We start from the raw sequence: 102,276 nt of genomic DNA on the forward strand, positions 1-102,276 counted from the left end.
TTTCAGCTCCGTTTTACAAAAATTGCCGAAATAACCAGATCAACAAATGCGTTTGGTGCCCATGGGCAGGATCGAACTGCCGACCTCTCCCTTACCAAGGGAGTGCTCTACCACTGAGCCACATGGGCATTGACAGGAATACCTGCCAACACAAATCACTGCCACACCCAACGAGCAAAGTGATATGGAGCGGGAGACGGGAATCGAACCCGCGTCATCAGCTTGGAAGGCTGGGGTTCTACCATTGAACTACTCCCGCCCGAATCGGGCCGCGCCGCCTGGCAGCGAGCACGAACCGCACAAGGCGAGCAGCGCTCGCACATCACTTTGATCGCTGGTGGAGGGGGCTGGATTCGAACCAGCGTACGCGTAAGCGGGCAGATTTACAGTCTGCTGCCTTTAACCACTCGGCCACCCCTCCGTAGCGAAGCCTTGAATTATGCCATGAAAATTCTGGAATAGTGAAGCCCCGGGTGATTTATCGCGTCATGTCACCATTTAACGGCCGGTCGGCCCTGCTCTTTCAGCCAGGCATTGGCTGCGGAAAAGTGGCCGCAGCCTAGAAATGGCGCGGGCCCGCGCGTCGCCGACAGGGGGGAAGGGTGGTTGCTTTGCAGCACAAGGTGCCGCCCCCGATCGACCAGAGCTTGCTTTTTCTGGGCGTGCGCACCCCACAGCATGAACACGGTGGGTGATGCGTCCGGCCCACCGCAATGACCTACCAATGTATCGGTCAGTGTCTCCCAGCCTCTCCCGGAGTGGCTGGCGGCCTGGCCATCTTCCACAGTCAGGCATGTGTTGAGCAGCAACACACCTTGTTCGGCCCAGCGCACCAGGGACCCACTGGCGGGGACAGGCATTCCCAGGTCGTGCCCCAGTTCTTTGAATATGTTGCGCAGGCTTGGCGGAATGCGGACACCATCGGGGACGGAGAAGGCCAGGCCCTCCGCCTGACCTGGACCATGGTACGGATCTTGGCCGAGGATGACGACGCGAACGTCCTTTGGCGCCACGGCAGAGAGCGCTCGCAAGGGCTCAGGCGGGTAGATGTGCGCCCCCGTCGTCATGCGTTGCTCCAGAAAAGAAAGCAACCCACGTCCGTCCTCGGACTGAAAGTAATTCCTCACATACGGAAGCCACCCGGCATGAACCTTCCACATGCCGGGATCCACAGTGGTCAGCCGTGGAGCACCGCCACCGGCCACCGTCACCTCGTCCGTCAACGGAAGGCCGAGCTGCGCTGACTCCATCATCTGGCGCCTGACCTTGGGCATCAGGCAAACAATTTGGCCAGCGCCAGACCTGGCTCGGGCGACCGCATGAATGCCTCGCCCACGAGAAAGGCGTTCACCCCGGCCTTGCGCATGCTCTGCACATCGGACGGCGCCAGGATGCCGGACTCGGTGATCAGCAGGCGGTCAGCTGGCACATCGGCCAGCATGCCCAGGGTCGTCTGCAGAGTGACTTCGAAGGTGCGCAAGTTGCGATTGTTGATTCCGACCAGTGGCGTCTTGAGCTTGAGCGCTCGCTGCAGCTCTTCAGCATCGTGCACCTCGACCAGAACCGCCATGTTCAGGCCATGTGCCACAGCCTCGAGCTCTGCCATTTGTGCATCTGACAGACATGAGGCAATGAGCAGAATGCAGTCTGCCCCCATGACTCGCGCTTCGTAGACCTGGTACGGGTCCACCATGAAGTCCTTGCGAAGCACAGGCAGCGCACAGCTGGCACGCGCCTGCTTGAGGTAGTCAGGGCAGCCCTGGAAAAACTGACGGTCCGTCAGCACCGACAGGCAGGCTGCACTGACTTTCCCGTCGCCTTCTGCATAGCTCTGCGCAATGTCAGCGGGAATGAAGTCTTCCCGAAGAACGCCTTTGCTGGGACTGGCCTTCTTCACCTCGGCAATCACGGCGGCCTGCCCTGCGGCGATCTTGGCCCGCAGCGCGCCTTCGAAGTCACGCGTGAGCAAACGGGTTTCGGCGTCTTCACGCATCGCTTCGAGCGATACGCTGCGCTTGGCCTGTGCGATTTCCTCGTGTTTGACGCCGACAATTTTCTGAAGAATGTCAGGGTTGTTGGTGCTCATGTTTCGATTGTTCGGATAAATGGGCTTCGGAGGATGCACCGGTTGGATCGCTTGGTGGCGTCTTGAGTACCTTCATCACCACCCGGTGCATGACAAAGCCGGCCAAAACGAACAGCACGGACACGCCAATGGCGATCCAGGCGCCTTCGTTTTGCAGCCAGACGGGCATACGGGCTACCGGCAGGTCAGGCCGCAGCCGCCTGCGAAAAGCTGCGCAGCGATTCCAGCTTGGCCAAGGCCTGACCGGATGCCAGCCCCTCTTTGGCTTTTTCGATGCCGGCTTCGATGCTGTCGCACACATTGGCGGCATAGAGGCTGGCCCCCGCATTGAGCGTCACGATGTCTCGGGCGGCGCGCAGATTCTCATCGTCGCGGTTTTCCAGCACGCCCATGAGCATGTCACGGGACTGTTCCGGCGTTTCCACCTTGAGCGCCCGGCCACCCGCCATGGCCATGCCGAAGTCTTCCGGATGGATCTCGTATTCGGTGATCACACCATCACGCAGTTCGCCCACCATGGTGGCCGCACCCAGGGAAATTTCGTCCATGCCATCGAGGCCGTGCACCACCACGGCGTGTTCGGCGCCCAGACGCTGCAGGGCTCGCACCTGGATGCCCACCAAGTCAGCGTGGAAGACGCCCATCAGGATGTTGGGGGCAGAGGCTGGGTTGGTGAGAGGCCCCAGGATATTGAAGATGGTCTTGATGCCCAGTTCGCGGCGCACCGGCGCCACGTTCTTCATGGCGGGGTGGTGGTTGGGTGCGAACATGAAGCCCACGCCCACATCGGCAATGCTTTTCGCAATGGCGTCTGGCGGCAGGTTGATATTGATGCCCAGGCTCTCCAGCACGTCGGCACTGCCGCTCTTGCTGGACACACTGCGACCACCGTGTTTGCTCACCCTTGCGCCCGCAGCGGCGGCAACAAACATGGAGCAGGTGGAAATGTTGAAGGTGTGGGAGCCGTCACCGCCCGTGCCCACGATGTCCACCAGGTGGGTGCGGTCGGCCACTTCCACCTTGGTGGAAAACTCGCGCATCACCTGCGCTGCAGCCGTGATTTCGCCGATGGTTTCCTTCTTGACGCGAAGACCCGTGATCAGCGCTGCTGTCAAGGTCGGGGAGACTTCGCCACTCATGATCAAACGCATCAGGTGCAGCATCTCGTCGTGAAAGATCTCGCGGTGCTCGATCACACGCTGGAGCGCTTGCTGAGGGGTGATGGCAGGTGTCTTTTGTGTCATGGCGATATCAGAAAGTCAAATGTGGAATCGGCCTGCGAAGCGATTCGTGTCAAGGATCAGGTGGAACTGGGATTGTCGGTCAGCGCCAGGCGGATGCCAAACCCGATGAACAGGCACCCGGCCACGCGGTCGAGCCAGCGCATTCCGCGCTGCACGAGGTTCGAGCGGCGCGTGGCCCAGTCGGCCAGCCAGGCGTAGCCAAAGTTGATGGGCAACGAATTCACATTGAAGATCACCCCCAGCGCCAGGAACACCCAGGCTTTGTGCGCAGTGTCGTGTGCGATGAACTGCGGCACGAACGCCAGGAAGAACAGGGCCACCTTGGGGTTGAGCACATTCGTCAGAAAGCCCCGTCGGTAGACGGACCAGAGATCCACAGACTCCGGGGTTGCTTGCTGGGTGCCAGCGCCAGCCAGCGGCACCGATGCCCCCGAGGACAACAAGGCCCGCACACCGATATACAGCAGGTAAGCCGCACCACACCACTTGAGCAGGTTGAACGCCAACGTTGAGGTCGACATGAGCGCACTCAGGCCAACGGCGGCGGCCACCACATGCACCATGCAGCCGCTCACGATACCCAGCGCCGCCACCATCCCGGCGCGAACGCCCTGCTTCAGGGATGACGTGATGATGTACAGCACGTCTGGCCCGGGCGTGAGGTTGAGCAGCCAGCCAGCGACGATGAACACGAGGAGTTGAGGCAAGTCAGGCATGTTCGTCTCAAGGCTTCGTTCGGGGCTGCGGGGCCCGCTCAGTAAGGCCCGCTTTTTGCTGCTGCCGATCCACCGGCAGGCAACTCGGAAAAGAACCGCCGGACGGTGGCGACTGCGTGCTCAATGCCTTGCCTGTCCACACCCAGGTGTGTGACGAAGCGCAAGCCGATCAGACCCGTGGCCAATACCTTGTTGGCGGCCAGGAATTCGAGCAAGGCCGGACCGCGCCCGTCGGCCACGTCCACAAACACGATGTTGGTGGCAGCGGAGCGAACACTGAGGCCTTCAATGCCCCGAAGGCCTTCAGCGAGCAGTGCCGCGTGGGCATGGTCGTCGGCCAGACGTTCCACATGGTGTTCGATGGCATGCAGTGCGCAGGCCGCCAACAAGCCAGCCTGACGCAAGCCGCCGCCCGCCATTTTGCGAACACGGCGGGCACGTTCGATGAGCTCTTTCGAGCCACACAGAGCAGAGCCGACCGGCGCACCCAGGCCTTTGCTGAAGCAAACCGACAGACTATCAAAATGATCGGCAATCTCGCGCAGGCGTTCGTAGGGCGTCTGCCCCTGGGCGGCTGAGGCCACGGCGGCGTTGAACACACGTGCTCCGTCCAGATGGGTGTTGAGACCCTTGTCGCGCGCCAGCGCTGTGGCGCTGCGCAGATATTCGTCGGGCATCACATTGCCGTTCCATGTGTTCTCCAGGCACAGCAGGCGGGTGCGCGCGAAGTGCGGATCGTCGGGCTTGATGGCCCCGGCGATGTCGGCCAGCGCCATGCGTCCCTGAGCGTCCTGCAGCAGGGGCTGCGGCTGCACGCTGCCGAACACCGCCGCGCCACCGCCTTCGTACCGATAAGTGTGCGCCAGCTGGCCGACGATGTATTCGTCGCCCCGACCGCAATGGGCCAGAATGCCGCAGAGGTTGCTCTGTGTGCCCGAGGGCATGAACAGCGCGGCTTCCTTGCCAGTGAGGGAGGCGATGCGCTCCTGCAGCGCATTGACCGTGGGGTCGTCGCCAAACACGTCGTCGCCCAGGGGTGCCGCCATCATGGCGGCACGCATCTCGGGCGTTGGCTGGGTGACGGTGTCACTGCGCAGGTCGACCACCGTTCGGGCTGCTTCAGCGACGTCGCTCATCGTGCCATCTCCAAAAAGTTTCGAAGCTGCGCATGACCGTGCTCCGTGAGGATGCTCTCCGGGTGGTATTGCACACCCTCAATGGGCAAGGTGGTGTGCTTGACGCCCATGATTTCACCGTCATCGGTCCAGGCCGTGACTTTCAGGCACTCGGGCAACGAATCGCGCTCGATGGAGAGCGAGTGGTAGCGGTTGACCGTGAAGCGCTGGGGCAGGCCTGCGAACACACCTTCTTGCGTGGTGGTGATGTCGCTGGTCTTGCCGTGCATGAGTTCCTGGGCCCGGATGATCTTGCCGCCGAAGGCCGCGCCGATGCTCTGGTGCCCCAGGCACACGCCGAGGATGGGGAGCTTGCCAGCAAAGTGCTGGATGCAGGGCACCGAAATGCCTGCTTCCATCGGCGAACACGGCCCGGGTGAAATCACGAGCAGTTCAAACTCGCCATTGGCGAAACGCTGATCGAGTTCGGCAACGGTGACTTCGTCATTGCGGACGACGGTGACGTCAGCGCCCAACTCTCCGAGGTATTGAACAATGTTGTAGGTGAACGAGTCGTAGTTGTCCACCATAAGCAGTTTGACCGGGGCTTTCATTCCATGCCCTCCTCGACCAGCTCGGAGGCGCGCAGCAAAGCGCGAGCCTTGTGCTCGGTTTCTCTCCATTCCATCTCGGGAATGGAGTCGGCCACGACACCGGCAGCCGCCTGCACATAGAGGGTTTCATCCTTGATGATGCCGGTGCGGATGGCGATGGCAATGTCCATGTCGCCGGCGAAGCTGAGGTAGCCACAAGCGCCGCCGTAGATGCCACGCTTGACGGGTTCGAGCTGATCGATCAGCTCCATGGCGTGCACTTTGGGAGCGCCGGTGAGTGTGCCGGCCGGGAAGGTGGCTTTGAGCACGTCCATATTGGTCATGCCGTCGTTGAGGATGCCCTCGACGTTGCTGACGATGTGCATGACGTGGCTGTAGCGCTCTACCGCAAAGGCTTCGGTGACTTTGACCGTGCCGATCTTGGCGATGCGGCCGATGTCGTTGCGGGCCAGGTCGATCAGCATGACGTGCTCGGCGCGCTCTTTCGGGTCGCCCACCAGCTCGATCTCGGTGGCCTTGTCCTTCTCAGGCGTGGCCCCGCGGGGGCGCGTACCGGCCAGCGGTCGGATGGTGACCTTGCGGCCTTCTTCGGTGTGCTCCTCGCGCACCAGGATTTCGGGCGATGCCCCCACCACGTGGAAATCACCGAAGTGGTAGTAATACATGTAGGGGCTGGGGTTCAGGGACCGCAGGGCGCGATACAGCGAGAGCGGGGGCTGGGTGAATCGCTTGTGGATGCGCTGGCCCACCTGGACCTGCATGAAGTCCCCGGCAGCGATCAGCTCTTTGGCGCGGTCGACCGACTGGAGGTAATCGGCCTTGTCAAAACTGCGCTCGGCCGGGAAGCTCTCGCCTTTGGCCATGGGCGGCACCGTCACCGGTTGACGCAAGGCCAGCTTGAGGGCCTGGAGTCTGGCCTGTGCCTGCTCGTAGGCGCCATCGACGCCCGGGTCGGCAAAGACAATCATGTGCAACTTGCCCGAAAGATTGTCGATGACGGCAACCTCCTCACACTGCAGCAGCAGAATGTCGGGGCAACCCAGGTCATCTGGCGGGCAGGTGGTCTCGAGCTTCTTCTCGATGTAGCGAACGGCGTCGTATCCGAAGTAGCCGGCCAGGCCACCGCAAAAGCGGGGAAGCCCCTCAGTCAGAGCCACCTTGAAGCGGGCCTGGTACTCGGCAATGAAGTCCAGCGGGTTGCCAGCGGCTGTCTCGACCACTTCGCCATCCGTGACGACTTCGGTGCGGGCCTGGTCGCCAAAGCCACTGGACCGCAAAACGGTACGGGCGGGCAGGCCGATGAAACTGTAGCGGCCAAAACGCTCGCCCCCCACCACGGATTCGAGAAGAAAGCTGTGGCGCCCGTCACCTTCGGCGTGGGCCAGTTTGAGGTAAAGGGAAAGCGGCGTTTCGAGGTCTGCAAAGGCCTCGGCCATGAGAGGAATGCGGTTGTAGCCTTCGGCGGCCAATCGCGAAAAATCAGAAGCGCTTGTCACTGCGGAATCTCCACTTGCCCGCACATGGCCTGCTGTCAGGTCATCTCGGGCATGTCAAATCGGGGGCGAGTCATGGTCCGAGCTGGCGCATGACCTGGGGCACATCAGGAGTCGTTCGACCACCGGCGCCCCGCGGGGGGATGGGCACGGATGTCAGACTGGCTTACGCCAGGGCCAGGCTCCCCCGCCGCAATGGCGTGGCAGCGAGCCTGCATGGGTCGTCGTGCTGGAGATCGTCATGATGGCCGCAGTTTAGCAAAATCATGTGGCACCCTCGCCAAGCTCGGGTTGTCAGCACGACACAATCGCTCGTGCGCTATATCACGCAGGGGGTGACTGTTGCATTTTCAGCAGTCAGAATGCGCTGAAGCGCACTCGATGAAACAGTGTTTCTGTTCCATCATGAAGCACTCAATGAAGCAACACTGAGATTTTCCACAGGTTAAGCCCTATGACCAAGTTAAGTTTTCGTGAATTGTTCGGGCCACTGGGCGCTGTACTGGTGCTTATGCTCAGTCTCGCCGGATCGGCCAGCGCATCGGAGATAGAGCTCTCCGGCATCAAGGTACCTGCCACCGTCAATGTCGCCGGCAGTCAACTGGTCCGCAACGGGGCGGGGATTCGATACAAGGCCATTTTCAAGGTGTATGTCGCCAGCCTTTACCTCACGACCGACAAGGCGAACACACCGGCCAAAGTGGTTGCGGCCCCGGGCCCGAAGAGGCTGGTGCTGACCTTGCTGCGGACCGTCAAGTCAGACGAGCTGGGCAAGCTCTTCGCTCACGGTATCGAAGACAACATGGACTACAGCAAGTTCTCCAAGCTGGTCCCCGGCGTCATGCGAATGAGCGGTATATTCTCGAAGTACAAGTCCTTGGGCGAAGGCGAGACCATCACGGTGGACTGGATTCCGGGCAAAGGCATGCTGGTACTGGTCAATGGCGTCCAGGAAGGCGAGCCTTTCAAGGAGCCCGAGTTCTTCGAAGCCATGATGGGCATCTGGCTGGGCAAATCGCCAGCTGACTGGCGGCTCAAGGATGCGCTGCTGGGCAAACCTGTCGAATGACAGGACTTTCAAAGCACTGACTACGCCGCAAACAAAAGGGTTTGCCCCGATAGAGCCACAGGCTTACTTTGACTCAAATAGTCATCTTTCGCCTGACAACGTCTAGTGGAGTTCGAATGGAATTGCGTCGACGTGACATCTTGATGAGCATGGCTGCTGGCAGCCTGTCCCTGAATGCGTTTCCAGCGCTGGCTGCTGGAAACGAGATCGTGCTGGCTCAGATTGGCCCTTTCACGGTGTTGCCTGCACCCGACGCCAAGCTGCTCAATGAAGGCTTCCAGGCCTGCGTGGCGGACATCAACAGCAAGGGCGGCATTCAGGGCCGCAAACTCAAGCTGCTGACACTCGACGATGCCTACTCGTATGAAGGGTTCATGAAGCAGCTTCCGGTGGCCAGGGAAGCCGGTGCCGTCGCCCTGCTCAACCCGATCGGCTCGGCAACCCTCAAACGGGTACTGGACGAAGGCACCCTCGACCAGCAGGACATGCTGGTACTCAATGCCATTCCAGGGGCTTCTGTGCTGCGGGACCCAGGACACCCTCTTTTGCTGCATGTCCGTGCCGGCGACGAAGAGCAGATCGAAAAGATCGTCGCCCACGCCCAGATTCTCACCATCCAGTCGCTGGGTGTGCTTTACCAGAACATCCCGATGGGCAGTTCAGGGTTCGCCTCGGCACAACGGGCGGCCAAGGCGCTGGGCAGCATGCGCGTAGAGGGTTCGGAATCGGCCCCGGATGCCGCATCGCTCAAGGCCGCTGCCGAGAAACTTGCCGCCTCCAACGTTCAGTCGGCTCTGGTCGTTGGTGCTCCCAAGTTCATGGGAGAAGGCATCGGCGCCTTGCGCAATGCGGGCATGTCACAGCAACTGTTCACACTGTCCTACCTGCCCGTTCCGGCCTTGCAGAAGTTTGCCGGAGAGAAGGGCGCGCGAGGCGTCGGCATTGCACAGACCTTCCCCAACCCTTCGGGCATCAAACTGCCCGTCCAGCGCGAGCTGGCCCGCATCATGCAAACCCACATGCCAGAGGTGAAAAATCTCTCCGGGTTCCACATGGAGGCCATGATCGTGATGCGTACATTCGAGGCTGCCGCCAAGCGTGCCAGCAGCATCTCCGGCGCCGCCATTGCGCAGGCTGCCCATCGCATGGGTGAGATCGATCTGGGCGGATTCAGGATCGACTTCTCCGACAGCAATGTCGGCAGTCACTGGGTGGACATTGCTGTGGCAGCGCAGAACGGCCGCCTGATGTACTGACCGGGGTGCCGGGCGCTCAGAAGGCGCCCGGTCACAACATGGCTTTCAGTTTTCGGGCGCCGTCTTCCAGGTCGCTCAGGTAATCGTCAGCTGCCACATCGGAGATGGGCTCGCCATGGTTGTACCCGTATGGGACCAGCCACACAGAGCAACCGGCTCCACGCGCGGCCAATGCGTCGTTTCGCGAATCGCCGATCATGACGGTGCGCACGGGCTCGCATTGCATCGCTTCGCATGTGCGAATCAGCGGGAGCGGATCGGGTTTCTTCCGTTCAAACGAGTCTCCGCCGAACACCCAGCCGAAGTGCTCAAGCAGGCCCTTCTTTTGCAACAGCTCGACTGCGAAAGCCCGCGGCTTGTTGGTCAGGCACGCCAGCGGAAGCTCGAGAGCCGTCATGGCCGCCAGGCCGGCGCTCACTCCCGGATACACCGCACTGTGATCACCGTTGATCGCCAGGTACGCCTGCTGGTAGATGTCCCAGGCCTTGGGCAGCAGGCGCCGGGCATCCTCTTCAGAAAGGCCTCCCGCCGCCAGGGCTGAAACAATCAGGTGCTCGGAGCCCTTGCCGACCATTCGTTCGATCTGCTCGCGTGAGACTGCCGGGCGACCCAGCTCCGACAGAGTCTGATTGAGCGCAGCATCAAAATCCCCCAGCGTGTCCACCATGGTACCGTCGAGATCGAGAATGATGGCCCCCACACTGGTCATGTGACCCCCACGCTCCGCCGCTTCGCGGGTCGCTGCCCCCCGAGGGGGCTGACTCGCCTTGGGGCGGCCCGGCGGCGAGTCGTCTCTGCTCTTCTCGTTGTTCATGTGGCCCCCACGCTCCGCCGCTTCGCGGGTCGCTGCCCCCCGAGGGGGCTGACTCGCCTTGGGGCGGCCCGGCGGCGAGTCGTCTCTGCTCTTCTCGTTGTTCATGTGGCCCCCACGGCGAGAGTTGAGCTCATCCGGCGAGGGCTCCGCGCATCTGGTCGATGACCGACTTGTAGTCCGGTTTGCCAAAGATGGCGCTTCCGGCCACAAAGGTGTCGGCGCCCGCATCGGCGACACGCCGGATGTTGTCCGCCTTGATGCCGCCATCCACCTCCAGGCGAATGTCTTTGCCGCAAGCTTCGATGCGCTTGCGGGCGGCTTCAATTTTGCGCAGCGCAGAATCGATGAAGCTCTGGCCACCAAAGCCGGGGTTGACGCTCATGATCAGAATCAGATCAATGTCATCGATCACCCAGTCCAGCACGTCCAGTGGTTCTGCCGGGTTGAAAGTGAGGCCGGCCTTGCAGCCTTTGGCCTTGATGGCCTGCACACTGCGATGGACGTGCGCCGAAGCGTCCGGGTGGAAGCTCACCAGGTCAGCCCCGGCGTCGATGAACGCGCCAGCCAGCGCATCGACAGGCTGGATCATGAGGTGCACGTCGATGGGCACGGCTGTGCCGTCTGGCTTTTTCGCGTGTGGTTTCAGCGCCTGGCACACCATCGGACCGAACGTCAGGTTGGGCACGTAGTGGTTGTCCATCACGTCGAAATGGATCCAGTCCGCACCGGCTTCGATAACCTGGCTGACTTCCTCGCCCAGACGGGCGAAATCGGCGGACAAAATGGAGGGAGCGATGCGGTATTGAGGCTTGGACATTCTTGAACCTGGCGCCAGTGTCTGGCTGTGTCATTGTGGGGCTGATTTCCCTATTTTCGCAGGATGAGAAGGTCTTCGCGGGCATGCAACGGATATCCCGCCTGAAACGGGTAACATCGGCGCCATGCCGAAGTACCAATTCACCTGCGACGTCGAACCGCAATACCTGGCGGAGCAATCGGCCCCGGACGAGGACTTGTACGCCTTTTCCTACACCATCACGATCACCAACACGGGCGATGTCGCCTCCCAGCTGATTTCGCGGCACTGGATCATTGAAGACGCCAATGGCCAGACAGAAGAAGTCAAGGGACTTGGCGTCGTCGGCAACCAGCCATTGCTGCGCCCGGGTGAGTCTTTTCAGTACACCAGTGGCACCCGCTTGCAAACCCCCAGCGGCAGCATGAGGGGAAGCTATTTTTGCGTCGCTGAGGATGGAGAGCGCTTCGAATGCGCCATCGCGCCATTTGTCCTCAGCAGCGATGACGCGCAACCGGCCCGCACCTTGCACTGAGCTGGCGCTGTCAGCTCAGCGGCTCGTCCACTCTGAAGGGTTCTCTGCATGGAATTCATGCCCCAATGGCCAATTGAGCTGAACACTCTGTTCTTCTTTGGCTTCCTGTTGTTCTGCGGCGCTCTCGGAGGGTTTCTCGCCCACCGGATGAGCTGGCTGCCCAGTATCACCGGCTTCATGCTGGTGGGCCTGATTGCCGGCCCCAATGTGCTCGGCATCTTTGACTACGAGTCTCTGGCTGAGGCGCGTATCGTGGTGGACATTGCGCTGGCACTGATTCTCTACCGACTCGGTCTGTCGCTGGATTTCAAGGAGCTCATTCGTGACCGGCCGCTGCTGCTCGTCTCGCTGGTGGAAAGTGCGCTGACCTTTGCGGCTGTCTACTACGCACTGATGTGGCTGGGCGTGGACCAGCTGGCCTCAGCCGTGATCAGCGCCATTGCCATTTCATCATCGCCTGCCGTGCTGATGCACGTCAGTCACGAACTGGGCGCCCACGGTCGCACCACAGACCGCTCCGAGGCCCTGGTGGCGATGAACAACGTCATCGCATTCCTGGTGTTCGCTGCCATGATGCCTCTGGTCTACCGCCAAAGCGAGGCGCCGCTGGCCACCATCATTGGTGCGCCGCTGTACCAGTTGATCGGATCGGGTGTCCTCGGCGTCGTGCTCGGCTGGATTCTTCACCTGGTGGCCCGCTGGACGCGTCACGCCCCGCAGTACAGCCTGGCGCTGGTGGTCGGCGCGGTGGCGATGACACTGGGCCTGGCCCTCTCGTTTGGCCTGTCAGCCCTGTTCGCACCTTTGGTCCTGGGGGTCGTGGTGCGCAGTGCAGAGAAGACCAATCTGATCGCCAAAATGGAGTTTGGCCCGGCGTTCGAGCTCTTTTTCGTTGCACTCTTTGTTTATGCAGGGGCCAACCTGCACCTCAAGGAGATGGCTCAGTTCGCCCCGGCCGCTGCGGTTTTCGTTGTGGCCCGGTCACTGGCCAAATGGGTTGGCGTTGCGGGTACCGGCTTTCTCATGAAGTGGCGACGCAAGGTCAGCCTCAACGCAGGTCTTGTGCTTCTGCCCATGGCCGGTATGGCGATCGGCCTGGCCCAGACAACCAGCGAGCAGTTCCCGCTGATTGGCGCACAAGTGGCTTCGATCGTGCTGGCGGCCGTGGCGGTCTTTGAGACCATTGGTCCTCCCATCGTGGCGCGTGCTCTGGCCTGGGCAGGGGAAGTCCACGGTAACGACGACGACAGGGGCATGACGGTCGCAGATGCCATCAAGGAGCCCGAGCCGGATCACATGGTCAGCCTTGACAGCAAGAGTGATCAGGACGGCGACGGCGACCAAGATACAAGCCAGGATGAAAGCGCCGAGCAGGAAAACGCACCTGACGATGCGTCTGCACTGAAGGAGCACTCAGCATCGCCCGCCGGCCAAGAGAACGGTGGGGAGGATGAGCGCAAGGCCTGAAAGGCAGCAGCGTGAGCACCGGCGAATTTGATCTGATCGCCCGGCATTTCACCGGGCGTGCCGCCAGACAGGCGAATACCTGGGTCAGGATGGGCATCGGAGATGATGCAGCTGTCCTGGCACCTGAGCCTGGCCATCAGATGGTCATCTCTACCGACATGCTCGTCGAAGGGCGGCATTTTTTCGCCGACGTCTCCCCTGAAGCTCTGGGCCACAAGGCCCTGGCTGTCAATCTCAGCGATCTCGCGGCCATGGGTGCGCGCCCACTGGGGTTCACGCTTGCGTTGGCGCTTCCGGCAGCCGATGACGCATGGCTGGAGAAATTTGCAGAGGGAATGTTTGCCCTTGCAGAAGCCCACAACTGCCCGCTGCTCGGAGGTGATACCACCAAAGGGCCACTCAACATCTGCATCACCATCTTCGGTGATGTGCCCGATGGCGCTGCACTGCTTCGCGGTGGCGCCCAGGTGGGTGACCTGATCTACGTCTCGGGGACCATCGGCGACGCACACCTGGCGCTGGCCAACCGGCTGCAAGGCTCGGACGCCACTGCAACCTTCCTACCGGAGGACCTTCGGACGCTTCTACAGGCGCGGCTTGATCGCCCAACGCCCCGCAACCAGCTGGGCATGCTGCTGCGTGGGATAGCCAGTTCGGCCATTGATCTGAGCGACGGACTCAGGGGCGACCTGCTTCATCTGGTGCGTGCCAGTCATGCAGGCGCAGATATCCAAGCCAACGCGCTGCCCGCGAGCGCAGCCTTGACACAACTGCCACCCACTCGCCGGCTGGCGTGTCAGGTCAATGGTGGTGACGACTACGAGCTCCTCTTCACTGCACCGAAAAGGCATGCACAGGCGATTGAGCGGCTGGCCATCGAGTGCAAGCTGCCACTCACACCTGTCGGCCAGATCACGGCCGACCACGATTCCGTGCGGTTTCTGGACGATGAAGGCAGTCTGATCGACCCACCCGGCACCAGCTTTGACCATTTCGCTCAAACCTGAGCGCCTGGCGAACAATGGTCCGGGACTCGAACAACAGGATAATGCCCGCATGGTCACCTCTATCACCGAACCCAGCGAGCCGCTGCCCAAGCGACGGCCGACAGCGGCTTTTCTGATGGCGCATCCAGCCCATTTCATCGCGCTGGGCGCCGGATCGGGACTCTCACCCAAGGCGCCGGGAACGGTCGGCACACTGTGGGCGTGGCTGGTCTTTGCCGTCATGGCACCCTGGCTGAGCGACTCTGCGTGGGCGGTAACCATTGCCATCAGCACACTTGCAGGCTGGTGGGCATGCACCGTCACTGCCAAACACATGGGTGTCCCGGATTCGGGGCACATCGTCTGGGATGAGGTGGTCGCTTTCTGGCTGGTGCTGTGGCTGGTCACGCCAGCGAGCTGGGTGGGGCAGCTGATCGCCTTTGTCCTGTTTCGCCTGTTTGATGCGGTCAAGATAGGGCCGATGGCCTGGGCAGACCAGCATTTCAAAGGGTTCGGCCCCCGGGGAGGCTTTGGCATCATGCTGGATGATTTTGCGGCGGCTCTTTGCACGCTGCTGGTGATCGCCGCATGGCAGTTCTGGGCGATCTGAACGCGTTGCCCGCAGCCACGCAGGCAAACACAAGAGGAGTGAAGGGCGATGGATGACACTTCGCTGCAAGGGCTGGTCAGCCAGCTTGCGCGCCTCCTGACAAAGCGGTGCGAGATGATGGCCACCGTCGAGAGCTGTACGGGCGGACTTATTTCCGCCAGTTGCACCAGCATCAGTGGGTCCAGCGACTGGTTTGAACGAGGCTTCGTGACCTACTCCAATGAAGCCAAATCGACACTGGTCGGCGTCGACCCGGCCATCATCGATGCGCATGGGGCCGTCAGCGAGCCGGTTGCCCGTGCCATGGCAGATGGCGGCTTGCGACACGCGCCCGTGCAGTGGTCTGTTGCAGTCACCGGTATCGCAGGACCTACCGGCGGTAGCGCCGAAAAGCCCGTTGGAACGGTGTGGTTCGCCTGGGGAACGCCCACCGGCGTAGAAACCGAGGTTCGGGTGTTTGGCGGAGACAGGGCGTCCGTACGCGCTGCCACCGCTGCCCATGCCCTGCAAGGCTTGCTCGAGCGCATCGAGGACGCATAAGTTTCTGGCTTCCTTTCGCCAGGAGGGCGAAAGCGACACAGGCCCCTGCCCAGAAGCGTGACGCTTGTCACAGTGCCGTCGGAGTGGCCCGACACCTCTGGGAAATGCTCGCGACAAACGCCGGATTTTTTGGTCGCTGGAGCGGAACCAGACCGTTCAACGGTTAGTCTACGCACGCTCCACCGCTGAATGACGACGCGTGTCACCAGCGCCAAGACTCCAAAACAATGCCCCTGAAGAAGCTGCTCAACCGCCTGCGCCCGGCCCATAACGAGGCCTTACCGCCGAACCCGCCCGAGCATCAGGGTGTGGCATCCGCGCCTGCGCCTGCGCAGCACTACCTCAGCAAGAAGGACATCAGGCACGCCATCGTCGAGCATGTCCAGTGGTGCGCCACTTTCAATGACCACCTCAGCGGCACGACCGATTCGGTTCTGCCCGGAGCCGCTTTGCCTGCATCGGGCTTGCCGCCACTGCCTGACGCGGTCAAGAGCGGGCTGGGACAGTGGCTGAGAGACCAGGAAGAAGCCTTCGGTGCCGCACGGCCGGTACTCCAGGAGATCAGGGCCGAACAGCTTCGACTGCATACGCTGGCCAAGGAGGCGTTGCGCCTGACCAGGCGTCACCGGTTTGGCGACGCCAGCAAACTGCTCAATACCGACTTTGAGCGCAGCCGACAGCGCATCGTGCAATTGCTCAGGTCGCTGGAGCCTGCCGACGACTGAGGTGTGTCGGCGACTCAGGCGGCGCCATGGCACTTCTTGAATTTCTTGCCACTACCGCACCAGCACGGATCATTGCGTCCGGGCAGATCGGCCTTGCGCGCCGGATCCACCCTGGGACCCAGCGTCTTCCATAGCTGACGAAGGTCATACACGGCCCAGACAGCGGCTGCCCACTGGTTCATGCGCTCATCACTGACAGTGGGTTCGCCCTCTTCTTCAAAGAGATTGTGCTCGGGCGTCCCCGTATCGTCTTCGGTCAAAGCCACGATCTGACTCAAGGCCTGATCAAGCCACTCGGCGGCCTCTTTGTCGCGCGGCGAGACCCACTCCTCTTCCCAGTTTTCGACCACAAACATGAAGCCCAGCGCCCAGACCTGCGCGAACGCAGGGATTTCCTCGTCGCTCACGTCCTCACGCTCTTCCGGCGGCAATGAAAGCAGTGCGCCTTTCACATCGGATATCTCGGGCTGATAGCAGCCGTCGTCGCTGAGGTTCTCGACGACGTTGTCGAGGTTTTGCGAGACCTCGTTCCACCGCTTGTTCCACAGCGCCATGAAGCGCTCTTTCTGCGCTTCATCATCAAACTGGTTGATGCCCCCATCGCCGACTTCCAGCAGCAAGGGCAGGTACTCATCAGGACCAACCGGCCTGCGCGTACAGATGAGCGCCGCCATGGCGCCATCGAGGAACTCCCACTGAGGGGTCTCCTCGTCCCGCTTGCGCAGGGCGTCCAGGATGTCGTCAATCTCCTGGGTGTCGTTCTCGTTGAACGCGTTGTCGTCCTGGTTGCTGGTTTGTACGGGTTCAGTCACGCGGTGTCCTTGCCGAAAAATAGTCACTCCGGCCAATTATCATGGTGGCAGTGTAGGGCCTGTTTGTATCCATTTTCCACGATGTCAGTGGTTTGGCTGCGATATCGACGAATCAGAACAATTCGCACAAACCGGCCCAGATCCTCATAAAGGTCTCTCCACATGCTCGACAGATTGAACGCCTTCTATCCGGTCAGGTACACGGCCATGGCTGTGTGCGTGTTCTTGTTTGCCATCAGCCTGCTTGCCGCACTGACAGGCCATCCGGCCGGGTGGTGGTCGGCGCTCGTCTTTGGCGGGCTGTGCTGGATCGGCTGGTGGGACATGCGGCAGACACGCAAGTCCGTGCTGCGCAACTATCCCATCATTGGCCACCTGCGCTACATGCTGGAGAAGATCCGGCCAGAGATTCGCCAGTACTTTCTGGAAAGCGACACCGAGGCCACGCCCTTTTCGCGCAGCCAACGCACGGTCGTCTATGCACGAGCCAAGGGCCAGACCGACAAGCGCCCCTTCGGCACACAGCTTGACGTTCACAAAGACGGCTATGAGTGGTTGAATCACTCGATCAACACCACTTCACTCGAGTCGCACGACTTTCGGGTCACCATCGGTGGCCCCGACTGTCGGCAGCCCTACAGCGCGAGCGTCTTCAACATCTCTGCCATGAGCTTCGGCGCCCTGTCTGCGCGCGCCGTGGAGGCACTCAACTCGGGCGCCAAGAAGGGCGGATTCGCACATGACACGGGCGAAGGCGCCATCTCCACCTGGCATCGCGTCCACGGAGGTGACCTGATCTGGGAAATCGGCTCGGGCTATTTCGGCTGCCGAGACGACGAAGGGCGCTTCAACCCTGAGCGCTTCAAGGCCAACGCGGCCGATCCGCAGGTCAAGATGATCGAGGTCAAACTCAGCCAGGGGGCAAAGCCCGGGCACGGCGGCATGCTGCCAGGCGCAAAAGTCACGCCGGAAGTGGCCGAAGCCCGGGGGGTCCCGGTCGGCAAGGACTGCATCTCGCCTTCTTCCCACAGCGCTTTCAGCACACCGCGTGAACTCATGGAATTCATGGCTCAATTGCGCGAACTCTCCGGTGGCAAGCCCGTGGGCTTCAAGCTGTGTATCGGTCACCCCTGGGAGTGGTTTGCCATCGTCAAAGCCATGCAGACCACCGGCATCACGCCCGACTTCATCGTCGTGGACGGGTCTGAAGGCGGCACCGGTGCCGCCCCTCTGGAGTTCACGGACCACATCGGCATGCCACTGCAAGAGGGCTTGCGCATGGTGCACAACACCCTTGTTGGCGTGAACCTGAGAGACCGCATCCGCATCGGTTGCGCGGGAAAGATCGTGACCGCCTTTGACATTGCACGTGCCATGGCGCTGGGTGCTGACTGGTGCAACAGTGCACGTGGCTTCATGTTTGCTCTGGGCTGCATTCAGGCACAGGCCTGCCACACGGGCCATTGCCCGACGGGCGTGACCACCCAGGACCCACTGCGCCAGCAAGCCTTGATCGTGCCGGACAAATCGCAACGGGTGTTCCAATTCCACCAGAACACCTTGAAGGCACTGCAGGAGCTGATTCAGGCGGCGGGACTTCACCACCCGGGCGACATTGGCACCCATCACATCATGCGCCGTGTGAGTGAAAACGAAGTGCGCCCTTTGGCCACCCTGCTGCCCGAGGTGCCCTCCGGAGCATTGCTGCGCAAGACAGAGGGTTTGCCGGCTGCCTATGCCGTCTACTGGAAGCTGGCCAGCGACGAACGGTTCAGCATGAACTGAACCGAGTCAAGGTGTTGGCCACACAGCCATGACTGTGGCTCCGACCTTGGCCAGGCGCCTGGTCATGCAAAGGACCGCAGCGTCTTTGCTGAGCAGCACGGCTTGGTGCGCCACAGCCAGATCGATGAATTTCTGGTCATCGCCATCCTTGCAGGTGTATGGCGCCTTGGCCGCATCCGGCGCAATTTGCACCATGGCCCGCCATTGCGACATGACTGCGCCGGCTGTCATGGACTGCGATGCCAGGCGGCGGGCAATCTGCGGATAGGCTAGCACCCTTTCGAGCTCGACACCCATGGATTCTGTGGCCAGCCATGGTGACAGCACGGAGGGGTGGGGGCCAGCGACATCCGGCATCGCCAACGCCTGCCTCAGACTATCCGTCGCCGGGTCCTGGAACACCAGCAAATCCAGCGCAATGTTGGTGTCGATCACCACCGGGCAGCGCCCTTGAACGGGCGCACTCATTCGTCAGCCGTTGGCCTGGGTCCGCGCGCGATCAAGTCGAAGCGAAACAGGCGGCATTCGATGGGACCATTCCACAGCGGCACGCGACGCGAAGCCTTGAAGCGCATCTTGCCCGGCAGCTTGCTGTCAGGCGTGAGCAACCAGGCCGTCCAGCCAGCGTAGTGACTCTTCCAGTGCGCGGACAGGCGTTCAAAAAAGGTATCGCTGTCGCTCTCTGTGCCGTCGCTGCTCTGAAAACCTTCGCGGCCCGCAGGAGAAGCTGAAGCAGCCCCATTGGCGCCCACGGTGAACACCCTCGGCGCCCTGCCGCCTGCGGCGCGTGTAGAGGCTCTGGTTCGGGCATCCTGACCGGCGGCACCGGCGGCCGCAATGCGTTCGCCATAGGGCGGATTGAGCAGCAACACACCGGGAGTCTCGGTAGGGGGACGGCGTTCCAGTGCATCGCCTCCGCGCAGTTGCACGGCAAATGCCACGCCCGCACGCTCAGCATTGCGCTGTGCAAAGTCGACCATACGGAAAGCCACATCGCTGCCAAACACGATAGGCGAATGCCCGTCCGGCCATTGCCTTCGCGCTTTTGCTGCCTGGTCCTTGAGCGACTGCCACACGTGCTGTTGGCAAGGGATCAGTTTTTCAAAAGCGAATCGCCGCTGCAGGCCTGGCGCAATGTTCAAAGCCATTTGCGCCGCTTCAATGACCACCGTGCCGCTGCCGCAACAAGGGTCGTACAGCGGAGGGATGTCGTCCACCGACTCGGCCGCACGGGCCTGGTCGTCCCACCCCGTCGCAGCGATCATGGCTGCGGCCAGGGTTTCCTTCAGCGGCGCATCGCCCTTGTCTTCTCGCCAGCCCCGCTTGAACAAGGGCTCGCCCGTGGTGTCGATATAGAGCGTCAGCTCGTCAGCCGTCAGGTGGGCGAACACCCGCACATCCGGCCACCTTGTGTCCACGCTGGGTCGTTCGCCGCGCTTGGCGCGAAACCGGTCACAGACGGCATCCTTGATCTTCAGTGCGGCAAAGTTCAGGCTCTTGAGCGGGCTGTGCTGCGCCGTGATCTCAACCTTGAGTGTTTGATCAGGGTCGAACCAGATCTCCCAGGCGACGCTGGAGGCGGCGTCGTACAGGTCCTCTTCTTGCCGGTAGCGCCCGTTCCACAGGCGAACCAGCACGCGCTGAGCCAGGCGGCTGTGAAGATTGAGCAGCATGGCATTGCGCCACGACGTGCGCACCTGCACGCCAGCACGGACCGCGCGAACCGGCTCGTCTGCTCCGACGAGCCGGCGGACCTCGGCTTCAAGAAATGCTTCGACGCCGGCCGCGCAGGGCAGAAAGATGTCCAACTGATTCATGCGATGGATTTGACTGTTCAAGACAAGTCGCGTTCACCCGCGACCTGGGAGCCATAGGGTCCGGTTCAGAAGGCGGAGCTCAAAGCGCCTTGCGTAGATTGGCCGGAGCGATCCGCAACGATTCCCGGTATTTGGCCACGGTTCGGCGCGCACACTCAATACCCTGCTCGCGCAGCATGGCAGAAAGCTGATTGTCGGACAACGGCTTGCTGGGTTCTTCGGAGGCGATGAATTGCTTGAGCAGCGCTCGCACCGCTGTGCTGGACGCGTTGCCTCCCGTTTCCGTTCCCAGGGAAGAGCCAAAGAAGTACTTGAGCTCATAGGTGCCGAATGGCGTGGCCATGTACTTGGCCGTGGTCACACGGCTGATGGTGGACTCATGCAAGCCCAGCTCGTCAGCGATCTCGCGCAAGACCAGAGGGCGCATGGCCAGCTCGCCGTGCATGAAGAAATTGCGCTGCCGCTCGACAATGGCGGTTGAGACACGCAAGATGGTGTCAAAGCGCTGCTGGATGTTCTTGAGGAACCACCGTGCTTCCTGCAACCGCTGTTGCATGGCGGCATAGCCCCCACTGTCGGCATTGGCGTCTTTTGTGCCGCCGCGGCTCTGTCTCATGGCGCCCGCATAGGCATCCTGAACCCGCACCTTGGGCATCACATCAGGGTTGAGCTGCACCTTGAAGCCACGCCCCGACCGACTGACGATCACGTCCGGCACGACCACCATCTGATCGACGTTGACGAAACGCCGTCCGGGCTTGGGCTCCAGGCCGGCAATCAGTGCCAGGGCAGACTTCACCAGTTCTGCTGGCAGGGAACACTGGGCGCTCAGCCGTTTGACGTCCCGCTTGGCGACCAGCTCCAGCGGCTGGTCGCAAAGCTGCAAGGCTGCCTGGGCCTCGGGCGTATTGCGCAATTCCATGATCTGCAGCCGCAGACACTCGCTCAGATCGCGAGCACCCACGCCTGCCGGCTCGAGATGCTGCAACCAGGCCAGGGCCGTGCGCAGCTGCTCTTCAGCCTCCTCCAGCTGCTCCACACCTGGAGGGGGCTCGCCCGCACCGTGTTTGAGGCGCCACCAATCGAGCGCCAGCGACATGAGGTCATCTTCAAGATAGCCGTCGTCGTTGAGCGACTCAATCAGGAAATACAGCGCGGCCTGATCGTCGTCACTCAGACGCATGCAGCGGGCTTGCTGGTGCAGGAAGTCATACAGGGTCTCGTGGGCGCTGGCCAGATCCATGGCGGAGACCTCATCCCCCCCATCGCCGCTTCCGGCGTTGCGCGCTGGCGCATCCCCCCCCCACTCGCCGTCATCGGGCGCCACGTCGACGCTGCCATCCCCTTCCCAGCTCTCCTCCACGGGCGCGTCACCATCGGCACGCAATTCCGCAGCTTCCTCGCGCGCCTCTTGTGCAGTGTCAGAAGTGGATGTGCCATCCTTTGTTGCAGAAGGACCGGCATCGGTCTCAGTGCTCTGGGCGGCGTCGATTTCGACGGCCTGCTCTCCTGAGCTCACCTGCGCATCCGACTGATCGAGCCCGAACTCCTCTCGTTCGGCCGCGTCGTCGGCGCGCTCGAGAAAGGGGTTCTCGTCGAGCATTTGCTCGACTTCCTGCGCCATCTCCAGCGTAGACAACTGCAACAGCCGGATCGACTGCTGCAGTTGAGGGGTCAGCGCCAGATGCTGGGAGACGCGTAGCGAAAGGCCTTGCTTCATGAGCCCCACACCAGCCGCACGCGCAGACCATCGCCAGCGTACAACCGTTGTCGTTGAGCTTGCACACCCGCACCCATGCCTACATCCTGAAGTGCTCGCCCAGGTACACCCGGCGAACATCTGCGTTGTCCACAATTTCCTGCGTTGTCCCGCTGGCAAGGACCTGACCATCCGAGATGATGTAGGCGTGATCACAAATGCCAAGCGTCTCTCGCACGTTGTGGTCCGTGATCAGGACACCGATGCCACGCGACTTGAGGAAGCTGATGATTTGCTGGATCTCGATCACGGCGATGGGATCGATACCGGCAAAAGGCTCGTCGAGCAAGATGAACCGTGGACTGGTGGCCAGGGCTCGCGCGATCTCGACGCGGCGGCGCTCCCCGCCGGAGAGCGCTGGGGCCGGGGAAGCGCGCAAGTGGTCCACCCTCAAATCCTTGAGCAACTGGTCCAGCCGGGCATTGATTTCCAGCTCGGACAAGGGTTGTCCGGCCACATCCACCTGCAACTCCAGAACCGCGCGGACATTTTGCTCGACGGTGAGTTTGCGAAAGATGGATGCTTCCTGCGGCAGGTAGCCCAACCCGAGGCGAGCCCGTCGGTGGATAGGCAAGCGTTCGATGCGCTTTCCATCCAGGGTGATTTCGCCGCCGTCAGCGCGCAGCAATCCGACGATCATGTAAAAAGAGGTGGTCTTGCCTGCACCGTTTGGTCCGAGCAATCCCACGACCTCACCCTTGTCAACCGAGAGTGAGACATCCTTGACGACCTTTCGGCTGCCATAGGATTTTTTCAGGCCCCGAACGTCCAGACGACTCTCGACAGCCATGGCCGGCGGCGATGCCGGCTCGAGCAATGCGTCGCTTTCGCTCACGGAGTCTTCTCGTTGAGCTTCTCGGAAGACTTGAGCTGCGCCGGCGGAGCCGATGGCTCGCTGGTCTTGTCCTGAGGAATGGGGGTGAGCATGGCCCGAACACGGCCGCTCGGGTTGCTCTCCGTCTGGGCACCCTTGCCACCCTTGACAGTGAACACCTCTGTCTCACTGTTGTAGACAATTTCATTGCCCGCACTCTCGTCATTGAGCTGAGCACCGCGGAAGCGGCGCAGCACAGCCTGCCCGGTGAAAGTCACCGTCTGCTTCTGGCTGTCGTAGACGATCTTGTTGCCTTCCCCTTCAATGTACTCATCCAAGCCTTCGCGCTTCTGGCGGAAGAAGCCCGGATTGCTTCCCTTGCCCACCAGCACGCCTCGCTGGTTGCCCTGATCGTCCTGACGAACCCGCAGGGAGTCTCCGCGCATGGTGATCGTGCCTTTGGTGATCAGGACCTTGCCGCTGAAGATGCTGGTCTGGCGGGCGTCGTCATAGCGCAGCGCGTCAGCTTCAATGTTCATGGGCTTGTCCTTGTCGGCTTTTTCAGCCAGCGCAACACCATTGGCGAGCAGGGCAACACCAACCAGAAGGGTCGAGCGGATCAGAGATGTGGGAAATGTTACAGGCGTCATGGCAGTACAGGGCACGAAACTTGCATTCATTGTAGCGATTTATCGCTGGTATGCGGGGGGTGACTTGGCAATCACACCATAAAAAAGTGACAAGGGCCGCCCGAAGGCAGCCCATTGCTCGTCAGCCAATGGTTTGAAGATCAGATCTCAGCCCTTGCGGACTTCATCAATCAGCTGGGACGCCACTTGCAAGGTGCGAGGTCCTTGACCGGGAATGTAGAAGCGGCCCGCCACCGTCACAGCAGGCGTGCCTTCGACCTGATAGGCGTCCTGAACCTGCACGGCTCGCTTGGCCTTGCCTGCCACGCCGAAAGAGTTGTAGACCGCCACGAACTTGGCGCGATCCACACCCTGGCTCGCGACCCAGTCAGCAATGCTGTTGGCATCGCCCAGTCGCTTTTTCTCGGTGTGCCATGCCTGGAAGAACTTGTAGTGCAACTTCTCCACCAGGTCCATCGCTTCCAGCGAGTAGTACAACTGCTGCAACGGCACAAAGCGCGCGTTGAAAGCCACATGCACACGGCGGACCACGATGTCATCTTTCTGCTCGGCCTTCCACTTTTCCATGGGCGGCTCGAAGTTGAAGCAGTGGGGGCATCCGTAAGAGAAGAATTCGAGCACCTCGATTTTTCCCGTGGGCACGTCTGTCAGCACCGGGTCCTTCAGCACCCGGTAGTGCTTGCCTGGCGTGAACACCTGTGCCTGCGCATTCGCCAGACCTGACCCCAGAACGGCTGCACTCACCAGTGACTGGGAAAACAAACGACGCTGCATGCTCGGCTCCTCTCGATCCTGATCAAAAATTCGTTGGTCTCTTGTGGCCTGGCAAAGTTCCTCTCAACTTGCCCGCGGCCCATCACGCCTTCAGCGGCGCAGTCGCACGAGAACGGCGTCCACGCCATTGACCACCAGCTGCTCGCGGGTGGCATCTGCCATGGACTTCTCCTCGAACGGCCCGATGCGGACGCGGTAGACGGTCCGGCCATCCTGGCTGCGCTCGGATACGCCAGCGACCATGCCCATCATGCCCAGACGGGCACGCTGGTTTTCAGCGTCGCCCGCCGAGCTGAAAGCGCCGGCCTGGACAAAGTAGGTGTACGGATCGCTCTGGTTGACCAGCCCGTCTGCCGAAGGGCTGGTAGAGGCCGTTCGCGAGCGGACGAAGTCACCCAGAGGGTCACCTTCTGTCGCATTGCCACTCTCGGGCTGTGCGGTGACGCCAGGCTGTGCAGGCGGCTCGGGTGGCGGGGCCACTGTGGTTTCCTGGCCGCCCAGGACCGAGTTGGGGTTCCAGCCCTTGTTGCGCTCAGCCTCTTGCGCATCCTGTTCGGCGGTCCGGGACAGGGACCGTTCGACGAACGGAATGGGCACGCGCGTGACGTACACCGCGACCACAAGTGCGATGGCCAGCCCCACCACGACGCCGATCACGAAACCCAGCAGGGTTCCGCCGCGTTGGTGGCGGGCAGAGGCAGAAGAAGATGAAAGTGGTGTCATGTTGGTGCTCAGGTTGGACAGCCGCTATCGACAGCGGGTTGCCTTACATTTTCTCGGGCGCACTCACGCCCAGCACAGCCAGACCATTGTGCAACACCTGCGCGGTGGCCGCGACCAGTGCCAGTCGGGCCAGCTTGATCGCTTCGTCCTCCACCAGGATGCGTTCGGCGTCGTAGTAGGAGTGATAGGCTGCGGCGAGGTCACGCAAGTAGAACGTCACGTCGTGTGGCGCAAAGTCACGTGCAGCACCGGCGAGCATGTCGGGGTACTTGGCCAGCTGCAGCATCAGGGCTTGCGCAGCCGGGGTGTCCAGCGGCGACAGGTCCACGGTCGTGAGGGTGGCGGCATCACCGCCCCAACCCGCCAGCACCGAGCAGATGCGGGCGTGTGCGTACTGAACGTAGTAGACCGGGTTGTCGTTGTTCTTCTGAACAGCCAGATCGACATCGAAGGTGTATTCAGTATCGGGCTTGCGCGAGAGCAGGAAGAAGCGCACGGCATCCTTGCTGGTCCACTCGATCAGGTCTCGCAGGGTGACATAGCTGCCCGCACGTTTGCTGATCTTGACTTCTTCGCCACCGCGCATCACGCGCACCATGGTGTGAAGCACGTAGTCCGGGTAGCCTTGAGCGATACCCACACCGGCTGCTTGCAAACCAGCGCGCACGCGTGCAATGGTGCCGTGGTGGTCGGTGCCCTGGATGTTGATGGCCTTCTCGTAGCCACGCTCCCATTTGGCGATGTGGTACGCCACGTCGGGCACGAAATAGGTGTAGGAGCCATCGCCCTTGCGCATGACCCGGTCCTTGTCGTCACCGTAGTCCGTGGTCTTGAGCCAGAGAGCGCCCTCTTCTTCGTAGGTCTTACCGGCATCGCGCAGCTTTTGCACGGCCGCATCGACCTTGCCGCTGGTGTAGAGGCTGGATTCGAGATAGTAGTTGTCGAACTGGACGGAGAAGGCCTTGAGGTCAAGGTCTTGCTCGTGGCGCAGATAGGCGACGGCAAACATCCGGATGTCATCCAGCGCATCCGGGTCACCGCTGGCGGTGAACTCACGGTCATCGGAGTGCACCGTCTTCTTGGCCATGTAGTCGTTGGCAATGTCCTGGATGTAGTCGCCGTTGTACGCAGCCTCGGGCCAGTCAGCGTCACCGGGCTTGAAGCCTTTGACGCGCAGCTGCACGCTGTTGGCCAGGGTCTGGATCTGCACACCCGCGTCGTTGTAGTAGAACTCGCGGAAAACGTTCCAGCCCTGTGTTTCGTACAGGTTGCAGATGGCATCGCCCAGTGCGGCCTGGCGCCCATGGCCCACGTGAAGGGGGCCGGTCGGGTTGGCCGAGACAAACTCCACCATCACGCGGTGACCATTGGAGGGCTGCACACCAAAGCCGGCTGCATCGTGCAGGACTTCGCTGACGATTTGCTGCTTGGCCTCGGGCTTGAGCCGGATGTTGATGAAGCCAGGCCCGGCGATATCGATATCGCTCACCCACTGCTGGTAGACCGGCTGCGCCAGCAAGGCAGTGCGGAGTTGTTCTCCCACCTGGCGGGGGTTGGCCTTGAGCGGCTTGGCCAGTTGCATGGCCGCGGTGACTGCGAAGTCGCCGTGGGCGGCCACCTTGGGCGACTCGAATGCAGCCTTCTCGCCAGCACCGGGCGAGAGTTTTTCCAGCTCGGCCGCGAGCCCGGCCAGCAATTCCTGTTTGATCTTCAGCATGGGCACCGATTGTATGCGGCGATCAGTCGCCAGACGCCCGTAGCGGGCGCAAACTGGACCGGGCGGCAACCATGACAGCATCCGTCAGATGCCGCGCCGCCAGCGGCTCCTGTGCCCAGTGATGCCAGTAAAGCGCCACGTCCACGCCGGCGCCCTCATAAACCGGCTGCAACCCCGGGCACTGGGCCAGGTGGACCTCCGGCACCATTCCCCAGCCCATTCCGTGTACCAGGGCCGCCTCAAACGCATCGACGGCCGGCGCGAAGTGTCTGGGATAACTGGCTTGCGACACCCCAAAACGCTGATACAGGAAAACATCCTGCAGGCCGTCCTTTCGGTTGAAGATGACGGCTGGCTCCCTCAGCAACAGATGCAGCCGCTCGGCATCGCTGCCCGCCTGGCAACGCGCAGCCACCGCCTCTGACGCCACAGCCACATAGCGCATGACACCCAGCGGGTCAGCGCGGCACCCCCTCATCGGGGCCTCGAGTGTGCTCACGCAGGCCACCACATCGCCGTGCTCCAAAGCCGCATGGGTGTGATCCTGATCGTCGATCAGGATATCGAGCAGGAGGCGGTGCGAGCGCACCGTCTCTGCCACACCCGGCAGGAACCAGCTGGCCAGTGAGTCTGCGTTGACGGCCACGGACAGCGTCTGCCATTGGCGTTTCGAGCGCTGACCGTCACCTTTGAGTTGCGCCAGCAGGTCGGCCTCCATCCACCGAACCTGCCTGGCGTGGGCCAGCAGCGCCTGCCCTGCTCCGGTCAGTCGCTGGTGCTTGCCGCGCGTGATCAGGCGCTGCCCCATGTCCGTCTCCAGTGCTTTGACCCGCTGGGAAACGGCCGCCACGCTGATGCCAAGAGCCTTGGCCGCGGGCACGAAACCAGTGTGTTCGACGACAGCCAGGAGCGCTTCGAGCTGTTTGACGTCAATCATTTAAGTATTTTTGAACTCAATTTAGTTTTGTTTAAACATATTTAAATTATGCCCGGAACCAACCACAATCGGCGCACCGCTTCCCACTGGTATTTCCTTCCCGTTTCACTGGCATCATGAACCTGCTTTCTTCGTCGCACGTCGCCACAGCATTCACCGCAGGGCTGCTGCTCAGCCTGTCGCTGATCATGGCCATTGGTCCGCAAAACACCCACATCTTGCGCACCGGTCTGCTGCGGCGGCATTTGTGGCTCACGGTTGCTGTTTGCGCCCTGGCCGATGTGTTCATGATCGGCGCCGGCGTGCTGGTGCTCGGTCAACTTGAAGCGATGTCAGGCAGCCTGATTCAATGGCTGGTGGTGCTGGGAGCCGCGTTTCTGATCTTCTATGGCTGGACAGCTTTCCAGCGGTGGCGCCACCATGCGGCACACGAAGAGAGCCGTGCGGCCAGCCGAAGCGCCAACATGGCCGGCGGCGCGCGCAAAGCCGTGGCCATGGCGCTGGCGTTCTCGCTGCTCAATCCCCATGCCTGGGTCGACACCGCCGTATTGATCGGATCGGCTGCTGCTGCGCAAGGCGACCAGAGTCTGGTTTTCGGTGCTGGCGCAGCAGCAGGTTCTGCGATCTGGTTTCTGGGGCTGGGAACGGCAGCCGCCGTTCTGGGTCAGCGTGTGACCCACCCCGCTTTCTGGCGCTGGCTCGACCTGGCCGTGGCGGCCATGATGTGGGGCATCGCCCTCAAGCTGCTGGTCAGCCTGACCAGCTGACCAGTCTCAGGTCAACTTCAATACACTGCCATTCCCGGCGCGTTTTCCTGGATGAAGGCCAGAATGGAAGCATTCTGTGCATTGGTATACAGAGACGTTTCGTTGTCACCGCAGTTCTGCGCCGTACCTGACGAGGTAATGCCCATCACGCCTGGACGGCCGTCCACCACTCGGTACAGAGGGCCGCCGGAGTCGCCCTGACAGGTGTTGCTCAAGCCGCCGTCGTACTTGTAACCCAGGTGGGTGGACGTGACGATGCCGAGCTTCGCAGCACCCACCACCAGCTCGCCGTCCGGCTGGCCCCAACCAGCAATGTAGACACTCTGGCCCACCGATGCCTCTGCGCTCTTGAGCACACCCATGGTGGGGTTGGGCATGGCTGCAGAGAGGTAAACGACGGCGGCGTCGTAGTTGATGCCCGTGGACGAGCGCGCATAGCTCGGGTGGCTCTTCCATGCCGTTGCCAGCACGCCGGTGGCGTCGTCGAGGCTGTCGCTGCCAAACTTGGCCACGGCCATGCGCTCAGCGCCTTCGACACAATGTGCGGCCGTCAGGACGCGTGTGGGGGTCAGCATCGTGCCGGAGCATCCGTAATAGCTGCCGTTGCGGACAATGGCAAGAAACACCACAGGCGTGCCGCTGTAGCCGGCACAGGATGCACCGTTGTACACCTTTGCCGTCGCACCTGCACTGCTGCAAAGCGTTTGCGCTGAAGGCAGGGAATCATCATCGTCCGAGCCACCGCAAGCCGTCAGCGCTGCAGCAGCCGCCACCAATCCAAGAATACCGAACCAACGTTTCATCTTTTGTCCTATCGTGTCATTCCGTTGGACCGCGCTAACGGCCTCCCCGTCATCGCCCAGGTCTGAGCGCAAGGCAACCGCGCCGGCGCGTGCTGCGAATTCGCAGACAGTTTAACCCGTTGACGAAGGCAAAGATGTCCAGAAATCGGGTTCGCTGTAGCGGTGCTTGAGAAAGTCGATCCACAGACGGACCCTGAGCGCCAGGTGTCGCCTCTGAGGAAAAACGGCGTAGATGCCGTTCGGTGGAGAAGCAAAATCATCGAGCACCGTCTTGAGCCGGCCGGACGCTATGTCGGCCTCCACCTCCCAGGTGCTTCGCCAGGCAATGCCGTAGCCGGCCAGACACCATTCATGCAGCACCTGACCGTCCGAGCAATCAAGCGGCCCACCTGGCCGGAGGAATATCGTGTCTCTTCCCTCCGGGTCACCCTTCCTCGGCACGGCAAATGACCAGCCTCTGGTCTGGGAGGCGTCTGACGAAAGCGTCAGGCATGGGAAATTGATCAGATCCGCTGGTTCCCTGGGACAACCATTTCGTGCGAGAAAATCCGGTGTCGCCACACAGAGGCGACGGTTGTCGGCCAGGCGCAGACTGACCAGGGATGAATCCGGCAGATCCCCGACCCGCACGGCACAGTCATACCCTTCGCCGGCGACATCCACCACCCGGTCGCTGAGGTTGAGCGAGATACTGACATCGGGATGGAGCTCGCGGAACAATGGAACCAACGGTGCCACGTGACGGCGACCAAACCCGGCAGGTGCCGTGATGCGCAAGTGCCCGGTGGCCTTGACCCCGCCGGCACTCACGCTGGCCTCTGCATTGGCCAGGTCGGCCAGAACACGCTGGCAGTCTTCCAGAAACGCGCTGCCCTCATGGGTCAGCGAAAGGCTGCGGGTGGTGCGCACCAGCAGCTTGACACCCAGCCTCGCTTCCAGCGCATCCAGGCGACGCCCGACGATGGCCGGTGCCACGCCTTCAGCCTTGGCCGCCGCCGTGAGGCTGCCTTTGCCCGCCACCGCAACAAACGTCTCGAGCTGCTTGATCTTGTTCATGCCGGCCAGTGCTGTTCGGCTGACATGAACGCCCGCACCCGTTCGAGCAAGTCCAGTGCTTCTTCGTCTGTGCCGGCTTTCAGCCCCCCGGCAAGCGCTTCGACCACCAGACGCTCCAGCGTGGTCGCGTGCGGCGTGACCACCCCCATGAATACCACCTCATCACCGCGCGCCATCAGCAGCGTCGGGAACGTCTCGATATCCAGATCGCCCAGCACTTCGTCATGATCTTCGATGTCCACCCAGACAGGGGTCACCCCCGGTCGCTCTATTTTCCGAAGCAAAGGACGATAGTCACGACAGGTCCCGCACCATTGGGCACACAAACAGATCACGAGCAGGGAAGAGTCGGGCACTGACATTTGTTGGAGTCGATCGGAGAGCAAACCAGGAAAACCGGGGGCAAGCGGGATTCGCACATGAGTCCCAAAAAACCCATTACATACCAAAAAGTAAAAAATAAATAGAGATTTGATCGATAAATACAAAGCTTCGTATCGAATACAGTGGAGCCATGGACAAACCACGCGCCGTTCTCTTTGACGCCTATGGCACGCTGTTCGACGTTTACAGCGTTGGACTGCTGGCGGAGCAATTGTTCCCGGGTCAGGGTGCCAAACTGGCTCAGGTGTGGCGTGACAAGCAGATTGAGTACACCCGCTTGGTCACCACCAGCGACCACGGCCGCCATTACGAGCCTTTCTGGCAGCTCACCGAGCGCGCGCTGATCTACGCCATCAAACTGATCGAGCCTGCTGCCCGGGACCGCTGGAGCGAGTACACCGAGCGCTCGCAGCGCCTGATGAACCAGTACCGGCACCTCTCGGCCTTCCCGGAAAACCGCGCAGTGCTGCAGGCGCTCAAGGACAAAGGCATCCGTACCGGCATTCTCAGCAATGGCGACCCTGAGATGCTGGGCATTGCGGTGCGCAGCGCCCACCTGGAAGACGTGCTGGACCACGTTATCAGCGTGGACCCGATCCGCCTGTACAAGACCTGCCCCGAGGCCTACGCCCTGGGCGAGTCCGCCACCGGTTTCACCCGCGACCAGATCGTCTTCGTGAGCAGCAATGCCTGGGACGCACTGGCCGCCACCTGGTTCGGCTTCCGCACCCTCTGGGTCAACCGCCTGAATCTGCCGTTTGAAGAGTTTGGCACCCTGCCAGAGCGCACGGGTCGCAACCTCAAGGATGTGCTGGGTTTTTTTGACTGAGCCCGTGCACTGGCCCATCCGGCTTCAGCTTTTTGTTTTCGCTTTTTGTTTTTTGTTTTTTGTTTTTTGTTTTTGATCGAGTTGATGGAGCACTGACATGACACAACAACGCACCACCATTCACGGCCTGCAGGTCGCGACCGACCTGTACAACTTCATCGAGCAGCGCGTGCTGCCCGGCACCGGCGTTTCCAGCGACAACTTCTGGAAGGGCTTCGACGAAATCGTAGCCGAGCTTGCGCCCAAGAACGCGGCGCTGCTGTCCGAGCGAGACCGCCTGCAAACCGAGCTGGACACCTGGCACAAGGCCAACCCCGGCCCGATCAAGGACATGGCGGCCTACCGCAAGTTCCTGGAGACCATCGGCTACCTGGTGCCTCAGCCGGATGGCGTGAAAGCTACCACTGCCAACGTCGACGCCGAACTGGCAACGCAGGCCGGCCCGCAGCTGGTGGTGCCGATTCTCAATGCCCGTTACGCACTGAACGCCGCCAACGCCCGCTGGGGTTCGCTGTACGACGCGCTCTACGGCACTGACGTGATTCCTGAAGCCGACGGCTGCGAAAAAGGCCCAGGCTACAACGAGAAGCGCGGCGAGAAAGTGGTGGCTTTTGCCCGCCAATACCTGGACGACATCGCGCCGCTGGAAGGCGCATCGCACGCAGACGCCACCGTCTACCAGGTGGAAGACGGCCAGCTGCGTGTGGCCGTCAAGGGTGGCCAAATCGTCGGACTGAAGAACACTGCCCAGTTCGTCGGCTTCCAGGGCGACGCCAAGAGCCCATCGAGCATTCTGGTCGTTCACAACGGTTTGCACGCCGACATCCGCATTGATCGCAGCAACGCCATCGGCCAGCTGGACGCTGCCGGCGTGGCTGACGTGGTGGTGGAAGCTGCGCTGTCGACCATTCTCGACCTGGAAGACTCCGTGGCGGCCGTGGACGCCGAAGACAAGCTGCTGGCCTACAGCAACTGGCTGGGCATCCTCAAGGGCGATCTGACCGAGTCCGTGAGCAAGGGCGGCCAGACGTTCACCCGCGGCCTCAACGGCGACCGCGTCTACACCGCCCCGAACGGCAAAGGCGAAGTGAAGCTTCACGGCCGCAGCCTGCTGTTCGTGCGCAATGTCGGCCACCTGATGACCAACCCGGCCATCCTGTGGGGCACCGAAGGCAAAGAGATTCCGGAAGGCATCATGGACGCCGTCATCACGACGACGATCGCCCTGCACGACCTCAAGGGCCTGACCACGGGCGGCATCCGTAACAGCCGCACCGGTAGCGTCTACATCGTCAAGCCCAAGATGCACGGCCCCAAGGAAGTGGCGTTTGCTGCCGAGCTGTTCAGCCGCGTCGAGCGCGTGCTCGGCCTGGCCGACTCCACCGTGAAGCTGGGCATCATGGACGAAGAGCGCCGCACCTCGATCAACCTGCAAGCCTGTATCGCAGCAGCGGCCAGCCGCGTGGCCTTCATCAACACTGGCTTCCTGGACCGCACTGGCGACGAAATGCACACCGCCATGCAAGCGGGCCCGATGATCCGCAAGGGCGATATGAAGACCAGCGCCTGGATCCAGAGCTACGAACGCAACAACGTGCTGGTCGGTCTGGCCTGCGGCCTGCGCGGCAAGGCACAGATCGGCAAAGGCATGTGGGCCATGCCCGACCTGATGGCCGAGATGCTCAAGCAGAAGATCGGTCACCCCAAGGCTGGCGCCAACACCGCCTGGGTGCCCAGCCCCACCGGCGCCACGCTGCACAGCCTGCACTACCACCAGGTGCTGGTCTCCGACGTGCAAAAGGAGATGGAAAAAACCGATGTCGCTGCCGAGCGCGACAACCTTCTGACCGGCCTGCTCACCGTGCCTGTCTCCGGCAACCCCAACTGGAGTGACGCAGACAAGCAGCAGGAGCTGGACAACAACATCCAGGGCATCCTGGGCTATGTGGTGCGCTGGGTCGACCAGGGTGTCGGCTGCTCCAAAGTGCCCGACATCAACGACATCGGCCTGATGGAAGACCGCGCCACCCTGCGCATCTCCAGCCAGCACGTGGCCAACTGGCTGCTGCACGGCGTTGTGACCGAAGCGCAAGTGCGCGAGACCTTCGAGCGCATGGCCGCCAAGGTGGACAAGCAGAACGCATCCGATCCACTGTACAAGCCCATGGCCGGCAACTTCGGCACCAGCATGGCCTACCAGGCGGCATCTGACCTGGTGTTCAAGGGCGTCGAGCAACCCAGCGGCTACACCGAGCCCCTGCTTCACGCATGGCGCCTGAAGGTCAAGGCCGCCAGCTGAGCCTGACGTTCATTCCACGGAACCCCGCCGGCGCGGGGTTCTTTTTTTGGGCAGGTGTATGCTCCCCGCAGTCATGTACCGCATTCACCGTTCTTCCCAGATGATTCGCGCGCTGTGCTGCTCTGCGGCCCTTTTTCTGAGCTGCGCCGTGTCAGCACGGGACTTGCAGCCGGTGCCTCGAGGGTGGCAGGCGATGTGCGAAGCACAGCTGCCCGCCACCAGCATCCGGGTCGAGACGAATTCCGCCCCGATCCGTCTGCGCAACGACAGAAGCATCGCAGCGCTCACCGCTGTACGCCGCATGCAAAAGCCCGACATGTTCACCGTGGGCCTGACGGAGGTGCGCATCGAGACGCGCATCGAATCCCGCAGCAGGATGATGGTTCATGGCAACCGCATCTCCGCCTGCATGCGGCCCCAGTTCACTGTGTATCTCAGTCTCGATCCCCATACGGTGTCTGTGGCCAGTGAGTTCTCCGAGCACAGTTGCGCCTTCAATCACATCAAAGCACATGAAACCAGGCATGTGGAGGTGAATCAGCGGGCTCTTGATGAAGCGGCCCGGGAGTTGGAGTTCGCCATGCGTGAGGCTTTTGGCGACCAACCAATCCACGGGTCGCCCGAAGAACTCAAAGCCTGGCTCCCCGCGCACATCAGGGACGAGTGGATGCCCTGGGTACGTGCTCAAATGGATGGAACGCTTCAACTGCATCGGCAAATCGACACACCACAGGAATACGCACGCAATCAGGAGGTGTGCAGCGGCGCAATCGGGAAGGAATTGAACCGCTTGCGCCGAAGCCGACACTGATGGGCTTGTTGTACTTCGTATTCGATGCCAGCGACGACGGCGAAGGTTCCGGCGCATGGGAGGCTGTCGCCAGCGTCCGGGCCGATGGTGTAGAGCCTGCCAGGCTCGAAGCCCTTCGCATTGAAGCGCAAGCGCTGTCCGATGCGCCAGGGCCTAGAGGCCCCATGGAAGAAGGGGGCGTGTGGGACCTGGACATACACACCCATGCAGATGGTGACTGGACTTGCATCTGCCTCACACTGACCGGTCCGGTGCATTGGGGCGAATCTCTGCTGGCCCGGTTGGACGCCTCTGCCGAATAGGTCCTGCAAAGCCCGTCAACGGGCAGCCTGAACATCCTGGGGCGATACCGGCCGCGCCTGATGCTCCCAGCTTTGCCTGAGGAACGTCGCCACGGCGGCTATCTCGCGATCGTTGAGAAGGGTACGAAACGGTGGCATGCCGTAAGGGCGGGGATGTGCTTTCGTGGCGGGCGCGAAGCCTCCCGAGAGAATGGCTTGCAACAGGTTCAGGGGAGATGCCATGGTCACTGTCCGATTGCCCGCGAGAGCGGGATAGGCCCCCGGCGCACCCTGTCCTGTCTCGCCATGGCAGGCCGCACAGTGCTTGTCGTAGAGCGCTTGTCCAATCTCCATCTGGTCCTGGGGAGCCAGCAGGAAAGGCAAAGCCTCGGTCGGCTGCCGCGGCAGTGCCTGGAGGTACTCGGCCATGGCATCAAGATCTGCCTCGTCGAGGTACTGGGTGCCATTGAAAACCACTTCCGCCATGGGTCCCATCACTACGGCATCATGCGCCTGCCCGCCTGCCAGCAGGGACACCACATCTGCTGCCGGCCAGTCCTGCACCCCAGCTGCTGCAGGGTCGAGCAGCGACGGCGCCAGCCATTTGTCGCCTGGCATGGTCGCACCACTCAGCCTGGCATCCAGGCGCGCACCACCCCAGGCATCTCGAGGCGTATGACAGGCACCGCAATGGGCAACACCGTTGACCAGGTAGCTGCCCCGGTTGAATGCGCGCGACTGTCCTGCATCAGCCTGATGGCGTTCGGGCGAGAAATTCACCAGTCGCCACAGCGCCAACGACACCTGAAGCTTGTAGGGAAAGCGCAGCCGATGCTCGCCTGCATCATGGTGCACGGGCTTCAGGGTTTGCACAAATGCCCAGAGATCGGCCACATCAGCCTCGCTCATGCGCGTCATGTGGGCATAGGGAAACGCCGGGTACAGCAGCCGGCCATCGCGAGAAATGCCTTCATGCATTGCCCGCTGGAAAGCGTCCTGCGACCAGGTGCCCAGGCCGGTATCGGGGTCGGCAGTGAGATTGCTGCTGACCAGCGTGCCAAACGGTGTGGTGATCTCTCTACCGCCCGCGTAAGGGACGCCTCCCCGAGCCGTGTGACACGCCAGGCAATTGCCTGCTCGCGCCAGATAGGCGCCGCGCTCAACGCCACTGGCATCAGCCGCCCCTGCAGAAGCACTCACTGGGGGCATGTCGCTTGCGCTCATCTCCCAGGCCAGCACGCCAGTCAGCAAGCCGATGCCCGACAACAGCCCACCGAGGGCAACGCGCAAGGGAGAGCGCTTCTGCTTGATGCTCACCGCCGTACCTCCTGGCTGGCGTCCGCGCCACCGGCCTGGCCATCACCGCAGCGCAGCGGCAATGGTTTGGTCAGTGCCTCTGCCGGATGCGTATCGGAGGGCAAGGGCTGTGCAGCCAGCCATGACGTGACGGCAGCCACGTCCCTGGGTGTCAGCCTTTTGGCGATGTGGGCCATGCAGTCTGGCGCGTACGCCTTTCGCAAACCGGTCTGCCACGCCCCCAGTTGTCCGAGCAAATAGTCACGTGGCAGCCCAAGCAAACCCGGTATGTCAGGCTGACGCCCTGTGAGCGCCTCGCCATGACAGGCGGCGCATGCCGGCAGCTCTCGCGAGGGGTCACCTTCTCGGACCAGGGCTCGGCCATGGTCAAGCTCCTGCGCGCTGGCCACAGGCGTTTGTGGCGGGGGGTACGGCAAATCAAGCCCCCCAAAATAGCCCGCGATGTCGCGAAGGTAATCCTCCCCCAGGTGGTCCAGCAAGGAGGTCATGCCAGGGTTGTTGCGCCGGCCTTCCTTGAAATGCAGCAACTGGTTGTAAAGGTACCCTGCGGGTTTTCCGGCGATGCGCGGGAAATAGCCTTCATTGGTCGAACGACCCTGCTCGCCATGACAAAGGGTACAGGCCATGAGGCGTTGCTCAAGGGTATCGGGCACCCCGTGGGCACCAGGCTCCTGACGGCTGGCGGCGTTCTGTGCCAGCGCCAGCAGGGGGAGCCAGGCGCAAAGACTGCAAAGAACAAGGCGTTGAAAGGCAGACAAAACGAGAAGAAGCAGAGTGGGATATGAGGAATTCCCCTGCTTTTATCACAGGCAGGCAAGCCCGATACACTGATGCTTGCGAGTGCCCCATGACACCCTCTTCGTCCCAGCCATTTCTCGACCCGTCACGATGCCCCCTGTGCGGCGAGCCCAATGCATGCGCGATGGCATGCCAAGGCGCAGGCACTGCCACGCCCGCCTGTGCAACGCCTTGCTGGTGTGAGGAGGCTGTTTTTTCAGAAGCACTGCTCGATCGCGTGCCGCCAGCGGCCAAAGGTCGCGCCTGTGTCTGTGCAAATTGCGCAGGCACAGGCACCCTTACCACCCAACACAATGACAAGGAAGCACCATGAAGTGGCTGGACCGAATACCACTTGCAGGGCTGCTCATCATCGCGCTTTGGCTCGCAGTGGCGCCGATCACGCCTGAACCTCACCTGATCGAGAAATGGCGCATGTTGACCGAGGGCACGCTGGTGCGCCCCATCGACATCTTTGACCTGTTCCTGCACACCACGCCACTGGTGCTGCTAGGCATCAGACTGGTTCGCATGGCCCGAAACAACAAAGGCTGATTCCGATGAGGGAAGGCGGGCAAGCCGCGGCCCAATCCATGCAGGCGCTGCAGCAGCGCTTCGGACGACGCTACCGGTGGCTGCTGTTGCTCTCGGTGATGATCGGCACCATGGCTTCGGTCATGTCCTCGACCATCATCAACGTGGCCATTCCGGACATGAGCCGCTTCTTTTCCCTGGGCCAGGAACGCGCGCAGTGGGCCACCTCAGGTTTCATGGCCGCCATGACCGTCTCCATGCTGGCCACCCCCTGGCTGCTCGAACGCTTTGGCTACCGACGCATCTACACCAGTTGTGTCCTGCTGCTCATGGCCGGCGGCATCGGTGGCGGTCTGGCCGACAACTACACGCTGGTGCTGGCTGCCCGTATTGCCGAGGGGCTGGCCGCTGGTGTGCTGCAACCCATCCCGCCCATCATCATTCTTCGCGCGTTCGAGTCCAACCAGCAAGGACGTGCCAGTGGCATCTTCGGCATGGGCGTGGTGCTGGCGCCAGCGCTCGGACCCAGCGTGGGCGGCTTGCTGGTCGAGCTGTTCGGCTGGCGTTCCATTTTCTTCATGGTCGTTCCCTTTTGCGTCGCTGCGTTGTGGTTGGCCAACCGCTATGTACCGGTCACGGCGCCTGACGACAGTCCGGCAGGTGCCAACACGCGCAGTCTGGATTGGCGCGGCATGATCACGGCCGGCATCGGAACCCTGTGTCTGCTCAACGGTCTGGTGCAGTTGCAGGGCGGAACCCTGCCAGTGGCGCTCGGACTCATCCTGGCCGCATTGATGTTCCTCGGTGTCTTTGTGAGATGGCAACGTCATCTCGGCCAGCGACAGGCCAGGGGAGAGGACACAGGCCCTTTGCTCAACCTCGCCCTTTTTGCCGACAAACGATTTGCCTCCGGCAGCATCGTGGCCTTCATATATGGCACCGCCTTGTTCGGCTCAACCTACCTTGTGCCTGTCTTTCTGCAAATGGGTCTTCACCTCTCGGCAGCCTATGTGGGCACGGTGCTGCTGCCTGCAGGCTTGCTGCTGGCCGGGACCATTGCGGTCGTGGGGCGCATGGCCGACAAGCAGCCCGCCCACCGCCTGGTGAGCATTGGGCTGCTGTTGCTGGCCCTGTCGTTCTGGTGGATGACGTATGTTGGCCATCAACCGGCGTCCCGCACGGTGCCAGCATTGCTGTTCTGTGCGGTGGTGGGGCGCATCGGGTTGGGTTTCATCCTGCCGTCCCTCAATCTGGGCTCCATGCGAGGCCTCAGCCCGGCCTTCATTCCCCAAGGCTCGAGCGCCATCAATTTCTTGCGCACATTGGGCGGAGCGGCGGGGGTGAGCTTGTGCGGCATCGTGCTGGAGTGGCGTGTCGCCGCACATGGTGCGACACTGGAAGCTGGAAGCGGCATCGCGGATGATGGCCGCATTGACGCTTTCAATGAAACGTTTCTGATGCTTGCCGCTCTGTGTGCGGTCGCCCTGATGGCGGCCAGGCGCATGAAGGCCAACGCAGGACACGAGTCACCTTCAGCATCCTGAACCGCCGGCTTCGATCTCACCCTCTTGCAACGCCCATGTGCCAACTTCTCGGACTCAACTGCGCCACGCCCACCGATGCCTCATTCAGCTTCACGGGCTTTCGCCAGCGTGGCGGCAAGACAGACCACCACGCAGATGGCTGGGGCATTGCTTTCTTCGAGGGCAAGGGGCTTCGGCTGTTTGTTGACCATGAGAGCGCTGCAGAGTCACGCATGGCCGAATACCTGCGCACCTACCCGCTCAAGAGCAAGAACATCGTTGCCCATGTGCGCAAGGCCACCTACGGAGACGTCTGCCTGGAGAACGCACACCCATTTACACGTGAGTTGTGGGGCCGACACTGGGTCTTCGCGCACAACGGTGACCTGCATGACTACGACCCCCTCCTGCACGCAGCCTATCGTCCCGTGGGCACAACCGACAGCGAGCGCGCCTTTTGCTGGTTGATGCAAGAACTGGCCAAGTCACATGCCGGTCTCCCCAGCATCGAAGAGCTGACCCGCACGCTCGCCGAACTGATTCCTCAGATTGCAACCCATGGCACGGCCAACATGCTCATTTCCAACGGCGACGCCATGTGGGCACACTGCAGCACGCACCTTCACTACCTGATTCGCCAGCACCCGTTCGCCAGGGCGACCTTGAAAGACCAGGAAATGACTGTGAATTTTGCCGAGCTGAACCAGCCGGGAGATCGTGCAGCTGTCATTGTCACGCAGCCGCTCACCCATGATGAAGAATGGACGCCGTTTCAGTCCGGTGAACTGAAGCTGTTCGTCGATGGCCTGGTGGTGCCAGTTGAAGGGCTGCCGCCCCCCATCCCTGCTCGGCCGGTCGATCCTTCGCCTACAGCACCTTGAACAGTTTCTCCCGCAACTCAGGCAAGCGGCGCGCACCTGCCCTGTCGCCTTCCATGGATGTCTGCCAGGAAAGAAATGCCATGCGAAGTCCATCGGTACCTTCCGCCCTGGCAATGGTCTCGATCAGGGTCAGACGCGCGTTCTGACCAAAAATCGTGTTGACCGTATTGATCATGAAGTTGCGCGCCATCTCGTTCTCGTTGGCTGAACGGGCGGACGCAGGAGGCAGGGACGCCAGTGAGTCAGTGGCATCTCCCTTGTCTGCTGAGGCCGGCGCTGCGGCAGGCGCAGCCTTGCGGGCCACAGCCTTGCCTTCCACACAATGCTTGTCGAGCAGTTCGCGAAGAATGGCTTCGATGTCGGCATCGCCCACAAACGCCGCCAGCTCCTCGCCGGAGCGCTGGCCGTCAATCAGCACCAGCACGCGGCGAACCAGGGGCGAGAGTCCCAGTGCGCGTTTCTGGATCTCTTGCTGACCTTCAGCGGTCTTGGTGAAAACTGCAGATGTGAGAGTGAGTTCGTCGGTCATGGGCAGCTCGCAGGTAATGCATCCAAAAGTACTCCGGTCTCCTTCTTGGGGAGTGGAACACAGCGCGATTCTGCGTCTGCTCACAAGTTGAAACAATCAGGGTTTGCTCCCGAGACTCACCCGTTTGTCACACTTCTCAGCCGTTTATGGCCTGCAATTCATGTATTCGGCATTACGTCACACTGACACAAGTGTGCTCAAAAGCGGTACATGTCACACCAACTAATACTCTTTTCTCAATGCGTCAGTGACTTCTCGAGTGCGTCAACAAACATGGCCGGCACATCGAAGCCGGTCTGATCCGTGATCTCCTGAAAACAGGTGGGGCTGGTCACGTTGATCTCCGTCACCTTGTCTCCGATGACGTCCAGGCCCACGAGCAACAAGCCTCGCGATGCCAGAACCGGCCCAAGCGCTCTCGCAATGGCCCAGTCGCTTTCACTCAGAGGCTGGGCAACGCCTTTGCCGCCTGCGGCCAGGTTGCCCCGCACCTCATTACCCTGGGGTATGCGGGCCAGACAGAAGGGTGCTGCTTCGCCATTGATGACGAGGATTCTCTTGTCGCCCTTTTCGATCTCCGGCAGATAGGCCTGCACCATGACGCTCGACTGGCCACCCTGGTTGAGGGTTTCGACGATGGAGCCCAGATTCATCCCGTTGGAGCCGACGCGGAAGATGCCCATGCCGCCCATGCCATCGAGGGGCTTGAGAATGATGTCGCCATGCTCGGCATGAAAGGCCTTGAGCGCAGCGGCCGAACGCGTCACAAGCGTCGGAGGCGCGTAGCCACCAAACTCCATCAGGGCCAGCTTTTCAGGGTGCTCTCGCAAGGCTTGCGGACTGTTGAACACCTTGGCACCCTCACGCTCGGCTTGCTGAAGCAGGTGCGTCGCGTAGAAATACTCGCTGTCGAAAGGCGGGTCCTTGCGCATCAGCACGGCATCGAACTGGTGCAAGGGCAGAATCTCCTCACTCACGAGGTCATACCAACGCTGAGTGTCTCCCGTGAGGCGAATATGACGCACCTGCGCCATGACTTCTCCCCCACTGCGCCAGGAAATATCCTCCACCAGCGCCGCGGCCACCGAATGGCCTCGCCGCTGCAACTCGGACATCATCGCAAACGTGCTGTCCTTGTAGATCTTGAAAGTATCGAGGGGGTCTGCAACGAACAGGATGTTCATGAATCGTGGGCTTTCTTGCATTCAGAGGAGATGCGGCTCAGGTACACAGACAAGAGCACTCAGCCATTGTGCCCAAACTTCGTATCCCCCGATCAGATCTCGAGTTTGGAACCCAGTTCGATGACGGCGTTGCTCGGCAAATTGAGGAACTCGGCCGCAGCCCCTGCGTTATGGTGCATTTGCGCAAACAGCTTCTCTCGCCAGGGTGCCATGCCCTCGCCAGTCGTCGGGACCACAACATCGCGTGAAAGAAAGTAGCTCGTGGTCATGGGGTCGAGCGCCACACCTCTCCCTTGGATCGTGCTCAGCGCCAGCGGGAGGTCGGGGTCGTTTTTGAATCCGTAGTGCACCACCACTTGCCAGCAGTCGTGGCCAAGTGGGGTGATTTCAATCCGCCGGCCCAGCCCGATCCAGGGCACAGGATGGTTGCGCACAGTGACAAACAGGATTTGCTCATGCAGGACCTTGTTGTGCTTGAGGTTGTGCAGCAGTGCATTGGGCACCATGCCTGTCTCGGGCGAAAGAAACACAGCCGTGCCAGCGACCCGTTTGGGCGGGTCAAGAAAGACCGCCGCAAGGAAAGCGTCCAGCTCGATGGCTTCAGCCTGCTGCTTCGCGGCCAGCAGGTCCCTGCCGCGCTTCCAGGTCATCATCAGCGTGAAAACCGCCGCTCCAATGACCAGTGGAAACCAGCCGCCATCGAAGAGCTTGAGCAGGTTGGAACCGAAGAAGGCCAGGTCAACCAGGAAGAACCAGCCGGTGGCCAGGACACACAACAGCCACGGATAGTGCCAACGGTAGCGGATCACAAAGAAGGTGAGCACGGTGGTGATCAACATGTCCAGCGTGACGGCAATGCCGTAGGCCGATGCCAGATTGGATGAGGACTTGAACATGCCCACGGCCAGCACCACCGCCACAAACAACCCCCAATTGACCAGCGGCAAGTAGATCTGACCCGTGTCCTTCACGCTGGTGTGCTTGATCTGCAAGCGAGGCAGATAGCCCAGCTGAATGACTTGTTTGGTGACGCTGAACGCACCCGATATCAACGCTTGCGAGGCAATCACGGTGGCCATGGTGGCCAGCACCACCAAAGGCAATTGCAGCCAGGCTGGCGCCATGTTGAAAAACGGGTTGGCCACTGCCGTCGGATCATCCAGCAGCAGCGCGCCCTGACCAAAGTAGTTCAGCGTCAGACAAGGCATGACCAAAGTGAACCATGCCAGCCGGATAGGGCGTTTGCCAAAATGGCCCATGTCCGCGTAGAGCGCCTCTCCTCCGGTCACACACAGCACCACCGCGCCCAGGATGATGAAACTCACGCCAGGCTGCAGCCAGATGAAGCGCACGGCGTGATGTGGGCTGAGCGCTTCCAGAATTTCCGGATGCCCGGCAATATGGTAGATGCCCAGCAGTGCAATGGCCACGAACCACACAGTCGTGATCGGGCCAAAGAAGCGCCCGATGCCGCCAGTGCCCCGCTTCTGGACAGCGAACAGCGCAAAGAGGATCAACAAGGTCAGTGGCAGCACCCAACGTTGAAAAGCTGGAGAAACCACCACCAAGCCCTCCACAGCCGACAGCACGGATATGGCTGGCGTGATCACCCCGTCACCATAGAACAGAGAGGTGCCGAAGATGCCGACCGCCAGAAGCCACTGCCGCGTTCTGGGTTTGTCTTTGACCGCCTGGGAGGCCAGCGCCAGCATGGCGATCAAGCCACCTTCACCCTCATTGTCCGCCCTGAGCACCAGGGTCACGTATTTCAGGGAAACGATGACCGTCAGCGTCCAGAAGACAATGGACAGCACCCCATACACATTCGCATGGGTGAAGGGCACATGACCGGACCCGAACACCTCTTTGACGGCATACAGAACACTGGTGCCAATATCACCGTAGACGATGCCGATGGCCCCCAGCGTCAAGGTGGCGATCGACGAGGTGCTTGCACTGTGCTTCTGAGGGTGATTCACCGCAGCGTTGGCCAGGATCACGTCCTGGCAGACATATCGGGGCGCTCATTGTGCGCTGCAATATGACCGGATATCAAGCCCCTCCGGCGACGCGGGAAGGGTCTTTCAGTCGTAGTTTTCGGCTTCGGGGTCCGTGGCTTCCAGTTCGTAGCTGGCCGCCAGCATCGCCAGGCGACCAATGACACCATACATGTAGAAGCGGTTGGGCAGGCTCTCCCCGGGCTGCAATCCCGGCTGGGGCAATTGCGCACCTTGCTCGAAAGCCAGAGGCACACTGCGCGCCGCAGGCGTGTTGAGGTTCTCGTCTGCCCCGGCTTCTCCATTGACGCGATAAAACCCGCCCACCACGTAGCGGTCCATCATGTACACCACGGGTTCGGCCACCTGGTTTTCGATGCGCTCCTGCGTGAGCACGCCTTCCTGAATGATGACTTCGCCGACGGACTGCCCAGCCTGAACCGTCGCCATGCGTTTGCGCACCGCAGGACTGATCCGGTCAATGTCCTTGGCATCGCGCACCATCATCACACCCAGGCCGCCAGTACCGTTGTCGGCCTTGATGGCCACGAACGGCTTCTCGTTGATGCCGTACTCCTTGTACTTCCGGCGAATCTTGCCCAGCAAGGCATCCGTATTGCTGCGCAGGCATTCAAGCCCCTGATCCTGCGAGAAGTCCACTTCTCCGCAGCTGTTGAACATGGGATTGATCAACCAGGGATCCATGCCCAGCAGTTTGCCAAAGCGTTTGGAGACTTCCTCGTATGCCTTGAAGTGGTTGCGTTTGCGCCGCGTACCCCATCCGGCGTGCAACGGCGGCAAGAGGTATTGCTCGTAGAGGTCTTCCACGATGCCCGGGACGCCCGCACTCAGATCGTTGTTGAGCAAGATGGTGCAGGGGTCAAAATGCTTGAGTCCCAGTCGCCGGCGCGTGCGCACCAGTGGCTCCAGCGTCACCTTCTCACCACCGTCAAGCGTCACCGTGGTGGGCTCATTCACCTCGTTGGAAAGCGAGCCCAGGCGCACGGTCAGGCCCGCCTGATAGAAGATGCGCTGCAGCTGCAACAGATTGCGCAAATGCTCCTGATCGCTGGCATTGTCCGGGATCAGCAGCAGGTTCTTGGCTTCCGGGCAGATCTTCTCGATCGCGGCCATGGCGGCCTGTACTGCCAGCGGCAGCATCTCGGGTGTCAGGTTGTGCCACCCATCCGGGAACAGATTGGTATCGACCGGCACCAGCTTGAAGCCGGCATTACGCACATCTACCGACGAGTAGAACGGTGGCGTGTGTTCCATCCATTCCAGGCGGAACCAGCGCTCGATCACGGGCGTGGACTCGAGGATCCTTTGCTCCAGCTCATTGATGGGGCCGTCCAGAGCAGTAACGAGGTGGGGAACCATGTGGGCCTTTAGCGGGATGAAACGAATGCTCGCGCCTGGCGAAGCGCGAGCAGCGAGTACCAGACGAGGTACTTGAGGCCGAAACCCCGGGAAACAAGCACACTGTCAGGCCTGCGTCAGCTGCGGATTTCGCCTTCTCCGAGCACGACGTACTTGAGAGAAGTGAGTCCTTCCACGCCAACCGGACCTCGTGCGTGGAACTTGTCGGTGGAGATGCCGATCTCGGCGCCCAGACCGTATTCAAAGCCGTCTGCAAAACGGGTGCTGGCATTGATCATGACACTGGCCGAATCCACTTCGCGCAGAAAGCGCTGAGCGTGGACATGATTGGTGGTCACGATGGCATCGGTATGGTGGCTGCCATAGCGGTTGATGTGGGCGATGGCCTCATCCAGTCCATCCACCACCTTCACACTGATCACCGGTGCAAGATACTCCTCCGACCAGTCCTGCTCGGTCGCGTCGATCACCTTGGCGCCGCTGGCCTTGGCCAGCAAGATTTTGGCCGCCGGACAGGCGCGCATTTCCACTCCCTTGGCAGCATAGACCTCGGCGATCCGGGGGAGGAACGCCTGCGCCACGCCTTTGGCCACCAGCAGGCCTTCGGTGGCATTGCAAGGGCTGTACTTCTGGGTCTTGGCGTTGTCGGCCAGTTTGACCGCCATGTCGATATCACACGGATCGTCCACATAGGTGTGGCAATTGCCATCGAGATGCTTGATGACGGGCACCTTGGCCTCGGCGCTGATGCGCTCGATCAGGCCCTTGCCCCCGCGGGGAATGATCACGTCCACATACTGGGGCATGGCGATCAAATGCCCCACCGCAGCGCGATCAGTGGTCGGGACCAGTTGCACTGCATCGGCAGGCAGATCGTTCTCGATCAAGGCTTGCTGCACCAGCTTGGCCAGGGCACGGTTGGAGTCGATCGCTTCCGAGCCACCGCGCAAGATGCAGGCATTGCCACTCTTGATCGACAGGCTGGCCGCCTCGATGGTCACGTTGGGACGGCTTTCGTACACCATGCCAAACACCCCGATGGGCACTCGCATCTGCCCGACGCGAATGCCGCTGGGCATCTGCTTCATCCCCAGAATTTCACCAATGATGTCTGCCATGGCGGCAAGCTGCTCGCAGCCTTGCGCACAGGTCTCGATCACCTTGGGCGTGAGCTTGAGCCGGTCCACCATGGGTTCGGCCAGGCCATTGGAGCGGGCACGCTCCAGATCCTTCGCGTTCTCGACCTGCAAGGGCTCCACTTGCTCGCGCAGCAACGCGGCCAGGCGACGAAGCACTGCCGCCTTGCGGGCAGCGCTGGCCTTGGCCATCAGGGCCGAGGCCACCTTGGCCTGCTGGCCCAGGGTGTTCATGAGTTCAAGCGTATTGGTTGCATTCATGAACGCATTTTCTCACCCCAGCACCCAAGCCACAAGAAACCGCCCCCGAACCCCTTTTTCCCCCGGCGGCATGTACTGCACACCGGAACAGGCCGTGTCCGAGCACGTCAGCCCCACCCCGAACCATACTGGGGGTAATATGCACTGTCTCTCTTTGTCTTTCCAATATCACCTTGCAGGAGTACCGGATGAAATCCGCCCTTGACCTCGTGGCAGCAGCCAAAGCCAGCATCACAGAAATTCCGGTTGATCAGGCAGAGGCGGCCATCAAGGATGCCGACGTGCTCATCGATGTGCGCGAAGGCGACGAATTCGCCGCTGGCCACCTGCCGGGAGCCATCCATGCGTCGCGGGGCATGCTGGAGTTCAAGCTCAGCAGCAATCCGGCGCTCTCGGCACGAGACCTCAAAGTGGTGCTGTATTGCAAGACCAGTGGCCGTGCGGCTCTGGCCGCTGCTGCCATGAAGGAAATGGGTTACCTCAATGTCAAGAGCATCGCAGGTGGTTATGACGCCTGGATAGCGGCAGGCAAACCAGTGGCCAAGCCGGACATGCCCTCATTCGGCTGACCTGTCAGCGCTGTGAGCAGGCCCGCGTCACGCGCATCGCCATCTGGGCCAGTGCCGCCCAGGGGTCTCCCGGCCAGCCCTGGGCCTTGAGGCCCTTCACAATGCCGTCCACCGTGTGGGCATCATCGAGCCAGCGGCCGAGCATGTTGCTGCCCAGAACCGGGAGCACACGCTCCATGAGCTTCTCGCGCATGCCCCACACCCGGTTCTCCCGAAGCGCCATGGGCATTGGCCGCCCCGCATCCATCGCCGTGCGAATACGGTGCAGTGTCCGGATGTCTTCCGAGAGCGCCCAGTGCACGAGGACCGGTGCTTCGCCTTCAGCTTGCAAGCCGTCGAGCATGCGCTGGACCCGAACGATCTGGCCGCCGAGCACGGCTTCGGCCAGCTTGAACGGCGTGTAGCGCGCCACGTTCAGAACAGCCTTTTCCACCTGCTCGTATGACAGCTCCCCTGCCGGATACAACAAGCCCAGCTTCTGGATTTCCTGATGGGCGGCCAGCAGGTTGCCTTCGACCCTGTCGGCAAAAAAACGCAAGGTGCGCTGACCCTCTTCACCGGACTTGACGTTCTGCCCCTGCGCCTGCAATCGCTGTGCGATCCACTGGGGCAAGCCGGTCCGGTCGACGGAATCCATCCTGACGGTCACGCCAAAACTGTCCAGCGCCTTGAACCAGGCACCTTTTTGTGTTTGCCCGTCAAGCCGCGGCAGCACCACCAGCGTGAGCGTGCTGTCGCTGTCGGCGGCCTGTTCGGCCACCTGCTGCAGTACCTGCGAGCCTTCGCGTCCGGGCTTGCCTGTGGGAATGCGGATTTCGATGATCTGCTTGTCGGCAAACAGGCTCAGAGAACCACCACTGGCCAGCACCTCACTCCAGTCGTAGTGCTGGCCACCCACTGTGTGCACGGTGCGTTCGGTGAACCCCTGCGATCTGGCCACGGCGCGAATCGTGTCACCCGCTTCCTGGATCAGCAGCGGCTCGTCCCCATGCAAGGTATACAGGCCCTTGAGGCCTTTTTGCAGATGTGCGTCGAGCTGTCCCGCTTGAACCTGCATGGTCTGCCGGTGCTCAGATCGACTTGACCGCCGCCAGACGGCGCATCACCTGCTGGACGATGTCGCCCTGCATGTCTTCGAACATCGACTCTTCTTCGGCGGCCTTGGCCAGTGCAGCCGTCTCGCTGAAGCTGATGTCGCGCTCGAGCACGATTTCAGCGTCATCGAGCAAAACCCGGCCGTTAAGAGCTTTGAGACCAAAGCGGAACCGGGTGCGCAGCTGAAGCTCTCGCACCTGCCCCGTGGCGGTTTGCCCCACCACGGCCCGCTCTCGCTGGTCGGTCAGAACATTCAGAACCACCTGCGCCTGACGTTGCTGCTCTGCGGGCGCATTGGCCCCGATGACACTCAGGCCGGCCGATCGCAATGCATTCTGCAGTTCGCGAGACACCGGGGCACCCCAGTTGCCGTCAAACCGAATTCGCTCAAAAGCGAACTTGGGCGCCTTGCGCAGCGTGAACCCACAGCCACTGAGGACAGCCGCCATGGGCAAGGCGCCGGCAGCAGCCAGCCAGGCACGGCGGGAAGAAAGGGGGAGGCGTCGTTGGGTCATGTTTTCTGCCAGGCTCATGTTTGCTCACGGGGCCCGGCAAGCCGGGCCACAGCGTCCTTTTTTATACCACCACGTTGACCAGGCGGCCGGGCACCACAATGACTTTCTTGGGTGCTGCGCCGTTGGCAAACTTCTCGAAGGCCTCTGTTGCCAGCGCAGCCGCTTCGATGGCGGCTTTGTCAGCACCAGCGGGCACGACCACGCTGCCGCGGTGCTTGCCGTTGATCTGCAAGACCAGTTCGATCTCATCGCGCTCAAGTGCCTTCTCATCCACCTGTGGCCAGGCCGCATCCAGCAAATCCTCGCTCACTTGCGCATAGCCCAGTTCAGCCCAGAGCCCATGGCTCAGGTGCGGCGTGGCCGGGTACAGGCAGCGCAGCAGGATGCCAAAACATTCGGCCAGCGCAGCCTTGTCACCATCGCTGCCGTCAGCCTCGCAGGCTTCGAGCGCATTGAGCATCTTCATCGCGCCGGAGACGACGGTGTTGTACTGCATGCGCTGGTAGTCGTAATCCACCTGCTTGAGCACGGTGTGCATCTCCAGGCGCAAGGCCTTCGCCGACTTCGACTGCGCTGCACCGCCCACGGCAGCGGCATGCGCGCCCGAGACACCCATTTCCGAGAGTTTGGCGCCGAAGTTCCACACGCGGCGCAGGAAGCGGTAGCTGCCTTCCACGGCCGCATCGTTCCACTCCAGGGTGGCCTCAGGTGGCGCCGTGAACATGGTGTAAAGACGGGCGGTATCAGCACCGTACTTCTCGATCAACTCCTGCGGATCGACCCCGTTGTTCTTGGACTTGGACATGGTGCCCACGCCCTCGTAGTCGATTTCGGTGCCCGCCGGCAGATCGCCGACCGCGTTCTTGAGCTTGGCACCCACGATCTTGCCGCCATCGTCGAGCACGTGCTCCACGTCATGCGGCCAGAAATACTCTTTGGCGCCCTTGTCGGTCCGACGAGAGTAGATGTGATTGAGCACCATGCCCTGCGTCAGCAGCTTGGTGAAAGGTTCGTCCACTTTCACCAGGCCCATGTCACGCATGACCTTGGTCCAGAAGCGCGCGTACAACAGGTGCAGGATGGCGTGCTCGATACCGCCGATGTACTGATCCATCGGCATCCAGTAGTCCGCACCACCGGCGACCATGGCATCTGCGTTGGTCGGGTCGCAATAGCGCATGAAATACCAGGACGAATCCACGAAGGTGTCCATGGTGTCGGTCTCGCGCCGGGCGGGTTTGCCGCAGCACGGGCAATCCACCTGCAGGAATGCCTCGCACTTGTTCAGCGGGTTGCCACTGCCGTCTGGCACCAGGTCTTCCGGCAGGCGCACCGGCAAGTCCTTCTCGGGCACCGGCACCGGGCCGCAGGCCTCGCAATGGATGATCGGGATTGGCGTGCCCCAGTAGCGCTGGCGGCTGATGCCCCAGTCGCGCAGACGGTAAGTGGTTTTCTTCTCGCCCAGGCCCTTGTCGCCCAAGGTGGCAGCCACTTTGTCCACGGCCGTCTTGAGGCCCAGACCATCGAGCTCACCGGAGTTGATGCACACACCGCGCTGTTTGTCGGCATACCACTCGGCCCAGGCGGTGTCGGAGAAGGTCTCGCCTTCTACAGCCACCACCTGCTTGATTGCAATGCCGTACTTGAGCGCGAACGCGAAATCGCGCTCGTCGTGCGCGGGCACGCCCATCACAGCGCCGTCGCCGTAGCTCATCAGCACATAGTTGCCGACCCAGACCTCGACCTGCGCGCCGGTGAGCGGATGCGTGACGAACATGCCCGTGGGCATACCCAGCTTTTCCTGGGTGGCCAGTTCGGCCTCGGTGGTGCCGCCCTGTTTGCATTCTTCGATGAAGGCGGCCAGCTTGGCGTTGCCCGCCGCCGCCTGCATGGCGATCGGGTGCTCTGGCGCCACCGCGCAGAAGGTCACGCCCATGATGGTGTCGGCACGCGTGGTGAACACGTACATGCGGCCATCGCCGATCAGTGCGCCGTCAGCGCCCTTGATCTCGTGCGTGAACGCAAAGCGCACACCTTCGCTCTTGCCGATCCAGTTCTCCTGCATCAGGCGAACCTTGTCCGGCCAGCCGTCCAGCGATGCCTTGTCGTTGCCGACTTGAACGTGGTCAAGCAGTTCGTCGGCGTAGGCCGTGATGTTCAGGTAGTAGCCCGGGATTTCGCGTTTTTCCACCAGCGCACCGGTGCGCCAGCCTCGGCCATCGATCACCTGCTCGTTGGCCAGCACGGTCTGGTCCACCGGGTCCCAGTTCACGACCTGGGTCTTGCGGTAGGCAATGCCTTTTTCCAGCATCTTGATGAACAGCCACTGGTTCCACCTGTAGTATTCAGGGGAGCAGGTGGCGACCTCGCGCGACCAGTCGATGGCCAGACCCATGGCCTGCATCTGGCGCTTCATGTAGTCGATGTTCTCGTACGTCCACTTGGCCGGCGGCACGCCGTTCTTCAACGCGGCGTTCTCGGCCGGCAGGCCGAACGCATCCCAGCCCATGGGCATGAGCACGTTGTAACCGTTCATGCGCAGCTGGCGCGTGAGCATGTCGTTGATGGTGTAGTTGCGCACGTGGCCCATGTGCAGCTTGCCGCTGGGGTACGGCAGCATGGAGCAGGCATAGAACTTCTTCTTGCCCTCTTCTTCCGTCACACGATAGGCGTCGCGCGCGTTCCAGTGGGCTTGGGCGGCCTGTTCAACCGCCTTGTGATCGTATTGGTCTTGCATGAATGGTCGACTGGCAGCGAGCAGCCCCCATGGGCTGGACGGTGCAGGGTCCGATAATTTCTGGGGCAGGGTTCGCGCCATGCCAGACAGCAGACTGCCCACTGGCGCGCGAACCAAACCCCTGATTTTAGGCGCAGGAGGCGATGACCTCAGGGCGTATCCGGTGACGGCAGTCCCATGGCCTCGGCGGACGCCGAATCCGTCATGAACCCGATACGACGCAATCCGGCCTTCTGGACAGCTGCCACCATGCGGGCAATGTGCTCATAAGCCACCCGCTTGTCCGCCCGCAGCCTGACTTCCTGGGTGGCATTGGCTGCGGCAGCGCGGCCCAGGCGAGCCTCCAGCTCAGTCCAGGTCACCGCCTGGCCATCCCAGTGGGGCTGGCCCTCCGGGGTGATGGCCACGTTCAGGGCTTCAGCCTCATCAGCGCTGACCTCTGTCGGCGGCGACAGAGGCGGCAGGTCCAGTGCCAGCCGATCGGCCATGAGCGGCGCCGCGATCATGAAAATGACCAGCAGAACCAGCATGACGTCCACCAGCGGCGTGACGTTGATTTCAGCCATGGGCCGATGGGCAGAGATGGGCTTCTCCAGCCGACCGAAGCTCACTCGGCCTCCCCGGCCCGTGCACCCGGCGCCACCAGCGCACGCAAATCGAACGCAAATCCTTCGAGGTCGGCTTCCAGGCGCACGATCAGTCGGCCATACACGTTATAGGCAAGCACCGCAGGAATCGCCACCGCCAGGCCAGCAGCAGTCATCACCAGGGCTTCCCCCACCGGGCCCGATACCTGCTCGATTCGAAAGCGACCATCAGCACCGATATCAACCAGCGCGTGGTAGATGCCCCAGACCGTGCCCAGCAGGCCGACAAACGGCGCAGTGGCACCTACTGTGGCCAACAGAACCTGTCCGTACTGCAGGCGTCGCAGCACCTGGTGCAAGGCGTCCCGCAATGCCCGTGTCAGACGGTCTGCCCGGTCACCTGATGCTGCGAGCGTTCCACCCACCGCCTGGTCAAGACTGGCCACGGCGCGCACCAGCGGCGCAACCAGATCGCCGCCGCGCCCTCCACCCAGGGCTGTCTCACCAGCGCCCAGATCAGGGGCCGCCCAGAAGCGGTCAAATGCAGCCTGAACACGGCTCTCCACGCCAAACAGCAGCCACGCCTTCCAGAGCACGACCACCCATGACACCACGGACATCAGCAACAACAGGAGCGCCACACCTTGCGTCAGCGCATCACCTTGAAGAATCGTCTGCCAAATGCCCATGAGCCCTCAGCCGGGGAAAGTTGATGACATTGCCCGAACGGGCACAGTGCACTGGGAACTCACGCGGATCAGCGCAGGCCCAGCACGTCAAACATGTCGAACAGGCCGGTTTTCTTGCCAGCCAGGAAACGGGCAGCACGCACACTGCCCTGCGCATAACCGGCCCGGTTGCCTGACTTGTGCGAGATTTCGATGCGCTCGCCGGTGCCGGCAAACAGCACGGTGTGATCCCCCACGATGTCACCCCCGCGAATGGTGGCAAAACCGATGGTCGACGGATCACGCTCCCCGGTCACGCCTTCGCGACCGTAGACAGCACAGGTCTTGAGATCCCGTCCCAGCGCGTCTGCGACGATCTCGCCCATTTTGAGGGCGGTGCCACTGGGCGCATCCACCTTGTGCCGGTGATGGGCCTCGATGATCTCAATGTCATAGCCGGTGGACAGCGCCTTGGCGGCCAGCTCCAGCAACTTGAAGGTCACATTCACACCCACGCTCATGTTGGGTGCAAAAACGATGGCGATCGACTCTGCAGCCTTGGCAATGCGAGCCTTCTCGTCCTCGGAGAAACCGGTGGTGCCAATGACCATGTTCACGCCGTGTTTGACGCAGGCATCCAGATGCACCAGCGTGCCTTCAGGGCGAGTGAAGTCGATCAGGCACTGGCTGCCGGACAGGCCGGAAGCCAGATCAGAAGTGATTTTCACGCCCAGATCGCCGCCGGAGGTCGCACCTGCGTCCTGTCCCAGAGAGGGACTTCCGTCCCGGTCCAGCGCGCCCGTGAGACGGCAGTCGCCCGAATGCCGCACGGCATCCACCAGCATTTGTCCCATCCGACCGCTGGCACCGGCCACACATATGCCAACCCCTGCAGGGTTGCGACTGTCCTCACTCATCAATTGGCTCCGTTGCCGCTCTCCAGCGGCGGGTAGGTTCGCGACGGCCTGGCGGCGTCTTCATCGTTTCCGGCGGACGAACGCGGGTTCTTGTTGGCAAAGGCTTCGAGCTGCTCGGGCGTGGCCTGCAGATCCGGCGCGTCTCCGCTGCGACGGGATTTGTTCAGCGAGGACACAAATTCGTTCTCGGAAGGCATTTCGTCAGCGTCGAAGCGTTCAAGCACGTCGTCCTTGAAGAAGACGGTGAGCTTGCGGCTTTGGGCTTCCTGTCCCTGCCGTTTGAGCGTGAAGACGTAATCCCAGCGGTTGGAGTGGAAAACACTGGTGAGCAATGGTGTCCCCAGAATGCCCTGTACCTGGCCGCGTGCCATGCCGGTCTCAAGCATCGCCACCTGTTCGCGGGTGATGACGTTGCCCTGCAGGATGTCGATCTTGTAGGGGGTGACCAGGCCACCCACCTCCGACATGTCGGGGATGCTCTGGGACAGACCTGAGCACGCAGTCAGCAACAGCGCAGAAAAGCCTGCCGCCACAAGGCGGCCAGCGCGGGCCTGAGGCCGGATGAACATGAATGGAGATCGCATGTGATGGGTCGACAGTCTTGTCCGGGCCAGCCGGACACTGGACCTTCGGCGCAGGGATTTCCCCGCCCGATGACCGCAGGAGGTCTGCTGGCGATATGATTTAGGCATTGTAGCTTCCGGGCATTGGAGCGCTCACACCGCCCCAATGTTCCCTGACCCACCGGGGCCGGCCACACGGGCCGGGCCCGAAGCACAAGCCAGACGGGTGTCTCGCGCATGACCAATATCGAAGAACTCAAGAACACCGGCCTCAAGGCCACCCTGCCCCGACTGAAGATTCTGGAGGTGTTCCAGAATGCCAAAGAGCGCCACATGACGGCCGAGGACGTCTACCGCGCACTTCTGGACGACCGCTCCGATATCGGACTGGCTACTGTCTACCGGGTGCTGATGCAGTTTGAGCAAGCCGGACTGCTGACCCGCAGCAACTTTGAATCCGGCAAAGCCGTCTACGAGCTCAATGAGGGCCAGCACCACGACCACCTGGTGTGCCTTGACTGCGGACGTGTCGAAGAGTTCTTTGACCCGGAAATCGAGAAACGCCAGCACGCCATTGCCCAGGCAAAAGGGTTTGAGCTGCAGGAGCATGCCCTCTCGCTGTATGCGAGCTGCACCAAGAAGGACTGCCCTCACCGGGAAAACAAGGGCTGAACCCGCTGTCACAGCATAGGTCAACCGCGACCCACCACGAAAAAGCCCTGGAACCCGGGGCTTTTTTATGGCGTCCGGATCGGTGGATCCGTATCAGTCTCCTCGGGCCATCGCCGCGTGGTGGCGTGCGACGAATTCGCGATACGTATCGATGCCGCGCAACTGCAAGATCGTGTTCCTCACCGCAGCCTCAACCAGCACCGCAATGTTGCGGCCGGCCACCACCTGGATGACGGCCTTTCTCACCGGCACGCCCAGCACGTCCTGAAACAGGGGTTCGTAGGGCATGCGCTCGTAATCGCGCTCCATGGTTTCCCGGCGCACCAGATGCACGATCAGCTGGAGCCGCATCTTGCGGCGAACCGCTGTTTCGCCAAAGATGGCCTTGATGTCCAGCAGGCCAATTCCGCGCACCTCCAGAAGGTTTTGCAGCAGCTCGGGACAGCGCCCCTCAATACTGGTCTGATTGATGCGAAACAGGTCCACGGCATCGTCTGCCACCAGTCCGTGGCCGCGGGAGACTAGTTCAAGCCCCAGTTCACTCTTGCCCAGACCGGATTCACCCGTGATCAGCACCCCCATGCCCAGGATGTCCATGAACACCCCGTGCATGGACTCGCGATCAGCAAAGTGCCGCGACAGGTAGGCCCGCATCACATCAATGACGAAAGCCGCCGGCTCCGGTGACGCAAACATCGGAATCTGCGCGCGCTCACACATGGCACGCACCTCGTCAGGCACCGGCTGTCCGTCTGCCACCACCAGAACAGGCGGCTCCAGCGTCACGATCCGGGAAATCCTGCGGCTGTTGTCCGCAGGGCTGTCGCTGCTGAGATAAGCCACCTCCCTCTCGCCCAGCACCTGGACGCGATAGGGGTGGATGTAGTTCAGGTAGCCCACCAGATCGGCGCCGGAGCGAGCCTGGCGAATGGCCACCTCGTCAAAGCGCCGCTCGGACGCCCCCAATCCGGCGACCCACTGCCATTTCAGGGAGTCACGGTGGTCTTCAAATAGGACGTCTGCACTGACGACGGTGGGCTTCATGGCGGCTCAACACTGAATCGGGCAATACGGGAAAGATCGCTGCAACAAGCGCAGCGGCCTGAACGCAGTATCGCAGATCGTTCAAAGCCAGCGCCCAAATGAAAAAGCCGCCCTGCAAAGGCGGCTTGACGGGATGAGCAACAGACTCAGGCTGCTGCGTGGGCAGATTGCCATGCGGCGATCATGCCGTGGAGCGCCTCGGCTTCACCCGCGCCCTTCATTTGCTCGCGCAACTGGCCGTCGCTGAGAAGCTCTGCAATCTCGGAGAGAATCTCCAGATGCTTCTGGGTCGCGGCTTCCGGCACCAGAAGAAAGATCATCAACTGCACTGGCTGCTCGTCCGGTGCATCGAACCCGATCGGATTGGCCAGTTGAAACACCGCGGCCAAAGGTTGTTTCAAGCCCTTGATACGGCCATGCGGGATCGCGACACCGTGACCAAGCCCTGTCGAGCCAAGTCTTTCTCTCGCAAACAGGCTATCGGTGATCAGCGCCCGATTGAGCCCATGCAGGGATTCAAACAGCAGGCCTGCTTCTTCAAAAGCGCGCTTCTTGCTGGTGGCGTCAACGCTGACGAGCACCTGTGCAGAGGGCAATATGGCAGATAGTCGGTTCATGTGGGCCTCTTGGACCGCAAATTATGCCGCCTCAGTCACTTTTGGCTAGACGTTCGGCACAAAAAAGCTGCTTGACAATTGACGGGATTTGCTGCAACGCAGCAGGGGTAAACCCTGAGAAAGTCACGGTTTGGGCCCCTGCTGCCGAGCTGTGAGAAAGGTTGAAAACGGATCACATCAGGCGCTTGGCCGACTCGTGGTGGTGATCCTGGGTTTTGTCCTTGTGCCGCAGGACTTGCCGATCCAGTTTGTCTGCCAGATCGTCTACTGCCGCATAAAGATCAGCGTGAGCGCTCTCAGCGAAAAGGTCCTTGCCTTTGACATGTATGCTGCATTCGGCCTTTTGGCGCATGTCCTTCTCTTTGGGGTTGTCCACAGAGAGCAGGACCTTGATATCCACCACCTGATCGAAGTGTCGCGAGATGCGCTCGAGCTTGGTTGTGACGTAGCCGCGAAGCGCCGGCGTGACCTCCAGATGATGTCCACTGATCGTCAAGTTCATGCAAGAGTCTCCTTTTGCTTGGTTGAGGAAACTGCCGTGATCCCGGTCCCACTGTGTGGCGTTGAACCACGGCAGCCGAGGGGTGTTTTTGGGTCACTATGCTCCTGTTCTTCAAGCAAAGCAAGTGACCTGAATCAAGGTTCAAAAAAATTGCACCGGGCGTGCAAGATGGCACTCTTTTTCCTCACAAGTCCGATAAGGAAGTAGGGTTAATAGCCCTGCTGCAGGCCCGAAAAGCCCCGTGATTTCGCCTGATGAACGGCGTCTCTACCGAATATCGGCAGACCCGCTCAGGGATTGACCCTTTGTGGCCCCGGCGGGGCGCCATGGAGCACCAGATGCCGGGCCACCCAGACCGACAAGAGCATCAGAACGCCACCGAGCAGACCTGCCAGGGCGTAATTGAGGACCTGGCCGTTGGCGTCGCGCGCGATGATCTGCCCCCCGACAAAGGAAGCGAGGCCCATGGCGGCTGACTGGCAGGCGGAATTGAGTGCCATGAAGGTCCCTCGCATGGCTGGCGCCGCCGCCGATGTGACGATGGCCATGCCAGGGATCATTCGGCCACCCATGCCAACAAAGAACGCGGTGGTTACCACCACCACCACCCAGAATGGCGTCGGAGGCAGCACCGTCAGTCCGATCAGGGGAAGCGTGACCGCCAGGGCCACCCAGCCAAACATCCGGACCTTGCCATGCCGGTCAGTCAGGCGGCCGACCCAGCGGGCGGTGACCAGCGTCGCAGCTCCCCCAAACAGGTACAGGTAGGGAATGTCTTCCGCGACCACGCCCACATTGGTCTGAAGGTAGATGGTGATGAAGGGAATCACCGTGAATCCGGCTGACATCAGCAAACCGGAGAACAGGAAAGCACGACGATGGTTGGGCTCCGCCAGCACCTGCTGAATGCCGCTCAACACCGATCTGCGCTGGCCGGATCGATCCAGATGTTGCCCCATCGAAGGCAGCGAACAGAACGCGGCGACTGCGATCAGTCCGCTGACCAGGGCGATGCTGATGAAGGCTGCATGCCAGCCCAGGTGATTGGCCAGCCACAAGCCCAGCGGCACGCCCGCCACCGTGGCAGCAGAAAACGACGACATGACGATGCCCATGGCGCGCCCTCTTCGTTCAAAGGGGATGACGTCAGCGACGATGGTCTGGACCAGAGCGGACAGCACGCCTCCGAAGGTGCCGGCAGCAATGCGGGCCAGCAGCAGCATCACGTAATCCTCCGCCAGTCCGCACGCCAGCGTCGCCAGCGCAAAGAGGCCATACAAGGTCAGCAGCAGCTGCTTGCGGTCCACCCTGTCCACATAGGTTGCCGATGCCAGGCCCGAGACGCCGGCCGACAATGTGTAGGCGGAGACAAGCGTGCCAAATTGCGCGTCACTGATCTGAAACAACTGGGTGAACTGCGGCCCCAGCGGCATGATGATCATGAAGTCGACAATGTGGGTGAATTGCACGCCGGCCACCGTCAGCAGCAGCCAAAGTTCACGCCTTGGAGTGAGGGCAGAGTCAGTGTGTGTCATGATTTTGTGTTAGCCCAGCACTTTACCGTGTTTGCGCCTCCGTCCTTTTCACGCTTTGCCCGGCTCGCTTTTCCCTTTGCCATGTCTTGACCGTTGACACTCCACCCATGTCACTCGACTCCCTCATCGCACGTTCTGAAGATCAGCCAGACACACCCAGGCAAGGCTGTGCGCTGGTGCTCATGGGCGGCGGCGCGCGTACCGCGTATCAGGTCGGGGTGCTGCGGGCTCTGGGCCGGATGCTGGCACCACGAGGTTTGCCTGACAAGCCGGCTCATGCCGGGCAAAAAGCCGCCTTTCCGTTTCGCTGGATGTTTGGCACCTCGGCCGGTGCGCTCAATGCAGCCTATCTCGCCGGACGTGCGGGCGAGGGGCTGGCGGCCCTGGGACAACTCGCCGGCTTCTGGACCCATCTGCGGTCGGAACGGGTGTACGAACTGAGTGCACCCCGCTGGGTGCGTGCCAGCCGGCTGGCGGCAGGCTGGGTGTTGTCCAGACAAATCAAACAGCACCGCGCATTGCTCAACACCATGCCACTGGTGGATACCTTGCACAGGGAAATCCGGCTGGACGGCCTGGAGGCGGCACTGGACAAGGGCTATCTGGATGCGTTTGGCGTGACAGCCTCGAGCTACTCCACCGGGGACCACTGGACGTTCTGCCAGACGGCGCCCCACGTCACTGCCAGGCCATGGCAACGGCCAGGGCGCCAGGCCGAATTCCAGCCCATCACCATTGAGCACCTCATGGCCTCCAGCGCCATTCCCTTCATGTTCCCGTCGGTGCCACTCTGGGTGAACGACCGCCGCGAGTATTTTGGCGACGGCTCGATGCGCCAGCTCTCTCCGCTGTCTCCAGCTCTGCACTTTGGCGCCAGCCGGATTCTGGTCATCGGGGTCGGCCAGCCACAGCGCTCCACCATGCTCGGCGCCACCGAAGGCGAACCCGACGCTGGCACCATTGCCGGCCACGCCATGGCCAGCGTATTCCATGACACGCTGCAGGCCGACGTGGAGCAGGCGCTGCGCGTCAGCGAAACGCTCAATGCACTGCCCGGCAGCGTGAGGGACGCGCTCCCTTATCACCCCGTGGAAGTCGTGGCTCTGCAACCCAGCCGATCGCTGGACGAGTTGGCCCAGGAATTCCTGGGTGAACTGCCCAGCGCCACCCGCAACACCCTCGTGGGCCTGGGCGTCATCGATCCGCGCAAAGGCGCAGCAGACAGTGCTGCCGCCATCGCCAGCTATCTGCTGTTCGAACCAGGCTTCGTTCATGCACTGGTCACGCTCGGAGAGAAAGACGCCTGGGCACGACACGACGAACTGATTGCGCTGTGGCGTCCGCAGCCGTCATCACAATGACCCGAAGCAGTGCCATAATCGGTATCTGACACATCAACAACCAGTACGACACTTGCACCATGGACAGCACGCCCCCGAGTTGCGTGCTTTCAGTTCAAGCGAGTCTGGCCATCTGAGCGATTCCTCCGACGAACGCGCCGCCTTCAGACTGCATGGTTCAAGGCAAGCGGGGTCAGCACGGCGGCACCAACGGCATGGCGAGGCCTGGACTGAAAGCACAGCCAAACCACCTTCGCCCCCCGCCCACCCAATGCCGTGAGGCCCGCCTCGGCGCCAAACGACATTCAGCCCGCCCGCATCGGAGCGACACATGCTCAACGTGTTCAGCCTGGCCAACGGCCGCCTCGTTCAGGAAGAGATCGCCTCTCTCGAAGACCTGACCCACTGCAAACCCATCTGGGTGGACCTGGAGTCCCCCACCGTGGAGGAACGACGCTGGGTCAAGCAGCACTTCGGCCTGTCCATCCCGGAAGATGCGATGGACGACGACATCGAAGAGTCCGCTCGCTTCTTTGAAGAGGACAACGGCGAACGCCATATCCGTAGCGATTTCTTCATCGACGACCCGGACCTCCCGCACGCCATCCGCGTGGCGTTCATCCTGAACGAACACAACGACTCGCTCAAAAGCAAAGGCGTTCTGTTCTCCATACACGACGAAGACGTGCCAGTGTTCCGCTTGCTGCGGATGCGGGCCCGTCGCATGCCGGGACTGATCGAAGACGCCAAAGACGTGCTGCTCATGCTCTTCGACTCGGACGCGGAATACTGCGCTGACACGCTCGAGGAGATCTATGACGATCTCGACCGGGTCAGCCGCCAGGTTCTCTCGGGCGAAGTGACCGACGACACCGCCGGCCAGGTGCTCGCAGCCATTGCGCGCCACGAAGACTTGTCCGGCCGGATCCGGCGCAACATGATGGATACCCGGCGCGCCGTGAGCTTCACCATGCGCTCGCGCATGCTCAGCGCAGAACAGTTCGAGGATGCGCGGCAGATTCTGCGAGACCTGGATTCGCTTGACAGCCACACCGCGTTTTTGTTCGACAAGATCAACTTCCTGATGGACGCGACGGTCGGTTTCATCAACATCAACCAGAACAAGATCATCAAGATCTTCTCTGTGGCCAGCGTCGCCATGCTGCCACCAACGCTGATCGCCAGCCTGTACGGCATGAACTTCCAGTACATGCCTGAGCTGAGCCAGAAATGGGGCTATCCGTTTGCGCTGGGGTTGATGGTGTTGTCGGCGGTGATTCCGATGTTGTATTTCCGGAAGCGGGGATGGCTGAGGTGAGGGGTGGGTTGTAGCTTGCTGCTACGGACCAGCTGAACCCTGCTTTCAGGCGGTGAATGGATTTCTCCAGTAAAGCTGGGCTTCTTCTTTCATTCTTCTTTTTCTTCCCCCCCTATCCCCCCCGCCCCTTTCCACCCCCGCCGGGGCGGAAAGGGGAGCCTTTAAACATTCGGCTTTTGCTACTTGGACGGCTGGCTACTGGCGGGAGGTTGCCACTGCTTCTCGCTCCCCGCGGTTTCTCCACAGCTGTCGTAGGAACCTCGCCTGCACATGGTGCGCCCACGGCAGGCAACCGGCATTGCCGCTGCGCGGCTCGCCGGTTGACTGCAAGCGAGACTTTGCAGGTCAACGAGATTGGCAACGCGTGAAGCAAGCGCACATCCGACAAGCCGCGAAGCGGCAAAGTCAGATGGGCGCCGTGGGCGTTAAGACCAAAGCCGAGGCTCCTACGACAGCCTCAACGAAATGTATGTACCCCAAACCAAGGTGGCGACGGTTCGAGCCGTAGAAGCTGGGTCGGAGACCAGAAGCCAAATGAGAGCTCCCCCTTTCCGCCCGGCGGGGTGGAAAGGGGGTTGGGGGGATAGGGGGGAAAGAGAAAAAGAACGAAAGAAAAAACTCGAGCTTCAAGAGCCAACAAGCGCCTGGCCGCAGGCAAAACCGAACAACTCAGTGCCAAGCCCGGAGCAACCGATCCACCACCACCCCGCTGTACCGACTCGCCACTTCCCGCAGGAACTTCGGAAAGTCCACATGGGCCTCATCATCGGCCCGGTCGGAAATCGTCCTCACCACGGCCAGCGGCACACCAAAGTCATGGCACACCTGCGCAAAGGCTGCGCCTTCCATCTCCACCGCCAGCGCCTCTGGCAACTCCGCGCACAGTTTTTGCGACTCTGCATTGGTCGATACAAAGCGATCACCGCTTAACAGCAAGCCTTCATGCACTTGAGGAGCATGCAAACCATGCGCTTCGAGAACGTCGGGAGCGATGCCTTGCGGTACCCATGCCGCCGTCTCGTCGCAAGCCTGCTTGAGCCGGTCACTGCCATCGGCGTCGGCGTCAAATCGCTTGCGGCCATAGCCCGGTACCTCGTGGCGCTCAAATATGGGCGAGGCATCCATGTCGTGCTGCAAGAACTGCCGCGCCACCACCATGTCCCCCACTTTCACGCCATCGCCCAGGCCACCGGCCACGCCGGTGAAGATGATGCGGTCCACCTTGAAGCGGTCGATCAGCAATGCCGCGGTCGTGGCCGCCGCCACCTTGCCGATGCCCGAGAGCACCACCACCACTTCGTGTCCGTGCAAATGCCCCAGCCAGAAGTCGCGCCCGGCCACTGTCTGCCGATGCTCGTCGGGCATCAGGTCGAGAACGCTGGAGAGTTCTTCGTGCAGGGCGGCAACAATCGCGGTAACGGCGGTCATGAACACAACTCCCGTGAGGTACGTAGGCTGAGACAAACAAAGAAAAAAGGGCGACTTGCGTCACCCTCTCATTGTCTCGCATACGCGCTCACTTCTTGTCGCGAAGCTCCCGCCGCAAAATCTTGCCCACTGGAGTCTTGGGCAGATCGGTACGAAACTCGACCACTTTGGGTTGCTTGTAGCCAGTGAGATGCTCTTTGCAGAATTGCCGCACCTGCTGCTCAGTGAGCGACTCGTCCTTCTTGACGATCACCAGCTTGACAGCCTCACCAGACTTTTCATCAGGCACACCGACCACAGCGCATTCCATGACGCCCGGCATTTGCGCCACGACATCTTCCACTTCGTTCGGATAGACGTTGAAGCCGCTGACCAGGACCATGTCCTTCTTGCGATCGACGATCTTGAAGTAACCGTTCTCGTCCATGATGCCGATGTCACCGGTCTTGAAGTAGCCGTCGGCTGTCATGACTTTGGCCGTCTCTTCCGGACGCTGCCAGTAGCCGGCCATGACCTGAGGGCCTTTGATGGCAATCTCGCCAGGCTGACCTTGCGGGACCTCATTGCCTTCGTCGTCCAGGCATTTCATGTAGGTGTTGGGCATCGGCACACCGATGGTGCCGGTGAACTCTGTGTTGGTCACCGGGTTGCACGAAGCCGAAGGGCTGGTCTCTGAGAGGCCATAGCCTTCACAAATCGGGCAGCCGGTTTTCTCCAGCCACATCTTGGCCACGGCCCCTTGCACCGCCATGCCGCCACCGACCGAGACTTTCAGGTTGGACCAGTCCACCGTTTTGAAATCGGGATGATTGGCCAGACCATTGAACAGCGTGTTGACAGCGGGAAAACTGTGAATCGTGTGCTTGGACAATTCCTTGAGCACGGCCGGCAGGTCGCGCGGATTCGGAATGAGCACCATCTTGCCGCCGGTGCGCATGTTGAGCATCATGCCGACGGTGAAAGCAAAGATGTGATAGAGCGGCAGCGCACAAACGGCTGTCGGCTGTTGACCGGCCGGCACCTTCTTCATCACCGGCTCGTTCCAGGCCTCGGACTGCAATGCGTTGGCGATGACGTTTCGATGCAGCAGGACCGAACCTTTCGAGACACCCGTGGTGCCGCCGGTGTACTGCAGGACAGCCACATCATCGGGCGCAATCTCGGGGCGCTTGAGGCTGCCGCGCGAGCCGCGTGCAATCGCATCGTTGAAACGCACCGCATGCGGCAGGCTGTACTCGGGCACCATCTTCTTCACGTTGCGCACGACGTAGTTGACGATTGCGCCCTTGATCAGGCCGAGCATGTCGCCCATGGCGGCCAGCACCACGTGCTTGACCTGAGTCTGGCCAATGCACTGCTCCAGCGTGTGTGCGAAGTTTTCGATGATGACGATGGCTTGCGCGCCCGAGTCCTTGAGCTGATGCTCCAGCTCGCGCGCGGTGTAGAGGGGGTTGACGTTGACGACGACAAAGCCTGCCCGCAGGATGGCCGAGACCACGATGGGGTACTGCGGCACGTTGGGCATCATGATCGCAACACGGTCGCCTTTGACCAGGCCCAGCCCTTGCAAATAAGCGGCAAATGCCTGGGACAACGAGTCTGTCTTCCCGAAGCTGACCTCCTTGCCCATGAAGCTGTAGGCCGGCCGGTCGGCAAACTTGGTGAAGCTCTCCTCGATGAGGTGAACCAGCGAGGGATATTGCTCCACATTGATATCGGCGGGCACCCCTTCCGGATACGCGCTCAACCAGGGACGATCAGCAGTAGCTGCAGGCATTGAAGTCTCTCTCCACTTACTTATATTGCGAATACACGAAGAACCATCCGATTGTCCAAACTTGGCTCTTCGGCTCCGAGCGTGTTTTCCCTTACCTCATTCTGACAGAAGCCAGAGCAGCGCCGTGTCACACTGGTTCGCTTCTGCTCAGTCTTTCCCGGGCATGCGCCGCTGTCGCAACGCCACCCGGGCTATCGACATGGTGCCAGAAATGTCTCGATTCGATTCGTATCGCTCACCTAACGGAAGCAAAACTGCGCTGAAGGGCAGAAAAAAGCCGCCTTGAGGAGGCGGCTTTCTTTCGCGAAGGCCGCGACTTCAGGACTTGAGCGCCACCAGCACCTCGTCCAGCATCTTCTTGGCGTCGCCAAACAGCATGCGGTTGTTCTCCTTGTAGAACAAGGGGTTATCCACACCTGCATAGCCAGAAGCCATGGAGCGCTTCATGACGATGGAGGTCTTGGCATTCCAGACTTCCAGCACTGGCATGCCAGCGATGGGGCTGTCCGGATCCTCGGCAGCACTCGGATTGACGATATCGTTGGCGCCGATGACCATGGCCACATCCGTGTCGCCGAAATCATCGTTGATCTCGTCCATTTCCATCACGATGTCGTACGGCACCTTGGCCTCGGCCAGCAGCACGTTCATGTGGCCAGGCATGCGACCGGCCACGGGGTGAATGCCGAAGCGAACATTCACACCTTTTTCGCGAAGCGTCTTGGTGATCTCGAACACAGTGTGCTGCGCCTGGGCAACCGCCATGCCATAGCCAGGCACGATGATCACGTTCTTGGCATCGCGCAGCAGTTCTGCCGTTTCAGTCGCCGTCACGGGCACAACTTCACCTTGTGGCTCTGCAGCTGCTCCTGAGGTCTTGGCAGCAGGCTTGCCAGATCCACTGCCAAAGCCACCAGCGATCACGCTGATGAAGTTGCGGTTCATCGCGTTGCACATGATGTACGACAGGATGGCACCGGACGAGCCCACCAGGGCACCGGTGACGATGAGCAAGTCGTTGTTGAGCATGAAACCGGTGGCCGCGGCGGCCCAGCCGGAGTAGCTGTTGAGCATGGACACCACCACCGGCATGTCGGCACCGCCAATGGCCATCACCATGTGCACGCCAAACAGCAGCGCAATCACGGTCATGATGATCAGCGGCGTCATGCCGGTTTCGACATCGTGCGCATTGAGGAACACGCGACCAAACCAGATCACGACCAGCAGGGCGATGAGGTTGAGCCAGTGGCGCGCGGGCAGCAGCAAGGGCTTGCCGCCGATCTTGCCATTGAGCTTGCCAAAGGCGATGAGCGAGCCGGAGAAGGTGACGGCACCGATCAGGATGCCGACGTAAATCTCCACTTCGTGGATGATCTTCTCGGCACCTTCGAGCTGGAGCGAAGTGTCGACATAACTGGCAAAACCCACCAGGCAGGCAGCCAGACCGACAAGGCTGTGCATCAATGCCACCAGTTCGGGCATCTGGGTCATCTTCACCGTCCTGGCGGCGTACAGACCGATGCTGCCACCGATGACAAGTGCACCGATGATCCAGGGAATGCCGGCGGGAGAAACGCGCGGACCGAACACGGTGGCCAGCACGGCCAGCGCCATGCCGATCATGCCGTAGAGGTTGCCGCGCCGCGACGATTCGGGGTTGGACAAGCCGCCAAGGCTCAGGATGAACAGAATGGCGGCGCCGAGGTAGGAGACCGTAGCTAGGCTTTGGGACATGGTCGTCAAGTCTCTTTCTTATGCAGTGATTCTTCTGGGCTGGTTTACTTGCGGAACATGGCGAGCATGCGACGGGTCACGGCAAAGCCACCGAACATGTTGATGGCGGTGAGCACGATGCCGACAAAAGCGAGCCAGAGAATCAGTTGGTCAGGTCGTCCGTTGACCCCTGCGTCCGGGGGGGAAATCTGAATGAGCGCACCGATCACGATGATGCTGGAGATGGCGTTGGTCACGCTCATCAGCGGGGTGTGCAGTGCAGGGGTCACGTTCCAAACGACCATGTAGCCGATGAAGCAGGCCAGCACGAAAACGGTGAAGTGCCCCAGGAACGCGGCCGGCGCAAATGAGCCAATCGCCCAGAACGCCAGGGCGCCCACAGCGAAGATGATGGCCAGCGTCTTGGCGGGCAAGGGGCCGCCAGGTCCGTGGCCATGGCCACCCTTCTTCTCCACCGGCACCGCCGGCTTGGCCGCTGGCTTGGGCGTTGCCGCAGGCGTCAGCGGTGGCGCAGGCCAGGTGATCTCTCCGTCCTTGATGACGGTCAGGCCACGGATGGCATCGTCTTCCATGTTGACGTTGATGACACCGTCTTTGGTCTTGCACAGCTCTTCAGTCAGACGGAACAGGTTGGTGCCGTACAGCGTGGACGACTGGCGAGCCATGCGAGAAGCCAGGTCGGTATAGCCGATGATGGTCACGCCGTACTTGACGACAGCCTGGCCGGGCTCTGTGAGCTCGCAGTTGCCGCCTTGCTCGGCAGCCATGTCCACGATCACGCTACCGGGCTTCATGGTCTTGACCATTTCTGCCGTGATCAGCTTGGGCGCCGGCTTGCCGGGGATCAGCGCGGTGGTGATGATGATGTCGGCATCCTTGGCCTGCTGCGCATACATCTCGCGCTGCGCGGCCTGGAAGCCTTCGCTCATGACCTTGGCATAACCGCCGCCGCCTGAGCCCTCTTCCTCATAGTCCACCTTGACGAACTCTCCGCCGAGCGAGACCACCTGATCGGCCACTTCTGCACGCGTATCGTTGGCGCGAACAATCGCACCCAGGCTGGCAGCGGCTCCAATGGCCGCCAGACCGGCCACGCCAGCGCCTGCGATGAACACCTTGGCAGGCGGCACCTTGCCAGCGGCCGTGATCTGGCCATTGAAGAAGCGACCGAACGCATTGGCGGCTTCGACCACTGCGCGGTAGCCGCTGACGCCAGCCGTCGAGGTGAGCGCATCCATCTTCTGCGCACGGCTGAGGGTTCGAGGCAGTGCATCAATGGCCAGCGCAGTGACCTTGCGCTCCGACAGTGCCTTCATCAGGTCCGGATTCTGTGCCGGCCAGATGAAACCGATCAGGGCCTGCCCTTCGCGCATCAGCGCCACTTCGTCCATGGAAGGCGCGCGCACCTTGAAGACGATGTCGCTGCTGCCCCACAGCTCGGCAGCCGTAGGGGCGATGCTGGCACCCGCTTCGCGGTAGTCGTCGTCGCTGAAATTGGCCAGCTCGCCAGCGCCGCTTTCAACGATCACGGCAAAACCCAGCTTGATCAGCTTGACCACCACATCGGGGACGGTCGCCACCCGCTTTTCACCGGGAAAGTTCTCTTTGGGTACGCCAATGCGCTGGGGCGTGACAGACGCAGCGCCGGAATCGGCGGCTTCGTTCGTGGTGCCATTCGTCATGGGGAAGGTCCTCAGTCCAGAGTTTTCAAAGAAATGGGGGCACGGCCGCGAAGAGTCGTGTTCGTCGCGCGCCGGCAGAATCGGATACGGAAAACGGAATCGGGCCGCATACCGCCATTGCAGAGATGGCAAGCGGGATGCCACCAAAGATCCTGGGGCATTGAGAGCGAGCGCACGCGCCACCGCGGATGATCCGGTGGGTGCGCCTTAGGGGGCACGAAAGTCTCCTCGCTCTCCACTTGCTGAAATGGTCTGATACAGCTTCGTCTGGGGCAAGCTTACCCGAAACCTTAAGAAAGCTGACAGGGGTGTACCCTGTCACCGCAGGGGGTACCGGGCGACATTTGTCACCCGGGGGACGGATAATGGCGCGATGAATGAACGATGGAAGCCCAGTGCCACCGTGGCCGCCGTGATCGAACACAAGGGCCGCTACCTCCTGATCGAGGAGCACACGCCAGAAGGCCTGCGCCTGAACAACCCTGCCGGCCACCTGGACCCGGGTGAGAGCCCTGAGCAAGGTGTGGCCCGGGAAACGCTGGAAGAAACGGCCTATGAGTTCAAGCCGACCGCGCTGGTCGGCATCTACCTCTCGCGCTTTCACCGTCCGGCCACTGGCGAAGACGTGACGTACCTGCGCTTTGCCTACTGTGGCATGGTGGGCAAGCATCACCCCGACCAGCCATTGGACAAGGGCATTGTGCGAACGCTCTGGTTGACACCGGACGAGGTAAGGGCGAGCGCCAAACGGCACCGCAGTCCACTGGTGCTCCGTTGCATGGAGGACCATCTGGCGGGCAAGCGCTACCCGCTCGGCGTGGTGCACACCGACGGATCAATCTACGGTTAATTTCCGCTGTCATATAGGGCAGCACAAGGGCTGGGATAATTGGGGCCTTTTCACACTGTTTTCCATGATGCGTTGCGGATCAAAAGGCCCATGCGCAAGACGCGAAACGCAGCCGGGGTAGTCCCCCGGCCAGGCTTCGCAACGCCGCGCATGGGCGTTTTGGCCGCAACCCGAAGGGAATGGGTTGCAAACAGCACAACTCGTTTTTGCAGTCCCAGGTCAGACCCCAGTCTGGCCGTCGTCCCGCGCCTAGATTGACACTGCTTGCAACCAATTCGCACTTGGAAATCAGTGTGAACAGGCCCTACACGCTATGAAAAGCCCTGACCTGCCGACACCTTATTACCTGGTCGACAAGGCCCGACTGCTGCCCAACCTGGAGAAGATCGCGTGGTTGCGCGAGCGCTCCGGCGCCAAATCCCTTCTTGCGCTCAAGTGCTTTGCCACCTGGTCGGTCTTCGACTTCATGGCCGAGTACATGGATGGCACCACCAGCTCATCCCTGTTTGAAGTGCGGCTGGGCAAGGAAAAGTTTCCCGGCGAAACCCATGGCTATTCTGTGGCCTGGGCCGACCACGAGATCGATGAGGCGGTGGGCTATTGCGACAAGATCATTTTCAACACCGCTGCACAACTGCGCCGGTTCGACGCTGCGTCTCAAGGCAAGACACGCGGTCTGCGTGTGAACCCCGGCGTCAGCTCGTCCAGCTTTGACCTGGCCGACCCTGCACGACCGTTCTCCCGACTGGGCGAGCACGATCCGGCCACGATCGAAGCCACCATGAAAGAAGTCGGCGGCATCTCCGGCTTCATGTTCCACAACAATTGCGAGAACCGCCAGATCCAGCGTTTCGAAGACATGCTGGCGCACATCGAGCAACGATTTGGCCACCTGATCCGCCAGATGCAATGGATCAGCCTGGGCGGAGGCATTTCCTTCACCGCCGAAGGCTACCCGCTGGAAGCCCTGGCCGAGCGACTCAAGCGCTTTGCCGACACTTATGAGGTTCAGGTCTATCTGGAGCCGGGCGAAGCGTCTGTGCTGAACTCGACCACGCTGGAGGTCAGCGTGCTCGACACCATGAACAATGGCAAGAACCTCGCCATCGTCGACAGCTCCATCGAAGCCCACATGCTCGACCTGCTGGTGTATCGGTACGCCGGACGCATGCAGCCCGACGAGGGCGAACACGAGTGGATGGTGTGCGGCAAGTCTTGCCTGGCCGGTGACATCTTCGGCGAATTCAGGTTCGGCCAGCCACTCAAGGTAGGTGACCGCTTGTCCATCGAAGATGGCGCTCCCTACACCATGGTCAAGAAGAACTGGTTCAACGGCGTGCAGATGCCATCCATCGCCATCAAGGAGCTGGACGGTCAGATTCGCCTCGTCCAGCGCTTTGGCTACGAAGATTTCGCCGCTGCATTGTCCTGAGCGGCAAGCACCGGCCAACCATCCATTGAATGACAAGAAGGACAGTTAGCGAAGTGAAACGGAACGTTCTCATCATTGGCGCCGGCGGCGTCGCCCAGGTGGCCGCACACAAGTGCGCGCAGAACAACGACGTGCTGGGCGACATCCATATCGCGTCCCGCAAGATTGCCAAGTGCGACGCCATCATTGCCAGCATCCGGGAAAAAGGCAGCCTCAAGGTCAGGGATGGCTTGCTCCAGTCCCACCTCATCGATGCCATGGACACCGCCGCGGTGGCGGAGCTGATCCGCCAGACGGGAACACAGATCGTCATCAACCTTGGCAGCGCGTTCGTGAACATGTATGTACTGGAAGCTTGCCTGCAGACAGGCGCTGCCTACATGGACACTGCCATTCATGAAGATCCGCTCAAAATCTGCGAAGCGCCACCCTGGTACGCCAACTACGAGTGGAAGCGGCGCGAGCGATGCGCAGAAGCGGGTGTCACCGCCGTGCTCGGCATTGGCTTCGACCCAGGCGTTGTCAACGCCTACGCTCGCCTGGCCGAAGACAAGTTCCTCGACACCATCGAAAGTGTCGACATCATCGACATCAATGCCGGCAGCCATGACCGCTGGTTTGCCACCAATTTCGACCCTGAAGTGAATTTTCGCGAGTTCACCGGCACCGTCCTGACCTGGCAAAAGGGCCAGTGGCAAGAGAACAAGATGTTTGAAGTGGGCCAGACCTGGGATCTGCCCGTGGTCGGCGAGCAAAAGGCCTATCTCACGGGTCATGACGAGTTGCACTCACTGTCGCAACGCTACCCGCAAGCCGATCTGCGCTTCTGGATGGGCTTTGGCGATCACTACATCAACGTCTTCAATGTGCTCAACAACCTGGGCCTGCTCTCAGAGCAACCTGTCAAGACACATGAAGGACTGGAAGTCGTGCCCCTCAAGCTGGTCAAGGCAGTGCTGCCCGATCCGGCCAGCCTGGCACCGAGCTACAAGGGCAAGACCTGCATTGGCGATCTGGTCAAAGGCCAGAAGAATGGTCAGCCTGCAGAAGTCCTGGTGTACAACGTGGCCGACCATGAGCAGGCCTATGCCGAAGTGGGCAGCCAGGGCATCTCCTACACGGCTGGGGTGCCCCCCGTGGCCGCCGCCATGCTGATTGCCAACGGCACCTGGGACACCGGCACCATGAACAATGTCGAAGACCTGGACCCGGCGCCGCTGCTGACGCTGATGGACACCATCGGGCTGACCACCCGCGTTCGGGACGCCAAGGGCGATCGCCCATGGAATGCCTGAGACACGACCCCATGCGCGCGATGGCGAGGTGAGTGAACAGACCCGCTGAAGCGGGTCCTTTTTTTGCCTCGGCTAGCTCTCGACGTTTGCTCGCCGTGTCAGCCTCGGTATGTCCCAGTGGTGAGCGATTTCCCTTAACAGCAGCAAGATGGCATCACCTTGCGATGTCGCTCCAAAGCGCACCCGGCCTGCCGTGACGCTGCCTTGCGCCGCCTCTGCCCAGGTGCGAAAAGCGGACTCCAGCACCTCGCGCGTGAGCGTACCGCCGTTCACTGGCAGCAGCGCAGTGTGTGGCGCCACGAGCTTGTCAAACGCATCCGCATTCAAACTGGCTGACTCTGGCGCTGAAGCCCACGTCGCCACCGACTGCAGTGCGTCTTCGATGTGATCGATGGCGCACTCGATGTCGGCGGCCTTGGGTTCGCCGGGCCAGGCAAAGCTGTCCATGCGCGACCAGCCCAATGCCAGCGTCGCGGAATGGTCGCCCACCGAAACAGAGAGCGCCCGGGCCGACAGGTCCAGCCTCAGCTCGCTGGCCACGTGCATGCCCGCCGCGCCATTCGCGCCATTCGCGCCATTCACGCCGGTACCGCTTGACCTGCGGGCTCAGTGAGCAAAGCCGGAACGGTGCCGAACACGAAAGAGTCCATGGACAACACCCCGTGCGTGAAGCCGCCGTCCACCACCGTGCCCGGTGGCTCATCGCCTGCAGCCCCTGCGGCCACCATGAGCGGCCACAGGTGCTCGGCGGTGGGGTGAGCACGGTGGGCGTGCGGTGCTTCGTGCATGGTGCGGCGCAGCGCCTGGTGCTGGCGCCCTGTGACGGCTGTGCGAATCCACTCTGAAAACTCTCGCGCATAGGCCACGGGCTCTCCGCCACCATCCCACTGCACTTCGTACAGGTTGTGCGTCAGACTGCCGGAGCCGACGATGAGGACACCTTCGTCTGCCAGCGGTGCCAGCGCCTGGCCGAGCGCATAGGCAGAGTCACCTTGTGTGGTTCGTGGCATGGACACCTGGAACACCGGGACGCTCGCATCCGGGAACAAGTGCATCAGCGGCACCCAGGTGCCATGGTCGAAGCCCCATTGGGTATCGGGCTGGGCATCCCAGCCGGCGTCCCGCAGGGCTTCCAGGGCACGCTGAGCCACTTCCGGTGCACCTGGCGCCGGATAGTTCAGCCGGTAGAGGGCGGGATCAAAGCCGCCAAAGTCGTGGATGGTTTCCGGTGATGCCGTCACCGCCACGCGGGGCTGAGGTGTCATCCAGTGTGCGGATACGACCAGTACGGCTTTGGGCGTGGGCAGGCTTTGTCCCAGCGCCGTCAAGGCTGGGCCTGCCACACCGGGTTCCAGCGCGAAGCTGGGTGCGCCGTGGGACACAAAGATGCTGGGGAGGCGCCCCATCTCTGGACGCCAGGCAATCGAACTCGACATGATGATGGGCCTTTCTTGCGGCTCCGGCACCTTGCCCGAGCCCTTGGCGGAAACGAAAATCAAGCTGTTTCCGCTGTCTGCCCATCAGTTTGAGGCTTCGACCATTCATTTGAATCGATCTTGTTTGAAGATTTCATTCAACGAATTTGAATGCATTTGGGGCGCGACCTTCATCACTCAGTATCGCTCCTTCACCCCTGTCACCATGGCCTTGATCAGTCGGGTGCGCTCCTTGCGCCCCATGAACAGCGCAGCGGCTGCATGGATGGCGGCGGCCAGCATCAGGCCGTTGGCCAGCAGTTCGTGCAGCTCTTCAAGCCATTCTTCGCCCCAGAAGGCGTCCAGCCCCTGCATCCAGCCGGTCACGCCCAGGGAGAGCACGAGCGCCATCAGGAGCAACATCATGAGTGCGCCCAGGGGGTTGTGGCCCCAGTGAAAGGGGGCGGCCCCTGCGCGAAGCCCTGCGAGGTGCGTGCGCAGCCTCGAGGGCGTCGGGAAGAAGTCGGCAAAGCGGGCATGTCTGGAACCGACGAAGCCCCAGACGATGCGGGCCATGACCAAACCGGCGGCGATGTAGCCCGCCCATTCATGCGGCGGATCGCCCTCCTCGAGCACAAAATAGTTGAGCAGCACGCAGCTGACCAAAGACCAGTGGAAGAGGCGAACAAACAGGTCCCAGACGGGCTGGGATCCCTGGCCGCGATGAACGGGAATCGGGCTGGCGGACATACGCGCTTTTTTCTCCTGGTTCCGGGGTAAAGCCCGAGGGCAATCAGTCGTCGATTTCCTGCTTCACGATCTCGGCTGACGCGGGGTTGAAGTAGATCTCGACTTTCTTGCCGTCTTTGTTCCAGCCGTAGATCTCATAGCAGTTGCCCTTGGTCACTTTGAAGTTTTTGACCTTGTAGCCCTGGTCCTTGAGGTCTTGCTGGAACTTGGCTTCCGGAATCCATTTTTCCTTGGGCGCATCGCATGAAGGGCCTGCCATGGCGGCGGTAGCGGTGAATGCGAGTGCGGCGGTGATCAACAGTGCTTTTTTCATTTCTCGTCCTTGGATAGATAAGGTGTGGTGGACAGGGATATATGACTCTGTCCGGTTGCTTTCATTCCGATCGGGGGAAGCTCTGCAGCGCTTCTCTCGCGGTGAGGGGATTGAAATCCGCCCAGATGAAGCCAAGCTTAAAAATTGAACATGCAGCGCGTGAGGTTTCGGTTCAGACGTAACACGGTGTCAGCGCCCGGGCTGGGATAATCGGGCAATGAGCAAAGCACAAAGAGTGGTGGTCGGCCTGAGCGGCGGTGTGGATTCCGCGGTCAGCGCGTGGCTGCTCAAACAACAGGGCTACGAAGTCATCGGTATCTTCATGAAGAACTGGGAAGACGATGACGACAGCGAGTACTGCTCCAGCCGGCAAGACTGGATTGACGCCGCCAGCGTGGCAGACGTGATCGGCATCGACATCGAACACGTGAACTTCGCAGCCGAATACAAAGACCGTGTGTTCGCGGAGTTCCTGCGCGAGTACCAGGCCGGCCGCACACCCAACCCCGACATCCTGTGCAATGCCGAGATCAAGTTCAAAGCCTTTCTCGACCACGCCATGCGCCTGGGTGCCGAGAAGATTGCCACCGGCCACTACGCCCGCGTTCGCCTGAACGAGAGCACCGGCAAGCATGAATTGCTCAAAGGCCTGGACCCACTCAAGGACCAGAGTTACTTCCTGCACCGGCTCAACCAGGCGCAGTTGTCCAAGACCTTGTTCCCGGTGGGCGAGCTGCCCAAAACCGAAGTGCGACGCATTGCTTCGGAAATCGGCCTGCCCAATGCCAAAAAGAAGGACAGCACCGGTATCTGCTTCATTGGCGAGCGTCCGTTCCGAGACTTCCTCAATCGCTACATTTCCAAAGAACCCGGCCCGATCAAGGACGAGACCGGGCGTGTCATCGGCAAGCATGTGGGGCTGAGCTTTTACACGCTGGGCCAGCGCCAGGGCCTGGGCATTGGTGGTGTGAAGGCCAAGGGTGCGCAAAAGGGCGGCAACGAACACGCGCCCTGGTTTGTGGCACGCAAGGACATTGATGAAAACACGCTGCGGGTGGTGCAAGGGCACGATCACCCCTGGCTGCTCTCGCCGTCGCTGAAGGCGATCGACACCAGCTGGTGTGCTGGCGAGCCACCGGCCAACGCAGGCATCGCTGCCAAGACCCGTTACCGACAGGCCGATGCGCCCTGCTCACTGGAAGTGCAAGGCGGTGGCGAAGGCTTTGTGCTGCGCTTTGAGGAAGCGCAATGGGCGGTCACGCCTGGGCAAAGCGCCGTGCTGTACGACGGTGACGTTTGCCTGGGCGGCGGTGTCATCGACAGCGACGCTTTTCACCTTCCCGACTGACACAACGCGCCGGCGCCACCGCCACAGAAATGCCACATCGGCCAGCGCGGACTTATTGTGGACTTGCGAAATACCCCTAGGAGTATCATACTTGGCAGTTTAGAGCACCTCGACTGGCAATGACCGGGTCCTTCTTCGGGGTGTCATGCAGGACCCACAGAATTGACCTGAAGGAGCGATCGGCCATGTCCCCAACCTCACGCCTGCAAGTTGAATCCCTGTTCGATCCGGCCACCAGCACGTTCAGCCACATCCTCTGGGACAGTGCGAACAGCCAGGGCGCCATCATCGACAGCGTGCTCGACTACGACCCGAAATCCGGCCGCTCCAGCACCGAGAGCGCCGACAGGCTCGTCGCCCGCGTCAAGGCACTGGGGGTGCAGGTGCAGTGGATTCTGGAGACCCACGTCCACGCAGACCACATCTCGGCCGCGCCCTACCTGAAGCAGGCACTGGGCGGGCAGGTCGCCATCGGCGCTCATGTACGCACCGTGCAAAAGACCTTTGGCCAGCTGTTCAATGCCGAAGAGGCGTTTGTACGCGACGGCAGCCAGTTCGACCGGCTGTTTGAGGACGGCCACCATTTCCAGATCGGTGAACTGCAGGCCTTGGCGATGCACACGCCGGGCCACACACCCGCCTGCATGACCTATGTCGTGCGGGACCACAGCGTGGACCCGATCCGCACCGTGGCCTTTGTGGGGGACACCTTGTTCATGCCGGATTTCGGCACCGCCCGTTGCGACTTCCCCGGCGGCAGCGCTTCCACGCTGTATCGGTCCATCCAGAAAGTGCTGGCCCTGCCGCCTGAGACCACGCTCTACCTGTGCCACGACTACCCACCCGAGGACAGAGCGGCGCAATGCATCACCACCGTGGCCGAGCAGCGTGCAGCCAACATCCATGTGCACGAGGGCATCGCTGAAGCCGATTTCGTGGCCATGCGGGAGAAGCGCGATGCCACCCTGGACATGCCAGTCCTCATCCTGCCATCGGTTCAGGTGAACATGCGGGCTGGCCATTGGCCCCCGGCAGAGGACAATGGGATAACCTACCTGAAAATTCCGGTCAACGCCGTCTGATCCAGACTGTCGCCCGTATGGCGCAGCCTGCCGGGCGCACGCCCTGTGACGCCACGCCACGCATGAGACACACCCTCAAGGACTGGCTGCCCATTGTGCAATGGGGCAGCCGCTACGACCGCAGCACGCTGGTGGCAGACCTCACCGCGGCTGCGATCGTCACGCTGCTGCTCATTCCGCAAAGTCTTGCACTGGCCCTGCTCGCCGGCATGCCCGCCCAGACCGGGCTGTACGCCAGCATGCTGCCCATCGTGGTCTACGCCCTGCTGGGCAGCAGCCACCAGCTGGCCACCGGCCCCACCGCGCTGCGATCCATCATGTCGGCCTCTGCTGTTGGCGCTGTGGTGGCCAGCACCGGCGCCGACTTTCTGGCCACCTCGGCGCTGCTCGCCCTCATGTGCGGGGTCATCATGCTGGCCATGGGCTTGCTGCGACTGGGCTTTGTGGCCAGCTTCCTCAGTCACCCGGTGCTCACAGGCTTCATCTCGGCGGCGGGGCTGCTCATCGCTGCCAGCCAGCTCAAGTACTTCCTCGGCATTCCCATCAAGGCGGGCAATGTTCCTGAGCTGCTGGGCAGCCTCCAGGCCCTGCCCGCAGGGCCGCACATGCCCACAGCCCTGACTGGCCTGGCTGGCCTGGCCCTGCTCTACGCCTCACGCCGCTGGCTCAAAAGCCTGCTGCTTTCAGCCGGCCTCGGCCAGGGCGTGGCCGATCTCCTGCACAAGGCGGCGCCCCTGTTCATCCTGATCGGTTTCATCGCCCTGAGCTGGGCCATGGATCTGGGCGGGCGCGGCGTGGCGGTCGTGGGCAAGGTGCCTTCCGGCCTTCCGTCGCTCTCGCTGCCCTCATGGGGAGACGCACCCCTGCAGCTGGTGCAGGCGCTGCTCGTCCCTACCATCCTCATCAGCCTGGTGGGATTCATCGAGTCCGTGTCGGTGAGCCAGTCCATGGCCGCCAAGCGGCGCGAGCGCATTGACCCCGATGCCGAATTGCGCGGGCTCGGCGCGGCCAATATCGCCGCCGGCCTGACTGGCGCCTTCTCGGTCGGGGGCAGCTTCTCACGTTCAGTGGTCAGCAGCGATGCCGACGCGCGCACCCCTGCCTTCGGCATCTTCACGGCGGCCATCCTGGCCATCACGGCCCTGTTCTTCACGCCTGCGTTGTTCCACCTGCCGCAAGCCGTCCTGGCCGCCACCATCATGGTGGCTGTGCATTCACTGCTCGACTTCGGTAGCTTCGCGCGCACCTGGCGATATTCCCGGATCGACTTCATTGCCATGGCACTGACCTTTGTGGTCACCTTGATGGTGGACATTGTCAGCGGCCTGGCCACCGGTGCGGTCGTCTCCATCGTGCTGCACCTCTGGCGCTCCAGTCGCCCCCACATCGCTGAAGTGGGCCGCGTCCCCGGCACCGAACACTATCGCAACATCCTTCGCCATGAGGTTCATACCATGCCGGGCGTCATGGGGCTTCGCGTCGATGAGAGCCTCTACTTTGCCAACGCCCGCTACCTCGAAGACCACGTATCGGCACAAATGGCCAGTCATCCTGACGTCACCGACCTTGTGCTGCAATGCACTGCTGTCAACGACATCGACGCCAGCGCGCTGGAGAGCCTGAAAACCATCAATGCTCGGCTCAGGGATGCCGCCGTTCGCCTGCACCTGAGCGAGGTGAAAGGCCCGGTGATGGATCGCCTCAAGCGCAGCGACTTGCTCGATCAGCTCAGCGGGCAAGTGTTCCTCACCCACCATCAGGCCATGACCGCCATGGAGCAGGCCAGGTCCGACCCGGCTGCGGCCATCTGAACCAACACGGTTATGGCCGTCTGTGCTCAGGCCTTGCGCCGGAGCAGGCGAACATGCATTGGGCGCACGAAGTCTGCGCCATTCGGTGTCTGGTGTGGCTCGTACACACCCCGCACCTTGGCCAGCATCTCCTCCGTGATGTGGTGGTCGGCAAAGCTGGGGTACATCATGCGTTTGGCGAAATCTTCAAAATCGGCATAGTGCACCGATTGCGCAAACCGTTCCTCGCCTGCCGCTTCCCACTGCCTGCCATCCGCCAAGGCCCGGTCCAGCGCGGCCTGCGCCGCGGGACGCACCACGCCTTCGTCGTTGTACAGGCGAATGAGCTCGTTCAGAGCGCCACCGTAGATGGGCTCTGACACGTAGAGAAAGCCACCAGGCTTGAGCACCCGCGCCACTTCGCTCAGCGCCTGGTCCATCAAGGGCATGGGCACATGGTGCAAGGATTTGAGCATCACGGCGATGTCAAAACTCGCGTCCGCGAATGGGATGTCTTGCGCGCCCGCTGCCACGAAGTTCAACCCCTCCTGCGGATGGGCCAAGTTGCGCTCATGTTGAATGGCATCGACTTCCAAACCCGTGACCTGACACGCAGGCCAACGCTGGAGCAGTTGCCGCGCCGTTCGGGCATTGCCGCATCCCAGCTCAATGATGCGCTGGTTGCTCAAGCCCATCAGTCGGTCCATCAGCACCAGCTCGTCTTCCTGCAAAGGCAGGCTGTCGGGTGGCTGGAGGGGTTCGAGGTAGGAAGCTGAAATCATGCGTCGGACTGCACTGAGAGGTTGAACGAATGAACGAACGAGCGAACGGGTTCATGTTGGCATTCTTCTGCAAGCATCGGCTGCTCCGCCTTCATCAAAGTCAATCGCGGGCCACTTTCAGATGGCCTTGGCCAGATAGAGCCCGTCGGTCGTCAAACCGTAAATGCCAGGGTTCTTTCCACGCCCTTCGATCTCTTCGCGAAACACCAGGTCGTTGGCCGCCAGCGTCTGCAGCCCCTGCGAAATGGCGCGGGGGGTTGCGCTGCTCAGCACATGGCTTATTTCACTGAATCGACAGGCGCCGCTACCAATGGTGGAAACCAGCGGCATACCCCAGCTGGACAGCGATCCAGGCGCGAGCCCCAGCTTCTGCTGCGCAGCGTGAAGCGGCGCCGCACTTGCAGCGATAGCCGCGCCCTCTGAAGTCAGCACATACTCCGGACGCAGCGGATGCCCGTGGCCTGGGTTGCGCGCCACCCAGCCTGCCTCACCCAGCGCTTGTAGGGTACGCACCAGGCTGTCCCGGGGGGCGCCCACCCGGTGCAGCAGCTCGACGAAGCGCGCCCCCTTGTGCGTGAGCAGATCCTCCAGCACAGCCAGGTTCCATCGCCCTCGACACAGGGCAATCAGGTCATCCATCGCAAGATTTGACGGCATCGGCTAATAACTATACATTCCAGACCATATAGACACAATATCAGCGCAAAACAGAACCGACAGGAGAGAAACCATGACACTCGCATACACCCCCGAACTCAGTGCTTCCATTGGCGTTACAGACCTGGAAGCATCGCTCGCCTGGTACACCGATGTGCTGGGTTTTGAGCTGCTCTACAAGCTCGATGATATGGGCTGGTGCGAGCTGACCACCGGCGTTCCCGGCGTCACCGTCGGACTCTCCCAGGTGGAAACCGTGGTTCACGGCGGTGGCGCCACCAACGTCTGGGGCGTGAAGGACATCAACGCCGCCAAAGCGCACCTGGACGCGAAAGGCGTCAGGCAAGACGGCGATATCCAGCACATCCCCGACATGGTCAAGCTCATCACGTTCTTCGATCCGGACGGCAACGCCATGATGTTTGCCGAGAATTTGCAGTCAACTTGAAGTTGCAATTCAAAGCTGGCCCAACCCTCCCACGCGTCATCCCATAGGCTTCCCAGCCACACATCGGCAGAAAAGACAACCCTACACCCTAGGGTTCCCGCCATGGCAGACCTTCCCGAACTGATATATAACCAAACACCAATATTTGGAGGTCTGGACCATGAACCAGCTGACATCTTCTTCTGCCCTGCCGTTCTTCCGGTTCGGTGAACGTGTCGAAGGCTATGCCGTGCCGGTGCTCAACGAGCGAGCGGTGCGAGCGGCGGCGGGGATTCTGTTTTTTGCGGCGGTGGTGTCTTTCATGAACGCCTTCCTCACCGCGAACTACCAGCCCACGCGCCTGTTCGTGATCATTTTTCTGGCCGACATGACGCTGCGCATGATCGACCCGCGCTGGTCGCCCTCGATGATCATTGGGGGATGGATTGTGCGCAACCAGACGCCCGAATGGGTGGGTGCGCCGCAAAAGCGTTTTGCCTGGGGCCTGGGCATGTTGCTCGGCATGACCATGATGTACCTGATGGTCTTCAACCGCTACATGGGGCCGCTGAACATGCTGGTGTGCGCCAGCTGCCTGACGCTGATGTTCTTTGAAACCGCGTTCGGCATTTGCCTGGGCTGCAAGCTCTACAACGTGTTCAACAAGGAAAAGGCGCAGCTCTGCCCTGGCGGTGTGTGCGAAGTGCCCATTCGCAAGAGCCCGATGCTGCGCGCTGGTGAAATCATCACCTTGGTGGTGTTTGCTGCGGGCGTGTATGTGGCGGCCGGCTGGGTGAAGAGCACGGGGGCCGTCCAGGGCGGTTTCGACGAATTTGCCACCGTGGAGGAAATGGGCCTCACCGGTGTGGCGGGCGAGTCCGACGCCGAACGCTGCGAGGTGCCGGCCTTTGCCAGGCTCCTCGGTCATGAAGACCAATGGAAGAAGCACAACAACTGCCCATAGGATGGACTGGAATGGGGCTCCAGAAGCAGGTGTGACAAGTGGCTGTTGGGGGCACACCGCATATTTCTGTCCGTGGGTGCACCAGGAAGAAAAAGCCGTGAGATGATGCGCGCTTGAGGCCTTCACCTGAGGGTCCGCCCGTCATTCGCAAAGGTCTTCCATGCCCGCCACTGCCACCTCCGCTCCTTCTGGCACGCTGACCCCACACGCACCGTCCTACTACGCCCATTCGGCCCACGCGGCGCCGCCACGCCCGCCACTGCAGGGCGCCACCGAAGCCGATGTCTGCATTGTCGGCGCCGGCTACACCGGCTTGTCGGCCGGCATCACGCTGGCTGAAGCGGGCATGAAGGTGGTGGTGTTGGAATCGGCCCAGGTGGGCTGGGGCGCATCCGGCCGAAACGGCGGTCAGATCGTCCACAGTTTCTCCCGCGACATCGACGTCATCGAGCGCCAATACGGCCCCGCCGTGGCCGAGCCCTTGGCGAAGATGATGTTCGAAGGCGCCAGCATCATCCGCGAGCGGGTGAAGCGCTACGGCATCGACTGCGACCTCAAGGACGGCGGCATTTTTGCGGCCATCAGCGAGCGCAAGGCCAAAGGCCTGCACGAGCAAAAGGCCTTGTGGGAGCGCTGGGGCCACCCGGGCATGCAGATCGTGGACACGCCCAACGACGTGCGACGCCTGGTGAACACCGAGCGCTACCACACGCTGCTGGTGGACCCCACCGGCGGGCATTTCCACCCGCTCAATCTGGCGCTGGGCGAAGCCGCCGCGCTGGAGAGCCTGGGCGGCCGCATTCACGAAGGCAGTGAGGTGACGCGCATTGACCGCGGCACGCACCCGGTGGTGCACACACGCGGCGGCGGGCAGGTCAAGGCCCGCTATGTCATCGTGGCGGGCAATGCCTACCTCGGCGGGCTGGAGCCCAAACTGGCCAGCCGTTCCATGCCCTGCGGCACGCAAGTCATTGCCACCGAACCACTGGGCGAGCGTGGCGATGCCCTCGTGCCATCGGACTATTGTGTGGAAGACAACAACTTTCTGCTCGACTACTTCCGCCTCTCGGCCGACAAACGACTCATCTACGGCGGCGGCGTGGTCTACGGCGCGCGCGAACCTTCAGAAGTGAAGTCGCTCATCCTGCCCAAGATGCTCAAGACCTTCCCCAGCCTGGAAGGCGTGAAGATCGACTTCGGCTGGACGGGCAACTTTCTCCTCACGCTCTCGCGCCTGCCGCAGTTGGGCACGCTGGAGCCCAACATCTATTTCTCACAAGGCTGCTCGGGCCACGGCATCACCTTCACTCACCTGGCTGGCCGAGTGGTAGGCGAAGCCATCAAGGGCGATGCGACGCGCTTTGGCGCCTTTGCGCGCTTGCCGCACCACCCCTTCCCGGGCGGGCGCATGTTCAGGGTTCCGTTCACCGCCATGGGCGCTCTCTGGTACCAGATGCGCGATCAGTGGGGCATCTGAAACGGATCACCCCTAACAAGCTCGAGCCCTGGTCAGGTGTTCAAGCCGCTCCCGTTTCGTCCTCGCCAATCACGATGCGTGAGTCGCTGACGAAGGCGTAGCGCGGCACTTCCAGGTTGGTCGGCGCCGGTTTGTTCTTGAACACGCGGCCCGCAAAATCGAAGGTGGAGCCGTGGCAGGGGCAGAAGAAGCCCCCTGACCAATCGGCCGGAACGCTGGGGTTGCTGGTGCCTTCGGGCAGCGTCACGGGCGAACAACCCAGGTGCGTGCAAATGCCCACCGCCACAAAGATCTCCGGCTGGCGGGAACGGGTGGCGTTCTGCGCATAGTCCGGCTGCTGGTCCTTGGCCGAGTCCGGGTCGGCCAGGTCGTGGGTAGCGCTGGCCAGGCTGGCCAGCATCTCGGGCGTGCGCCGCAACACCCAGACCGGTTTGCCCCGCCATTCCGCAGTGATCATCTGCCCTGGTGCCAGACCACTGATGTCCACTTCCACTGCTGCGCCTTGTGCCTTCGCACGCTCGCTGGGAGCAAAGCTGCTCACCAGCGGCACCGCTACGCCGGCCGCAGCCGCCGCGCCCATGGCGCTGCTGGCGAGAATCCAGGTGCGGCGGTCGGAGGTCGAAATGGGTGAAGCAGGATGTATGACGGCAGATGACATGGCAGTTTCCCAGGCAAGGCGACGACGAAGCGGGCAAAGCCCGGTCAGCTCGCCCTTTGCGTCACCTTATCCCGCCATCGCACATGGCTGCCATGACAAATCGCATGTCGCGACGCGAACACCAAACCCGCGGAATTGTCGCGTCAAATCACCGCATGGCCGGCGCCGTCAATGCCCGCCCGAATGCAGCTTGTCGTGAATGCGCTTGGTCAGACGCCAGACACCAAACAGCACCACCGGTATGGACACACCTGCCACAATTTCCGGGCTGAGTGGCAGGCCGGCCAGCTTGCCGGCCTTGGCGAAGTAGTAGACCAGGCTCACCACGTAGTAGGAGATGGCCGCGATGGACAGGCCCTCCACTGTGGTCTGCAGGTTGAGCTGCAGCTCTTGCCCGCGGGTGAGCTTCTCCAGCAGCTGCCGGTTCTGCTCTTCGGTGGCAATGTCGACCCGTGTGCGCAGCAAGGCACTGGCGCGGGAGATGCGCTCGGACAGCGAGGTCAGCCGGTGTGAAGTGGCAGCCACCGTGGCCATGGCGGGCGAGAGCCGGCGATGCATGAACTCGCTGATGGTCTGCGTGCCGGGGATCGGTTGCTCGCGCAGTTCGGCCACGCGCTGTTCGACCAGATCGTGATACGCGCGGGTAGCGGAGAACCGATAGGCGTGTTCGGCGGTCAGTCTCTCCACGCCTGCCGCGAGCGACACCAGCGTGTCGAGCAGCGCCTGATCGGAAGTGCTCTTGTTCTCCAGCTGAGAGGTGATGTCCACCAGTTGTCGCTCGGCCATGCCGAGCTGAGGGCCCAGCAGCTTGGAGACAGGCAGGCCCTTGAGTGCCATCAGCCGATAGGTTTCGAGCTCGATCAGCCGGGCTGAGATGCGGCCCGCACGGGTTTCACTGGTGCCCGGTGGCGCAATGATGAGCATGCGCTCGTAACCGGTCTCACGCAACTGGAAGTCCGTGACGATGATGGAGTGGCGCTGATTGCCCATGAGGGAGGCCACCACCGGGTGCTCGCCCAGCCAGGTGCGGGCATCGTCCAGGCGTGCAACCGGGTCTGACAGGTCGCCCTCGACCATTGCGATCTTGATGGCAGAGAACGTGCGACCGGGAATACCTGCGATCCACGCCGGCGAAATGGACTCGTGCACCGGCAGCTCGGGGTCGCACACGCCCAGGCCAGCACCTTCGGGCAAGGGCTGCACGATGGAGTAACGGGTGAACTCGGTGTGCCGCTCCCACTTGAGGGTGCAGCCATCCAGGCGCAAGCGCAGAAAGTTGTCGGAAAGCTGGTCGATATTGAGCGAGGCTTGCCCGGAGAGCTTTTGCAGGTGAGCCAGCTCATCTTCTCGCCGCACATCGCTGTTGAACACTGCCACGTAGATCACCAGCGCGGGCAGTCGGATGCGTGCCGGAGGGCGCGCATGCACCTCGTCGTGCAGCACCCTGCGCATGGCGTCGTCAGCTGGCAGGTGGTGTGTGGTGGTCGTCGTCATGTCAGAAAGCGAGGCGAAGCGATGGAAGAAGCAACGGGTGGAAAGCTCAGGTGGGGAAGCAATGGCCAATGCGATCAGGCTGAGCGGCAACCCACCCATCGGGTGACCCTGGCCAGCCCCTGATGACCAGGCCCTTCGTCAAGCGTCGTCTCGCCTTCCCAGGACAGCACAGGCGTGAGCAAACCGCCAAAATCGGCATCGAGCAGCGTGGGTGTCATCAGCATGTCCACGTCTTTCGGGCCGCCGCTGTTGTGCTTGAGTTGTTCAGGATGGAAGCCTTCCAGGATCAACCAGCCGCCGGGACACAAGGCTTTGGCCAGCCGTTGGTGTGCTGCTGCACGAATGCTCGATGGCAGATGGACATAGACGAGAACAACAGCATCGAACTGACCGGCAGGTGGCGTCCATTCGGCCAGGTCCGCCAGAACCGTATCGACCTTGACGCCTCGCCCGGACGCCAGACGAGCCCCTTTCTCCAGGCCGACGCTGGAGCTGTCCATGGCTGTCACGTCAAAGCCCTGCTCCGCCAGCCAGACGCTGTTGCGCCCTTCCCCGTCACCTGGCACCAGTACCCTGGCGCCGGGCGGCAACCGGTGCGCCTGTTCGGCCAGAAATGCATTGGGGCGGGTGCCATATTTGAAGGCGTCACCCGAGAAGCGTTCGTCCCAGAAATTCATGCCGCCAACCATATCGCAGATCATCATCACCCACACATCCGGCGCGCAAAATTTCCCGCTTGCGACACCGACCCTGTCACACCTTGCGTGGCATCCACCTCTTTCTTGTGCAGACGCCACCGGCATGCCCAAAAAGAAAACCCGCCAAAGCACGAAGCTTGGCGGGCACAAGGCCACGTCCGGGAGGAAAGACGTGGCGTCAGGGATCGGTCTGGTTTCGGTGACAAAACCAAGTCAACGCGTTATCGCATTAACAATGCTTTAAAGGTACCACGGACTTGGCTTGCGCGCACGGGGTACCTGCCATTTAGTTGTTACCAGCAGTTAGGCAAAGCTTGCTGGAACGCAAGCCAGTGCTCACTTTCAAGCGACCATCAGAACGGAATGTCGTCGTCCATGTCTTCAAAACCGCTGGCCTGCGGCGCCGGTGCTGGCGCGGGTGCTGCACGAGGCGCAGCAGGCGCACGGGCCGGCGCTGGCGCACGCGAGTAGCCACCACCGCCACCGCCGCCGCCTTCGCCACCGTCACGGCCGCCCAGCAGCTGCAATTCGGTGGCAATGATGTCGACGGTGTTCTTCTCGACACCGGACTGATCGGTGTACTTGCCGTACTTCAGGCGACCTTCCACGTAGATGGGGCGGCCCTTCTTCACATACTCGCCAGCGATCTCGGCCAGGCGGTCATAAAAGGTGATGCGGTGCCACTGGGTGTCCTCGATCATCTCGCCGGAGTTGCGGTCCTTGCGACGGCTGGAGGTGGCCAGACTGACATTGGCCACGGCCTGGCCAGAAGGCAGGTAACGGATTTCGGGGTCGCGGCCGCAATTGCCGACGAGGATGACTTTGTTCACTGAAGCCATGAAGCGTCCTTGGAAGTACCGGTTGTATGAGTGATCTGCTGAGGATCAGGATCGGTGCGCGCGACTGGGCACGGCCGCCCCATCCTGAGCTCCCTGGGCAAGAAGTGTTGCCGCAAAGCCGCGACAAGCAAACCCTCATTGTGCCCCAAGCGTCCCTTGCCAGGACAGATCGCCTCAATTGGTGACACAATAAGAGGCAGACCATGACCCGTGAGCCCGATTTTCTCCAAAACCTGCAGGACGAACTGTCAGATGGGCGAGCGTGGCTGGACCGCTCCATCGTCATGGGATACGCGGTTCTGGCAGGGCTTTTCGTGGTCATCTTCGCCCTGATGAGCGAATACGCTTTCGAGCTGTTCGAGCATCTGCGTGCCATCTCCCCCTGGATTGTTCTGGTCTGGACACCGGCCATCATGGCCCTGATCGTCTGGGCCACGCGACGCTGGTTTCCCGGCGCAGCCGGCTCGGGCATCCCGCAGGTGATGGTGGCCCTGGAGCCCGGTCTGCCCGAATCCACCCGCATGCGCTTTGTCTCCCTGCGCGTGACCCTGGCCAAGATGTTCCTGGGCGCATTGGGCATGCTGGCCGGTGCATCGGCCGGACGCGAAGGCCCATCGGTGCAGGTGGGTGCCGGCGTGCTCCACCACGCCCGCCGCTGGCTGCGCCCGGCCTCGGGCATTGGCGACCGTGGCCTGCTGCTCGCGGGTGGCGCGGCCGGAATCGCTGCGGCCTTCAACGCCCCCCTGGCCGGGGTGGTGTTCGCTATCGAAGAACTCTCCAAGCGCATGGAAGCGCGCTACAACGGCGTCATCATTGCCTCCATCGTGATCGCCGGTGTGGTCGGTATCGCCGTGTTCGGCAACGTCACCTACTTTGGCTCACTCGACAGCGAAAAGCTGGAGTTCCTGCCCAGCCTGGCCGTGGTGGTCAGTTGTGGCCTGCTCGGGGGACTGTTCTCCCGCCTCCTGTCAGCCTCCATGGCGGGCATGCCCGATACCTTCTGCCGATTCCGCCACCGGCATCCCGTGCGATTCGCCGCCATCTGCGGACTGGCCATCGGTGTGATCGGCATGGTCACCGGCGGAGCCACCTTTGGTGCTGGTGGCGAGGAAGTGCGCCACATGCTCTCGGGCGAGAGTGATATCTCGAGGGTCTACTTCCTGCTCAAGCTCATTGCCACCTGGCTCACCCAGTGGAGCGGCGTGCCCGGCGGCATCTTTGCACCCTCACTGTCCATTGGCGCTGGCATCGGGCACGACATCGCGCAAGTGGTCTCGGGCAGCAATGCCAGCACGCTGGCCCCCACGCTGATTGCCCTGGGCATGGCCAGCTTCCTGGCGGCCACCACCCAGGCTCCGCTGACCTCTTTCATCATCGTCATGGAAATGATCGATGGCCGCCCTCTGGTGCTGAGCCTGATGACCGCCTCCATGGTCGCCAGCCTGATCTCACGCATGATCAGCCGGCCGCTGTATGGCAGCCTCAAGGACATGATGATGGCCCGCAACCCCGGCCCCACGGTGGAGCAGCAGATCGTGCCGGAAGAGGAAGGGCCACCGCGCGAAGCCGATGTCATCGCAGCTCGCACAGCAGAAGAGGCAGAACAGGCCCGCGAAGCCGGCACCAGCCCGGACAGCGAGCTGCCAGGCTGGAAGCAAGGCGTCTTGCCGATTGACTCCCAGTTCGACGCACGGGACGGGGCTGCAGACGGGCCAGCCACTCCGTCAGACGGCAAGCCAAGCTGACAAGGCGGCCGTAGCCGTCAGCATGCCACCTTGCGCCGTTGAATCCACGGCGACTGGGCCGATGCAGCCGGGCGCGGGATGGATGCGTCGCGGCGCGAGAGGTGCCACATCAGCCAGTCAGGCAGTGCTTCATTGTCCATCGATAGAACATCGGGGGAGAAAAAGCAGCTGGGTGATGCGCCATAGCATTGGGTCCACACCTTTGCAAAATGCGCTGAATCGACAAAGCCCGCCGCCTGTGCAATGTCGGTCAGCGGGCTTTGTGTGCCCATGAATGTGGCCGCTGCACGGATCTTGCTGAAAAGGGCATATCGCCGCACCGAGAGCCCGAGACACCGGGCAAACAGGCGCGAGACATGATGGGCCGACAAGCCCAGTGCAGCACCGAGCGCCTCCAGCTCGCAGGAAGGGTCTTCGTCGAGCAGCACCATCATCGTTCGCACGCGCTCATCCAGTGGCGCTGGCGCTGGCCACCTGGACGCCACCTCCTTGACGGCCAGGGAGACCATGCGGTTGACATCGTTGCCGACAATCCGCCCTGCACTGAACCCCTCTGAGAGAGCCAGCAGCTGCGGGCAGTCGGCCCGGTCATAAACGTGAACGCCCACAGCAGGCCCTTTGGAGAACGCTGTGTAGCGCCCATGCGGTGGCTCCAGATCGATCAGGACGAAAGGCACGCTGTCGCACTGCAAGGTCTTGCGCAGCATGGGGGAGACGCTGATCACTTGGCCGGTCACGACGCGACCCTCGTACTGCACGGTCAGGGGCCGGTCGGTCACGGCGCACATGAGCGAGGCCGATTGGCGCTGTGTCACGTTGGCCAAGCCGTCGGTGGCGAAGATCAGTGCGTCACCCAATAGCCGAGCACGCGGCTTGCCGGGCACCGGGCTCGCGTCCGTCGCCGAGCCGGTGCATTCGTCCGGACACGGGTTTTCGTTGACCATGAGCGTCCATGTCATTCGCTTCCCCTTGAGTTGACTCGGCTGCAATCCTGCCTGCCCACCATCCTAGAGGGACGCGTCACCCACTACACCATGTCAGCTGTCAGACCTGCCATGCGAGGGCCGGAAGGCGGAAAGGCAGTCTAGAAAGCAGCGCCACGGTGGACTTGTACCGGATCGGCAATTCCCTCCGTGCAAACCCGCAGTGTTTGTATCGATTCGTGCTCAGGGAGGCGGATCAGGCCCGCTTGGCTGCTGCGGCCGGCACCTGCATGGGCGCGACCACCAGCCACCACAACGCAATCAGCCCGGCGCAGGCGATGAACAGCCCTGCCGCACCATGGCTGTGGTACAGCCACCCACCGGCTGCGCCGCCGGCAAAGAAGCCCAGCGACTGCATGGTGTTGAACACACCCAGTGCGGCACCGCGGGCGTGGGGTGGTGCCAGACGCGAGGTCAGGCTGGGCTGACTGGCTTCCATGGTATTGAAGCCAATGAAGAACACAAACAGCAAGCCGCCCAGACCCCAGAGACCAAAGGACTGTACGTCACTGCTGGCCCACCAGAAGCCCAGCTGCACCATGGCCAGCAAGCCAACGGCCATCAGGAAAACCAGCTTGAGCTTGCCTTTGCGTTCCATGGGGAACAGCACACCACCCATGACAAAGAGCGAGGCCACCACGGCCGGCAGATACACCTGCCAGTGCTGAGCCTTGGCCAGACCAGCTTCGACCAGCATGGCGGGCACTGCCATCCACATCGCCAACTGGACGGCATGCAAGGCAAACACGCCAAAGTTCATTCGCAGCAAGCCAGGGTGACGCAGCACTTCCACCAGCGCGTGCCCACGAACCTGGCCAATCTCGGCCGGCTTGTGCTGGGCGGGCTCTGCAGGGGCGACAAACAGCACGACGCCAATGGCCAGCAAAGCCAGCGTGCAGGTGAGGGCAAAAATGCCAGACAGCCCCACCAGTCCTGCCAGCCACGGCGACAGCATCAGGGACAGCGCGAACATGAGCGCAATGCTGGCCCCCACCATGGCCATGGCCTTGGTTCGCACCGTGTCGCGGGTCAGGTCAGCCAGGAATGCGGTGACCGCAGCTGAAATGGCACCCGCCCCCTGCAGCGCACGGCCAGCGGCCAGCCAGTCCAGCGTCGGCGCCCAGGCTGCCACGGCACTGCCAGCAGCGAACACCAGCAAGCCGGCGACGATGGTGGGCTTGCGGCCAAACTTGTCGGAAGCCAGACCAAACGGAATCTGCAGGAAGGCCTGCGTCAGGCCGTACAGCCCCATGGCGAAGCCCACGCGAGCGGCATCGTCACCGCCGGGCAGGCGGGCGGCTTCCAGCGCAAACACGGGCAGCACAATGAACAGGCCGAGCATGCGCAAGGCGAAGACCAACGCCAATGCACCGCTGGCCCGGCGCTCAGCAGAGGTCATGCGGGAAGCATCGGCGGGGATAGCGGTGGTCTCGGTTCCGGTCACTGTCTGCAAGAGAGGCAAGGGGGCGGGGATTCACAGTCTGGCCATTGTGCGGCCATGGTCGGGCGCCATGCCAACTGGCAAACGCTGCCCGCGTATTGTGCGCCAAGTTGATCGGGCACCCCGGCAGCCCGCACCAAAATCCCCGACGCTTTATGATGGTGGGTTGCCCCGCTCATTCACCAACGGGCTCGACTGGCCCGCAGCTTGCTTGTCGACTGAACCTTGAAAAAAGCCTCTCCAACGCCCTCCTCTGCCCATCCGGAACCCGCGCACCAGCCTGCCTCGGTGTTGTCGGTGCGGGGTGCGCGCACGCACAACCTCAAGAACATCGACATCGACATCCCCAAGCAGCAGCTGGTGGTGATCACCGGGCTGTCGGGGTCGGGCAAATCGAGTCTGGCGTTTGACACGCTCTATGCCGAAGGCCAGCGTCGCTACGTAGAGAGCCTCTCGGCCTACGCGCGGCAGTTCCTGCAGATGATGGACAAGCCGGACGTGGACCTGATCGAAGGCCTGTCACCCGCCATTGCCATCGAGCAAAAGGCCACCAGTCACAACCCGCGCTCGACCGTGGGCACAGTGACCGAGATCCATGACTACCTGCGTTTGCTGTTCGCGCGAGCGGGTACGCCGTACTGCCCTGACCACGATCTGCCACTGGCCTCGCAGAGCGTGGCGCAAATGGTGGACACCGTGCTGTCCATGAACGAGGGCACTAAGCTGATGATCCTGGCGCCGGTGGTGCGCGAACGCAAAGGCGAGTACGCCGAGCTGTTTGCCGACATGCAGGCCCAGGGCTTTGTGCGCTTCCGCCTGAACGGCGAGGTGGTGGAGGCCGAGGCACTGCCTGCGCTGAAGAAGAACGAGAAGCACAGCATCGATGTGGTGGTGGACCGGATCAAGGTACGGCATCAACCACCGCATTCCGAGAACCCTTTGCGCCAACGGTTGGCCGAGAGCTTCGAGACCGCATTGCGGCTGGCCGACGGCAAAGCCATTGCCATGGACATGGACACGTCTGAAGAACAGGCGTTTTCTTCCCGCTTTGCCTGCCCGGTGTGCTCACACACCATTGGTGAACTGGAACCACGCCTGTTCTCGTTCAATTCGCCACTCGGTGCCTGCCCTACCTGCGACGGCCTGGGCCACACCGATGTGTTCGACCCGGCCCGCGTGGTGGCCTTCCCTTCACTGAGCTTGTCCAGCGGCGCCATCAAGGGCTGGGACCGACGCAACGCCTATTACTTCGCCATGATCGAAAGCCTGGCGGAGCACTACGGCTTCGACCCGGAAGCTTCCTGGGAGAGTCTGCCCGAGAAAGTGCGAGACGTGCTGCTGTACGGCTCGGGTGAAGAAGACATCAAGTTCAGCTATGCGCTGGAGTCGGGCTCGCGCGCGGGCAAGACCATCAGCAAGAAGCACCCGTTCGAAGGCATTATCCGCAACTTCGAGCGCCGCTACCGGGAGACCGACAGCGCCAACGTGCGCGAGGAGCTGGCGCGCTATCGCGCCACGCACGCCTGCCCCGATTGCAATGGCACGCGTCTGCGCAAGGAAGCGCGCCATGTATTCGTGGGCGAGGGCAAGCAGCGCCAGCCCATCTACGCCATCAGCCACGTGACGCTGGGCGAGTCTTTCGATTACTTCCAGACCTTGCAACTCGAAGGCGCCAAGGCCGAGATTGCGGCCCGCGTGATCAACGAGATCCGCCTGCGCCTGAAGTTCCTCAACGATGTGGGCCTGAACTACCTGAGCCTGGACCGCAGCGCGGACACGCTCTCGGGTGGTGAGGCGCAGCGCATTCGCCTGGCCAGCCAGATCGGCTCTGGCCTGACCGGCGTGATGTACGTGCTCGATGAGCCGAGCATCGGCCTGCACCAGCGCGACAACGACCGCCTGATCGCGACGCTGCAACACCTGCGCGACCTGGGCAACACCGTGCTGGTGGTGGAGCATGACGAAGACATGATCCGCACAGCCGATCACGTGATCGACATCGGCCCAGGCGCTGGCGTGCATGGAGGCGAGATCATGGCCCAAGGCAGCTGTGACGATGTGATGAACAGCCCCGCGTCGCTGACGGGTCAGTACCTCAGCGGCCAGCGCAGCATAGCCGTGCCCAAGAAGCGCACTGCCTGGCTGCCAGCGAAAGCGGCAGAGCCACCGGCCAAACCCAAAAAAGGGGCAGCAGCCAAGCCGCGCTTCCCCATGGCGCCCAAGCGCAGCAACCACCCGGCGCACGCCACCGAAGAGGGCATGCAGTCCATCCGGGTGGTGGGGGCCAAGGGCCACAGCCTGAAGAACGTGACGGTGGATTTTCCGGTGGGTCTGTTCACCTGCGTGACGGGCGTCTCCGGCTCGGGCAAATCCACGCTGGTCAACGACACGCTCTATGCCGCCGTCTCGCGCACGCTGTACCGCTCGCATGAAGAACCTGCCCCACACGAGGCCATCGAGGGCATCGAGCATTTCGACAAGGTCATCAACGTCGACCAGTCGCCCATTGGCCGCACCCCTCGCAGCAACCCGGCCACCTACACCGGTTTGTTCACCGGCATTCGCGAGCTGATGGCCGAAGTGCCCACGGCGCGCGAGCGTGGCTACGGGCCGGGACGCTTCTCTTTCAACGTGGCCGGCGGCCGCTGCGAAGCCTGTCAGGGTGACGGGATGGTGAAGGTGGAAATGCACTTTCTGCCCGACGTGTATGTGCCCTGCGAGGTCTGCCACGGCCAGCGATACAACCGCGAAACGCTGGAGGTGCAGTACAAGGGCAAGAACATTGCGCAGATTCTGGGCATGACGGTGGAGCAGGCCTACGAGTTCTTTGGCGCCGTGCCCACGCTCAAGCGCAAGCTGCAAACCTTGCTGGATGTGGGCTTGTCGTACATCCAGCTGGGGCAGAGCGCCACCACGCTCTCGGGCGGTGAAGCGCAGCGCGTGAAGCTGGCGCTGGAGCTGTCCAAGCGCGACACCGGCCGCACGCTCTATATCCTGGACGAGCCCACCACCGGCCTGCACTTTGCCGACATTGAACTGCTGCTCCAGGTGCTGCACCAGTTGCGCGATGCCGGCAACACCATCGTCGTCATCGAACACAACCTGGATGTCATCAAGACGGCCGACTGGATTGTGGACATGGGGCCTGAAGGCGGCTCCGGTGGTGGCACCGTGGTGGTGGAAGGCACGCCAGAGACGGTAGCGGCCTCAGACGCCAGCCACACCGGGCACTATTTGCGCCGGTTGTTGCGGTAGGCAATCCCGACCGTGACGGCGTTGGTGTTGCGCTTGCCCACCAGCGGACTTTCACGCACTGGCCCCATCAGGTGTGAGGTGTTCAGCGCCACGAATCCCACCCAGTGGTCGTTGAAGATGTGGGTGTAGTCCAGCGACAGCCGCGTGTCATACCATCCGCTGCCAGGGCGAAACACGGCCAGGCCGGTGGCCTGTGCACCGGCATTGCCCACCCCGTAATGGGAGCGCAGGTAGGTCTTGTCAGCCCAGGCCAGTGTCATGCTCCCACCGATGAAGCTCTGCTCGCCCACCGGCAGCTTGTATGTGGTGTAGGTGCTCATGCGCATGCCGCCCTGGCGGTCCAGCAGGTCCTGATCGGCATACAGGCCGACACGCCACCGCGATGACAGGTTGTAGCGGTAGGCTCCGCGCACGCGCAAGGTGGTGGCCACGTCCGGCAAGCCATGCAGCTCGTGTCCGGCGTCAAAAGAGCGGCCGTTGTCGATGCGCAGCGAAGCGCTGACCGTGTAGTCGTCCTTGTCCACCAGGTCGGCCGTCACCCCCGTTTCACTGCTGCCCCGACCCGCGGTGAGCAAGGTGTTTGCCCGTGAGCGCGATACCTTGAGCTTGCCCAGCCGGAAGGCCCACATGGGCGAGAAGGTCCAGTGCCGGTCTCCATGGCCAATGTGCGAAGTGCCAGAAGTGACGGACCCACCGATCAGGTAGTCCTCCCCGAAACTGATCGTCTCCTCCTGCGCTTGCGCGAGACTGGTCATGCCCAGCCCGAGGGCGAGCGCCAGCGGCAGTGCTTTGACCTTTTTTCTGTCGTTGGATGCGTGGGACATGAATGGCATCATAGCGACCAGGGGCTGCGTCCAAGCTGCCCGCCCGACTCAGGTTCAACTTCAACTGCTGATCAACGACCACTCGTGCCTTCGCCCGCGCCCACCACGTCCCCTGCCGAAACCGAACTCAAGCTGGCCTTGCCCGCCAACGCCATGCGTGCACTTCGCGCCCACCCGCTGCTGGGGCTGAAGAACGCAAGCCGCCTCAGGCTGCGCAACATCTACTACGACACACCGGATCTCGCCCTCATGGCCGCCAGAGTTGCCGTGCGTGAGCGGTTCGTCGGCCGGCGCTGCCTGCTCACCGTCAAGACTGCCGGCACCTCCCAGGGCGGGCTTTCCAGTCGGGGGGAATGGGAAGGCCCCACCCGCTCGGGGCAGTTCGACTTTGACGATCTCGTCACCGACAGCGCGCTGGCGCAGCAGCTCTCCGGCCTCGCCTGGCAACTGATTCCCGTGTTCGAAACCCATTTCGTGCGGCATGTCTGGCAAGTCCGGTTTGCAGATGCCGACATCGAAGTGGCCCTGGACGATGGCGAAGTCATCACCGGAGGACCAGGCAAATCAGGCAAGTCGCGGGTGCTGCGGGAGTCCATCGGCGAGCTGGAGCTTGAGCTCAAATCCGGAGCGCCAGAGGCACTCTATCGTTTCGCACTGGCATTGATGGGCGACAAGATCGCTCTTTGGCCCGAAGACCGCAGCAAGGCCGAACGAGGGCTGGCGCTCTACACCGGCAAGAAGGTGCAGCCCACCAAAGCCGCCGTCAAGGCATGGCCCGGACAAACCGACTCTCAGGCAGCCTTCTGCGCCGTCGCCCTGCAGGAAATGGCTCAGCTCGGCGCCAACTGCCAGGGCGTGCGCATGGCCGCGCATGCCAACGAGCGCATCGGCGCCCAGGCACTGCCTGACCCGGAGTATGTGCACCAGATCCGTGTCTCGATTCGCCGCCTGCGTACCGCGCTCGGTGTGTTTGGCGACGCCCTGCCCAAGCCGGCGCAAAAGGCCGCCGCCTCCTGGCGAGAAGCCTGGGGAGAGGCTGCCGCCGCCCTGGGCGCCGCCAGAGAGTGGGACGTCCTGCTCACCGATTGGGCCCCGCTGTGGCGCGAGCACGAAGCCGTCCGCGCGCTGCCACCACACGCGCGGCAGGCAATGGAGCGATGGGCGGCGAACCGGCGTGTAGCCGCCACCCAGACTGCGATTTCGCATCTGGACAGTCCGGTGTTCGCACGACTGACACTGGAATTTCTGCTCTGGATTCATGAGCAACAAACAGCCAAACAGAAGCGGCCACAACCCATCGCCCGCTGGGCAGGCAAATCCATCGCCAGACAAGAGCGTCGCTTGCACCAGCTGCTCAAGAAAGGCCTGAGTGCCGAAGCACCTGAACGCCATGTGTGGCGGCTGAAGATCAAGAAAATCCGCTACGCCATCGAGCAGCTGCGCGGTGCACTGCCCAAGCGACAACGGCAAGGCCTGCCGCTGCTTGCCCGCGCACAGACCCATCTGGGCATGCTCAACGATTTACGCATCGCGCGGGAAATGCTGACCGATGCACCTTCAGCCGGGCGCGCAGCCTGGTGGCTCGCCATCGACGACCATGAGCGCGACGGACTGGGTGGATTGCCCCATTTGTCCAGGGCACTGCGCAAACATGCGCCGTCCTGACCCGAAATCATGCCGTTTGGCACCTTGGCGTTGGCATTTGTAACGCGAAGGACCAAATCCGTCAGTTTGGGTCAATACTTGGTTCGCAAAGCCCTGCACCGTGGCAGCGAGCGGCTGACTCGGCGCGGGATCTCACCGCCTGCTCACGCAGGACGTGCAGAGAGAGGAACGGGTTATGTCGAGCATCACTTTGCGGTTTCCGGTTGAACACGAATCTGTGGGCGCCGACGGTCTGGTTCATGGCGGCACCGTCATGCGCTGGATCGACCAGGCCGGGCACGCATGCGCCACACACTGGGCGCGTGCTTCCTGCACCCTGGTGTATTGCAGCAGCATCCGCTTGCGGCGACTGGCGCGCCTGGGCGACCTGATCGAAGTGCAGTCGCGCCTGGCTTTCACGGGCGAGCACAACATGAACATCACAGTGGAGGTGCGCTGCGGCAAGCCGTCAGACGAAGCCTTGCACGACATGGCCGATTGCCTGGTGGTCTATCTGGCGCTGGATGCTCATGGCAAGCAGGTGCGCGTGAACCACTGGGCACCCGAGACACCGGGCGAAATGGCGCTGGCCAAGTCCGCCCGAGAAAAGTTCGACAGCACACGCCCGGCACCGCTCGAGTAGCGCCGCCGGGCCCTGATCAGATCTGCGCGCTTGGCCGCCCGGCCATTTTGTCGCGCCATGCCTGCAGGTGAACAAAACCCGCCTCGCCGGCCTTGAAGCGCATCAGCTTCGCGAACTCCAGCGTGCAGAACGCCGTGATGTCAGCGATGGTGAACCGATCGCCCGCCACCCAGGGCTGCTTCGCCAGCTCGCCATCCAGCCACTGGGCCGTGCCCAGCATCTTCTCGCCTTGTGACGCGCCAAAGTCGGCGAACTGTGGCTGCTCCAGTGTGGCCAGACCAGGGTGCGTGTGCCGCACGCAGTTGGCAATCGGCAGCATGAAGTACCACTCCACGCGCCGGTCTGCCATCTCGATGAAAGCGCGTTCCGTCGCATCGATGCCCATCAGGTTGGGCTCTGGGTACAGGCCTTCGATGTAGGTGCAGATGGCACGGGTTTCCGTCAGCACGCGGCCGTCATCGAGTTCGAGCGCAGGCACCTTGGCCAGCGGACTCTTGCTGCGATAGCTTTCGCTACGGTGCTCGCCCGAGTTGAGATCGACCGGGATCTGCTCCAAGTCATTGATGCCTTTCTCGGCGAGGAACATCTGCACGCGTCGGGGGTTGGGTGCGCGGGGGGAAATGTAGAGCTTCATGGTGGTGTGGGTGCCCGTTGTCTCGATGATGTTTGTGTTTGACCAGCCGTTACGCTCTTCCTGATGGTGCCTGGCCACCCATCTCCACCATTTTTCGGGCCTCTTCCGAGAATCGTTTGGCAGCTTCGTCGCCGTCACGCGCCAGGTCCATTCGCGACGGTGGCTGCTCGATGCCACGCTGCACCGCGGGCCGTGCGCGTATCGCGTCGCGCCATCGCTTCACGTTGGGCAAGCCATCGATCGATACGCCCGACCATCGGTGGGTGCGCACCCATGCCCAGTTCGCCATGTCGGCAATGGAATAGTCATCGCCCGCCAGGTATTCGGTATTGGCCAGTTGCGACTCCAGCACTTCGAACAAGCGGCGCGACTCCCCCTGGTACCGGTCAATCGCTGGCTGAATCTTTTCCGGGAAGTAGCGGAAGAACACATTGGCCTGCCCCATCATCGGCCCGATGCCGCCCATCTGGAACATCAGCCACTGCATCACCCGCGAACGGCCTTTCACATCGGCTGGCATGAATTGCCCGGTTTTCTCTGCCAGATAAACGAGGATGGCGCCCGACTCGAACACCGCAAAACCATCGACCTCGTGGTCAACGATGGCCGGAATGCGCCCGTTGGGACAGATGGCCAGAAACTCAGGGCTCTTTTGCTCCCCGGCAGACAAGTCCAGCGCCTTGAGCGTGTAGGGCAAGCCCATCTCTTCCAGCGCGATGGACACCTTGTGGCCATTGGGCGTGGCGGCGGAGTAGAGGTCGATCATGCAGTTTGCCTCCTGCTGTGCTGACTGAGCTTTGTTCGTGCTTGGTCGTGTTGTCTCACCCCATGGTGAAGCCGTAACGCATTGGGGTGTGTCCCGGTGGTGTCATGGCTAGCTCAACAAACACCCACGCCCGTGGCATCACTGCCATTGGCCTGATTCACAGCAATCCGCACGTTCGTTATCCTCGCGCGTGACCAGTGAGTCGCGCCCCACCCGGACTGAAGATTTCGCAGCTATCCTCCTCAGGCAAGGCGCGATCGCTCAGGCCTTACACGCAACGCAGCGTCAACTGGTTAAAGCCAAACTGGCCGCTACCCGCTGTGGTCTTGCTGCCGCCTCGCACCAGCTCTTCCCTGGTCCAGCCCTTGCCTGAGAGCATGTGCAGCGTGTTGGCACCAGTGCAGGCCACCGTCTGGTCGTTGTTGCCAAAGTAGGTGAGGCAACCATCTTGCGTCACCGAGACATTGTTGCCGTCTTGCGCACAGGTTTTTGCAATGCTGCCATCGGCTGCAGAAGAGTCTTCTGCAGAATCACTGCTGCCCCCGCCACAGGCCACCAGTGCGGCGCACACCACGCTCATGGCCGCCCATCGCAGGGCAGGGTGGTTTTCACGACTGCTGTTGCTGTTGGAGAGGTTGAGATGGATATCGGTGTCGTTGAATTTCATTTTGGGCTCCCTCCCAGAATCATGTTGAAAAGTAAATGGAACGCACTGGCCTGCAGAGCACAGCTGCACACGCGAGGGAGCCGAAAGAAAATCGTTTGGTGCCGGTAGGCCGAGATAACTCACCCACCAGCAGCGAGAGCCAAGGCTGTTGAAGCCCTGCCCGCTTTCTTGCTTTTGCTTTTACGCTCCCTCTCCTCAGGCCCTGACTTTTTCGGACAAATCACCTGAGGCTCTCGCCACCACTGTCGGTTCGACCATGCAGTGGGACAAGTAAAATTGTAGGGCGGCGGTGAGCGGGATCGCCAAACGTCAGTGGCCGTTTCGTGCAGGTTTCACGCCCTCGCACCAGATTGCACAAACTGTGTCGTGGCGAAACGACAGGCGAAATTTTGCGTCGAACCGATGGCCGTCGGTGTCTGTGGATGCTCATCGCTTTGCGGTGAGTGGCAGTCCGAGTTCGATCATGAAACAGCAAGATGATGGCCTTTGCCGGCTGCGCACGTAAGTCTTCTGGGCGGCGGAGAGCGAAATGCTCTCGCCAGCGCGCAGGCTGGCGCCGCCACCAATGTTGCCCTGAACGCCCTGGGCCACGATGTTCTTGCCCGCGCTGATGCTCAGGCCACCACCGATGTTGAGCTTGGTGCCGGTCTGGTTGAAGGTGGAATCTTCGCTGCGCCACTTCGGCCCACGCGCACCTTCGGAGGACTGCGCATAGATGCGGCGGCCCGTGTCATAGGCCAGCAGCGAGAAGTTGCCGCCAGCGCTCTACCCATAAAGTGCCGATCTGAGTTTGAATTGTGTACCCCCTGCACTTCCGTCACAAAAACTCTGCATAGGCAAAACTATTCGGTCAATTCCGCTTTCTAGTGGCTCAAGCCAACCAGCGGCAAGCAATGGGGCTCTTCTCTCTTTGCCTACATACCTCCAGAAGATGGGGCTCAACCACATTGGAGTTCCTATTGATTCAACGTAGCCCGATCTCAAGACACAGCGTCCTGGGTTTCTAGAAATGTCTATCTCAACTTGCTCAAGAGGAGGAGGAAGCCCATTTGAGCGCTTCGGCAACTCATCGTGAGGACGGCCAGCAGCTTCGTATTGAAGAGGATCCTTTGCGTTTTGCCAGTACTCATATTCGACGTCCGCCACCCACGCCTGAACAAACGATTTTTCATTAAAGAATGGGACCACCCAATCTTCCCAGCAAGCTATAGATCCGGCACGAACCTCCTCTACGCTCAGAAAGCTCTGCTTAAGATTTGATACGCAGCCAAAACGAAAAGAAACTCCTCTCGCCTCCAACGGAATACTCCATCGCCCTGAGCTCTCGACTCGTTTCAGGTACGTGCCAGCATCAATGGCACCCTCCTCGCCGTTTTCCTTGAACTCCATTGGAAATCCAGACTGCTCCATGATCGCAACAACCAATTGAAGCACATGTGCCGGCGTAAGAGCTCTAACATGAGCAATATCAGCGAACTTACCCCCCCCTTCACCGTCCACACAACTCGAATCGGCATCTAGCGCAAACACTATCTGGAGCTTTTCCCGCCTATCGCTACTCATTTAAATTCCTTGATGATAACTGTAACATTGTTGCCAGCTCCGTATTGAATCAAAGAATGGGCTGCCGCCGCCCCGCCTGGCTGGACTCTAATATCCAAGATCATATTAGCAGGCTTGCCATCAACTGTCGCGCCATTTGACCCCAAATCATAAATGTGATCTTGCATTCTTCGAAGCCAAGTAGCCCCATTCGTATCAACCGACTTAAGGCTAACAAGGTTGTTTCCATATTGGAAATCAACTAATTCGAATTTCCCATTGTTGAGCTGCCCAATATTAAACCAGTCTTTGTACTCCGTACGAGCAAGATGCGATTCGATAGCGTTCCCGCGCTCAAACCAGTTCATGTCCCATACATTCGCAAGATTTCGCTCATCTGAAGCTCCCCTCGCAACAGACCCCATCAGAACCCGATCCAGCGCCGCCGCCAACCGATTGCCAACTGCCCCACCCAGCACCAGCTCTTCCACCGGATAAATCGGCGTTGCACTGCCATTGATGGCATTCATGAACTCCAGCCGGTCTTCGTCCCGCAAGCCCATGCCTGGCGCGATGTCGCCCCGTGTACCGCCAAACAGCGGGGCGTTGATGTGCGGATTCTGCCTCTGACGCTCCGTCGCAGAGAAATAGGTTTGAACTTCTCCGTTGTCGTCAACTGCGGGCTGACCGTTGACCAGGATAGTCCGCCCGGTGTACGGGTCAAGCAGGCTGGCGGCATCGTTGAGCAACGCCAGGTAGTTGTCGAACCCGCCAAGGCTGGCTACCGTGCCATCTTGCTCAGCTGCCCGTGCCAGCTCCGTCAGGTAGGCTTCGTGTTGCTCACCCTTCTCTGCGTCTGCTCGAAGCTCTGCAACCCGTTGCATGGCATCGGCATACTGGGCGGCAACTTGATTCACATCACACGTTGGGTTCCCTTCACACAGGGCTTCAGCGCGTTGTGTGGCCAACTGGCGGATCAGCGCTCTTTCATTGACATGCAACTGCCGATTGTTCTGCGCCGCATTGAGCGCGGTGGCCGCTGCCAGGTTCATGCTGTCAGCATCACCGCCCACCAGCAGTGCCCCTGCTGCCCCCATCAGGCGGCTGAGCTGGTTCATCTGCTCGGTGGTTTCCTTGAACTGCGCCACCAGCTCAGGGCTGGCACCGTCTTTGTTGGCGTCGATCTTGAGCTGGTCGTAGTCGCTGGCGCTGGCGTACCAGCCAGCCATCAACTCACCCATCACACCGCCGGCAGCACCCGCAGCACAGCCGCCAGAGCTGTCAGCCATGGCTGAGCCCACAGCGCAACCGAGCAACGCATGGGCCATGGCTCGGCTTACTTCGTCGAGGTTTGCTTCGCCGATGGCGTGTGCCCCCTGCGCTGCAAAGGTGTTGACTACTGCGGTACGCAGATTGTTTTGCAAGGCCTCTTCCAGATCGGTGCCCATGATGGCGCTTTCCAGCACGGCGCTGGTGATGCCTTGCACCGCATTGCGGGCGAGCAGCTGGCCGACGCTGCTGTTGGCGTCCACGCTGGCCAGCATGGTGCTGCTGCCAGGCTCGACCGGAATGTTGTTGAGCAAGCCGTAGGTGGCACCAGCCGTGGCCATGCTCAGCAACACGCTGCGCACGTTTTCGCTGCTGCCCAGCTCGTCGAGCACGGCACCGATATCGCCCTTGTTGTTGATCAGGCTGACCGCGGCCGTGGCGGCCAATGAGGACACACCGGCTGAGACGGCGGTGGCGAACGCGGCGCCACCCGCAGAAAGCACCACTGATGAACCGGTGACGGTGGTCATGGTCACACCAGCCGCTGTACCAGCGCCAGCACCAGCGCCTGCGGCAGCCGTCATGCCCGCACCATTGGCCGCAGACGCCCCGATGCCACTGGCCGCACCCGCCGTGAAGATCGTCACCACAATCGCCACCGCAATGGCCGCTTCTTTGGTCAGACC

At 61.7% G+C, this 102,276-nt stretch carries 99 protein-coding genes and 3 tRNA genes; 35 read left to right on the forward strand and 67 right to left on the reverse strand.

What is annotated here, in order from left to right; translation table 11 throughout:
• Positions 1 to 53: 53 nt before the first annotated feature.
• From ABWV89_RS17960 to trpE, 11 genes are all read right to left on the reverse strand, one after another.
• Positions 54 to 128 (reverse strand) — tRNA-Thr (locus ABWV89_RS17960).
• 57 nt (positions 129 to 185) lie between these two features.
• Positions 186 to 259 (reverse strand) — tRNA-Gly (locus ABWV89_RS17965).
• Between the two features lie 76 nt (positions 260 to 335).
• Positions 336 to 421: transfer RNA gene (locus tag ABWV89_RS17970), tRNA-Tyr, on the reverse strand.
• A gap of 70 nt (positions 422 to 491) precedes the next feature.
• Positions 492 to 1,160, reverse strand: a complete 669-nt coding sequence (locus ABWV89_RS17975; RefSeq protein ID WP_353400389.1) for a uracil-DNA glycosylase — start codon at positions 1,158 to 1,160, stop codon at positions 492 to 494.
• A gap of 113 nt (positions 1,161 to 1,273) precedes the next feature.
• A complete protein-coding gene (trpC, locus tag ABWV89_RS17980; protein ID WP_353400137.1) occupies positions 1,274 to 2,086 on the reverse strand; it encodes an indole-3-glycerol phosphate synthase TrpC in 813 nt (270 codons plus the stop codon).
• On the reverse strand, positions 2,067 to 2,255 hold the full coding sequence (locus ABWV89_RS17985) for a hypothetical protein (RefSeq protein WP_353400140.1): 189 nt from the start codon (positions 2,253 to 2,255) through the stop codon (positions 2,067 to 2,069). Before ABWV89_RS17985 ends, trpC begins: the two co-directional genes overlap by 20 nt.
• 16 nt (positions 2,256 to 2,271) lie before the next feature.
• The gene (gene trpD / locus ABWV89_RS17990) at positions 2,272 to 3,330 is read right to left on the reverse strand and encodes an anthranilate phosphoribosyltransferase (RefSeq protein WP_353400142.1); all 1,059 of its coding nucleotides are present in this window, start codon (positions 3,328 to 3,330) and stop codon (positions 2,272 to 2,274) included.
• A gap of 56 nt (positions 3,331 to 3,386) precedes the next feature.
• On the reverse strand, positions 3,387 to 4,046 hold the full coding sequence (locus ABWV89_RS17995) for a LysE family translocator (protein WP_353400144.1): 660 nt from the start codon (positions 4,044 to 4,046) through the stop codon (positions 3,387 to 3,389).
• Positions 4,047 to 4,084: 38 nt separating this feature from the next.
• On the reverse strand, positions 4,085 to 5,182 hold the full coding sequence (gene ltaE / locus ABWV89_RS18000; RefSeq protein ID WP_353400147.1) for a low-specificity L-threonine aldolase: 1,098 nt from the start codon (positions 5,180 to 5,182) through the stop codon (positions 4,085 to 4,087).
• Positions 5,179 to 5,775, reverse strand: coding sequence for an anthranilate synthase component II (locus ABWV89_RS18005; RefSeq protein ID WP_353400150.1), 597 nt, complete (start codon positions 5,773 to 5,775; stop codon positions 5,179 to 5,181). The genes ltaE and ABWV89_RS18005 overlap by 4 nt, the downstream gene beginning before the upstream one ends.
• Positions 5,772 to 7,211 carry an anthranilate synthase component I gene (trpE, locus tag ABWV89_RS18010; RefSeq protein WP_353400391.1) on the reverse strand — a complete coding sequence of 480 codons (1,440 nt, stop codon included), beginning with the start codon at positions 7,209 to 7,211 and terminating at the stop codon, positions 5,772 to 5,774. Before trpE ends, ABWV89_RS18005 begins: the two co-directional genes overlap by 4 nt.
• A gap of 511 nt (positions 7,212 to 7,722) precedes the next feature.
• Between trpE and ABWV89_RS18015 the strand changes: the two genes are divergently transcribed.
• Together ABWV89_RS18015 and ABWV89_RS18020 are read left to right on the forward strand one after the other, a co-directional pair.
• Positions 7,723 to 8,337, forward strand: a complete 615-nt coding sequence (locus tag ABWV89_RS18015) for a chalcone isomerase family protein (protein ID WP_353400153.1) — start codon at positions 7,723 to 7,725, stop codon at positions 8,335 to 8,337.
• 116 nt (positions 8,338 to 8,453) lie between these two features.
• Positions 8,454 to 9,593 (forward strand): ABC transporter substrate-binding protein, encoded by a 1,140-nt coding sequence (locus tag ABWV89_RS18020; protein ID WP_353400155.1) that lies wholly within the window; start codon positions 8,454 to 8,456, stop codon positions 9,591 to 9,593.
• A gap of 31 nt (positions 9,594 to 9,624) precedes the next feature.
• Here the strand turns inward: ABWV89_RS18020 and ABWV89_RS18025 are convergent, their stop codons facing one another.
• Complete coding sequence (locus ABWV89_RS18025) at positions 9,625 to 10,302, reverse strand: HAD-IA family hydrolase (protein WP_353400393.1); 678 nt, start codon at positions 10,300 to 10,302, stop codon at positions 9,625 to 9,627.
• 235 nt (positions 10,303 to 10,537) lie between these two features.
• Positions 10,538 to 11,224, reverse strand: a complete 687-nt coding sequence (gene rpe / locus ABWV89_RS18030) for a ribulose-phosphate 3-epimerase (RefSeq protein WP_353400158.1) — start codon at positions 11,222 to 11,224, stop codon at positions 10,538 to 10,540.
• 124 nt (positions 11,225 to 11,348) lie between these two features.
• On the opposite strand from rpe, the gene apaG reads away from it, so the two are divergent.
• From apaG to ABWV89_RS18060, 6 genes are all read left to right on the forward strand, one after another.
• A complete protein-coding gene (gene apaG, locus ABWV89_RS18035; RefSeq protein WP_353400160.1) occupies positions 11,349 to 11,738 on the forward strand; it encodes a Co2+/Mg2+ efflux facilitator ApaG/CorD in 390 nt (129 codons plus the stop codon).
• 57 nt (positions 11,739 to 11,795) lie between these two features.
• Complete coding sequence (locus ABWV89_RS18040; RefSeq protein WP_353400163.1) at positions 11,796 to 13,205, forward strand: cation:proton antiporter; 1,410 nt, start codon at positions 11,796 to 11,798, stop codon at positions 13,203 to 13,205.
• Positions 13,206 to 13,216: 11 nt separating this feature from the next.
• A complete protein-coding gene (gene thiL / locus ABWV89_RS18045) occupies positions 13,217 to 14,212 on the forward strand; it encodes a thiamine-phosphate kinase (protein WP_353400166.1) in 996 nt (331 codons plus the stop codon).
• A gap of 49 nt (positions 14,213 to 14,261) precedes the next feature.
• A complete protein-coding gene (locus ABWV89_RS18050; protein ID WP_353400169.1) occupies positions 14,262 to 14,801 on the forward strand; it encodes a phosphatidylglycerophosphatase A family protein in 540 nt (179 codons plus the stop codon).
• Between the two features lie 48 nt (positions 14,802 to 14,849).
• The gene (locus ABWV89_RS18055) at positions 14,850 to 15,341 is read left to right on the forward strand and encodes a CinA family protein (protein ID WP_353400172.1); all 492 of its coding nucleotides are present in this window, start codon (positions 14,850 to 14,852) and stop codon (positions 15,339 to 15,341) included.
• Positions 15,342 to 15,568: 227 nt separating this feature from the next.
• Positions 15,569 to 16,066, forward strand: coding sequence for a hypothetical protein (locus tag ABWV89_RS18060; protein WP_353400175.1), 498 nt, complete (start codon positions 15,569 to 15,571; stop codon positions 16,064 to 16,066).
• A gap of 14 nt (positions 16,067 to 16,080) precedes the next feature.
• Here ABWV89_RS18060 and ABWV89_RS18065 read toward each other — a convergent pair whose 3' ends face one another.
• Positions 16,081 to 16,878, reverse strand: coding sequence for a UPF0149 family protein (locus tag ABWV89_RS18065; protein WP_353400178.1), 798 nt, complete (start codon positions 16,876 to 16,878; stop codon positions 16,081 to 16,083).
• A gap of 162 nt (positions 16,879 to 17,040) precedes the next feature.
• On the opposite strand from ABWV89_RS18065, the gene ABWV89_RS18070 reads away from it, so the two are divergent.
• Positions 17,041 to 18,663: an FMN-binding glutamate synthase family protein gene (locus ABWV89_RS18070; protein ID WP_353400181.1), complete on the forward strand. Its 1,623-nt coding sequence runs from the start codon at positions 17,041 to 17,043 to the stop codon at positions 18,661 to 18,663.
• Between the two features lie 6 nt (positions 18,664 to 18,669).
• On the opposite strand, the gene ABWV89_RS18075 is transcribed toward ABWV89_RS18070, so the two are convergent.
• The 9 genes from ABWV89_RS18075 to argP form a co-directional block, all read right to left on the reverse strand.
• Positions 18,670 to 19,131: a PIN domain-containing protein gene (locus tag ABWV89_RS18075; RefSeq protein WP_353400184.1), complete on the reverse strand. Its 462-nt coding sequence runs from the start codon at positions 19,129 to 19,131 to the stop codon at positions 18,670 to 18,672.
• Positions 19,128 to 20,480, reverse strand: coding sequence for a THUMP domain-containing class I SAM-dependent RNA methyltransferase (locus ABWV89_RS18080; protein ID WP_353400187.1), 1,353 nt, complete (start codon positions 20,478 to 20,480; stop codon positions 19,128 to 19,130). Before ABWV89_RS18080 ends, ABWV89_RS18075 begins: the two co-directional genes overlap by 4 nt.
• Before the next feature lie 79 nt (positions 20,481 to 20,559).
• Complete coding sequence (rpoN, locus tag ABWV89_RS18085) at positions 20,560 to 22,200, reverse strand: RNA polymerase factor sigma-54 (RefSeq protein ID WP_353400190.1); 1,641 nt, start codon at positions 22,198 to 22,200, stop codon at positions 20,560 to 20,562.
• A gap of 79 nt (positions 22,201 to 22,279) precedes the next feature.
• Positions 22,280 to 23,029 (reverse strand): LPS export ABC transporter ATP-binding protein, encoded by a 750-nt coding sequence (gene lptB, locus ABWV89_RS18090; RefSeq protein WP_353400396.1) that lies wholly within the window; start codon positions 23,027 to 23,029, stop codon positions 22,280 to 22,282.
• A 41-nt stretch (positions 23,030 to 23,070) separates the two neighbouring features.
• On the reverse strand, positions 23,071 to 23,703 hold the full coding sequence (lptA, locus tag ABWV89_RS18095) for a lipopolysaccharide transport periplasmic protein LptA (RefSeq protein WP_353400193.1): 633 nt from the start codon (positions 23,701 to 23,703) through the stop codon (positions 23,071 to 23,073).
• A 147-nt stretch (positions 23,704 to 23,850) separates the two neighbouring features.
• The gene (locus ABWV89_RS18100; RefSeq protein ID WP_353400196.1) at positions 23,851 to 24,477 is read right to left on the reverse strand and encodes a thiol:disulfide interchange protein DsbA/DsbL; all 627 of its coding nucleotides are present in this window, start codon (positions 24,475 to 24,477) and stop codon (positions 23,851 to 23,853) included.
• Positions 24,478 to 24,567: 90 nt separating this feature from the next.
• Entirely contained in the window at positions 24,568 to 25,200 is a 633-nt protein-coding gene (locus ABWV89_RS18105) for an SPOR domain-containing protein (protein ID WP_353400199.1), read from the reverse strand.
• Positions 25,201 to 25,243: 43 nt separating this feature from the next.
• Positions 25,244 to 26,917 (reverse strand): arginine--tRNA ligase, encoded by a 1,674-nt coding sequence (gene argS / locus ABWV89_RS18110; protein WP_353400202.1) that lies wholly within the window; start codon positions 26,915 to 26,917, stop codon positions 25,244 to 25,246.
• 22 nt (positions 26,918 to 26,939) lie between these two features.
• Complete coding sequence (gene argP, locus ABWV89_RS18115; protein ID WP_353400205.1) at positions 26,940 to 27,854, reverse strand: HTH-type transcriptional regulator ArgP; 915 nt, start codon at positions 27,852 to 27,854, stop codon at positions 26,940 to 26,942.
• 116 nt (positions 27,855 to 27,970) lie between these two features.
• Here argP and ABWV89_RS18120 point away from each other — a divergent pair, with 116 nt between their 5' ends.
• Positions 27,971 to 28,621 carry a LysE/ArgO family amino acid transporter gene (locus ABWV89_RS18120; RefSeq protein ID WP_353400208.1) on the forward strand — a complete coding sequence of 217 codons (651 nt, stop codon included), beginning with the start codon at positions 27,971 to 27,973 and terminating at the stop codon, positions 28,619 to 28,621.
• 17 nt (positions 28,622 to 28,638) lie between these two features.
• Here ABWV89_RS18120 and ABWV89_RS18125 read toward each other — a convergent pair whose 3' ends face one another.
• From ABWV89_RS18125 to ABWV89_RS18135, 3 genes are all read right to left on the reverse strand, one after another.
• Positions 28,639 to 29,424: a S1 family peptidase gene (locus ABWV89_RS18125; RefSeq protein WP_353400210.1), complete on the reverse strand. Its 786-nt coding sequence runs from the start codon at positions 29,422 to 29,424 to the stop codon at positions 28,639 to 28,641.
• 111 nt (positions 29,425 to 29,535) lie between these two features.
• Positions 29,536 to 30,480 (reverse strand): LysR family transcriptional regulator, encoded by a 945-nt coding sequence (locus tag ABWV89_RS18130; RefSeq protein ID WP_353400213.1) that lies wholly within the window; start codon positions 30,478 to 30,480, stop codon positions 29,536 to 29,538.
• Entirely contained in the window at positions 30,477 to 30,842 is a 366-nt protein-coding gene (locus tag ABWV89_RS18135; RefSeq protein WP_353400215.1) for a thioredoxin family protein, read from the reverse strand. The genes ABWV89_RS18130 and ABWV89_RS18135 overlap by 4 nt, the downstream gene beginning before the upstream one ends.
• Before the next feature lie 152 nt (positions 30,843 to 30,994).
• On the opposite strand from ABWV89_RS18135, the gene ABWV89_RS18140 reads away from it, so the two are divergent.
• The 4 genes from ABWV89_RS18140 to ABWV89_RS18155 all read left to right on the forward strand — a co-directional run bounded on the left by ABWV89_RS18140 (position 30,995) and on the right by ABWV89_RS18155 (position 35,105).
• A complete protein-coding gene (locus ABWV89_RS18140; RefSeq protein WP_353400218.1) occupies positions 30,995 to 31,693 on the forward strand; it encodes a haloacid dehalogenase type II in 699 nt (232 codons plus the stop codon).
• A gap of 97 nt (positions 31,694 to 31,790) precedes the next feature.
• Positions 31,791 to 33,992, forward strand: a complete 2,202-nt coding sequence (locus tag ABWV89_RS18145) for a malate synthase G (protein WP_353400221.1) — start codon at positions 31,791 to 31,793, stop codon at positions 33,990 to 33,992.
• A gap of 148 nt (positions 33,993 to 34,140) precedes the next feature.
• Positions 34,141 to 34,803 carry a hypothetical protein gene (locus tag ABWV89_RS18150; protein ID WP_353400224.1) on the forward strand — a complete coding sequence of 221 codons (663 nt, stop codon included), beginning with the start codon at positions 34,141 to 34,143 and terminating at the stop codon, positions 34,801 to 34,803.
• Positions 34,803 to 35,105 carry a hypothetical protein gene (locus tag ABWV89_RS18155; protein ID WP_353400227.1) on the forward strand — a complete coding sequence of 101 codons (303 nt, stop codon included), beginning with the start codon at positions 34,803 to 34,805 and terminating at the stop codon, positions 35,103 to 35,105. The genes ABWV89_RS18150 and ABWV89_RS18155 overlap by 1 nt, the downstream gene beginning before the upstream one ends.
• Positions 35,106 to 35,120: 15 nt before the next feature.
• Here the strand turns inward: ABWV89_RS18155 and ABWV89_RS18160 are convergent, their stop codons facing one another.
• The gene (locus tag ABWV89_RS18160; RefSeq protein WP_353400229.1) at positions 35,121 to 36,401 is read right to left on the reverse strand and encodes a c-type cytochrome; all 1,281 of its coding nucleotides are present in this window, start codon (positions 36,399 to 36,401) and stop codon (positions 35,121 to 35,123) included.
• The gene (locus ABWV89_RS18165; RefSeq protein WP_353400232.1) at positions 36,398 to 37,054 is read right to left on the reverse strand and encodes a c-type cytochrome; all 657 of its coding nucleotides are present in this window, start codon (positions 37,052 to 37,054) and stop codon (positions 36,398 to 36,400) included. The genes ABWV89_RS18160 and ABWV89_RS18165 overlap by 4 nt, the downstream gene beginning before the upstream one ends.
• Positions 37,055 to 37,248: 194 nt before the next feature.
• Here ABWV89_RS18165 and ABWV89_RS18170 point away from each other — a divergent pair, with 194 nt between their 5' ends.
• From ABWV89_RS18170 to ABWV89_RS18185, 4 genes are read left to right on the forward strand one after another with little or no spacing between them, the layout of a single operon-like run.
• Positions 37,249 to 37,512: a cysteine-rich CWC family protein gene (locus ABWV89_RS18170; RefSeq protein WP_353400235.1), complete on the forward strand. Its 264-nt coding sequence runs from the start codon at positions 37,249 to 37,251 to the stop codon at positions 37,510 to 37,512.
• Positions 37,509 to 37,733, forward strand: a complete 225-nt coding sequence (locus tag ABWV89_RS18175; protein ID WP_353400237.1) for a hypothetical protein — start codon at positions 37,509 to 37,511, stop codon at positions 37,731 to 37,733. The genes ABWV89_RS18170 and ABWV89_RS18175 overlap by 4 nt, the downstream gene beginning before the upstream one ends.
• Before the next feature lie 38 nt (positions 37,734 to 37,771).
• Positions 37,772 to 39,256 (forward strand): MFS transporter, encoded by a 1,485-nt coding sequence (locus tag ABWV89_RS18180; RefSeq protein ID WP_353400240.1) that lies wholly within the window; start codon positions 37,772 to 37,774, stop codon positions 39,254 to 39,256.
• A 35-nt stretch (positions 39,257 to 39,291) separates the two neighbouring features.
• Positions 39,292 to 40,116, forward strand: coding sequence for a class II glutamine amidotransferase (locus ABWV89_RS18185; RefSeq protein WP_353400243.1), 825 nt, complete (start codon positions 39,292 to 39,294; stop codon positions 40,114 to 40,116).
• Here the strand turns inward: ABWV89_RS18185 and ABWV89_RS18190 are convergent.
• The 5 genes from ABWV89_RS18190 to ABWV89_RS18210 form a co-directional block, all read right to left on the reverse strand.
• The gene (locus tag ABWV89_RS18190) at positions 40,103 to 40,645 is read right to left on the reverse strand and encodes a hypothetical protein (protein ID WP_353400245.1); all 543 of its coding nucleotides are present in this window, start codon (positions 40,643 to 40,645) and stop codon (positions 40,103 to 40,105) included. The two genes, ABWV89_RS18185 and ABWV89_RS18190, sit on opposite strands and share 14 nt — an antisense overlap.
• 236 nt (positions 40,646 to 40,881) lie before the next feature.
• Complete coding sequence (gene gshB, locus ABWV89_RS18195) at positions 40,882 to 41,829, reverse strand: glutathione synthase (protein WP_353400248.1); 948 nt, start codon at positions 41,827 to 41,829, stop codon at positions 40,882 to 40,884.
• 92 nt (positions 41,830 to 41,921) lie between these two features.
• The gene (locus ABWV89_RS18200; protein WP_353400251.1) at positions 41,922 to 43,808 is read right to left on the reverse strand and encodes a potassium transporter Kup; all 1,887 of its coding nucleotides are present in this window, start codon (positions 43,806 to 43,808) and stop codon (positions 41,922 to 41,924) included.
• Between the two features lie 105 nt (positions 43,809 to 43,913).
• On the reverse strand, positions 43,914 to 45,206 hold the full coding sequence (gshA, locus tag ABWV89_RS18205) for a glutamate--cysteine ligase (protein ID WP_353400253.1): 1,293 nt from the start codon (positions 45,204 to 45,206) through the stop codon (positions 43,914 to 43,916).
• A gap of 116 nt (positions 45,207 to 45,322) precedes the next feature.
• The gene (locus tag ABWV89_RS18210; RefSeq protein ID WP_353400256.1) at positions 45,323 to 46,603 is read right to left on the reverse strand and encodes a glutamate-5-semialdehyde dehydrogenase; all 1,281 of its coding nucleotides are present in this window, start codon (positions 46,601 to 46,603) and stop codon (positions 45,323 to 45,325) included.
• A 188-nt stretch (positions 46,604 to 46,791) separates the two neighbouring features.
• On the opposite strand from ABWV89_RS18210, the gene ABWV89_RS18215 reads away from it, so the two are divergent.
• Positions 46,792 to 47,172 carry a rhodanese-like domain-containing protein gene (locus tag ABWV89_RS18215; protein ID WP_353400259.1) on the forward strand — a complete coding sequence of 127 codons (381 nt, stop codon included), beginning with the start codon at positions 46,792 to 46,794 and terminating at the stop codon, positions 47,170 to 47,172.
• A gap of 4 nt (positions 47,173 to 47,176) precedes the next feature.
• Here ABWV89_RS18215 and holA read toward each other — a convergent pair whose 3' ends face one another.
• The 7 genes from holA to ABWV89_RS18250 form a co-directional block, all read right to left on the reverse strand.
• Positions 47,177 to 48,229, reverse strand: a complete 1,053-nt coding sequence (gene holA, locus ABWV89_RS18220) for a DNA polymerase III subunit delta (protein WP_353400262.1) — start codon at positions 48,227 to 48,229, stop codon at positions 47,177 to 47,179.
• A gap of 13 nt (positions 48,230 to 48,242) precedes the next feature.
• Entirely contained in the window at positions 48,243 to 48,782 is a 540-nt protein-coding gene (locus ABWV89_RS18225) for an LPS-assembly lipoprotein LptE (RefSeq protein ID WP_353400265.1), read from the reverse strand.
• A 61-nt stretch (positions 48,783 to 48,843) separates the two neighbouring features.
• On the reverse strand, positions 48,844 to 51,519 hold the full coding sequence (gene leuS / locus ABWV89_RS18230; protein ID WP_353400268.1) for a leucine--tRNA ligase: 2,676 nt from the start codon (positions 51,517 to 51,519) through the stop codon (positions 48,844 to 48,846).
• Between the two features lie 149 nt (positions 51,520 to 51,668).
• Positions 51,669 to 52,130 (reverse strand): ExbD/TolR family protein, encoded by a 462-nt coding sequence (locus tag ABWV89_RS18235; RefSeq protein WP_353400271.1) that lies wholly within the window; start codon positions 52,128 to 52,130, stop codon positions 51,669 to 51,671.
• Positions 52,127 to 52,795, reverse strand: coding sequence for a MotA/TolQ/ExbB proton channel family protein (locus ABWV89_RS18240; protein ID WP_353400274.1), 669 nt, complete (start codon positions 52,793 to 52,795; stop codon positions 52,127 to 52,129). The genes ABWV89_RS18235 and ABWV89_RS18240 overlap by 4 nt, the downstream gene beginning before the upstream one ends.
• A 68-nt stretch (positions 52,796 to 52,863) precedes the next feature.
• Complete coding sequence (gene dapB / locus ABWV89_RS18245) at positions 52,864 to 53,691, reverse strand: 4-hydroxy-tetrahydrodipicolinate reductase (RefSeq protein ID WP_353400276.1); 828 nt, start codon at positions 53,689 to 53,691, stop codon at positions 52,864 to 52,866.
• Positions 53,691 to 54,275: an outer membrane protein assembly factor BamE gene (locus tag ABWV89_RS18250; protein ID WP_353400279.1), complete on the reverse strand. Its 585-nt coding sequence runs from the start codon at positions 54,273 to 54,275 to the stop codon at positions 53,691 to 53,693. The genes dapB and ABWV89_RS18250 overlap by 1 nt, the downstream gene beginning before the upstream one ends.
• Positions 54,276 to 54,491: 216 nt before the next feature.
• Here ABWV89_RS18250 and fur point away from each other — a divergent pair, with 216 nt between their 5' ends.
• Positions 54,492 to 54,926 (forward strand): ferric iron uptake transcriptional regulator, encoded by a 435-nt coding sequence (gene fur / locus ABWV89_RS18255; protein WP_353400282.1) that lies wholly within the window; start codon positions 54,492 to 54,494, stop codon positions 54,924 to 54,926.
• A 93-nt stretch (positions 54,927 to 55,019) separates the two neighbouring features.
• Here the strand turns inward: fur and hprK are convergent, their stop codons facing one another.
• The 4 genes from hprK to ABWV89_RS18275 all read right to left on the reverse strand — a co-directional run bounded on the left by hprK (position 55,020) and on the right by ABWV89_RS18275 (position 58,624).
• Positions 55,020 to 55,970, reverse strand: coding sequence for an HPr(Ser) kinase/phosphatase (hprK, locus tag ABWV89_RS18260; protein ID WP_353400285.1), 951 nt, complete (start codon positions 55,968 to 55,970; stop codon positions 55,020 to 55,022).
• Positions 55,971 to 56,116: 146 nt separating this feature from the next.
• Positions 56,117 to 56,587 (reverse strand): PTS sugar transporter subunit IIA, encoded by a 471-nt coding sequence (locus tag ABWV89_RS18265; RefSeq protein ID WP_353400288.1) that lies wholly within the window; start codon positions 56,585 to 56,587, stop codon positions 56,117 to 56,119.
• 172 nt (positions 56,588 to 56,759) lie between these two features.
• Positions 56,760 to 57,089, reverse strand: a complete 330-nt coding sequence (hpf, locus tag ABWV89_RS18270; RefSeq protein ID WP_353400291.1) for a ribosome hibernation-promoting factor, HPF/YfiA family — start codon at positions 57,087 to 57,089, stop codon at positions 56,760 to 56,762.
• Positions 57,090 to 57,379: 290 nt separating this feature from the next.
• Positions 57,380 to 58,624 carry an MFS transporter gene (locus ABWV89_RS18275; protein WP_353400294.1) on the reverse strand — a complete coding sequence of 415 codons (1,245 nt, stop codon included), beginning with the start codon at positions 58,622 to 58,624 and terminating at the stop codon, positions 57,380 to 57,382.
• Between the two features lie 107 nt (positions 58,625 to 58,731).
• On the opposite strand from ABWV89_RS18275, the gene ABWV89_RS18280 reads away from it, so the two are divergent.
• On the forward strand, positions 58,732 to 59,985 hold the full coding sequence (locus ABWV89_RS18280; RefSeq protein ID WP_353400297.1) for a patatin-like phospholipase family protein: 1,254 nt from the start codon (positions 58,732 to 58,734) through the stop codon (positions 59,983 to 59,985).
• A gap of 310 nt (positions 59,986 to 60,295) precedes the next feature.
• The gene (gene corA, locus ABWV89_RS18285) at positions 60,296 to 61,282 is read left to right on the forward strand and encodes a magnesium/cobalt transporter CorA (RefSeq protein ID WP_353400300.1); all 987 of its coding nucleotides are present in this window, start codon (positions 60,296 to 60,298) and stop codon (positions 61,280 to 61,282) included.
• Between the two features lie 669 nt (positions 61,283 to 61,951).
• On the opposite strand, the gene ABWV89_RS18290 is transcribed toward corA, so the two are convergent.
• The 4 genes from ABWV89_RS18290 to ABWV89_RS18305 form a co-directional block, all read right to left on the reverse strand.
• On the reverse strand, positions 61,952 to 62,710 hold the full coding sequence (locus ABWV89_RS18290) for a 5'-methylthioadenosine/adenosylhomocysteine nucleosidase (RefSeq protein WP_353400303.1): 759 nt from the start codon (positions 62,708 to 62,710) through the stop codon (positions 61,952 to 61,954).
• A gap of 88 nt (positions 62,711 to 62,798) precedes the next feature.
• Positions 62,799 to 64,487 carry a long-chain-fatty-acid--CoA ligase gene (locus ABWV89_RS18295; protein WP_353400306.1) on the reverse strand — a complete coding sequence of 563 codons (1,689 nt, stop codon included), beginning with the start codon at positions 64,485 to 64,487 and terminating at the stop codon, positions 62,799 to 62,801.
• Positions 64,488 to 64,805: 318 nt separating this feature from the next.
• Entirely contained in the window at positions 64,806 to 66,224 is a 1,419-nt protein-coding gene (gene pntB, locus ABWV89_RS18300) for a Re/Si-specific NAD(P)(+) transhydrogenase subunit beta (RefSeq protein ID WP_353400308.1), read from the reverse strand.
• Between the two features lie 44 nt (positions 66,225 to 66,268).
• Positions 66,269 to 67,906: a Re/Si-specific NAD(P)(+) transhydrogenase subunit alpha gene (locus ABWV89_RS18305; protein WP_353400311.1), complete on the reverse strand. Its 1,638-nt coding sequence runs from the start codon at positions 67,904 to 67,906 to the stop codon at positions 66,269 to 66,271.
• 373 nt (positions 67,907 to 68,279) lie between these two features.
• On the opposite strand from ABWV89_RS18305, the gene ABWV89_RS18310 reads away from it, so the two are divergent.
• The 3 genes from ABWV89_RS18310 (at position 68,280) to ABWV89_RS18320 (ending at position 71,483) form a co-directional block, all read left to right on the forward strand.
• Positions 68,280 to 68,756, forward strand: a complete 477-nt coding sequence (locus ABWV89_RS18310) for an NUDIX hydrolase (protein WP_353400313.1) — start codon at positions 68,280 to 68,282, stop codon at positions 68,754 to 68,756.
• A gap of 313 nt (positions 68,757 to 69,069) precedes the next feature.
• A complete protein-coding gene (locus ABWV89_RS18315; protein ID WP_353400316.1) occupies positions 69,070 to 70,188 on the forward strand; it encodes a carboxynorspermidine decarboxylase in 1,119 nt (372 codons plus the stop codon).
• Positions 70,189 to 70,241: 53 nt separating this feature from the next.
• The gene (locus tag ABWV89_RS18320) at positions 70,242 to 71,483 is read left to right on the forward strand and encodes a saccharopine dehydrogenase family protein (RefSeq protein WP_353400319.1); all 1,242 of its coding nucleotides are present in this window, start codon (positions 70,242 to 70,244) and stop codon (positions 71,481 to 71,483) included.
• Positions 71,484 to 71,555: 72 nt separating this feature from the next.
• Here the strand turns inward: ABWV89_RS18320 and ABWV89_RS18325 are convergent, their stop codons facing one another.
• From ABWV89_RS18325 to ABWV89_RS18340, 4 genes are all read right to left on the reverse strand, one after another.
• Entirely contained in the window at positions 71,556 to 72,065 is a 510-nt protein-coding gene (locus tag ABWV89_RS18325; RefSeq protein ID WP_353400322.1) for a hypothetical protein, read from the reverse strand.
• Positions 72,062 to 72,982, reverse strand: coding sequence for a dioxygenase family protein (locus tag ABWV89_RS18330; RefSeq protein WP_353400324.1), 921 nt, complete (start codon positions 72,980 to 72,982; stop codon positions 72,062 to 72,064). Before ABWV89_RS18330 ends, ABWV89_RS18325 begins: the two co-directional genes overlap by 4 nt.
• Before the next feature lie 114 nt (positions 72,983 to 73,096).
• Positions 73,097 to 73,648 (reverse strand): cytochrome b/b6 domain-containing protein, encoded by a 552-nt coding sequence (locus ABWV89_RS18335; protein ID WP_353400327.1) that lies wholly within the window; start codon positions 73,646 to 73,648, stop codon positions 73,097 to 73,099.
• 43 nt (positions 73,649 to 73,691) lie between these two features.
• Positions 73,692 to 73,961 (reverse strand): PepSY domain-containing protein, encoded by a 270-nt coding sequence (locus ABWV89_RS18340; RefSeq protein WP_353400329.1) that lies wholly within the window; start codon positions 73,959 to 73,961, stop codon positions 73,692 to 73,694.
• Between the two features lie 217 nt (positions 73,962 to 74,178).
• Between ABWV89_RS18340 and mnmA the strand changes: the two genes are divergently transcribed.
• The 3 genes from mnmA to ABWV89_RS18355 all read left to right on the forward strand — a co-directional run bounded on the left by mnmA (position 74,179) and on the right by ABWV89_RS18355 (position 78,202).
• Positions 74,179 to 75,309: a tRNA 2-thiouridine(34) synthase MnmA gene (gene mnmA, locus ABWV89_RS18345; protein WP_353400331.1), complete on the forward strand. Its 1,131-nt coding sequence runs from the start codon at positions 74,179 to 74,181 to the stop codon at positions 75,307 to 75,309.
• Positions 75,310 to 75,494: 185 nt separating this feature from the next.
• Positions 75,495 to 76,391 carry an MBL fold metallo-hydrolase gene (locus tag ABWV89_RS18350; protein ID WP_353400334.1) on the forward strand — a complete coding sequence of 299 codons (897 nt, stop codon included), beginning with the start codon at positions 75,495 to 75,497 and terminating at the stop codon, positions 76,389 to 76,391.
• Positions 76,392 to 76,453: 62 nt separating this feature from the next.
• On the forward strand, positions 76,454 to 78,202 hold the full coding sequence (locus ABWV89_RS18355; protein ID WP_353400337.1) for a SulP family inorganic anion transporter: 1,749 nt from the start codon (positions 76,454 to 76,456) through the stop codon (positions 78,200 to 78,202).
• A 26-nt stretch (positions 78,203 to 78,228) separates the two neighbouring features.
• Here ABWV89_RS18355 and ABWV89_RS18360 read toward each other — a convergent pair whose 3' ends face one another.
• Positions 78,229 to 78,963: a class I SAM-dependent methyltransferase gene (locus ABWV89_RS18360; RefSeq protein WP_353400339.1), complete on the reverse strand. Its 735-nt coding sequence runs from the start codon at positions 78,961 to 78,963 to the stop codon at positions 78,229 to 78,231.
• A gap of 117 nt (positions 78,964 to 79,080) precedes the next feature.
• Positions 79,081 to 79,620 carry a winged helix-turn-helix transcriptional regulator gene (locus ABWV89_RS18365; protein WP_353400342.1) on the reverse strand — a complete coding sequence of 180 codons (540 nt, stop codon included), beginning with the start codon at positions 79,618 to 79,620 and terminating at the stop codon, positions 79,081 to 79,083.
• 73 nt (positions 79,621 to 79,693) lie between these two features.
• On the opposite strand from ABWV89_RS18365, the gene ABWV89_RS18370 reads away from it, so the two are divergent.
• The 3 genes from ABWV89_RS18370 (at position 79,694) to ABWV89_RS18380 (ending at position 82,488) form a co-directional block, all read left to right on the forward strand.
• A complete protein-coding gene (locus ABWV89_RS18370) occupies positions 79,694 to 80,068 on the forward strand; it encodes a VOC family protein (protein ID WP_353400345.1) in 375 nt (124 codons plus the stop codon).
• Between the two features lie 160 nt (positions 80,069 to 80,228).
• Positions 80,229 to 81,011 (forward strand): DUF4395 domain-containing protein, encoded by a 783-nt coding sequence (locus ABWV89_RS18375; protein WP_353400347.1) that lies wholly within the window; start codon positions 80,229 to 80,231, stop codon positions 81,009 to 81,011.
• Between the two features lie 160 nt (positions 81,012 to 81,171).
• Positions 81,172 to 82,488 carry an NAD(P)/FAD-dependent oxidoreductase gene (locus tag ABWV89_RS18380; protein ID WP_353400350.1) on the forward strand — a complete coding sequence of 439 codons (1,317 nt, stop codon included), beginning with the start codon at positions 81,172 to 81,174 and terminating at the stop codon, positions 82,486 to 82,488.
• A gap of 40 nt (positions 82,489 to 82,528) precedes the next feature.
• Here the strand turns inward: ABWV89_RS18380 and petA are convergent, their stop codons facing one another.
• From petA to ssb, 4 genes are all read right to left on the reverse strand, one after another.
• Positions 82,529 to 83,146 carry a ubiquinol-cytochrome c reductase iron-sulfur subunit gene (gene petA, locus ABWV89_RS18385; protein WP_353400352.1) on the reverse strand — a complete coding sequence of 206 codons (618 nt, stop codon included), beginning with the start codon at positions 83,144 to 83,146 and terminating at the stop codon, positions 82,529 to 82,531.
• A gap of 168 nt (positions 83,147 to 83,314) precedes the next feature.
• Positions 83,315 to 84,640, reverse strand: a complete 1,326-nt coding sequence (locus ABWV89_RS18390; protein WP_353400355.1) for a DUF3422 family protein — start codon at positions 84,638 to 84,640, stop codon at positions 83,315 to 83,317.
• Between the two features lie 74 nt (positions 84,641 to 84,714).
• Entirely contained in the window at positions 84,715 to 85,344 is a 630-nt protein-coding gene (locus ABWV89_RS18395; protein ID WP_353400358.1) for a class I SAM-dependent methyltransferase, read from the reverse strand.
• Positions 85,345 to 85,691: 347 nt separating this feature from the next.
• Positions 85,692 to 86,177: a single-stranded DNA-binding protein gene (gene ssb, locus ABWV89_RS18400; RefSeq protein ID WP_353400361.1), complete on the reverse strand. Its 486-nt coding sequence runs from the start codon at positions 86,175 to 86,177 to the stop codon at positions 85,692 to 85,694.
• 203 nt (positions 86,178 to 86,380) lie between these two features.
• Between ssb and ABWV89_RS18405 the strand changes: the two genes are divergently transcribed.
• A complete protein-coding gene (locus ABWV89_RS18405) occupies positions 86,381 to 87,922 on the forward strand; it encodes a chloride channel protein (RefSeq protein WP_353400364.1) in 1,542 nt (513 codons plus the stop codon).
• A gap of 17 nt (positions 87,923 to 87,939) precedes the next feature.
• On the opposite strand, the gene ABWV89_RS18410 is transcribed toward ABWV89_RS18405, so the two are convergent.
• Both ABWV89_RS18410 and ABWV89_RS18415 read right to left on the reverse strand, forming a co-directional pair.
• Positions 87,940 to 88,881, reverse strand: coding sequence for a helix-turn-helix domain-containing protein (locus tag ABWV89_RS18410; protein WP_353400367.1), 942 nt, complete (start codon positions 88,879 to 88,881; stop codon positions 87,940 to 87,942).
• Positions 88,882 to 89,101: 220 nt separating this feature from the next.
• Complete coding sequence (locus ABWV89_RS18415) at positions 89,102 to 90,304, reverse strand: MFS transporter (RefSeq protein ID WP_353400399.1); 1,203 nt, start codon at positions 90,302 to 90,304, stop codon at positions 89,102 to 89,104.
• 330 nt (positions 90,305 to 90,634) lie between these two features.
• Here ABWV89_RS18415 and uvrA point away from each other — a divergent pair, with 330 nt between their 5' ends.
• Positions 90,635 to 93,601, forward strand: coding sequence for an excinuclease ABC subunit UvrA (uvrA, locus tag ABWV89_RS18420; protein WP_353400402.1), 2,967 nt, complete (start codon positions 90,635 to 90,637; stop codon positions 93,599 to 93,601).
• Here the strand turns inward: uvrA and ABWV89_RS18425 are convergent.
• Positions 93,577 to 94,425, reverse strand: a complete 849-nt coding sequence (locus tag ABWV89_RS18425) for a MipA/OmpV family protein (protein ID WP_353400370.1) — start codon at positions 94,423 to 94,425, stop codon at positions 93,577 to 93,579. The genes uvrA and ABWV89_RS18425 overlap by 25 nt on opposite strands.
• Positions 94,426 to 94,509: 84 nt before the next feature.
• On the opposite strand from ABWV89_RS18425, the gene ABWV89_RS18430 reads away from it, so the two are divergent.
• Both ABWV89_RS18430 and ABWV89_RS18435 read left to right on the forward strand, forming a co-directional pair.
• Complete coding sequence (locus ABWV89_RS18430; protein ID WP_353400373.1) at positions 94,510 to 96,090, forward strand: CYTH and CHAD domain-containing protein; 1,581 nt, start codon at positions 94,510 to 94,512, stop codon at positions 96,088 to 96,090.
• Positions 96,091 to 96,265: 175 nt separating this feature from the next.
• Positions 96,266 to 96,712, forward strand: a complete 447-nt coding sequence (locus tag ABWV89_RS18435; protein WP_353400376.1) for an acyl-CoA thioesterase — start codon at positions 96,266 to 96,268, stop codon at positions 96,710 to 96,712.
• 16 nt (positions 96,713 to 96,728) lie between these two features.
• Here ABWV89_RS18435 and ABWV89_RS18440 read toward each other — a convergent pair whose 3' ends face one another.
• From ABWV89_RS18440 to ABWV89_RS18465, 6 genes are all read right to left on the reverse strand, one after another.
• The gene (locus tag ABWV89_RS18440) at positions 96,729 to 97,346 is read right to left on the reverse strand and encodes a glutathione S-transferase family protein (RefSeq protein ID WP_353400379.1); all 618 of its coding nucleotides are present in this window, start codon (positions 97,344 to 97,346) and stop codon (positions 96,729 to 96,731) included.
• A gap of 49 nt (positions 97,347 to 97,395) precedes the next feature.
• Complete coding sequence (locus ABWV89_RS18445; protein WP_353400381.1) at positions 97,396 to 98,112, reverse strand: glutathione S-transferase family protein; 717 nt, start codon at positions 98,110 to 98,112, stop codon at positions 97,396 to 97,398.
• Between the two features lie 268 nt (positions 98,113 to 98,380).
• Positions 98,381 to 98,779, reverse strand: a complete 399-nt coding sequence (locus ABWV89_RS18450; protein WP_353400383.1) for a hypothetical protein — start codon at positions 98,777 to 98,779, stop codon at positions 98,381 to 98,383.
• Positions 98,780 to 99,205: 426 nt separating this feature from the next.
• Positions 99,206 to 99,523 (reverse strand): hemagglutinin repeat-containing protein, encoded by a 318-nt coding sequence (locus tag ABWV89_RS18455; RefSeq protein WP_353400405.1) that lies wholly within the window; start codon positions 99,521 to 99,523, stop codon positions 99,206 to 99,208.
• Positions 99,524 to 99,544: 21 nt separating this feature from the next.
• The gene (locus tag ABWV89_RS18460) at positions 99,545 to 100,342 is read right to left on the reverse strand and encodes a hypothetical protein (RefSeq protein WP_353400386.1); all 798 of its coding nucleotides are present in this window, start codon (positions 100,340 to 100,342) and stop codon (positions 99,545 to 99,547) included.
• On the reverse strand, positions 100,339 to 102,120 hold the full coding sequence (locus tag ABWV89_RS18465; protein ID WP_353400407.1) for a DUF637 domain-containing protein: 1,782 nt from the start codon (positions 102,118 to 102,120) through the stop codon (positions 100,339 to 100,341). The genes ABWV89_RS18460 and ABWV89_RS18465 overlap by 4 nt, the downstream gene beginning before the upstream one ends.
• Between the last annotated feature and the right edge of the window lie 156 nt (positions 102,121 to 102,276).

Origin of the sequence: Hydrogenophaga sp. 5NK40-0174 (genome assembly GCF_040372165.1) — a bacterium.
GTDB lineage: Bacteria > Pseudomonadota > Gammaproteobacteria > Burkholderiales > Burkholderiaceae_C > Hydrogenophaga.

Coding starts and splice junctions, on each gene's coding strand:
- ABWV89_RS17975 (WP_353400389.1), bottom strand. CDS start 1,160: ATGTGGAAGGTTCATGCCGGGTGGCTTCCGTATGTGAGGAATTACTTT.
- trpC (WP_353400137.1), bottom strand. CDS start 2,086: ATGAGCACCAACAACCCTGACATTCTTCAGAAAATTGTCGGCGTCAAA.
- ABWV89_RS17985 (WP_353400140.1), bottom strand. CDS start 2,255: ATGCCCGTCTGGCTGCAAAACGAAGGCGCCTGGATCGCCATTGGCGTG.
- trpD (WP_353400142.1), bottom strand. CDS start 3,330: ATGACACAAAAGACACCTGCCATCACCCCTCAGCAAGCGCTCCAGCGT.
- ABWV89_RS17995 (WP_353400144.1), bottom strand. CDS start 4,046: ATGCCTGACTTGCCTCAACTCCTCGTGTTCATCGTCGCTGGCTGGCTG.
- ltaE (WP_353400147.1), bottom strand. CDS start 5,182: ATGAGCGACGTCGCTGAAGCAGCCCGAACGGTGGTCGACCTGCGCAGT.
- ABWV89_RS18005 (WP_353400150.1), bottom strand. CDS start 5,775: ATGAAAGCCCCGGTCAAACTGCTTATGGTGGACAACTACGACTCGTTC.
- trpE (WP_353400391.1), bottom strand. CDS start 7,211: ATGGCCGAGGCCTTTGCAGACCTCGAAACGCCGCTTTCCCTTTACCTC.
- ABWV89_RS18015 (WP_353400153.1), top strand. CDS start 7,723: ATGACCAAGTTAAGTTTTCGTGAATTGTTCGGGCCACTGGGCGCTGTA.
- ABWV89_RS18020 (WP_353400155.1), top strand. CDS start 8,454: ATGGAATTGCGTCGACGTGACATCTTGATGAGCATGGCTGCTGGCAGC.
- ABWV89_RS18025 (WP_353400393.1), bottom strand. CDS start 10,302: ATGACCAGTGTGGGGGCCATCATTCTCGATCTCGACGGTACCATGGTG.
- rpe (WP_353400158.1), bottom strand. CDS start 11,224: ATGTCCAAGCCTCAATACCGCATCGCTCCCTCCATTTTGTCCGCCGAT.
- apaG (WP_353400160.1), top strand. CDS start 11,349: ATGCCGAAGTACCAATTCACCTGCGACGTCGAACCGCAATACCTGGCG.
- ABWV89_RS18040 (WP_353400163.1), top strand. CDS start 11,796: ATGCCCCAATGGCCAATTGAGCTGAACACTCTGTTCTTCTTTGGCTTC.
- ABWV89_RS18050 (WP_353400169.1), top strand. CDS start 14,262: ATGGTCACCTCTATCACCGAACCCAGCGAGCCGCTGCCCAAGCGACGG.
- ABWV89_RS18055 (WP_353400172.1), top strand. CDS start 14,850: ATGGATGACACTTCGCTGCAAGGGCTGGTCAGCCAGCTTGCGCGCCTC.
- ABWV89_RS18060 (WP_353400175.1), top strand. CDS start 15,569: ATGCCCCTGAAGAAGCTGCTCAACCGCCTGCGCCCGGCCCATAACGAG.
- ABWV89_RS18070 (WP_353400181.1), top strand. CDS start 17,041: ATGCTCGACAGATTGAACGCCTTCTATCCGGTCAGGTACACGGCCATG.
- ABWV89_RS18075 (WP_353400184.1), bottom strand. CDS start 19,131: ATGAGTGCGCCCGTTCAAGGGCGCTGCCCGGTGGTGATCGACACCAAC.
- ABWV89_RS18080 (WP_353400187.1), bottom strand. CDS start 20,480: ATGAATCAGTTGGACATCTTTCTGCCCTGCGCGGCCGGCGTCGAAGCA.
- rpoN (WP_353400190.1), bottom strand. CDS start 22,200: ATGAAGCAAGGCCTTTCGCTACGCGTCTCCCAGCATCTGGCGCTGACC.
- lptB (WP_353400396.1), bottom strand. CDS start 23,029: ATGGCTGTCGAGAGTCGTCTGGACGTTCGGGGCCTGAAAAAATCCTAT.
- lptA (WP_353400193.1), bottom strand. CDS start 23,703: ATGACGCCTGTAACATTTCCCACATCTCTGATCCGCTCGACCCTTCTG.
- ABWV89_RS18100 (WP_353400196.1), bottom strand. CDS start 24,477: ATGCAGCGTCGTTTGTTTTCCCAGTCACTGGTGAGTGCAGCCGTTCTG.
- ABWV89_RS18105 (WP_353400199.1), bottom strand. CDS start 25,200: ATGACACCACTTTCATCTTCTTCTGCCTCTGCCCGCCACCAACGCGGC.
- argS (WP_353400202.1), bottom strand. CDS start 26,917: ATGCTGAAGATCAAACAGGAATTGCTGGCCGGGCTCGCGGCCGAGCTG.
- argP (WP_353400205.1), bottom strand. CDS start 27,854: ATGATTGACGTCAAACAGCTCGAAGCGCTCCTGGCTGTCGTCGAACAC.
- ABWV89_RS18120 (WP_353400208.1), top strand. CDS start 27,971: ATGAACCTGCTTTCTTCGTCGCACGTCGCCACAGCATTCACCGCAGGG.
- ABWV89_RS18125 (WP_353400210.1), bottom strand. CDS start 29,424: ATGAAACGTTGGTTCGGTATTCTTGGATTGGTGGCGGCTGCTGCAGCG.
- ABWV89_RS18130 (WP_353400213.1), bottom strand. CDS start 30,480: ATGAACAAGATCAAGCAGCTCGAGACGTTTGTTGCGGTGGCGGGCAAA.
- ABWV89_RS18135 (WP_353400215.1), bottom strand. CDS start 30,842: ATGTCAGTGCCCGACTCTTCCCTGCTCGTGATCTGTTTGTGTGCCCAA.
- ABWV89_RS18140 (WP_353400218.1), top strand. CDS start 30,995: ATGGACAAACCACGCGCCGTTCTCTTTGACGCCTATGGCACGCTGTTC.
- ABWV89_RS18145 (WP_353400221.1), top strand. CDS start 31,791: ATGACACAACAACGCACCACCATTCACGGCCTGCAGGTCGCGACCGAC.
- ABWV89_RS18155 (WP_353400227.1), top strand. CDS start 34,803: ATGGGCTTGTTGTACTTCGTATTCGATGCCAGCGACGACGGCGAAGGT.
- ABWV89_RS18170 (WP_353400235.1), top strand. CDS start 37,249: ATGACACCCTCTTCGTCCCAGCCATTTCTCGACCCGTCACGATGCCCC.
- ABWV89_RS18175 (WP_353400237.1), top strand. CDS start 37,509: ATGAAGTGGCTGGACCGAATACCACTTGCAGGGCTGCTCATCATCGCG.
- ABWV89_RS18180 (WP_353400240.1), top strand. CDS start 37,772: ATGCAGGCGCTGCAGCAGCGCTTCGGACGACGCTACCGGTGGCTGCTG.
- ABWV89_RS18185 (WP_353400243.1), top strand. CDS start 39,292: ATGTGCCAACTTCTCGGACTCAACTGCGCCACGCCCACCGATGCCTCA.
- ABWV89_RS18190 (WP_353400245.1), bottom strand. CDS start 40,645: ATGACCGACGAACTCACTCTCACATCTGCAGTTTTCACCAAGACCGCT.
- gshB (WP_353400248.1), bottom strand. CDS start 41,829: ATGAACATCCTGTTCGTTGCAGACCCCCTCGATACTTTCAAGATCTAC.
- gshA (WP_353400253.1), bottom strand. CDS start 45,206: ATGGTTCCCCACCTCGTTACTGCTCTGGACGGCCCCATCAATGAGCTG.
- ABWV89_RS18210 (WP_353400256.1), bottom strand. CDS start 46,603: ATGAATGCAACCAATACGCTTGAACTCATGAACACCCTGGGCCAGCAG.
- ABWV89_RS18215 (WP_353400259.1), top strand. CDS start 46,792: ATGAAATCCGCCCTTGACCTCGTGGCAGCAGCCAAAGCCAGCATCACA.
- holA (WP_353400262.1), bottom strand. CDS start 48,229: ATGCAGGTTCAAGCGGGACAGCTCGACGCACATCTGCAAAAAGGCCTC.
- ABWV89_RS18225 (WP_353400265.1), bottom strand. CDS start 48,782: ATGACCCAACGACGCCTCCCCCTTTCTTCCCGCCGTGCCTGGCTGGCT.
- leuS (WP_353400268.1), bottom strand. CDS start 51,519: ATGCAAGACCAATACGATCACAAGGCGGTTGAACAGGCCGCCCAAGCC.
- ABWV89_RS18240 (WP_353400274.1), bottom strand. CDS start 52,795: ATGGGCATTTGGCAGACGATTCTTCAAGGTGATGCGCTGACGCAAGGT.
- dapB (WP_353400276.1), bottom strand. CDS start 53,691: ATGAGTGAGGACAGTCGCAACCCTGCAGGGGTTGGCATATGTGTGGCC.
- ABWV89_RS18250 (WP_353400279.1), bottom strand. CDS start 54,275: ATGCGATCTCCATTCATGTTCATCCGGCCTCAGGCCCGCGCTGGCCGC.
- fur (WP_353400282.1), top strand. CDS start 54,492: ATGACCAATATCGAAGAACTCAAGAACACCGGCCTCAAGGCCACCCTG.
- hprK (WP_353400285.1), bottom strand. CDS start 55,970: ATGAAGCCCACCGTCGTCAGTGCAGACGTCCTATTTGAAGACCACCGT.
- ABWV89_RS18265 (WP_353400288.1), bottom strand. CDS start 56,587: ATGAACCGACTATCTGCCATATTGCCCTCTGCACAGGTGCTCGTCAGC.
- hpf (WP_353400291.1), bottom strand. CDS start 57,089: ATGAACTTGACGATCAGTGGACATCATCTGGAGGTCACGCCGGCGCTT.
- ABWV89_RS18275 (WP_353400294.1), bottom strand. CDS start 58,624: ATGACACACACTGACTCTGCCCTCACTCCAAGGCGTGAACTTTGGCTG.
- ABWV89_RS18280 (WP_353400297.1), top strand. CDS start 58,732: ATGTCACTCGACTCCCTCATCGCACGTTCTGAAGATCAGCCAGACACA.
- corA (WP_353400300.1), top strand. CDS start 60,296: ATGCTCAACGTGTTCAGCCTGGCCAACGGCCGCCTCGTTCAGGAAGAG.
- ABWV89_RS18290 (WP_353400303.1), bottom strand. CDS start 62,710: ATGACCGCCGTTACCGCGATTGTTGCCGCCCTGCACGAAGAACTCTCC.
- ABWV89_RS18295 (WP_353400306.1), bottom strand. CDS start 64,487: ATGCCTGCAGCTACTGCTGATCGTCCCTGGTTGAGCGCGTATCCGGAA.
- pntB (WP_353400308.1), bottom strand. CDS start 66,224: ATGTCCCAAAGCCTAGCTACGGTCTCCTACCTCGGCGCCGCCATTCTG.
- ABWV89_RS18305 (WP_353400311.1), bottom strand. CDS start 67,906: ATGACGAATGGCACCACGAACGAAGCCGCCGATTCCGGCGCTGCGTCT.
- ABWV89_RS18310 (WP_353400313.1), top strand. CDS start 68,280: ATGAATGAACGATGGAAGCCCAGTGCCACCGTGGCCGCCGTGATCGAA.
- ABWV89_RS18315 (WP_353400316.1), top strand. CDS start 69,070: ATGAAAAGCCCTGACCTGCCGACACCTTATTACCTGGTCGACAAGGCC.
- ABWV89_RS18335 (WP_353400327.1), bottom strand. CDS start 73,648: ATGTCCGCCAGCCCGATTCCCGTTCATCGCGGCCAGGGATCCCAGCCC.
- ABWV89_RS18340 (WP_353400329.1), bottom strand. CDS start 73,961: ATGAAAAAAGCACTGTTGATCACCGCCGCACTCGCATTCACCGCTACC.
- mnmA (WP_353400331.1), top strand. CDS start 74,179: ATGAGCAAAGCACAAAGAGTGGTGGTCGGCCTGAGCGGCGGTGTGGAT.
- ABWV89_RS18350 (WP_353400334.1), top strand. CDS start 75,495: ATGTCCCCAACCTCACGCCTGCAAGTTGAATCCCTGTTCGATCCGGCC.
- ABWV89_RS18355 (WP_353400337.1), top strand. CDS start 76,454: ATGAGACACACCCTCAAGGACTGGCTGCCCATTGTGCAATGGGGCAGC.
- ABWV89_RS18360 (WP_353400339.1), bottom strand. CDS start 78,963: ATGATTTCAGCTTCCTACCTCGAACCCCTCCAGCCACCCGACAGCCTG.
- ABWV89_RS18365 (WP_353400342.1), bottom strand. CDS start 79,620: ATGCCGTCAAATCTTGCGATGGATGACCTGATTGCCCTGTGTCGAGGG.
- ABWV89_RS18370 (WP_353400345.1), top strand. CDS start 79,694: ATGACACTCGCATACACCCCCGAACTCAGTGCTTCCATTGGCGTTACA.
- ABWV89_RS18375 (WP_353400347.1), top strand. CDS start 80,229: ATGAACCAGCTGACATCTTCTTCTGCCCTGCCGTTCTTCCGGTTCGGT.
- ABWV89_RS18380 (WP_353400350.1), top strand. CDS start 81,172: ATGCCCGCCACTGCCACCTCCGCTCCTTCTGGCACGCTGACCCCACAC.
- petA (WP_353400352.1), bottom strand. CDS start 83,146: ATGTCATCTGCCGTCATACATCCTGCTTCACCCATTTCGACCTCCGAC.
- ABWV89_RS18390 (WP_353400355.1), bottom strand. CDS start 84,640: ATGACGACGACCACCACACACCACCTGCCAGCTGACGACGCCATGCGC.
- ABWV89_RS18395 (WP_353400358.1), bottom strand. CDS start 85,344: ATGATGATCTGCGATATGGTTGGCGGCATGAATTTCTGGGACGAACGC.
- ssb (WP_353400361.1), bottom strand. CDS start 86,177: ATGGCTTCAGTGAACAAAGTCATCCTCGTCGGCAATTGCGGCCGCGAC.
- ABWV89_RS18405 (WP_353400364.1), top strand. CDS start 86,381: ATGACCCGTGAGCCCGATTTTCTCCAAAACCTGCAGGACGAACTGTCA.
- ABWV89_RS18410 (WP_353400367.1), bottom strand. CDS start 88,881: ATGACATGGACGCTCATGGTCAACGAAAACCCGTGTCCGGACGAATGC.
- ABWV89_RS18415 (WP_353400399.1), bottom strand. CDS start 90,304: ATGACCTCTGCTGAGCGCCGGGCCAGCGGTGCATTGGCGTTGGTCTTC.
- ABWV89_RS18425 (WP_353400370.1), bottom strand. CDS start 94,425: ATGTCCCACGCATCCAACGACAGAAAAAAGGTCAAAGCACTGCCGCTG.
- ABWV89_RS18435 (WP_353400376.1), top strand. CDS start 96,266: ATGTCGAGCATCACTTTGCGGTTTCCGGTTGAACACGAATCTGTGGGC.
- ABWV89_RS18440 (WP_353400379.1), bottom strand. CDS start 97,346: ATGAAGCTCTACATTTCCCCCCGCGCACCCAACCCCCGACGCGTGCAG.
- ABWV89_RS18445 (WP_353400381.1), bottom strand. CDS start 98,112: ATGATCGACCTCTACTCCGCCGCCACGCCCAATGGCCACAAGGTGTCC.
- ABWV89_RS18450 (WP_353400383.1), bottom strand. CDS start 98,779: ATGAAATTCAACGACACCGATATCCATCTCAACCTCTCCAACAGCAAC.
- ABWV89_RS18460 (WP_353400386.1), bottom strand. CDS start 100,342: ATGAGTAGCGATAGGCGGGAAAAGCTCCAGATAGTGTTTGCGCTAGAT.
- ABWV89_RS18465 (WP_353400407.1), bottom strand. CDS start 102,120: ATGACCACCGTCACCGGTTCATCAGTGGTGCTTTCTGCGGGTGGCGCC.